Source organism: Novosphingobium sp. Gsoil 351, from assembly GCF_009707465.1.
Taxonomy (GTDB): domain Bacteria; phylum Pseudomonadota; class Alphaproteobacteria; order Sphingomonadales; family Sphingomonadaceae; genus Novosphingobium.
Genome location: NZ_CP046120.1, coordinates 3,498,448 through 3,612,201 on the forward strand (window position 1 = coordinate 3,498,448; position 113,754 = coordinate 3,612,201).

A 113,754-nucleotide genomic window follows, 5' to 3' on the forward strand; every position below is an offset into this window, starting at 1 on the left:
AGCCCCTGGCCGCCGCCGACGCACATCGTCTCCAGGCCATAGCGCCCGCTGCGGCGGTGGAGTTCGCGGGTCAGGTTGGCGAGGATGCGCCCGCCGGTGGCGCCGATCGGATGGCCCAGGCTGATCCCGGAGCCATTGACGTTGAGGATTTCGTGGCGGCTGTCGTCGTTGCTCCAGCCCCAGCCCTTGAGCACCGCCAGCACCTGAGGGGCGAACGCCTCGTTGAGTTCGACCAGGTCGATGTCGTCCCAGCCCAGCCCCGTACGCGCGAACAGGCGTTCGGTGGCGGGGACCGGGCCGATACCCATGCGGCTGGGATCGCAGCCCGCGGCGGCGGAGGCGACGTACCAGGCGTCGGGGGTCAGGCCGAGCTCCTCGAGCTTGTCCTCGGCCACCACCAGGCAGGCGGCGGCGGCGTCGTTCTGCTGGCTGGCGTTGCCTGCAGTGACCACGCCGCCTTCCAGAGGACGCAGCTTGGCGAGCGATTCGGCGGTCGCATCGGCGCGATAGCCTTCGTCGTGGGCGAAGATCACCGGATCGCCCTTCTTCTGCTTGACGCTGACCGGGACCAGTTCGTCGTCGAACAGGTGCTGGTTCCACGCGGCGGCGGCGCGCTGGTGGCTGCGCGCGGCATAGGCGTCGCAGGCCTCGCGGCTGATGCCATAGTCCTTGGCGAGGTTCTCGGCGGTCTCGATCATTCCGCTGATCACCCCGAAGCGCTCGACCGGCTGGCTCATCAGACGGCCGCGGGTGAGGCGGTCGTGCAGGGTGACGTTGCCCGCGCGAACACCGTTGCGCAGGTCGGTGGTGTAATGCTCGACGTTGGACATGCTCTCGCAGCCGCCCGCGACGACCACGTCGGAAGCGCCCGTCTGAACCATCATGGCGGCGTTGATCACCGCCTGCAGGCCCGATCCGCAACGTCGGTCGAGCTGATAGCCCGGCACTTCCAAGGGCAGCCCCGCGGCCAGCCATGACCAGTGGCCGATCGCCGGGGCCTCGGCGTTGCCATAACCCTGCGCGAAAATCACGTCGTCGACCCGCGCCGGATCGATCTGCGTGCGTTCGATCAATGCCTTGAGGACCACCGCACCCAGGTCGCCGGGGGTCATCGACGACAATGCGCCCCCGAACTTGCCCACCGCGGTGCGGATCGGGCTGACGATGGCGGCGCGGCGAAGGCCGTTTTGGCGGGACGTTTCAGGCATCGGTTCGTCTCTCGTATGGGGCGCTTGGACCGGATGTTACACAGTCCTAGGGAAGAAAAATTCCGTGGGTGCGAACGTGGGGCGAGGTGCTGCAAATCGGGGCGGAAAAGGCGGTGTGCATGGGCCAACCATGGCATGAAGCCGACGATGTAGGACAGCCTCGATCGGATCGCTGCCCCCCTCCACGAACGATCGCCGCTTCGAACAACAGGTATTGATCCGTTCTGCCATTCTCCATGCCCCGCTCATCCCGAGCGAAGTCGGGGGGATGAGGGACTCGACACGAGCGAAGGGTGAGTCAGGCTTCATTGGTGGTTGCGACCAGTCCGGTATCGACCAGCCGGGCGATCTCGCTGGCAGAATAGCCAAGCACTTCGCCCAGCACCGCTTCGCTATCCGCCCCGATCTGCGGCGCCGGAGCCGGCGCCAACCGCGCCTCGCCCGCTAGCGTGGCCAATGCGCCGGCAGCCGGATATGCGAAGCCGGAAGGATTATCGGTGCTCATCGCGAACAGCGGATTCTCCGTGACCAGGCGCGGATCGGCAACCGCCTCGACCATCGTCTGATAGCCGCTGTGGACCACTCCGTTGGCATCGAAGGCGGCGGCCAGATCGGCGTGATCGCGCGCCGCGAACGCCGCCTCGATCAGGGCATAGATCGCGTCGCGGTTGCTGAAGCGCACCCCGTCGTCGCCGGCAAAGCTCACCCCGCGCTCTCGCTCGATCGAGGCCAGGCCCTCGGTGATATCGAGCGCGCGGACCAGGCCCTGCCACTGGCGCTCGTTGATCGCGACGATCATGGTGCGCTGGCCGTCGCGGGTGACGAAATCGCGGCCGATCGTGCCGAACACGCCGTTGCCCAGTCGCACCCGGTCCTGCCCGGTGTGCAGCACTTCGGCGATGCGGCCGAGGTTGGCGGCGCTGCCCATCGCGATGTCGGTCAGCGGCAGGCGCACCTCGCCGCCCTGGCCGGTGGCGTCGCGGCGGCGTAGCGCGGCGAGCAGCGCGAACGCGCCATAGGCCCCCGTCAGCAGGTCCCACGCCGGTAAGACGTGGTTGACCGGGCGCTCGTCCTCGAGCGGGCCGGTCAGCGAGGGATAGCCGACCGCGGCGTTGGCGGTGTAGTCGAGCGCGATCGAGCCATCGGGCCAGCCCATCACGCGCACGGTGATCAGCCCAGGACAGTCCGCGGCGAGCGTCTCATGCGAGAGAAAGCCTCCCGCGGGCAGATTGGTTACGAGCACGCCCACCTTGCGGATCAGATCGACCAGCACCGCGCGGCCCGCTTTCGAGGAAAGGTCGAGCGCGACCGACTTCTTCGCGCGATTGAGGTTCTCCCACGCCAGCGAGTGGTTGTCCTCGGTAACCGGCCAGCGGCGGAAATCCTGCCCTCCGCCGATCTGATCGACCTTGATCACCTCGGCGCCCATCTGCGCAAGGTACAGCCCGATCGTCGGCGACGCGACGAAGCTGGAGACCTCGACGACGGTCAGCCCGGAGAGAAGATCGTACATTCAGGCGGCCGCCGCCCATTCGCGCAGCATGTGCTTGGCGATCTGGAGTTGGAGGATCTGGGTAGTGCCTTCGTAGATCCGGTAGATCCGCGCATCGCGGAAGAAGCGTTCGGCGTCGTACTCGGCCAGGTATCCCGCGCCGCCGTAGATCTGCACGACGCGATCGACCACGCGTCCGCACATCTCGCTGGCGAAGACCTTGAAGGCGGCGGCCTTGCGCAGCACGTTCTCGCCCGCGTCGGCACGCGCGGTGACGTCGGCCATCATGCATTCGGCGGCGTAGATTTCGATCTCGCTGTCGGCGAGCATCGCCTGGATCAACTGGAAGTTGGCGATCGGCTCGCCGAACGCCTTGCGCTCGTTGGCATAGCGTAGCGCGGAATCGAGCGCGCGGCGGGCGTATCCCGTCGCCGCCGCGCCGACCGAGATGCGCCCGTTGTCGAGGCTGCGCATGGCGGTGACAAAGCCCTTGCCTTCCTCGTCGCCGAGCAGGGCGTCGGCAGGCAGGCGCACGTCTTCCATCACGATATCGGCGATGTGGCTGCCCGATTGGCCCATCTTCTTGTCAGACTTGCCGGCGGCGATGCCCGGAGTGTCCATCGGCACCAGGAACGCCGAGACGTGGGCGTTCTTGGGCAGCGCTTCCCTACTGGTCCGCGCCATGATGAGCCCCACTTGCGCAAACGGGGCGTTGGTGATGTAGCGCTTGGTGCCGTTCAGAACCCAGCCGTTGCCCGAACGGACCGCGGTGGTCTGCATCGCGGCGGAATCCGATCCCGATCCCGGTTCGGTCAGGCCGAAACACGCGATCTCGCCAGCGGCGAGCCGCGGCAGCCATTCGGCACGCTGCGCGTCGGTCCCGCCGTTCTTGAGCGCCGAGGCGACCATCCCGATGTTGATCGACAGGATCGAGCGGAACGCGGGCGCGGCGTAGCCCAGCGTCTGGATCGTCCGGGCGTATTGCGCGATGTTCATGCCCGATCCGCCGAACTCTTCGGGAATGGTCAGTCCGAACAGCCCCATGTCGCGCATTTCGGCAAGGATTGCCTCGGGCACGCGATCGGTTTCGATAACCTCGCGCTCGGCGGGGACCAGCCGGTCGCGGACATAGCGCTGCAGCTGATCGATGAACTGGTCGAAGATGTCGGCGTCCATTCATTCCTCCGAATGCTCTCTCCCCTTCAGGGGAGAGATACGCAGACTTGCGAGCTGGCTCGCCAGTCGAAGTGGAGAGGGGCGATTTGCGCACATTCCCCTCTCCCAACCCTCTCCCTTGAGGGGGAGGGCTATTGGCTAGATCGGATCGTAGGGGAAGACGTGCGCCGATACCTCGTCGCCGCGGGCCATGTCGGCGCGGAAGGCGGGGATCAGCTCGTCGGCGATGCTCTCTGGGGTCCAACCCTCCGCCTTGGTCATCGAGCGGACCGGGCGCGGCTTGGAGAACAGCACGATCTCGTTCTTGCGTACCGCGAAAATCTGGTTGGTCACGTCCCGCGCCGCGTCGCTGGCGAGATAGACGACCAGCGGCGCGATCTTGTCGGCGCTCATCGTCTTGAGCCGATCGACCCGCGCCTGCGCCTCGGGGGTGTCGGCGGGGATCGAGGCGGTCATCCGGCTCCACGCGAACGGCGCAATGCAGTTGGAGCGGACCCCGGCGCGCGCCATGTCGAGCGCGATCGATTGCGAGAGGCCGACGACGCCCAGCTTGGCCGCGCTGTAGTTGGCCTGGCCGATGTTGCCGATCAGCCCGCTGGTGCTGGTGAAGTGGATGAAGCTGCCCGACTGCTGCTCGCGAAAATAGGGCGTCGCCGCCTTGCTGACGTTGAAGCAGCCGTTGAGGTGGACGTCGATCACCGCCGCCCAGTCCTCGTGGCTCATCTTGTGCCAGATGCCGTCGCGCAGGATCCCGGCGTTGTTGACCACCGCGTCGATCCGCCCGAAGCGCTGGACCGCGTCCTCGACGATGCTGGCCGCGCCCTTTGGATCGGTGACGCTGGCAAGGTTGGCGTGGGCCTTGCCGCCCGCCGCGACGATATCGTCCGCGGTCTGCTGCGCCGGACCGGCATCGCCGCCCTCGCCGCCGCCGCCCACGCCGGGATCGTTGACCACAACCGCGGCGCCGTGCCTGGCCGCGAGCAACGCGATCTCGCGTCCTACCCCGCGCCCGCCGCCGGTTACCGCGACGACTTTGCCTGCGAGCATACCCATCCGCATCCGACTCCCGGTTTAACCGCTCGCTTAAGCCCTTGGCGGAGCCTAGCGGCGAAATCAATCGCGCGCAGCGGCAAGCAGGTTGCGGGGCGAATATCCACTATCAGATTGTCAGGACGGATGGCGCGACGACCGGAAACGCCGATCTCCGGCGGGTTGGGTCACTCGTTCGCTGGTCTATGTGGCGGGGCAGCGCGCGTACTTGAACGGACCCGGCGCGGCGTCCTCGCCGTATTCGCGGCGGATCAGCGTCTTGCCGCCGTCCTGGACGTCGAGCACTTCGTCCCGGCTCCAGGTCATGCCTTCGCCCGAAAACGTGAACGCAGCGCGCAGACGAGTGTCCGAGCGCTCGGCGATGTTGGCGAGCGCGCCGCGCGATTCGTAGAACTTGAGCGTCGTGGCGTCGATCGTCAGCAGGCCCTTGGCGTCGCCCTTGGTCGAGGTGCAATCGGCGGGAACGAGACCCCAGCGGCCCTGCGCGGCGGCGGGAATCGTGGCATCGGCGACGGTGGATTCCTCCGGTGATGGCGCGGCGGTGGCGGTAGGCTCCGCGATGACCGGTGACCCCGCGGTCTCAGCCGGTGCCGCCTCGCTCGCGTCCGGCTCGGGCGCAGGTGCGGGTTGCGAGCAGGCGCTAAGCGCCAGCAGCGTGACGGACGACAGCAGGAGTAGGGTTCGGGTCAAGGCAGGTCTCGCTAGGAAAGTGTCGCGGGGAACCGCTACAACGCCCGGACCGCCCGACCCGATCCCGAAAATCAGGCGACTTTGGCCATGATCCCGCCGAACAGCTCCTCGTCGCTGGGCAGCGTCTTGGGAATGGCGAGCGGCTTGGAGACCCAGGTCTCGTTGATCAGGTCGCGCCAGGTGATGTTGTTGTTGGTGCCGTTGCCACCCCAACTGCCACAGCCGAGCGAGAAGGTCTGGCGCATTCCGTTCCACAGGTTGCCGCTGTTCGAGGCCGACTGCGGCTGGTTGACCATGACCCGGCTGGTCCGGGTGGCGTTGGCCAGCTTCATGATGTTGGCGTCGCTGGTCGAATAGATGCCGCAGCTATGCCCCTGGCCCTGGTAGGCCTGGATGGTGTTGGTCAGTTCGATCGCGTGGTCGAGATCGCGGGCATGGTACAGCGCCATCGTCACGGTCATCTTCTCGCCCGAAAACGGATGCTCGGGACCGGCGCCGGTCTCGGGAACGATGAAGAACTGGGTGCCTTCGGGGATCGTGAACCCGGCGTAGTCGGCGATGAACTGCGGGGTCTGCGCGACGACCTTGGCGTTGATGTGCCCATCGACCCAGATCGCCTTTTCCAGCTTCGCCTTCTGGATGTCGTCGAGCACCAGCCCGCCCTTGGCCTTGAGCCTGGCGAGCATCGGTTCGTAGATCGCATCGACCAGGATCACCGCGTTGTCGCTACTGCACGAGGCAGCGAGGTCGAGCGTTTTCGACATACGGATCTTTTCGGCCGCATCGTCGAGGTCGGCGGTCTCGTCGACGGTGATCACCGCGTTGCCGACACCCACGCCCAGCGCCGGGGTGCCGCTCGAATAGGCGGCATCGACCATCGCCGCGCCGCCGGTGGCGAGCACGCGATCGCACTGGCGCATCAGCTCGTTGGTCTTCTCGACCGAGGGCGTGTCGATCGACAGCACCAGATCGGCGGGCGCGCCCATCTTGACGATCGCCTCGCGCATCAGGTCGCAGATCAGCTTGTTGGTCAGCTTGGCGCGCGGGTGTGGGGCGACGATGATCGAGTTGCGGCCCTTGACCGCCGAGATCGCCTTGATCACCGGGGTCGCCTCGGGATTGGTCGAGGGCGAAAGCGCGCCGATCACGCCGACCGGCTTGGCGATCTTGACGATGTTGCGGACGGGGTCTTCCTCGATGATCCCGACCGACTTGTCGTCGATGATGTCGAACAGCGTGGCGCGGGTTTTCCGAAAGATCTTGAGGTACTTGCCGTCGTAGTTGCCAAGCTGGGTCTCGTCGACCGTGTGCTGGGCGATCATCTCGGCGGTGCCGGGCTTGCACACCGACCACACCATCGCGCGGATCAGGTCATCGACCTGCTCCTGGGTGTAATCCGAAATCTGCTCCTGCGCGGCGCGGCTGCGGGCGACGAGCGCGGCGATCTCGATGGCTTCGGGCGAACGGTCGAGCTTGTAGGCGGTGGCCACGGCGACATACTCCTGCAACGATCTGGATGCGTGAGCGCCGGATTTGGGGAGGTTTCTCCCGACTGCAACGCGCACGGCTGACGCCATCGCCTTGTCACAGGCGGGCGTCCCGATCAACCTTCCGGCGGCCGGGACGCCCCTGCGAATTTTGTTAGATACGCTCGATGATGATCGCGGGAGCCATGCCGCCCGCCGCGCACATCGTGATCAGGCCATAGCGTCCGCCGGTGCGCTCGAGCTCGTCGAGCGCGGTGCCGATCAGGATCGATCCGGTCGCCCCGATCGGATGGCCCAGCGCCATCGCCCCGCCGTTGGGGTTCACTTTCGAGCGATCGAGATCGAGGTCGCGGATGAACTTTTCGGCGACCACCGCGAAGGCCTCGTTGATCTCCCACACGTCGATGTCGTCCTTGCTCAGGCCGGCCTTGGCCAGCACCTTCTTGGCCGCGGGGACGGGGGCGTTGAGCATCAGCGTGGGGTCGTCGCCCTGGTTGGCATAGGCGACCACGCGGGCGCGGGGCTTGAGGCCGTGCTTGTCCGCATAATCCTTAGAGGTGATCAGGATCGCCGCTGCGCCATCGACCACGCCTGAACTGTTGCCGGCATGATGGAAGTGCTGGATCTCCAGATCGGGATAGCGGCGGTTGATCTGCTTGCGGAAGGTCGTCCCGCCGATATCGAAATCGGCGACGCCAGCGAAACTGGGCTTCAGCGCGGCGAGACCTTCGGCGGTGGTCTCGGGGCGCGGGAATTCCTCGCGGTCGAGTGCTATGGTGCCGTCGGGGTTCTTCACCGGCACCACCGACTTGGCGAACCGGCCTTCCTTGATCGCCACGTCGGCGCGCTGTTGGCTGACCAGCGCCAGGTCGTCGAGCGCCTTGCGGTCGATCCCTTCCATCGTTGCGATGGCGTCACCGCAAACGCCCTGGTGGCTCTGCGGGTGGAGTTCGTCGAGCGCCTCGTGGCCCGAACCCATCAGGCGCGGCGGCAGCCCGGCATTGGCCTGCTCTGCGGCATAGGCCGAAGTATAGCTCATCATCTCGGTGCCGCCGGCGATCACGCAGTCTTCCATGCCCGACATCACCGTCGCCGCGGCGAGGTTCACCGAGGTTATTCCGCCGCCGCAGAATCGGTCGAGTGTAGTGCCGCTCGCGGAGATGTCATAGCCTGCCGACAGAGCCGCCATCCGGCCAAGGTCGCCGCCCTGCTTGCCGTTCTGCGAGCTGGTCGACCAGATAATGTCGTCGACGGTCTTGGTGTCGAGATGGTTGCGCTCCTTGATCGCGCTCAGCACGGTCGCGGCGAGGTGCTGCGGATGCAGATGGCTGAGCGCGCCCTTGCCGGGCTTGCCCACCCCGCGCGGGGTGCGGACGGCGTCGATGATATAGGCTTCGGGCATTGGGGGTCTCCTCAGGCGGGAATCATGTTGAACGGCACGCCCTTGTCCGGGCGGTGATCTTGCGGAAGACCGAGGATCTTCTCGGCGATGGTGTTGAGCAGCACTTCGTCGGATCCGCCCGCAATCCGGCCCGTGGGGGCGTTGAGCCAGCTGGTCGACCAGTCCTCCTTGACGAAGGCGTGCGGATCGAACGCCAGGCCGGTGGTGCCCTGAAGGTCTATCGCGAGCTCGGACAGCTTTTGCCGGCTGCGCACGGCGACGAGCTTCTGCAAGCTGCCTTCCGGCCCCGGCTGCATGCCCGCCTCCATCATCTTCATCGCCCGCGAGGTGATCGCCTCGAGCCCGCTGCGCATCGCATAGTTGCGCGCGATCGCGGAGCGGATCCGGCCGTCTTCCAGCGCCGGCTTCTCGTTGATCTCGACCTCGCGCGCCAGGTCGATGAACAAGTCTAGGTGCGGGCCGAACCCAGCGCTGTCAGTCGCAATGTAGCGCTCGATCATCAGCGTGTGCAGAGCCACCCCGAACCCGCCCCCGACCGGACCCATCCGCTGCTCGTCGGTCATCTTGACGTCGTCGAAGAACACCTCGTTGACGTGGCTGTCGCCGCCCGCGAGCTTGATCGGGCGGACCTCGACGCCAGGCGCCTTCATGTCGACCCAGAAGTAGGTCAGCCCCTTGTGCTTGGCCACGGTGGGATCGTTGCGCGCGACAATCACGCCATAATCGCAATATTGCGCCCAACTGGTCCAGACCTTCTGGCCGTTGAGCTTCCAACCGTTCCCGTCCTGCTCCGCCTTCGTCCGCAGCGCCGCAAGGTCCGATCCGCCCGAGGGCTCGGAGAACAGTTGGCACCAGATCTCCCTCGCCGCGCAGCGCCCTGGTCACGCGCTGCTTCACCCATTCTTGGTCCTGCCCGTAGTGGATCAGGATCGGCACGGGCATGCCCAAAGAGATGCCGAAATAGGCGACGGGGAAGCCGTATGCCATTTCCTCGGCGTCGAACGCCACCTTGTGCAGGTTGCTCAGCCCCTGGCCCCCAACCTCGGGCGACCAGTTTATGCCGGCGAAGCCTGCGTCATGGCGTGCCGCCATGTAGCGGCGGCCCAAAGCGAGATCGTCCTCGACCGATAGCCCGCGGCGAGCTTCCTTGCCGAATGTCGCGGCCTGGTCGGCGAGCCAGGCGCGGGCGCGAGTGCGGAATTCGTCGAGGTCGCTCATGCAGCCACTCCGCTCAGTTGTTCGGCCAGCAGGTCTTCCCAGAACAACATGTTGCCCTGCTCGATCGCCAGGCTGCGGGCGCGGCGCATGTGGAGGTGGAGGCCGGTCTCCCAGGTTACCCCGATCCCTCCGTGGATCTGGATGCAATCGCGCGCCGCGGTGTCGTAAGCCTCGGTAGCCGAGAGTCGCGCTGCCGCAGCGGCCTTGAGGAAATCGGCCTCTCCCTCGCGGCTGGCGGCGTGGATGCAGTTGGCGCGGGCGATTTCGACCAGGCCGTACATCTCGGCGACGCGGTGCTTGATCGACTGGAAGGCCCCGATCGGTTGTCCGAACGCCTTGCGGGTGAGCGCATAGTCGCGCGCGATGGTCAGCAGCGCCGCTGCCCCGCCGACCTGTTCGTGTGCGGTCACCACCGCCATCCGGGCGAGCACCTCGCGAGCGAGAGCGCCGGCTCTTGCTCCCTTCACGATTACCTGCCCCGGCGTCGCCGCGAAGGTCAGGTCGGCATAGCCGCGGCTATTGTCGAAGCCGTCGATGATCTGCCGGGAGACATCGGCCAAGTCGCACAGGACCAGCGCCGGCTCGCCCTCGGCGAGCGCCCAGACCACCGCGATCCGGGCATGTGCGGCACCGGCCACGCCGGGCTTTTCGCCGGCCAGCCCGTTCGCGGTCAGCCGCGTCACCGGGCGCGCGGGCAAGGGGGCCTGACCTTCGGCGAAAGCCACTGCCGCGATCACCTCTCCGCTCGCCAGCTGGGGCAGCCATTCGGCCTTGAGCGCGGCGTTGTCGCCGGCCAGCAATGCGCAGGCGGCGCCGTCGTTGGCGGTCAGGAACGGAGCGCCCGCGATCGACCCGCCGATCGCCTGGGCGACGATCCCCAGTTCGATCAGCGAAAGCCCCAACCCGCCGAAGTCCTCTGGAATGGCCAGCCCGGTCCAGCCCTGCTCGATCGCGGTGCGCCAGAAGCCTTCGTCGTACGCACCGGTCTGCTCGATCAGCGCCAGCGACCGAGCCTTGTCGCTGCGCGCCTCGATTACCCGCCGCGATTCGGTGGCGATGGCTTCCTGGCCTTCATCGTAGAGGATCGACATCGCGGGCTTTCGTGAGCGGGGAGGGTACCCGGCCCCTTATTTAATCGCCCGATTAAAAGTCAAGCAAAGCCTTGGCGGTCCAGTCCTTGAGGGGTACGGGACCACCGCGTTCGTCAGCAAGTTCGACGGCAGCGCGATCGCGCGATCTTTGCGCCCTCGACATGTGTCGCAATCGACGCGATGTTCTTGTAAGCCGGTGACAATAAAGCGCCGACAAGCGACGTAGGCGCCGCCGAGGCGGGAACGCGCGCTGCGGTATTAGAGGAACATACGAGTGATATCGCATTCCGAAGTGGAAGTGCCGCGCGGGCGGCTGGCCGAATGGCTGGCCGCGCCGCTGCGCAGGAACCGCGCGATCTACATCAAGGTCGCGATCGCGGCGGTGATGATCAATTTCTTCGCGCTCGTCACTGCGCTGTTCACGATGACGGTTTACGACCGGGTGGTCCCCAACAACGCCACCGAATCGCTGATCGGCCTGACCATCGGCCTGATCGCGGTGATGATCTTCGATTTCATCTTGAAAGCCCTGCGCGCCTACTTCGTCGACGTGGCGGGGGCGCGGATCGATCGTGACATCGGCAAGTCGATCTTCCAGCAGATCCTCGGCATGCGGCTTGATCTGGGCCGTAGCTCGACCGGCGGGCTGGCGGGGCTGGTCCGCGAGATCGAGACGCTGCGCGACTTCTTTGCCTCGGCCACGTTGACCGCGCTGGTCGACGTGCCGTTCATCCTGATCACCCTGGCGGTCATCGCACTGATCGGCGGTAGCGTGGTGTGGATACCGATGCTGATGATCCCGGTGGTGGTGCTGACCGCGCTCGCCACCAACCCGCTGATGAAACGGCTTTCGGCACAGACCTTGGGCGAGGCACTGGGCAAGCAAGCGGTGCTGGTCGAGACAATCGGCAGCCTCGAGACGGTCAAGTCGGCCAACGCCGGCGACCTGCTGAGCGGGCGCTGGGACAGTGCGGTGACCGCGCACGCCGGGGCTTCGCTGCGCCAGCGGCTGGTCTCTACCGTGTCGATCAACATCGCGGGCAGCGCCCAGATGCTTGCCTACACCGGCGTGGTGGTGTTCGGTGTGTTCGCGATCGCCGAGCGGAATCTGACGATGGGCGGGCTGATCGCCTGCTCGATCCTAGCGGGCCGCGCGGTCGCCCCGCTGGGCACGATCGCCCAGCTGCTGACCCGGATCAACGCCGCGCGCACCGCCTATGCGCAGATCGACCGGATGATGCAGCAACCGCCCGAAGGCCCGGCCGGCGCCGGGCTGACGCTGCACAACCTGGAAGGCGGGATCGAATTTCGCGACGTCGACTTCCGCTACCCAGGCGCTCCCGAACTGGCGCTGACCGGGGTCAACCTGACCATCGCGCCGGGCGAGCACATCGCCCTGATCGGCCCGATCGGGTCGGGCAAGTCGACCCTCGCGCGGCTGCTGATCGGACTCTATCCGCCCACGAGCGGGCTGGTGCTGATCGACGGCACCGACTTGCGCCAGCTCGCTCCCAAGGCTCTGCGCGCGAAAGTCGGCGCGCTGTTCCAGGATAACGTGCTGCTGACCGGCACGATCCGCGAGAACATCATGCTCGGCCGCGACGATTTCGACGACGACGAGATGTTGCGCGCGGCCAAGACCAGCCTCGCCCACGAATTCGTCAGCCGCATGCCCAACGGCTACGACGTCAGGCTCGCCGATCGGGGCGAAGGGCTGTCGGGCGGGCAGAAGCAGTCGATCGCAATGGCCCGCGCGCTGGTCGGCAAACCGCCGGTGATCGTGCTCGACGAGCCGACCTCGTCGGTCGATACTGATACCGAATTGCGGCTGATGGCCAACCTGCGGGCGGAATTCGAGGGGCGCACGTTGATCCTGATCACGCATCGCCCGTCGTTGCTTGCGCTGGTCGATCGGGTGGTGGTGATGGCGCAAGGGAGGATCGCGATGGACGGCACCACCGAATCGATCAATCGCCAGGTCACCGCGAAAGCCGCCAGATCCTCCGTGCGCTCCGGCACCGGCCTGGTGACCTCCAAAGTGGCCGCGAGGTAAGTCATGTCGCAACTGATGCGCTTCATCCGAGGCGAGGACGACGACCTCGACGAGCAGGAACTGTCCGCCAAGAAATCGGCCAACTTGCTGCTGTGGCTGATCCTGGCGTTCTTCGTCGTGTTCATCGCCTGGGCCGCACTCACCCAGCTCGACCGGACCGTGCGCGGGGTCGGGCGGGTCGTGCCCAGCTCCAAGCTGCAGGTGGTCTCAAACCTCGAAGGCGGGGTGGTCGAACAGATCCTAGTCAAGCCGGGACAGACCGTGCGCAAGGGAGATATCCTGGTGCGGCTCTCGCCGATGCTCACCGGCGCGGCCTTGGGCAGCTCGTCGGCGGAAGTCGATGCGCTCCAGGCCAAGATCGCGCGGTTGAACGCCGAGGTGCGCGGGGTGACGCCTAGCTACGGCGCGGGGGCGGCCGATCAGGTCGCGGTCGAACGCTCGCTCCACTCGGCGCGTTCGGCAGAGCTTCAGGGTATCCTGGCGGCGGGAGCGGCGCGGGCCGCCCAGGCCGAGCGCCAGGTGGCCGAGGCGCAGTCGCTGCTTGAATCGCGCCGCTCGAGCCTATCCGCCGCGGACCGCGAGCTGGCGATGATCCGGCCGATGGCGGACAAGCTGATCATCTCCAAGGTCGATCTGATCAAGGCCGAAAACGCCGCCACGGTGGCGCGCAACGAAGTTGACGCGGCCAACGCGGCGCTGGCGCGCGCCCGGTCGGCGATTGCCGAGGCGCGCGCGCAGACCGCGCAGCAGCGCAGCGACTGGATGAGCCGCGCCGGAATGGAGCTGAGCCAGGCGCAGGGCGAGCTGGTGACCAAGCAGCAGCAGCTTCCCGCGCTCAGCGACCGGGTCGATCGGACCACGATCCGCGCGCCGATGTCGGGCAAGGTCAACCGCGTGCTGGTCACCACCGTGGGGGGCTCCGTCGGCCCCGGAACGCCGATCGCCGAGATCGTGCCGAGCGAGCAAACGCTCTACGTTGAGGCGCTGATCCGCCCCTCGGACATCGCCAATGTCCGTCTGGGCCAGCGCGCGCGGGTGGAGGTCACCGCCTACAACTCGGCAATCTTCGGCATGCTCGACGGCACCGTCACCGCGATCTCCCCCGACGCCACGCTCAACGAAAAGTCGGGCGAGAGCTTCTATACGGTCGAAGTCCAGACCGCGAGCACGCTCAGGGACCAAGATGGCAGAAGCCTGCCGATCGGCCCCGGCATGGTCGCCAACGTCAGCCTACTGGGCGAAAAGCGCTCGATCCTAAACTACCTGTTCACCCCGATCACGCGGCTGGGGGAGACCGCGTTTCGGGAATAGGTGGAGGCGATTGGGGTCGGCGGCTCGGACGTTCGCCTTTGGCTAGGCAATCTCGCCGAGTGTCGGATCGAACAGCGCCAAGGCATTGCTGCCGACCCGCTACATTCGCGCAGTCTTTCCCCACGCTGCTTTGGGGCAAAAACAAGCCAATACCTGTGGATCGCGCGCGTACTGCACCAACAAAACGCAGCGACTCGGAGGATTTTAGGCCGCCCGACGGATCTCCAGTTCCATCCGGTCCCAAATCTCGACCAGCGCGGCGGTCAAATCGCGCATCATCGATTCGGTGTGTGCCGGCCCCGGAGTAAAGCGCAATCTCTCTGTCCCGCGTGGCACTGTCGGGTAGTTGATCGGCTGGACGTAAACACCGTACTCGGCGAGCAGGATGTCGCTGATTTTCTTGGCGCGCACGGGATCGCCGACCATCAGCGGAACGATGTGGGTGGTGCTGGGCATCACCGGAAGCCCGGCCTCGGCGAACTGGGCCTTGAGGAACGCGGCGGCGGCCTGTTGGCCGTCGCGCTCGGCGCTCGAGGCTTTGAGATGGCGCACCGCGGCGAGGACGCCGGCAGCGAGCACCGGGCTCAACGAGGTTGTGAAGATGAAGCCAGGGGCATAGCTGCGGATGCAGTCGACGATCTTGGCATCGGCGGCGATATAACCGCCCATCACCCCGAACGCCTTGCCCAGCGTGCCTTCGATGATCGTGATCCGCCTGGCGGCGTCGTCGCGCTCCGAAATCCCGCCGCCGCGCGCGCCGTACATACCCACGGCGTGGACCTCGTCGATGTAGGTCAGCGCGTTGTACTTGTCGGCGAGGTCGCAGATCGCGTGGATCGGGGCGACGTCGCCATCCATCGAATAGACGCTTTCGAACGCAATCAGCCGTGGCAGCGCGGGATCGGTCTCCGCCAGCAGTTCCTCGAGGTGGGCGAGGTCGTTGTGGCGCCACACCTTCTTTTCGCATCCCGAATTGCGGATACCCGCGATCATGCTGGCGTGGTTGAGTTCGTCGGAGAAGATCACGCAACCGGGCAGGAGTTTGCCCAGCGTGGACAGCGTGGCATCGTTGGAAACGTAGCCGCTGGTGAACAGCAGCGCGCGTTCCTTGCCGTGGAGATCGGCAAGCTCTTCCTCGAGCTGGATGTGGTAATGCGTGTTTCCGCCGATGTTGCGGGTGCCGCCCGATCCGGCGCCGACGTCGTGCAGCGCCTCTTCCATCGCCGCCACGACCTTGGGGTGCTGGCCCATCGCCAGGTAATCGTTGCTGCACCACACGGTGATCGGCTTGGGCCCGTTGTGCCCGGCGAAGCAGCGCGCGTTGGGGAAGGCGCCCTTGTTGCGCAGGATGTCGATGAAGACGCGGTAGCGCCCCTCGTCGTGCAGGCGCTCGATCGCCTGGTCGAAAACCTGATCGTAATTCAAGGCGTGGCTCCCGTGGCCGTCTTTCCCCCGATCGTTGCCGGGCTCATGGCCCGGGGCGCCCGTCGATCGGTGCGGCCTTTTAGCGAGACGTCGGACGCTTGGCCAGTCAGACTTTGGGGCGATGGGCGTGCCCCGGGGAAGGCGAAAGTCAGGCGGTTGCGCTGGGCGTCCCGGATCAGCGTCGCCCATTCGTGCCCTGGAATGATCGTCATGTCAGGGGCGGCGCGATGCAGGCCGCGAATCGCTTTCAGCCAGCCGAACACGGCCGCGCGGTCCTCGTGCACGATGAGGTCGCCGATCAGCCGCGAGCGCGCGCGCAGTTGCTCCCAGCTTCGCGCCATCGTCGCGGTATCTCCGGCAAACAGAACCTCGCGGCCGTCGACCAGGCGAGTGTAGACCATCTGCGATCCGGGGGTGTGCCCGGGGGTCCGGATGAGAACGACCCCGGGGGCGATCGCGGTCATTTCCTTGTAGCGCAAGGGACGGATCGCTGCCGCGGCGCCCTTCGGCCAAGGCAGCAGCCTGGCCACGGGACCAGTGGGCATCTGTTCGGGGGTGATCAGCGCGCGCGGCAGGACTTCGGCCCAGTCGCGCAGGCGCAGCAGGCCGCCTTCATGATCGACATGCTCATGGGTGAAGACGATGACGCGGGCCCGCCGCATCGCCGCATCGACCCGTGCCTGGTTGGCCGGCGCGTAGCCCTCCACCCCCATCTTTGCGGCATCCTGCGGCCCGAACCCGCTATCGACCACGACATCGCCCCACGGTCCCGAGATCAGGCCGGCCTGGATCGACACCAGGTCGCGCTCGAGCCCGCCGCCAGCGACGAACAGCGCCGCCGGCACCCGCCTCTGCCCGACCTGCTCGAGCGCGACCCGGTCGGGACGGGGGCCGGGGATCGCGCTCGCCAACCGCCGCAGATCGGCGATGCGGATCGTCGGGCCCGGGTCGCTCCCGGGGCGGTTGTCGATCAGGAGCCAGTAGTAAGTCGCGCCGAGCAGCGCGACGAGTCCCACCAACAGGCGATAGCCCCGCCTCACAGCGTCGCGCTCCGCATCAGCCGGCGCGCGGTGAGGGCCGGGCCGAGCGTGGCGATCTCGCTGCCATCGCGGGTGAACAGCGCGAAGTCCTCGTGGCCGCGGGCGAAGGCTTGGCCCTGGGTGAGGAAGACGATCCGCCGGGCGATGCCGTCGGCCCCGTCGACGAAGCGCACGCCGGGGCCGAACGCCGCGATTAGTTCGGGCAGGAGCAGCGGAAAGTGGGTGCAAGCCAGGACGACGGTATCGATCTGCGCGCCGCCAGGCTGGTTGCGCAGCCCTTGGGCGGCGCGGGCGAACACCGCCGGATCGACCGCCTCGCCGCGCAGCCGCGCCTCGGCCGCCGCGACGAGTTCGGGTGCGGCATGGCGCAGCAGCGCTTTGCCGTGCGCGAACTCCGCTTCGAGCCGGTCGACGTAGCCCTGGCGGATCGTCGCCTCGGTGCCGAGCAGCCCGATCACTCCCGTCCGGGTCAGCGCCGCGGCGGGCTTGATCGCGGGAACGGTGCCGACGATCGGCACCTCGAGCACCTCGCGGACCATCCCCAGCGCGATCGTGCTGGCGGTGTTGCAGGCGATGCACACCAGGCGCGGGCGAAAACGCTCGGTCATCCGACCGAGCAAGCCGGCGACACGCGCCGCGATCTGTGCCTCGGTCTTGGTGCCATAGGGCAGTCCGGCGTTGTCCGCGGCGTAGATCACCGGCGCATCGGGCAGCAGCGCGCGCATGGCGTCGAGCACGGTGAGGCCGCCGACGCCCGAATCGAATATCAGGATCGGCGCTTCGGGATTGATTGCAGCGGTCAAGACCTACCCCCGTTTGTCCTGGGCTTGTCGGGCCGAACGCGACCGCAGGTCAACCACCGCGCTGCTTGTTCCGCATCGGAGCTAAAAGGAAACACGGCCCTTCGACAAGCTCGGGACGAATGGTTAGGGGTAGGGGATGGATTTGCTAGCCGTTATCGCCATCGCTTATCTGCTTGGCTCGATCCCGTTCGGACTGCTGCTGACCCGGCTGGGCGGGACCCAGGATCTGCGCACCGTCGGCTCGGGCAACATCGGCGCGACCAACGTGCTGCGCACCGGGCGCAAAGGCCTGGCGGTGGCGACGCTGGTTCTCGATCTGCTCAAGGGCGCGGCCGCGGTGGTGATCGCCTGGCGCCTGTTTCCGCCCGGAGCGCCATGGGCCGCGCTCGCCGCCGTGGTCGGCCACTGTTTTCCGGTCTGGCTCGGCTTTCGTGGCGGCAAGGGCGTGGCGACGCTCGCGGGCGTATGTCTTGCGCTCGCCTGGCCGATCTGGCTGGCCTACGCGGTCGTCTGGTTCGGGGTCTTCGGGCTTAGCAGGATTTCCTCGCTCGCTGGCATGTCCGCCGCGCTCGCCGCGCCGATCGCGGCGGCGGTGCTCGGTCATGGCGAATTCGTACCCGCGCTGGCGCTCGTCGCCGCGCTGATCCTGTGGCTTCACCGCGGCAACATCGCGCGGCTGCGCGCGGGGACCGAGGCGAAAGTGGGCGAGCATGGCTGAAGCGGCGACGCTGGGGCAGGACGAAGCGTTTGCCCGCATCCGCCTGCTCCGCTCGCCCAACATCGGCCCGGTCAGCTATCGCCAGTTGCTCCGCCGCTTCGGCGACGCGGAGCGGGCGCTTGCGGCCGTGCCCGACCTCGCCTCACGCGGCGGCGCGCCCTATCGGCCGGCAGCGGAAGCCCGGATCGAGGCCGAGGTGAAGGCAGTGCGCGGCGCTGGCGCGCGCTATCTGTTCCACGATTCGGGCGAGTATCCCACCCTCCTGGGCGAACTCGACAGCGCCCCGCCGGGGCTGATCGTGCGCGGCGACGGGGCGATTGCACGGCGGCCTTGCGCTGCCATCGTCGGCGCGCGCAAGGCGGTCAAGCTGGCGCGCGATTTCGCGACGGCGCTGTCCGAGGCGGGGTTCGCGGTCGTCTCCGGACTCGCGCGGGGGATCGATGGCGCGGCGCATCGCGGGGCGTTGAACGGGGCAGGCCGAACCATCGGCGTGATCGCCAGCGGGATCGACATCGCCTACCCGCCAGAACATGCCGACCTGCAGGAACAGGTCGCCAGGCAGGGCCTGTTGATCGCCGAGCAACCGCCCGGCACCGAACCGCTCGCGCGCCACTTTCCTTCGCGCAATCGGATCATTGCCGGACTCGCCGCGGGGACCGTGGTGGTCGAGGCCGCGCCACGCTCGGGCTCGCTGATCACCGCGCGGCTGGCGGGCGAGGCCGGGCGCGAGGTCATGGCCATTCCCGGCTCACCGCTGGAGCCGCGCAGCCAAGGCTGCAACCAGCTGATCCGCGACGGCGCGGTGCTGGTCCAGTCGGCCGATGACGTCATAGAACTGATCGAAGGGTTTGCCGGCACCCCCGCTCGACCTTTCGCGACAATGCCGCGGACTATGGCGTGCTTGACGCTACCGACGGGACGCTTGGCGACACTTCGGCCGATATCGACGGTCTGCTGACCCGCGCCCCGGTCGCGGTGGACGAAATCATCTGCCAAAGCGGCGAAGTCCCGGCGGCGGTCCACCTCGCGCTGCTCGAACTCGAACTGGCCGGACGGCTGGTGCGCCACACGGGCGCGCGGGTCAGCCTGGCGGCGTAGATGGCTGGCGCGGGGTTCGCACGCCGAGTCTATCGCGGGGCCGCGATCTATGGCGCAATCGTCCTTACGCCCCTCTACCTGATCCCCCCGCCCGCGGGCGCGCGGGTCGAGATCAATCTTGGTTTCCTGGGCCTTGCGCTGGTGTTCCAGGGCGTGTTCTGGATCATCGGCGGCGACCCGCTCCGCTATCGGGCGCTGATGCCGCTGGCGATCTTGGAAAAGCTGGTGTTCGCGATTCCCGCGCTTACGCTGTTCGCGTTGGGGCGTCTCGAAGGGGTGGTGGCGGGGTTCGCCGCGATCGACGTGCTGCTGGCGGCGCTGTTCGCGGTCGCCTGGCGCAAGTTGCCCGCGGCCTAGTCGTCAAGCCGCCGCAGCCGCTTCGCCATCTCTTCCCACAGCGCTGGACTCGACGCGCCGATCAATCCCGACCGGGCGTGGTCGTCCACACGATAGGCGCTGCCGTCGGGCCGCGCCGCCTTGCCCCCGGCCTCGTTGACGAACAGCACCCCGGCGGCATGGTCCCACGGCAACGTCCGCTCGAATATCGCCACGTCGTTCTGCGCCAGCACCAGCCGCGGGTACTGCTCGGCAGCGCAGCGCGGAATATCGACCAGGGTATAGTGCGGGGCGATCTCGCGCTGGACCGCGCCGCGGCGTTCGGGGCTCATGTAGACCAGCGAATTGGCCGCGACCGGCGGGGTTGCGCCGGTAGTGCGCGCGGCCACGCGTTCGCCATCGACGAATGCGCCACCCCTGCGCGTTGCATGACAGAAGCGACCGCTCAGGCAATCGTAGAGCCACCCCGCGATGGTTTCACCGCTCTCGGTTAGCGCGATCAGGATGCCGAACGGCGGCTTGCCTTCGGCGAAGTTGTTGGTCCCGTCGAGCGGGTCGACAATCCAGCACAAGGCGTCGCCCAGCCGCGCGAAAACCCCAGGATCGGCGTGCGCCGCCTCCTCTCCGACGATCGCGGCTTCGGGCAGAAGCCGGGCGAGACCCTCGCCCAGGATCGCCTCGGCCTCGCCATCGGCGATGGTGACCAAATCGGTCAGCTCGCCCTTGCCGGACTTCGTCACGATCTCGTGCGCGGCGAGCGTGCGATAGCGCGGCAGGATCGCGCGCTCGGTCGCCTCGCGCATCACGGCGTGAACGGCTCCCGTCAGGGCAGGGCTCAACTCCGATAGTCCGCGTTGATCGAGATGTAGCCGTGAGTGAGGTCGCAGGTCCACACCGTGGAGCGGCCTTCGCCGAGGCCGAGATCGACTTCGATCGTGATCTCCGAGCCCGCGAGATGCGCGGCGACCGGCGCCTCGTCATAGTCGGCCAGCGGCTGGCCGTCGCGCGCGGCCCATACGCCGCCGAAGCCGATCGACAACCTGTCGCGGTCGGCGGGCTCGCCGGCTTTGCCCACCGCCATCACCACCCGGCCCCAGTTAGCGTCGCCCCCCGCGATGGCGGTCTTGACCAATGGCGAGTTGGCGATGGCGAGGCCGACGCGGCGGGCGCTGTCGTCGCTTGTCGCCCCGCTCACCGCGATCGCGATGAACTTGCGCGCGCCTTCGCCGTCGCGGACCACGAGGTGGGCGAGCTGGCGGCAAACATCGTGCAGGGCGGCGGCGAAGGCGTCGGCACCGGGGCTGTCGAACGAAACGAGCGGCGCGTTGCTAGCCTGGCCGGTCGCAAAGGCGAGCACGGTGTCGCTGGTCGAGGTGTCGCTATCGACCGTGATGCAGTTGAAAGTGTCGCGGTTGGCGGCGGACAACAGTTCCTGGAGGAAAGCTGGCGCGACCGCCGCGTCGGTGAAGATATAGCCGAGCATCGTCGCCATGTCGGGCGCGATCATGCCGCTGCCCTTGACGATCGCCGAGAGATGGACGGTCGCGTCCCCGATCGCCGCGCTGGCGGTCGCGCCCTTGGGAAAGGTGTCGGTGGTGCCGATGGTCCGCGCGGCATCCTCCCAGGTGCATTGCGGGGTCGCGAGATCGAGCGCCTTCGCAACCCCTGCTCGCGCCTTTTCCTTCGGCAGCGGCACTCCGATCACCCCAGTGGACGAGACGAAAACCTCGCTCGGGGCACAACCGAGGTGCGTGGCGACCTGCGCCATGATCGCCTCTACCGCTTCGCGTCCGCGATAGCCGGTGAAGGCGTTGGCGTTCCCAGCATTGACGACCAGTGCCCGCGCCGCGCCCGCCTTGACCTGTTCGCGTCCCAGTTCCACCTCGCTCGAACAACAGACGTTCCGGGTGAACACCCCCGCGACCGCGGTGCCTGGGCACAGTTCGATGTAGGTGAGGTCGCAGCGGCCCCAGTCCTTGTACCCGGCGCGCGCCACGCGTGGCGTCACTCCCGTGATTTTGGGCATCGCCGGGAAGGGCTGGGCGAGGGGGGAAACTGCGTCGGACATGGCCGCGGCGCATAGGGCTCCGCCGTCCGGGCTTCAACCACAAGGCGCGCAAAACTCCCGCGCGGCCGAATTCGAGCTTGATGATGATGCCCGGGCGCGAAAGTGACGGCAGATCATGCGATTGACCATGGACGGTTGAGGGCCGAGCGCCTATCTTCAGCGCCGTGGACCGAACCGTGCGCCTTATCCTGACGATGCTCGCACTCCTCGCGGGCTTTGGCGCGGCGCCCGTCCAGGCCCGGATCGCCGCGCCCGACACCGCCGGGGTCGAGCGGGTAGAGGGTGCAAGCGGTATCGCCGCTGTGGCCTATGCCGCCGCCGAAGTGCGGGCGCGCACCGGAACCGAACGGTCGGACCGCGCACCGCCGAAACCAAAGCCGCCGGTCACCACGATCGTCCTGATCCCTTCGATCCAGTTCGGCGACCGCGCGCGCGAATAGCGCGGCGCGTCCATTACCATCGTCGTTGCGACCCGCCGCCGGCCACCTGCCGGCGCACCTTCGCATTCTTCCCAGACACAATCAGAAAGTCCGCCCATGCTCGGCGCCCTCGCCAAATCGCTCTTCGGCTCGTCCAACGACCGCTACGTCAAGTCACTGGACAAGCTGGTCCGCCAGATCGCCGCCTACGAACCCGCGCTCGAAGCCTTTTCCGAAGAGGAACTGCGCGGTCAGACCGCAAAGTTCCGTGAACAACTGGCCGCCGGAACGAAGCTCGACGACATCCTGCCCGAAGCCTTCGCAACCGTCCGCGAAGCGTCGCGGCGTGTGCTGGGAATGCGGCACTTCGATGTCCAGATGATCGGCGGGATCGTGCTCCATCGCGGTGAGATCGCCGAGATGCGCACGGGCGAGGGCAAGACCCTGGTCGCGACGCTGGCGGTCTACCTCAACGCGCTGGAAGGCAAGGGCGTCCACGTCGTCACCGTCAACGATTACCTCGCCCGCCGCGACGCCGGCTGGATGGGGCAAATCTACACCTATCTCGGCCTGACTGTGGGCGTGATCGTGCCCAATCTCAACGAAGAAGAGCGCCGCGCCGCCTACGATGCGGACATCACTTATGCGACAAACAACGAGCTCGGCTTCGATTACCTGCGTGACAATATGAAACACGAGCGGAGCCAGATGGTCCACCGGCCGTTCAACTACGCGATCGTTGACGAAGTCGATTCGATCCCTGATCGACGAGGCGCGCACCCCGTTGATCATCAGCGGCCCGACCGACGACAAGAGCGACCTCTATCTTCAGGTCGATGCGGTGGTGAAGCGCCTGCCCAAGGAGCTCTACGAGGCCGACGAGAAGACCAAGAACATCAGCCTGACCGAAGACGGAGTCGAGTGGGCCGAACGCCAGCTCGAAGAAGCCGGGCTGCTAGAAGGCAGCAACCTCTACGACGTCGAGAACACCCAGGTGGTCCATCACCTCGATCAGAGCTTGCGCGCCAACGTAATGTTCAAGCGCGACATCGACTATATCGTCAAGGACGAGAAGATCGTCATCATCGACGAGTTCACCGGGCGGATGATGGACGGGCGGCGCTGGTCGAACGGACTGCACCAGGCGGTCGAGGCCAAGGAGGGCGTCAAGATCGAGCCTGAGAACCAGACGATGGCCTCGATCACTTTCCAGAACTACTTCCGGATGTACCCCAAGCTTTCGGGCATGACCGGCACCGCCGCGACCGAAGCGGCCGAATTCTTCGATATCTACAAGATGAACGTCGTCACGATCCCGACCAACGTGCCCATCCGCCGGGTCGACGAGGAGGACGAGTTCTACAAGAACACGCAGGACAAGTTCCAGGCGATCGCCAAGGCCATTGCGGAAAAGAACGCGATCGGCCAGCCGGTGCTGGTCGGCACGGTCTCGATCGAGAAGTCCGAATTGCTCAGCGAATTCCTCACCGCCGAGGGGGTCAAGCACAGCGTCCTTAACGCCCGCTTCCACGAGATGGAGGCGCGGATCGTCGCGCAGGCCGGACGGCTGGGAGCGGTCACCATCGCCACCAATATGGCCGGACGCGGGACCGACATCCAGCTTGGCGGCAACTTTGAATTCAGGCTCGAGGACGAGCTCGGCGAGATGCCGGAGGGTCCCGAGCGCGAGGCAGCGGTCGAGCGGCTGCGCGAGGAGATCGCGCTCGAAAAGGCGCAGGTGCTCGAAGCCGGGGGTCTGTTCGTGCTGGGGACCGAACGCCACGAATCGCGCCGGATCGACAACCAGTTGCGCGGTCGCTCAGGGCGTCAGGGCGACCCCGGCCTATCGCGGTTCTATCTGTGCCTGGAGGACGACCTGCTGCGCATCTTCGGGCCGGACACGCTGTTCGCCAAGATGATGAACTCCAACCTCGCCGATGGCGAGGCGATCGGCTCGCGCTGGCTGTCGAAGGCGATCGAGACCGCGCAGAAGAAGGTCGAGGCGCGCAACTACGACGTGCGCAAGCAGGTCGTCGAATACGACGACGTGATGAACGATCAGCGCAAGGTGATCTACGAGCAGCGCGCCGACATCATGGACGCCGACGCGGTCGACGACGTCGTTCTCGACATGCGCCAGGACACGGTCAACGCACTGGTGGGCGAGGCCTGCCCGCCCGGGTCGTATCCCGAGCAATGGGATATCGAGGGCCTCAAGGCGCGCGTCGCTGACGTCGTGGGTTTGGACCTTCCGCTCGAGCAGTGGATGGAGGAGGACGGGCTCGAGCCGCAGATCATCGACGAACGGATCGCCAGGGCGGCCGACGCCAAGATGGCGGCAAAGATCGCGGAGCTCGACGAACGGTCGTGGAAGAACCTGGAAAAGGCGATCCTGCTCGAACGGCTGGATCACCACTGGAAGGAGCATCTCGCGACGCTCGACGCGCTGCGCCAAGTGGTGTTCCTGCGCGCCTATGCGCAAAAGCAACCGATCAGCGAATACAAGCAGGAAGCGTTCGGGTTGTTCGAAAAGATGCTCGAGGCGATTCGCGAGGACGTGACCCGCATTCTCACCACCAGCGAGTTTCGCCTGGCCCGGCCGGAAGACTTCGAGCTTCCCGAACTGCCGGATTTCCTAACCGGGCACATCGATCCGTTCACCGGCGAGGACGATTCGCGCGTGCCGCAGGTTCCGGGCGCCGCGGCGATGCTGGGGGCGCTCGCTGGGGGTTCGGCGAGCACCGCCGAGGTGGGCGACGATCCTTACGCGGACAGCGGAATAAGCCGGAATGCACCGTGCCCATGCGGCTCGGGGCAGAAGTACAAGCATTGCCACGGCGCGCTCGCCTGATCGTGCCCGACCCCGCCGTTTCGTGAGGCACAGCGGCTAATCGGCGACGGAAAGGCACTTTTTTGAGACCGCACTGTCATTTGAAGGCTTGAACAGCCGCCCAAGGTTCGCCTAGACCCTGACGAAACGGGGTCGCATCGCTGGATATTACCGAGGGTCCGGCCAAAAGGTCCGGGCGATCGGGAAACGAGGGGGCGATGCAGGGTCATATCGATTCGTCGAATGCTGTGAGCGTGCTGCTGCGCACGCTACGCAAGCTTCCGCGGGGCACGGCGATGGCGATCGCCGGGTGTCTGGGCATGGCGCTGTGCGCGCTCGCCGCCGCGTTCCTGATCGCGCCCAGTCCCTTGAACGCCGAGCAGGGATCGGGCGGCGACGTGCGCCGCACCCACATGGGCGTCGCCAGCTGCGCCGGATCGACCTGCCACGGCCGCTCGATCGGCGACGGCACTCCGGTCAGCCAGAACGAGATCCTGCGCTGGCAGGAGGAATCCTCACCCTCCGGCGCACACAGCCGGGCCTATCGGGTGATCCGCGAAGCCCGCGGCCAGGCGATCATCCGCCGCATGGGTCTCAGCGAAGAGGGCGTGCGCACCGAATGCCTCGGCTGCCACAGCGCGCCCGCGGCCAAGCGCATCAACGAAGGCGTCGATTGCGAAACCTGCCACGGCGCCGCCGGGGGTGGATTTCGACCCACTACACCGTCGGCGCGAGCCATGCGCGCAACGTCAGCCAGGGCATGACCGACCTGACCAATCCCAAGGCGCGCGCCGGCGTGTGCCTCGACTGCCACCTGTCGGGCGACGGCCAGGGCCAGTTCGTCAAGCACTCGATCATGGCCGCGGGCCACCCGCGGGTGTCGTTCGAGATGGATCTGTTCTCGACACTCCAGCAGCACTGGACCGAGGACGCCGACTATGCCCAGCGCAAGGGCAAGACCAACGCGATGCGCAACTGGGCGGTCGGCCAGGCCGAGGCGGTCAAGCGCAGCCTGACGTTGTTCAGCCAGCCGGGCCTGGCGATGGAAGGGGTGTTTCCCGAGTTTTACTTCTACGACTGCCATAGCTGTCACCGCCGAATCTACGACAACTCGGACGGGGCGATCACCGCGCAGGCCAATCCCGGCCGGCCGATCCAGGCCGGGATGCCGCCCTACAACGACGAGAACATGATCATGCTGCTCGCCGCGGCGCGGGTCGCGGCGCCCGATCTGGCGGGCCAGTTCGATGCGCGGAGCAAGGCGTTCCACGCCGCGATGGGCCAGGGCCGGAGCCAGGCGGTGCAGACCGCAGGGGCGCTGCGTCAGACCGCCGATGCGCTGTCCGACCGGTTTGCCGGAACCTCGTTCAGCCGTGAACAAACGTTTGCGGTGATGAACACCATCGCCAGCGATGCCATCGCCGCGCGCTTCACCGATTACGAAGGCGCCGTGCAGTCGGTGATGGCGATCGACACGCTGCTCAACGGCTTGGTCAATCAGGGCGCAGTTTCGGAAGGCGCGGCGAAGGGCCTGCGCAGCCGGATCAACCAGGCCTATGCCGCGGTGCGCGAGCCCAACGGGTTCCAGCCGGCGGCTTTCCGCCGCGCATTGGGGGGCGCCGTCGCCAGTATCCGGAGCCTTCGCTGAGATGAATTTCAGGGCCGCGTTTTCCAATACGACCGCGGTGGCAGCCGCGCTTTCGCTCGTCCTGGCGGGCTGTGGCGGCGGGGGAGGCAGTGGCAACGGCGTTGGCGGCCCGGCCCCATCGCCGACCCCGACCTCGACGACTCCGTCGCGGCTGTTCAGCGATCCAGCCCCGGAATCGCTGAGCGTGGCGGACGTCCAGAAGGTAATCGCCCAGGCGGTGGGCGAGGCGCAGGCGCGCAACCTCCCGTCGGTGATCGCGGTGGTCGACCGGGTCGGCAACGTCCTCGGCGTGTTCCGGATGAACGGCGCGCGCGCGACGACCAAGACCAGCCAGTTCATCTCGTTCAATAGCACGATCAACAATCCGCCGGTCGAAGCCCAGGGCCTCGACGTGCCCGCGACCGCGGCGGCGATCGCCAAGGCGGTGACCGGCGCGTACCTGTCGAGCGGTGGCAATGCGTTCTCGACTCGCACCGCCAGCCAGATCGTCCAGCAGCACTTCCCGCCCGCGCCGACCACGCCCGGGCTGGAGTCCGGACCATTGTTCGGGGTCCAGTTCAGTTCGCTGCCGTGTTCGGATTTCAACACCCGCTTCAACAGCGCGGGCGGGGCGGCGGCGCTGGTCGGGCCCAAGCGCACCCCACTGGGCCTTGCCGCCGATGCGGGCGGGTTTCCGCTGTACAAAAACGGAGTGATCGTCGGCGGGATCGGCGTGGTCGGCGACGGCGACTACGGCTTCGATCCAACGATCCTCGACACCGACACCGATGCCGAGGAATTCATCGCACTGGCGGGCATCCAGGGCTTCGCCCCCGCCGACCTGATCCTGGCGGACAAGATCAGCGTCGACGGCACCCTGCTGCGCTTTTCGGACGCGCGGATCGGCGGCCTGGCCACGCTTCAGACCAACTTCGCCGCGGTCAACGGCACCGCGGGCGCGCTGGTTCCGGTTACCGGGTACAACGCGGGTGCGATCGTCGCCGGGTCGGTCTATGGCACCGAGGCGTCGGGCGTGCGCCAGTCGACGGCAGCCGAATACACCAACCGCGACATCTACGTGTTCACCGATGGCGCCGGCGCCAACCGCTATCCGCCTCGCGCCGCGACCGACGCGGCGACCGTCGCCACTACCCCGCTCAGCGCGGCGGACGTCCGCGCAGTGCTCGAAGAAGCGTTCAACGTGATGGCGCGCGGCCGTGCGCAGATCCGCCAGCCGCTCGACAGCCGTATCCAGGTCAACATCAGCGTCGTCGACACCAACGGCGCGATCCTGGGCATGATCCGCTCGCCCGACGCGCCGATCTTCGGCGCCGACGTCTCGCTGCAAAAGGCCCGAACGGTCAATTTCTTCTCCAGCAAGTTCGCGGCGAGCGATCTGACCGCCGCGGGGCTGGGCAGCTTCGTCACCCGCGTGCGCACGTTCCTGGGCGACGCGACTGCGCTGACCGGAGCCATCGCCTTCTCCGACCGCGCCGAAGGGCTGCTCGAACGCCCGTACTACCCCGACGGCCAGGTCGGCACCCCGCCGGGGCCGCTCGCGCAGCCGATCGAGGATTTCAATCCATTTGCCACGGGTCTCCAGACCCAGCTCATCGCCGGAAACCTGTTGCAGCACGCGGGTTTCATTCTTGGCGCCAATGCAGATACCCCGGTTGGCTGCACCGCTGCCCCGGCAACGGCCGGATCGCCCAACCGGCTCGCCAACGGCATCCAGATCTTTCCCGGCGCATCGCCGCTCTACCGCAACGGCGTGCTCGTAGGCGGGGTCGGCATTTCGGGTGACGGCATCGATCAGGACGACATGATCAGCTTCCTGGGCGGGGCCAACAACGGCGGCGCGCGCGCGGGCAACGGGCTTGGCAACGCGCCGAAGAACATTCGCGCCGACACCGTGATTCCGCCGGGCACCAACACGCGGCTGCGCTACGTCAACTGCCCGTTCGCGCCGTTCCTCGACACCACCCAGCAAAACGTCTGCGAGGGCCTATGATCGACACGGTCGCCTCGATCCTCGCGCCGCTGCTCGGCCTGGCCGGCAGCACGGGAGCCGACGCGGCCGTTTCGCTGCCGGTCGTCCCGCCGTCGGCGGGCAATCCGGCCGTGGCGACGGGCACCGGGCTGCTCGCCCCGACCGTGCTGCCCTCGATCCAGTTCGCCGCCGCCCCGCCCATCGTGGCCGATCCGGTCGTAGCCGAAACGGTCGCGGCGAAACCGGCCGCGGAACCCGTCCTCGCGTTTCCCAGCGCGGCGGAACGGGCCAAGGCGCGCCAGCCGCGCCAGTTGGCCTTCGATTTCGCGGCAGGCGAGGATGACAGGGCAGCCGCTGCTCTCGCACCCGTCATGATCACCGCGCAGGCCCAGGAAGCGGGCGCGCAGCCGATGGCCGAGCCCACACCGGCGGCGACCACCGCCGCCGCGCCGATGAATACCCGCGCGGAGGCCGAGGCCGCGCCGCCGATCACGCCCGAAAACGCGCTACTCGAAGGCCGCCGCCGTCCCGGGTTCCAGAAGGACCTGCCCGAGCGGATCGAGCAGATGAACACCGGCGCCGTCCGCCCGCCGCCGCCCGAGGCGTTCTACGGCAAAGAAGGCGAGGTCTATCCCGACGGGATCGAGCGCACCGAGATGAATGTGGCGGTGCCCGATCGCTGGCGGATCACCTCGTCGCTGTGCCCCAGCGGCGGTGACCGGTCGATCTACACGCTCTATCCCAACCTCAGGGCCGTTTGCCACTCGACGCTGGATCCGTTCCACCACAACGTCCTCAAGGGCGACAAGCCGATCCCGGCCAAGGACAAGCCCGGCTTCCTCAAGGGCAACGACTGGTTCTTCATCGTCAACGCGATCTCGGACACCATCGTCGAGCCGCGCAGCTTCCCCATCCCGGTCGGCAACCAGACCACCGACCGGCCCGGTTCGGACGACACGTTCGGCAATCCGCATTCGCTGGTCCTGGCGCAGACCTTCATCACCGGGGTCTCGCTGCTCAAGGGGCAGACCGTGTTCAAGCCGCCGATCGTCGAATATCGGCTGACGCTGGCGACGCAGGTCAACTACGTCAATGTGCCCGAACGGCGCGTGCTCAACGTCAAGCCGTCGAAGAACAGCGACCGCCTCGACCACTTCGTCGGGGTGCAGGAAGCCTTCATCGACTACCATCTGGGCAAATACGACAATTCGCGTTTCGATTTCTTCAGCTTGCGTGTGGGCATCCAGCCGTTCCAGCAGGATTTCCGCGGCTTTCTGTTCCAGGACGAGAACCTCGGCATCCGCCTGTTCGGCAACCGCGACAACAACCGCCTGCAGTTCAACCTCGCCGCGATCCGGCGGCTGGAGAAAGACACCAACTCGGGGCTGAACTCGGTGGTCCAGACCCCGCGCCATGACTACATTTTCCTCGCCAACATGTTCCGCCAGGATTTCCCGGTCGTCGGCCTGACCAGCCAGGTCTCGGTCACCTACAACATGAACCGCGAGAAGAACCACGTCGAGATCGACGACAACGGTTTCCCGACGCGCCCGGCGCTGCTCGGCAACTTGCGCGGGCGCAATTACGACGTGGTCTATGTCGGGTATGCCACCGACGGCCACATCGGCCGGATCAACCTGACCAGCCAGCTCTATGGCGCGTTCGGCGAGGACCGGAACAACTTCTTCAATTCGGAGAAGGCCAAGATTCAGGCCTTCCTCGCCGCCGCCGAGGCCAGCTACGACTACGATTTCCTGCGCTTCCGCGTCTCCGGGCTCTATGCCAGCGGCGACAGCAAGCCGTACGACAACAAGGAAACCGGCTTCGACGCGATCAACGAGAACCCGATCTTCGCGGGTGCCGACACCAGCTACTGGATCCGCCAGACGATCCCGTTCGCAGGGGGCGGACGCGCGATCGGGCTCAACGGGCGCAATGGACTGCTGCCATCGCTGCGCAGTTCCAAGGAACAGGGCCAGTCGAACTTCAACAATCCCGGATTCATCCTGGCCGGGGTCGGCGCGGATGCCGATCTGACCCCCACCTTTCGCCTTTCGGGCAACGTCAACCACCTGTCGTTCGCCAATACCGCCACGTTGCAAGCGCTGCGGGTCGAGGGATCGATCCCCAAGTCGATCGGCTGGGATCTTTCTGCGGCGGCGATCTGGCGGCCGCTGGCTTCGCAGAACGTCGTCCTGCGTCTGTCGGGCGCGGTCCTGCAGCCGAGCAAGGGCTTCAAGGACCTGTTCGCCAAGCAGGGCAAGGAAGGGAAATTCTATTCCGTGCTCGGCAACTTCATCGTGGCCTTCTGAACAATGACCGCAACGCTCCTTTCCCCCGTCGTTTCACGCCGCAACCGGCCCTTGCTATGGCTGGCGCTGCTGCTGGCGGCGCTGACCGTGCTCGTGCCGGCGGCGCTTCGCGCGTCGGAACTGGAGAAGGCGCAGGACATCAAATACACCCGCGCGCCCAGCGCTCCGCGCGGCCAGCCGGGCGAGACCGCCGAGGCGCAGTGGGCCTATGTCGACGCCAAGAACAACGGTTGCGTTAGCTGCCACACCGCCTCCGACCACAAGACCATGCACGCCAGCCCGGCGGTGGTGCTCGCCTGCACCGATTGCCACGGCGGCAACGAGAAGATCGTCGCGGACCGCAACTGGGCCAAGAACAGCCTCGATTACCAGGGCGCACTGCGCGAAGCGCACGTCCTGCCGAAATATCCGGTCGCCTGGGAATGGCCAAAGTCCGCCAATCCCAAGCGCAGCTACGCGCTGATCTCGCGCGAGGCGCCCGAGTTCATCCGTTTCGTCAACCCGTCGGACTACCGGGTCGCGCGCGAGGCGTGCGGGGCGTGCCACATGGAAATCATCGAGGCGTCGGAACGCTCGATCATGACCACCGGCGCGATGCTGTGGGGCGGGGCCGCGTACAACAACGGCATCGTGCCGTTCAAGAACTACATCTTCGGCGAAAGCTACAACCGCGCGGGCGAACCGGCGGTGCTCAAGTCGCCCTCGAGCAGGTTGGGCGAGGACGGCAAGCCGATGTTCGGCACCGTCACCGACGCCGAGAAGGCGCGCGGCGCGCTGCCGATCCTCTATCCGCTGCCGACGTGGAACACCGTGCCGCCGGGCGACATCTTCCGTGTGTTCGAGGACGGTGGCCGCACGATCAACCCGCAGTTTCCGGAAATCGGCCTGCCCAACATCGGCGGGATCATTCAAAAGCTCGAGGAACCGGGCCGGCCCGATCTCAAGCAGTCGAACCGCGGCCCGTCGACCGGGCTGCGCGTCGCGATCCCGATCCTCAACGTCCACAAGACCCGGCTCAACGACCCGTTCCTCTGGCAAATGGGGACCAACGATCAACCAGGCGATTACCGAACCTCCGGCTGCGCCAGCTGCCACGTCATCTACGCCAACGATCGCGAGCCGCGCCATTCGCTGAACTACGGCAAGTGCGGGCGCGACGGGCAGACGGTGACGGTCGATCCGACCATCAATTCGCTGCGCGAAGGCGGCCACCGCTCGGGCGGCTACGGCACTTATGTGGCGGGCGAGGAAGAGCACCACGCTTTGCTTCCCGGAACAGTCCTTACCGGCAAGAAGCACGGAGAGGGCGGCGAGGGAGAGCATCACGACGGTCGATATCTGGGCGGAGACGCCAGCGATCCGGTTAATTCGGTCACGATGGACGCCGATTGTCGCAAGGCCATCGCGTCGGCCAACCAGCTCGAGGTGTTCGCCTCTGCTGAAGGTGCCGCGCCACACGGGACGATGGCTGGCCATGAGATGAGCGCCAGCGAGGCGCACGCTACTGCCGGTCTCGACGAGCACGGCAAGCCAGCGGCCGACGTCGGAAACGAGGGCGACTCCCACGATGGTCCGATCACGATGCAGGAGCGTGAGCGCGGCCATCCCCTGGTCCACGGCTTCACCCGCGCGATCCCCACCGCGCAATGCATGAACTGCCACATGCATCAGCCCAATATCTTCCTGAATACGTACCTGGGTTACATCATGTGGGATTACGAATCCGACGCGCCGCTGATGTGGGCTGGGCCGGAGAACCGCACTCCCAAGCCGCCGGGCATGTCTGACGAAGACTACACCCGCGTGTTCAAGAAGCAGTTCTACCCGACCGCGTCACAGGCGCGCGAGGCGCTCGACCGCAATCCCGAGGCGGCCAGCACCCACGGGCTGTGGCGCGACGTGGAATTCCTGCGCAACGTCTATGATCTCAACGCCTCGGCCACCGCCACGCAGTGGGCCGACTACCACGGCCACGGCTGGAACTTCCGCGCGATCCTCAAGCGCGACCGCCGCGGCAACCTGCTCGATGCCGAGGGCGATATGGCGACCTACGGCACCGACACCGCGCACATCGTCGATCCTGCCGATCCCGAGAAGTTCCGTAAGGCAGGCGAGGGCAAGTTCGTGGATGCCGGACCCAATCCGGGCAAGTCGGTCCACATGATGGACATCCATGCCCAGCTCGGAATGCAGTGCGCCGATTGCCACTTTGCGCAAGACAGCCACGGCAACGGGTTGATCTACACCGAAGTCGCCAATGCGATCGAGATCGGCTGCAAGGACTGTCACGGCACGCCCGATGCCTACCCGACGCTGATGACCAGCAACCTCGCGGCGCCGCCCGAGGGGCACAACCTCGCGCTTATCCGCAACATGGATGGCCAGCGCCGGTTCGAGTGGTTCCGCGAACCCAAGACCGGGCGCCGCGTGCTCGTCCAGCGCTCGATCATCGATCCCGACAAGTCGTGGCGGGTCAGCCTGGTCAAGGACTCGGTCGATGCCCGGTACCAGGGCATGACCGACGACCTCGGCAAGCCGATCTTCAATCCCAAGGCGGCGCGCGCGAAACTGATGGCCAAGTCGGCCAGCGAGGATGGCGTTTACAAGTTCGGCACCGCGATTCCGAAGAGCGAGCGTGCCCACCCCGACGACGACATGGCCTGCTTTACGTGCCACTTGGCGTGGACCACGAGCTGCGCGGGCTGCCACCTGCCGATCGAGGCCAACTGGAAGTCGGCGGTCCACAAGTACGAGGAAGATTACACCCGCAACTACGCGAGCTATAACCCGCAGGTCGCGCGCGACGACATGTTCCAGCTCGGCAAGCACATGACGACCAAGGTTTCGGGTTCCGACCCGGCCAAGTCGATTATCGCGCCGATCCGATCCACCTCCGCGCTGATCCTCAGCTCGACCAACATCAACCGCGAGCGGATCTACGTCCAGCAACCGCCGATCTCGGCGATCGGCTATTCCTCGCAGGCGTTCGCCCCGCACTTCCCGCACACCGTCCGGCTCAACGAGACCAAGCAGTGCACCGACTGCCATCTCTCGCAGAACGACGACAACAACGCGATCATGTCGCAACTGCTGCTGCTCGGCACCAACTACGTGAACTTCGTCGGCATGAACGCGATGGTCGGCCTGCAGGGCGGGTTCGAGGCGGTGCGCGTGACCGAATGGGACGAACCGCAGGCGGTGATCGGCAGCTATCTGCACCGTTACGCCTATCCCGACTTCTACAAACTGCACGTCGAGAAGAACAACCGCGAACTCAAGAACTGGACCCGCGGCAAGATCGTCGATGGCAAGCTATCGGGCGAGAGCACCGGGCGCGAGGCGTTCTTCAACACAGTCGAAGGCACGGGCGATGCAGTCCGCTGCCTGCAGATGCGCGGCGAATACATGTTCGTTGCCGAGGGCACTGGGGGCTTCCGCGCCTACGACATCGCCAGCGTCGGCAATAAAGGCTTCTCCGAGAAGATCGTGAAGGCTCCGTTCTCGTCGCTGGGCCACGACACTCACGTCAAGACCACCAACGCCACCTGCATGGCGCTGCCGACCAACCAGGCGATCGCGCCGACGCGCAACACACCAGAGCTGCGCGCGGCCAACCAGGAGCAGCCCTTCAGCCCGATCTACAGCTATGCGTTTGTCACCGACGCCAGCGAAGGCCTTATCGCGGTCAACGTCGATACGCTGGCCGACGGCGAGTTCCGCAATAACTTCTTCCGCCGCGCGCTCACCTTTAATCCGGACGGGGTGCTCAACGGGGCGCGCCACATCACCCTGGCGGGCGACTACGCCTACATCACCACGCCGACCGCGCTGGTCACCGTCCACCTGACCAAGCCGTGGTCGCCGCAGGCGCCGTGCGAGGTCAGCGAGAAGGCCGGCGGGGAGACTTGTCTCGATCCGCAGGTGACCTCGGTCGTGCCGCTCAACGACGGCCGCGCCAGCGCAATCCAGTTCCGCTATCTGTGGGTGACCACCGCAAACGGTCTCGAGCTGTTCGACGTCACCGAACTGGCCCAGCCGCGCGCAATCCCGCAAGCAACGGTGCCGCTGGCCGATGCCCGCAAGGTCTATGTCGCGCGCACGTACGCCTATGTCGCAGCCAAGGCGGAAGGGTTGGTGATCGTCGATGTCACCGCGCCCGAGCGGCCAGCAATCTACATGAAATACACCGCCGACGGGCAGCTTAACGACGCGGAAGACGTGATCGTCGGCTCGACCAACGCCAGCCCGTTCGCCTACGTCGCCGACGGTCGCAACGGCCTCAAGGTGATCCAGCTCGCCAGCTTCGAGAACCAGCCCAACCTCTATGGCTTCGCGCCGGAACCCCATCCCGAGCTGATCTCTTGGGCGCGCACACCCAGCCCGGCGCTGGCGATGTCCAAGGGTCTCGATCGCGACCGCGGTGTCGATGAGACCGGTGGGCAAATGGCGGTGTTCGGCCGTCTCGGCTCACGCCCGTTCAACCGGCCCGAGATGGAGACGCTGTTCCTGAACAGCCGCCGCGCGACCTACAAGGTCAGCAACGCGATCGATATGAGCTTGTGGGTCGGGCCAAAGGCTCCGCCGCTCCTGGCGAAATCCGCCGGAAAACCAGGGGCGGATCGCGCACGTTCGATGAAGTAGGCGCGCGGGTGCCACCGACCCTGTTCGATCACGTCCAGCTCGCGATGCCGGCCGGCGGCGAGCACGCTGCGCGCGGTTTCTACTGCGATTTGCTGGGAATGATCGAGGAGCCCAAGCCAGCGGAACTGGCTGCGCGAGGCGGTTGCTGGTTCCGCAGCGACGGAGTGCGGCTCCACCTGGGGGTGGACGCAGACTTTCGCCCCGCGAAGAAGGCACATCCGGCGTTGCGGGTGTCCGAGTTCGGAGCGCTGGTCGCCGGGTTGCGGCAGGCGGGCTGCACGGTCCGTGAGGACGGACCTTTCGAAGGATCGGCTCGCATCTATGTCGACGATCCGTTCGGCAACCGGATCGAATTGATCGCAGAGGAAGTACCGTAAAACGGCACTCCCATCTTCCGATCATACCTCAGGTTAAGAGCCAATCGCACTCTCGCGCCGCCGCCCAGCTCAATCCTCGTCCAGCATCAACACTTCGCAATCGATCTCCATGTTCGGCTCCGGCAGCAGGACATGGCGCACCGCAACAATCGTGGCGTCGGCGATCAGCCGACCGGGAATGGCGAACTCATGCTCGGGCAATGCGGCGATCAGGCGCTCGCCTGCCGCGACCGCATCACCTCCCGCAAAGCGCAAGGTCAGGGCATGGCGGCTTCCGGCGAAGGTGATGCTCGCCCACCGCCGCTCTTCATGGCGCAGGACAATTCCAGACCCGTCGCCAAGATCGTGCAGCGCGGCGAGGAGGCGGTTTGCCGGCGTGCGGCGCGAAAGGCGGGTCGGCGGTTGATCAGCTCGCACGGTGCGCATCTCCAAAAGTGTTCATGAAATGTTCCACGCGTATTCTCAGCCCTTTGCGCGGCTCGCGACCATTGCGCAGGTCGAACACCAGTCGTGGATCGGACGCGGCGAGACGCCCGAAGGTGGTCGGGGCAAGGCCCGATCGGCGCAGGAATCGCTCGATGTCGCGGATCAGCATCAGACCTCAATCTCCCTACTTTGGCGCGATGCCGATCCAACCAGCGAATCGGAATAATCCTAAATTCATCTGCAAAATCCTACTTGTCTAGGAAAAATCCTTCGCGTAAGAGAATTTTCATGCCCGCAGCCGATGCCCGCGTCCGCCTGATGGAGCTGGTCGATGCCCAGGGCGTCAGCCTGTCCGGATTGTCCGCGCTGCTGGGTCGCAATCCCAGCTATCTCCAGCAGTTCGTCCGCAAGGGCAGCCCGCGCAAACTGGAAGAAGGCGACCGGCGCACGCTGGCGCGGTTCTTCGGTGTCGATGAGTCCGAATTGGGCGGCGCGGGAGAGGGCGGGGTAATCGCACCTTACATCGGCCAGCGTCGACTCCGATCCGAATGGGCCGACGTCCCCCGTCTCCCGCTGGGCGCCTCGGCGGGACCAGGGGCGCTGGCCGAGAGCGAGGCACCGGTAGGGCAACTGCGCTTCTCCGCTCGCTGGCTAAAGGCCCACGGGCTCGACGCGGCCATGCTCAGCGCGATCGAGGTCGAGGGCGATTCGATGGAGCCGACGCTGCGCGATGGCGACGAAATCCTGGTCGACCGCACCCCGCGCCCGTTGCGCGCCGGAATCTACGTGCTGCGGCTCGACGATGTGTTGCTGGTCAAGCGCGTCGACCGCGCGGGCGACGCCTTGCGCCTGATCAGCGACAACCGAGCTTATCCCGAGATCGAGCGCGCGGCGGGCGAAGTCGAGATTCTCGGCCGCGTGGTGTGGAAGGGCGGGCGGCTCTAAATTGCGAGCTCTACGAGGCGGGCGTGGTGCGGTGCGACAGCGACTGGCGTTGCAAATCTCTCGGCGAGCCGCCACATCCGCCCCATGTCCGATACCGCAAAACCTCCACTCCAGGCCGCGATCGTCCCGGTCACCGCGTTCCAGCAGAACTGCTCGCTGATCTGGTGCACCAAGACGATGCGCGGCGCGTTCGTCGATCCCGGCGGCGACCTGCCGCGGCTCAGACAAGCGCTGGAAAAGACCGGAGTGACGCTGGAGAAGATCCTCGTCACCCACGGCCACATGGACCACTGCGGGCAAGCCGGCGTGCTGGCAAAGGAAATGGGCGTACCGATCGAAGGCCCGCACGAGGCCGACCGCTTCTGGATCGCCGGGCTCGCCGAGGCCGGCGCGCGCTATGGTATGGAGGGCGAGGTGTTCGAGCCCGACCGCTGGCTGGTCGACGGTGACACCGTTACCGTGGGCGAAGTGACGCTCAACGTCATCCATTGCCCGGGCCACACCCCTGGCCACGTCGTGTTCCACTCGCCCGAATGCCATTTCGCGATCGTTGGCGACGTGCTGTTCCAGGGTTCGATCGGGCGGACCGACTTTCCCCAGGGCAACCACCAGGACCTCATCGATTCGATCACCAAGAAGCTGTGGCCGCTGGGCAACGACGTGACCTTCGTGCCAGGCCATGGCCCGACGAGCACGTTCGGTATGGAGCGGAAGACCAATGCCTATGTCAGCGATTATGCGTTGGCGTGACGGCAGTTGATTGGGTGGTTAGACCCGCCCCCGTCACCCCTGCGATCTCCGGCATCGCGACCACTTGAACTTGTAACCGATCCGCCACCAAACCGGCATCGCCCTGTCACATCGCCCGCATAGCGCGACCCCGACACTAGCTTTGGGGACATGCCATGACCGATTCGCTGACGATCTGCGGCTACGACGACGGGGACATCGACACCAACCGCTCGGACAGCCCCACGCTCGAGTGCATCGTCTCCGAGCGCTATTCGCGCCGTCAAACGCTGGTCGGCAGCGTGTCCGCCGCGGTTTCCGCAAGCATGCTGGCCGCTTGTGGAGGCGATGGCAGCGTGGGATCGGGTCCGCCGGTCACAGTCACTCCGGGCAGCAGCATTGCCACCAGCTCTGGCCGACTGGTGATGCTCAGCGCCACGGTCGATTCTGATGGCCAGTACCTCGGTCAAATGGGTACAGTTGTCGGGTCCGACCGTTGCCCTCGCGACCGACTCGATGGCCCAGACGAGCTTTGTCGCGCCCAGCGTGACCGCGGCGACCGACCTGACCTTCCAGCTCAACGCCACCACCGCCGGCGGGCGTGTCGCCAGCGCGATCACCGCTGTGCGGGTCAATCCGGCGACGCTGGGCTTCTCCGCGGTGGCCAAGAGCCTGGCCGACGTGGTCACCGTCCCGGCTGGATACCAGGTAACCGTGCTCTACCGCCTCGGCGATCCGATCAGCGCCGCCGCGGCGGCCTATGGCAACGCCGGCAGCGATACCGATTTCGCCAACCGCGCGGGCGATCACCACGACGGGATGTACTTTTTCGGACTATCGAGCGGTGGCACGCCCGATGCCAGCGCCAACGAACGCGGCCTACTTGCGCTCAACCACGAGAACATCACCCAGGCCTACCTCCATCCATCGGGTCCGACGAGCAGCGGCGGCGTGCGGCCCTACGCCGAGGTGATCAAGGAGATCGAGGCGCACGGCGTCAGCGTGATCGAGGTCGCGCGCGATGGCATGGGAGCGTGGGCCTACCGCCCCGGATCGAGCTTCAATAGGCGGATCACCCCGCTCACCCCGATTCAGATCGCCGGTCCGGCGCGCGGTGCGGCGACGCTCAAGACCGCGTTCTCGCCCGACGCGACGATGGGGCGCGGGACGATCAACAACTGCGCCAACGGCTACACCCCGTGGGGGACGTACATGACCTGCGAGGAGAACTGGGTCGGCTATTTCCGTCGCGACGCCTCGGATCTCGCCGCGCGCGTGACGCTTTTGCCCAAGCAGCAGGTTTCGCTCGCGCGCTATGGCCGCGGCGCGGCGGCGGCGGGCAATTACGGCTGGACCACCGCCGTGCCGCCGGTAGCGGGCGACACCGGCATCGCCAAATTCAGCATCACGCTCGACCCGGCCAAGCCGGCCGACGGCGCCGGCGATTTCCGCAACGAGATCTTCCAGTACGGCTGGGTGGTGGAAATCGATCCCTACGATCCCGCCTCGGTTCCGCGCAAGCGCACCGCGCTGGGCCGAATGAACCACGAAGGCGCCTGGCCCGGGCGCTTCGTGGCCGGGACCAAGCCTGCCTGGTACATGGGCGACGATGCCCAGAACGAGTATCTCTACAAGTTCGTCTCGGCCAACGCCTGGTCGAGCGGCGATGCCGGTGCGAGCAATCGCCTGGCCACCGGCGACAAATATCTCGATGCCGGCACGCTCTACGTCGCCAAGTTCAACGCCGACGGCAGCGGGCAATGGCTCGCGCTCACTTTCGGCACGGGTCCTCTGACCAGCGCCAACGCCGCCTATTCGTTCGCCGACCAGGCCGACGTCCTGATCAACGCCCGCCTGGCCGGCGACGCGCTCGGCGCGACACGGATGGACCGGCCCGAATGGACCGCGGTCAACCCCGCCACCGGCGAGATCTATCTGACGTTGACCAACAACTCGTCGCGCACCGTCGCCGGGACCGACGCCGCCAATCCGCGTGCCTATACCGACCCCAAGACCACCGGCGGCGCGACCAACGGCAACGCCAACGGCCATATCATCCGCCTGCGCGAGACTGGCGACACCACCGAGGCGACGGGTTTCACCTGGGACATCTACGCCTTCGGCGCGGGCCGCGATCTCGACGCGACCAACATCAACCTGTCCGGCCTCGACGACAGCAACGATTTCTCCTCGCCCGACGGGCTGTGGTTCCGCGCGGCCGCAGAATGCGAGCGGGTTGGTCAAGCCACTACTGTGGATCGAGACCGACGACGGCGCCTACACGGACGTAACCAACTGCATGTTGCTGTGCGGCCAGCCAGGAACGGTCGGCGACGGCGGAACGCGGACGCTCACCAATACCATCGGCAGCACCAGCGGAAACCAGACCACCCGCATCGGCGCGGCCCCGGGCGGCAACTTGCGCCGATTCCTGGTCGGCCCGAAGGAATGCGAGATTACCGGGCTCGACAGCACCCTCGACGGCCGCGCGCTGTTCGTCAACATCCAGCACCCGGGCGAGAACGGCGCGGCCAGCTCGCCGACCAGCAATTGGCCGCAGAGCCAGACGGGCCCAGCATCGGGCCGCCCGCGCTCAGCCACGATCGTGATCACGCGGACCGACGGCGGCGTGATCGGGCTTTAGCGGGCGAATGGGCGGCTAGATCGTCCCCGCCACCACCAGAACGGCCACCACCGCCAGCCCCAACAGGGTCAGCATCGTGATCAGCGTGCCGATCATCCGGCCCTGGCCGAACGCTGCGCCGTCCATGCCGATGCCGTGGGCGACGCGCCCCAGCGCATATACCGCGCCCACGGCCTTCAGCCACATCCCGCCACGCCCGGCGATCTCGATCGCGGCGATCAGGACCAGCACTAGGGGGTGTTCTCGGCGAAGTTCAATTGCGCGCGCATCCGCCGGGCGAGCAAATCGTTGCCGCCGTCGCCGATGCTGATCTTCTGCGTCGTGCGGACCCGGCCGATGCGCATGCTCAGCCAAATGTTGACGAGCGCGAGGCTGGCGGCGGCGGATAGCGTGGCAGGCAGCAATATTGGCATGTGAATGATCCCCCTCTTGTCTCCCCCCTTAACCGTTCGTCCTGAGCTTGTCGAAAGGCTAACTCGGTGCTTCCCACCATGGGGAGTGGCAGCCCACTTGGACTGACTATGGTGGCTGCGGCTAGCCAGGGCGTTGCGTTGCGCCGCGAACCCCCTCCGTTACGCCTGGAGCGCCCCACCTTTCCGTGCCGGGGAGGAACAGAGTTCGCCCTACCTTGCAACGTGCCCAAAAATCCGTATAGGCGCGCCTTCGCCCGCGTGGGCCGACTCCATCGCCGCCGCTCGTCCGCAGCGTCCTTCGCCCGAAGGTCCGCGGACTTGTGCAGCATCGGGGAACCGCCTATCGCGCCAGTGTAACAATCGCTCAGACCGCACAGAACAGGTTCCGCAATGGCCGTCCCCAAAAGAAAAACCTCGCCCTCACGCCGGGGCATGCGCCGCAGCCACGATGCGCTGACGGTCGCCGCGTTCCACGAATGCAGCAACTGCGGCGAGCTCAAGCGGCCGCACAACCTGTGCAACGCCTGCGGGCACTACAACGGCCGCGAAATCGTCGCCGTCGGGCTCTGAGCCCGACCCTAATCAGGACTAACCGCGCATGAGCCTGCCCCGGATCGCCGTAGATGCGATGGGCGGGGATGAAGGCGTGCGCACGATGGTGGAAGGCGCTGCGCTCGCCCGCCGCCGTCACGACAAGTTCAAGTTCCTGCTGGTCGGCGACGAGCCCGCGATCAAGGCCGCACTCGAGAATCACCCCAACCTGCGCGGCGCATCGGAAATCCTCCACGCGCCCGACGTGGTCGCGGGCGACGAGATGCCGACCAAGGCGCTGCGCCGGGCCAAGACCACCTCGATGGGCATCGCGATCGACGCGGTGAAGCGCGGCGATGCGGGGGCGGCGGTCTCGGCCGGCAACACCGGCGCGCTGATGGCAATGAGCAAGCTGGCGCTGCGCACGCTACCCGGGATCGATCGCCCCGCGCTGGCCGGGCTGATGCCGACGCTGGGCGAGGCCGACGTGGTCATGCTCGATCTGGGCGCCAACACCGATTGCGATACCCGCAACCTGGTCCAGTTCGCGATCATGGGCGCGGCCTATTCCCGGATTGTCACCGGGCTGGAAAGCCCCCGCGTCCGCCTGCTCAACATCGGCAGCGAAGACATGAAGGGTACCGGTACGCTGCGTGATGCGGCAACCGAGCTAAAGGCCGCGGCAGGCGCATTGGCGTTGAGCTTCGACGGGTTCATTGAGGCGGACAAGATCAATCGCGGCGAAGTCGACGTGGTGGTAACCGATGGGTTCTCGGGCAATATCGCGCTCAAAGCGATCGAGGGGGCGGCGCGGTTCGTCACCGATCTGCTGCGCAACGCGTTCTCCAGCTCGATCCGCTCTAAGGTCGGCTTCCTGATCTCGCGGCCGGCGACCGAGCTGCTGCGCCACCATCTCGATCCCAACAACCACAACGGCGCGGTGTTCCTGGGCCTCAACGGCGTGGTGGTGAAGAGCCACGGCAGCGCCACCGCGGCGGGCGTGGCCAACGCCGTCGCGGTCGCGGCGCGGTTGCTCGAGGAGAACCTGACCGACCGCATCCACGCCGACTTGTCGCGGGTGGGGGCGGAGACGATCAGGAGTTCCGGGCGCAAGTCCGGCCAGTCGCCCGCCGCCGCTCCCACGGACGCAGCCGCATGACCATCCGTTCGGTGATCAAGGGCTCAGGCTCGGCGCTACCCAAGCGCGCGGTCGCCAACGCCGAGATGGCGCAGATGGTCGACACAACCGACGAATGGATCGTCGAGCGCACCGGCATCCGCAACCGTCACATCGCGGGCGAGGGCGAGACCACCGCAACGCTGGCGATCGAGGCATCGCGCAAGGCGCTGGAAGCCGCCGGGATCGATGGCGCGGATGTCGGCCTGATCGTGCTCGCCACGGCCACGCCCGACCAGACCTTTCCCGCCACCGCCACCCAGGTCCAGCACGCCTTGGGCTGCAACGGCGGGATTGCGTTCGATGTCGCGGCGGTCTGCTCGGGGTTTCTTTACGCGCTGAGCGTGGCCGACAGCATGCTCAAGACCGGCATGGCCAAGACCGCGCTGGTGATCGGCGCGGAGACCTTCAGCCGCATTCTCGACTGGGAGGACCGTACCACCTGCGTCCTGTTCGGCGACGGCGCGGGCGCGGTCGTGCTCCAGGCGCAGGATGTGGACGAAAGCGATCCCAACGCGCCGGGGATCATCGCCACGCGGCTCCATGCCGACGGCAAGCACAACGAATTGCTCTACGTCGATGGCGGCCCCTCGACCACCGGCACGGTCGGCAAGCTGCGGATGCGTGGCAAGGAAGTGTTCCGCCACGCGGTGACCAACCTCTCCGACGTACTGCGCGAGGTATTGGCCGATACCGGGATCCAAGCCGCCGACATCGATTGGGTGGTGCCCCACCAGGCCAACGCCCGCATCCTCGACGCCACCGCACGCAAGCTCGGATTGCCCGAGGAAAAGGTCATCGTCACGGTCGATCGCCACGCCAACACCTCGGCCGCCTCGGTCCCGCTGGCCTACGACACCGCGGTTCGCGACGGGCGGATCAAGCCCGGCGACCTCGTGATGTTCGAGGCGATGGGCGGTGGATTCACCTGGGGCGCTAGCCTGGCGCGGGTGTGAGTCTTTTCCACTGAGGCGGGTACCGCGCCCGCCTCAGGCGACCTAACTCTCCGCAATCCGTCCCGTAAAGGGACTAACCCGTCGCCTTCCGGCGAATAACCCTGCTCCGCCAAGGCGTTGGATTGCCATCGTTGCAGATTCGGTTATGCTCCGACTCGGGCTAACGGGGTCGCTGTTAACCAGGGGGAGGTAGCAAGGATGCGGTCCGTCGGAACATTGACTCGCGCCGATCTGGCGGAGGCGCTCAACCGCCGTGTTGGCCTGTCCCGCGCCGACGCGCTCGACATGGTCGAGGCGATCCTGCGCCACATGTGCGAGGCGCTCTCGAATGGCGAGAACGTCAAGATCTCGGGCTTCGGCACCTTCATCCTGCGCGACAAGGCGCAGCGCGTCGGGCGCAATCCCAAGACCGGGGTCGAAGTCCCGATCACCCCGCGCCGCGTGCTCACCTTCCGCGCCAGCCAGATGCTCAAGGACCGCATCTGCGCCTCTGGATGAGCGAGCAGACGCCTTTTCCCTTCGCCGACGGCAAGGACCCCGAAGCCTTCCGCACGATCGGCGAGGTTGCGCAAGTCCTCGGCGTAAAGCAGCATGTGCTGCGCTATTGGGAAGAACAGTTTCCGATGCTCAAGCCGCTCACCCGCGCGGGCGGGCGGCGGTACTATCGTCCCAGCGACGTCGCCCTGATCGCGGAGATCGACCGGCTGCTGCACCACGAAGGGTTCACCATCCGCGGCGCGCGGCAGGCGCTCAGCGGGAAGGGGGCGAAGGTCGCTCCGGCATCAGTGGCTCAGGGTTCAGGCGAGGAGCCGGCGCAGTCAGGCGGCGGGCCGCTGGCGGTCGACACGGCTGCGCGGTTGCGGTCGGTCCGCGACGAACTATCGCGCGCACTGCAAAACGGCTGACGCTGAGGCTGGTCTGCGACGGCAGCTTACGACCCCGAACCAGACTCTCAAACTCACGGCTTCATCAGTCCGTTCGCATAGCGGCAGAAAGCCTGCCCTCTCAAATCCACCCTCGCTCACGAAGGCGGCTAGCAGCCGACCCGCTCACCCAAATCTTGGTTCTTCAGATTGGTGGGATAAACGGCGGAAATTCAAGGCTTCTCGGCTGCCTCCCGCGCCAGCCATTCCTCCAGCCACTTGATCGAATAGTCGCCGTTGAGGATGTCCGGCTCGTTCAGCAGGCGCCGGTGGAGCGGGATCGAGGTCTTGACGCCTTCCACCACCATCTCCTCCAGCGCGCGCCGCAGCCGCATGATGCAGCCTTCGCGCGTCCGGCCATAGACGATCAGTTTGGCGATCATCGAATCGTAGTACGGCGGGATGCGGTAGCCGGCGTAGAGTCCGCTATCGACGCGAACGTGCATGCCGCCGGCGGCGTGGTAGCTCGTCACGAGCCCGGGCGAGGGGGCGAAGGTGAACGGGTCTTCGGCGTTGATCCGGCACTCGATCGCGTGTCCGTGGAACTCGATGTCTTCCTGGCGCACCGACAGCGGTTTGCCCTCGGCGATGCGGATCTGTTCGCGGACGAGATCGACCCCGGTGATCGCCTCGGTCACCGGGTGCTCGACCTGGAGCCGGGTGTTCATCTCGATGAAGTAGAATTCGCCCCCTTCCCAAAGGAATTCGACCGTCCCCGCGCCGCGATAAGCCATGTCGGCCATCGCTTTCGCCACGATTCCCCCCATCCGCTCGCGCTCGGCGGCGCCGATCACCGGAGAGGGGGCTTCCTCGAGCACTTTCTGGTGGCGCCGCTGGAGCGAGCAGTCGCGCTCGCCCAGGTGGATCGCGTTGCCGTTGCCGTCGCCGAATACCTGGAATTCGATGTGGCGCGGATTGCCGAGGTATTTCTCGAGATAGACGGTGTCGTCGCCGAACGCGGCCTTGGCCTCGTTGCCGGCCTGCTTGATCAGGGTTTCGAGCTGGTCGGGGCCTTCGCAGACCTTCATCCCCCGGCCACCGCCGCCCGACGCGGCCTTGATGATCACCGGATAGCCGATTTCGCTCGCGATGTTCGCGGCTTCGGTGATGTCCGAGACCGCCCCGTCGGAACCCGGCACCAGCGGCAGGCCCAATTTGCCCGCGGTGCGCTTGGCCTCGACCTTGTCGCCCATCGTGCGGATATGCTCGGGTTTCGGGCCGATCCAGGTGATGTTGTGCGCTTCGACGATCTCGGCGAACTGGGCATTCTCGCTGAGGAAGCCGTAGCCCGGATGGATCGCGTCGGCATGGCTGATTTCCGCCGCCGAGATGATCGCGGCGACGTTGAGATAGCTGTCCTTTGCCGCGGGCGGGCCGATGCAGACCGCGTGATCGGCGAGGCGGACGTGCATCGCGTCGGCATCGGCGGTCGAATGCACCGCGACCGTCTCGATCCCCATCTCGTGCGCGGCACGGTGGATGCGCAGCGCGATTTCGCCGCGGTTGGCGATGAGCAGGCGCTTGATCGGCATTTTTCAGGCGTCCGTGCGGCTAGGCGATCACGACCAGCGGCTGGTCGTATTCCACCGGCTGGGCGTTCTCGACCAGGATCGCCTTGACCGTCCCCGAGGCGGGCGCGATGATCGGGTTCATCACCTTCATCGCCTCGACGATGACCAGCGTATCGCCCTCCTTGATCGTCTGTCCGACGCTAACGAACGGATCGCTGCCCGGTTCGGCGGAGAGATAGACCGTCCCCACCATCGGCGATTTGACCGCGTTGGTGTGATCGGGCGCGGCGGGCGCAGCGGGTGCCTGGGCCGGCGCGGCAGGTGCCGCCGCCGGTGCAGGAGCCGGAGCCGCGTAATGCGTTTGCGCGGCAGCGACGGGCGCGGCCCGCGAGACCTTGATCTTGCGGTCGCCGTCCTCGACCTCGATCTCGGTCAGGCCGGTTTCGGCCAGCAATTCGGCCAATTCGCGCACCAGCGCGGTATCGATCGCCATCGCCGCGTCGCGGCTGTGCTTGTCGTCGCCCATTGGTCCTCGTGGGTTCGAATGAAGCCGCCGCTATGCGCGGGGGCGGGCGGACTGGCAAGGTCTTGCGGGTCAAATCGCGACTTACTCCTCCTCTCCCCTCGCGGGAGAGGATACGGAGCCTCGCGAGTTTGCTTGCTAGGCGAAGTTGGTGAGGGGTGGGCACAGCGCCAAGGCTCGCCCCCTCACCGAGCTGTGCCGGTTCCTGGCGGAACAAGCTGCACTATCCTCTCCCGCGGGGGAGAGGTGGGGTGAGTTACAACCCCGCTGCCGCTTCCAGCGCAAGCAGATAGCTCTCGGCACCGAAACCGGCGATCGTGCCCCTGGCGGCCATCCCGACGTAGCTCTTGTGGCGGAAGGCCTCGCGCGCGTGAGGGTTCGAGAGATGGACTTCGATCACCGGCGTCCGGATCGCCTTGATCGCGTCGTGGAGCGCGACGCTGGTGTGAGTGAACGCCCCGGCGTTGAGCAGCACCGCCTTGGCCCCGCTCGCCTGCGCCTCGTGCAGCCAGTCGACCAGATGGCCTTCGTGGTTCGACTGGCGCATGTCGATCGCCAGATCGAGTTCGCGGGCGCGATCCTCGAGCCGACCGGCGATATCGTCGAGCGTATCGCTGCCGTAGATGTCCGGCTCGCGGGTGCCGAGCAAGTTGAGGTTGGGGCCGTTGAGGACGAAGACGGCGGGAAGGTCAGGGGCGGGCATCGTCGATCGGCCTTGCTGCTGGTACGGCGCGGGAGATAGCGGATGATGCGGCGAATGTCGAAACGCCTGTCAACCGCCGCCCCAAGCACAGTGCGTCCGGAACTTGCCCTTCCTACCCGTCGAGCGGGACCGGCTCCTCGCCCTTGCCATAGTTCGGATCGACATCGGAGCCGTCCTCGACCACGGTTGCGGTGGGGGCAGGGCTTGGAGTCTCGTCGCTGTTGCTCCGGCCTGCGCCGATACTGGCCGCGGCGGCTTCGGCGCGCTTGGCTGAGGCTTCGGCCTTGTTGGCGGCTTCCTCGGCCTGCGCGACGCGGCGCATCAGCTCGCCTTCGCCTCCGCTGGATCCGCATCCGGGGAGAGTCGCCGCGATCAGCGCGAGTAGGGCGAGGGAGGCAAGGCGCTTCATGATTGCGGGTCCGACTGCGACTCTGGAGCCGCCCCTCTAGCACCCAAAAATTTACCGATTGCTAAGCACGCCGCGGGCCCATCAGGCCTCAGTCACCGATCGGTGCCCTGCGCCTTGCCCCATTGCCGGGCGACGGTGTAAACCGACGTATCCGGTGCCGAACAGCGCGTAGTGCGGCTCGGGCAAGCCGCCCAAATAGGCGGTGATCCCGCCGCCGATGTCGCGCGCGGCCTGCGGGCTGAAGCAGGCGACCAGCCCCATCGGCAGCGAGAACAGGATCATCGCATACATCACGTAGAGGAAGCTCGGTCGCGCCCGGCTGGTCCACGGATCGGTCGATTGCGCCTCGGCGACGATCGCGGCGAGCCGGGCGGAGACGAGCTCCATCTCCTGCGAGCCCTCCAGCCGGACAAGTTCGAGCTTGGCCTTCTCGCGCGCCTCCTTGTCGGGAATGACTTTGTCGATGATCGAGGCGAGCGGGCCGATCAGGGCTTCGAACATGGGGATGGTGAGCCTACTTGGCGAATCATGGAGCACGAATTGAACCATATCGGTTGCATGTAGGACAGTGAAATCGCCTCCGTCCTCGCTTGCGGCTGAAACGCGCGCGTTGTCAGTGCAGACATGCCTGTGGTAGGTGATGGCGGGGAGCATCGGACAGGCGTTTGGGGGCGCTCGTGCGGTTTTGGCATATTGCGGCGCTCGCCGTCGCCCTGTCATCGTCGATCGCCCGCGCCGAACCGCGAGTCGCGCTGGTGATCGGCAATTCGCAATACGACGATCGCCTCGGCGCGCTGGCCAATCCGGCGCGCGACGCCGACCTGATCGCGGCCTCGCTCAAGAAGTCCGGGTTCGAGGTCGAACGGGTGACCGACGCCGATCGCCGAACGATGTTCCGGGCGATGGCCCGGCTCGGCCAGCGCGCACGCGCGGCCGGATCGAACGCCACCGCGCTGTTCTATTACGCGGGCCACGGGCTGCAATCGAAGACGGTGAACTATCTCGTCCCGGTCGGCGCGCAGATCGAGAGCGAAGCCGATATCCAGATCGAATCGATCCCGGCCGACAGCGTGCTCGACTATATGGAAGAGGGAGGCGCGGCGAACAGCATCGTTATCCTCGATTCGTGCCGCAACACGCCGGTGGTCCGCCGGGTGCGGTCGGTGCGTGCGGGCTTCGCGCCGATCGAGAAGCGCGGCTCGGCGCTGATCGCGGTGTCCACCAGCCAGGGCGAATACGCGCTCGACGGCGATGGCGAGAACAGCCCTTACGCGACAGCACTCGCGCGCGAGATGGTGGTGCCGGGCGAGGGTATCCTCGACATGTTCCTCAACGTGCGCAAGGCCGTGCTCGCCGAAACGCGGGGTGCGCAGGAACCCACCGAGTTGTCCAACTCGCTGCGCGAGAACTTTCCCTTCACGGTCAAGGTCGAGGTGACGGTCACCGCACAGCAGCCCACGATCGCGGCACCGGCGCTGGCACCGGGCACCCTGGCGCGCGACTTTTCGACCGTGCCGACCGGAACCTCGAGCGACGGCACGGTGATGGCCGGACCGTATCTGCGCGATGGCCCCGTCCTCATGCAGTTGCGCGACGTTTCGCCTTCGGGTTCGGAGGTGGTCTTCATCAACAATCGCGCGTTGTATGAGGGAAAAGCGGTGGCGCCGACTATCAGCCAGAACATGCTGACGATGCGCAGCACCGGCAACGTCGCGGCCTCGTTCACGCTGACGCTGGCGGTTCCCGCCGAAAAGGTCAGCTTCATGATCCCGCGGATGTTTCCCGAAACCCCCAGCGGAATAACCTTCCCGGCGTGGAAGGCCACCGCGCTGTCGGCTGGCGGGAGCGAGCTCGACACCCGCAGCCGCGCGCTTGGGCGGCGCTTCGGCACCGACATCGAACGCGAGGTGGTGACGCTTCGCGCCCCGGCCTTCGAAGGGATTTCGGCCATCCGTTTCGAGTCCGACCCGCGCCTTGGAACCACGCCCTTTGCCGCGTTCAGCGCCATCTTGATCGAGGGGGTTTGGGTGGAGCCGATGAACGGCAAGCCGGGGGGCTGACCGGGCCGCTTGCACAACCCCGCCGATCCACCCATACCCCGTCGCACCTGGGGTCGCGCCGTGGGTGCCGAGGGGGCTGGCGATGCGCGAAACCACATCCGAAGCCGGGCGATCGGCGATGCGCAAGGCGCTGTGGCGGATCGTCCCGCTGATCGCGCTGGCTTATCTCTGCGCTTACACCGACCGGGTCAATGTCGGCTTCGCCGCCGCGCAGATGAACGCCGATCTGGGTTTCAGCGCGACCGTATATGGCCTGGGCGGTGGGCTGTTCTTCCTCGGCTATGCGCTGTTCGAAGTGCCGAGCAACCTGATGGCGGTGCGCTATGGCTCGCGCGCCTGGCTGGCACGGATCATGATCACCTGGGGGCTGCTCTCGGCGGCGATGATGTTCGTTGCCACTCCGTGGCAGTTCTACACCGTGCGCTTCCTGCTCGGGGTGGCCGAGGCCGGGTTTTATCCGGGGGTGATCTTCTATTTCTCGCACTGGTTTCCCGCCTGCCACCGCGGGCGAGCGGTGAGCCGGTTCTACGTCGCCAGCCCGCTGTCGTCGGTGCTGCTGGGCGGCGTCTCGGGATGGCTGCTCGCGCTCGACGGAAGATCTGGACTCGAAGGCTGGCAGTGGCTGTTCCTGGTCCAGGGGCTGCCATCGGTCTTCGTCGGGTTGCTGGTGTGGCGCTATCTGCCCGAACGCCCGGCCGAGGTCGCGTGGCTCTCCGATGCCGAGAAATCCTGGATAGATGGCGAACTGGCGCGCGAGCAGGCGCGGATCGGTGATCCCCGGCATCATGGCGTGCTCGCCGCGATGCGCAATCCGCGCGTGCTCCAGCTTGGCGGACTGGGACTGCTGCTGATCGGTTCCATCACCACGCTTGTGCTCAACGCCCCGCTGGTGCTGACCGCGGCAACGGGCTGGTCGACCGGTGAGGCGGGCTGGATCGTCAGTCTTGGCGGGTTGCTCGGAGCAGCGACGATCATTTGGGCGGGCAATTCCGCGGATCGCCGCAATTCCCGGTTTCCCGATGCGTTGGTCTATAGCGCGCTGCTGACCCTGGCCCTGCTGGTCCTGGCGTTTTCGCCGAGCCCGGCCGTCACCATCGCCGCCTACATGCTGTTCGCGGTCGCCTGTTTCACCATTCCCATGCTGACCTCCTCGGGCTGGGCGGAGCTGCTGTCGGCGCGCGAGCTGGCGGTAGGCGCGGCGGCGATCAACACGCTGTCGCAGATCGGCGCGTTCGTCACTCCGTTCGCCTGGGGCGTGCTCAAGGACGCCAGCGGCGATTTCCGCGCCGGGCTGCTGCTGCTGACGGGGCTGGCGCTGGGACTTACGCTGATGCTGTGGCAGCTCTGCCGCCAATTGCGCCGGGGTCTGGCGACGGCGTTGCCCGCGTAGGAAAAATTGGTCGGGACGAGAGGATTCGAACCTCCGACCCCCACACCCCCAGTGTGATGCGCTACCAGGCTGCGCTACGTCCCGACCGGCCGGGTACGCCTGAGGCGGCCCGGGGAGGCGCGCTATAGGCCCGGGGCTGCGGGTTGGCAAGGCAGCGCAAAAGGCGTTCGATTGCCTTGCCCCGGCATTGCTGCTAGGCGCGCACCCGCTGCGACCGGACGACCCGGCCCCGCGCAATTCCGGGCTTCGGCCCGCCGTTTTCAAGCCATTCGAAAGCACCGATGTCCACCTCCTCGCTCCTTCCCATGTTGTCCAGCGCCGCCGCCGCGGGGTCGCGCCGGCCCCTCCCGCCTGGCTCCAGTTCCTGCCGCTGGTGGCGATGGGGCTGATCTTCTGGCTCTTGATCATCCGCCCGCAGATGCGCCGTCAAAAGGAGCATCAGGCCAAGGTCGCGGGGCTGCAGAAGGGCGACCAGGTGGTCACCGCGGGCGGGCTGATCGCCAAGGTCCTGCGGGTCGACGAGCACTACGTCGATCTCGAGCTGGCGCCGGGCGTCAAGGTCAAGGCGGTCAAGTCGACGATCGGCGACATCGTGCCCCCCGGCGGCGCGCAGCCCGCCAACGACTGACGTTCCCAGCCGCGGCCTTCTCCGCCGCGTGAATCCCGTTTCGAAAGTTTCCGCATGCTCGATTTTCCCCGCTGGAAGGTCATCTGGCTTTGGGCCCTGGCGCTCGTCTGCGCTGCCGCCGCGCTGCCCTCGCTGGCCAGCGTCGCCGGCATTCCGTGGCCCGCCGCGCTGCCGAATCCCAAGGTCAACCTCGGCCTCGACCTCGCGGGCGGGAGCCACATCCTGCTTGAGGCCGACGCAAGCCAGGTCGCTCGCCAGCGGCTCGAATCGATGGAGGAAAACGTCCGTCAGAAGTTCCGCACGGCGCAACCGCGGATCCAGGTGGGCGAGATTTCCAATCGCGGCGGCGCGCTGTCGTTCGTCGTCCCCGATCCCAGCCAGGTCGACGCCGCGCGCGAACAGGTGCTGCCGCTGACCAGCGGCGCGGGGCTGACCGGGCAGCGCGACTGGGATATCCAGGTGATCGACGGCAACCGCTTCGTCCTGACCCCGACCCAGGCCGGGATCGATCTGGCGGTCACCCAGGCGATGGACACCGCCACCGAAGTGGTGCGCAAGCGGATCGACGCGCTGGGCACGCGCGAGCCGACGATCATCCGCCAGGGCGCGCAGCGGATCGTGGTCCAGGTGCCCGGGCTGAAGGACCCCTCGGCGCTCAAGGCGCTGCTCGGGCAGACCGCCAAGCTGGAATTCAAGCTGGTCGACACCACCGCGATCCCCAGCGACGTGGCCCAGGGCATCGCCCCGCCGGGCAGCCAGATCGTGCCGTTCGCCGATGCCAAGGCGGGGCAGGGCCAGACCGCGATCGCGGTCAAGCGGCTCGGCGGGATCAAGGGCGATTCGCTGACCAACGCCCAGCAGAGCTTCGAGCCGCAGACCAACGCGCCGGTCGTCAGCATCACCTTCGATTCCGAAGGCGGGGCCAAGTTCGCGCGGCTGACCACCGAAAACGTCAACCGCCCGTTCGCGATCATACTCGACGGCAAGGCGATCTCGGCCCCCAACATCAACGAGCCGATCCTGGGCGGCAGCGCGCAGATTTCGGGCAACTTCACCGTGGAGACCGCCAACCAACTGGCCATCGCGCTGCGTTCCGGCGCGCTGCCGGTCGATCTCAAGGTGGTCGAGGAGCGGACGGTCGGGCCCGATCTCGGCGCCGATTCGATCCGCAAGGGCCTGATCGCATTCGGCATCGGCATGGCCGCGCTGATGGCGTTCATGCTCGTCACCTACGGCCGGTTCGGGGTCTACACCTGCGTCGCGCTGATCCTCAACACCTTGATGATCCTGGGGATCATGGCGGTGGTCAACACCACCCTGACGCTGCCGGGCATCGCCGGTTTCGTGCTCACGATCGGCGCCGCGGTCGACGCCAACGTGCTGATCAACGAGCGCATCCGCGAGGAGCGCAAGCGCGGGCGCAAGGTCGTCCAGGCGGTCGAGTTCGGCTACAAGGAAGCGCGCAGCGCGATCTTCGACGGCAACATCACCAACATCATCGCCGCGGTGCTGATGTTCCTGTTCGGCTCGGGGCCGGTGAAGGGGTTCGCCGTCGTGCTGATCATCGGCATCGCCACATCGGTGTTCACCGCGGTCACGCTGACCCGGATGTGGGTCGCCCACTGGCTGCGCCGCGCGCGGCCGAACGACCTGGTTTTGTGAGACTCGTCCGATGAAACTGCTCAAGCTCGTCCCCGACGACACCAACATCCGGTTCCTGCGCTGGCGGATCCCGTTCTACACGATCAGCCTGCTGCTGATGGCCGCCAGCCTGACGCTGGTGTTCACCAAGGGCCTCAACCTGGGGGTGGATTTCGTCGGCGGGCAGATGATCCGCACGACCTTTACCCAAAGCGCGGTCGCGCCGGTCGCCGAGCTGCGCGAGCAGGTGGGTGCGCTCGGCTATGGCGAGCCGATCATCCAGCAGTTCGGCAAGCCCAACGAAATCTCGATCCGGATGCGGCTGCCCGAAGGCGCCACCTCCGATCCCGGTCTGTCCGATGCCATGGCGCGCAAGATCACCGCGACGCTGAAGGCCGCGCATCCCGACGTGCGGATCGATGGGGTCGACAGCGTATCGGGCAAAGTATCGGGCGAATTGTTCCGCACGGGCATGACCGCGCTGATCGCGGCGATGATCGCCATTTCCATCTACATCTGGATTCGCTTCGAGTGGCAGTTCGGCATCGGCGCGCTGTTTTCGCTGGCGCACGACGTGACGCTGACCCTTGGGCTGTTCGCGCTCACCCAGATGGAATTCGACCTCAACATCGTGGCCGCATTGCTCACGCTGATCGGGTATTCGCTCAACGACACCATCGTGGTCTACGACCGCATCCGCGAAAGCCTGAAGAAGTACCGCCGGATGCCGCTGCCCGAACTGCTCGATCTTTCGGTCAACGAAACGCTCAGCCGGACGGTGATGACCTCGCTGTCGGTGCTGGTCACGTTGCTGGCGCTGCTGCTGTTCGGGCCGAACGTGATCTTCGGTTTCACCGCCGCGATCACTTTCGGCATCTTCGTCGGCACCTACAGCTCGATCTATATGGCGGCGCCGATCCTGATCTGGCTCAAGGTCACTTCGCGCAGCTTCGTCCCCGGCGAGAGCGCGGTGGACAAGCAGGAAGCCGCGGCGCGCGCGCAGGGCTAGCCGCTGGCGATCAGCCGATCGTAGTAGGCGCTGAGCGCAGCGGCGTTCTCGTCCCAACTGAAGTTTTCGACCGTCGCGGCGACGGCTTCGCGAGGCGGTGGGCCGGCGAGCACGTCGGCCACCCCTGCTGCGATTGCCGCAGGGTCTCGCGCTACGATGCGTCCCGCGACAGGCGAGGTCAGCAGTTCTCGCGCGCCCCCGGCGTCGGCGATCACGATCGGGGTGCCGCAGGCCAGCGCCTCGACCCACGCGTTGGCGAGCCCTTCGCTGGCCGCTGGAAGAACCATCGCGTCGGCGGCGGTGAGCAGGTGCGGCAGCAGGTCGTGCTGTACTGAACCGAGCAGGTGAACCCGCTCGCCCACCCCGAGCGCGCCGGCCAGCTTGCGCAGCGCTGCTTCGTCCGCGCCGGTGCCGGCAAGCGCGAGCCGCACATCGGCGGGGAGCGCGGCCAGCGCGCGGATCGCGAGCGCCTGACCCTTGCGCGCGATGAGCGCGCCGACCGACACCAGCAGCCGGCCGTCACCGGGCACGCCGAGCGCGGCGATCTCGGCGCGCGAGCGATCCCGGTCGCGGACCCGGAACTGCGCACGGTCCAGCCCGGTATAGTGCACCGCGATTGTGTCTTCGGGCATGTCCAACGCGACCATGTCGGCCTTGAGCGCCTGCGAAACCGCCAGCAGGCCCGCCGCCTGGCGCGCGGCGTCTAGCATCCGCCGCCGGGCGAAGCCTTGCGCGCCCCAATAATGGATGTCCGCGCCGCGCGCCTTGATCGACAGCGGCAATCCCAGCGCGCGCGCGATTTTCGCCGCGGCCGGCCCGTCGGGGTAGAAGAACTGCGCGTCGACCAGCGCGAACGGGTGTTCGCCATGGAGCCGCCGCGCGATCGGCAGCACGCGGCGCGCAATCAGCGAGGGGTTCCACCGCGCGCTCAGCGCCGGCACCAGCGCAAAGCGCGGGCGCAGCACCGTGACACCGCTTTCGACCGCGTCGCTCGCCGCCCGGGCCAGCGCGGCATAACGCCCGGCGGCGACTGGCGGCAGCCCGATCGGGTTGATCACCGTCACGTCCCAGTCGCCGCGCGCCGCCAACGCCTCGAACTGACGCGCGACGAATGTGCCGAATGTCGGCCGTTCCGCGTTGGGATAGAGCGTCGCGATGCAGAGGGCGCGGGGCACGGCTCAGCCCTTCAAAATCCGCTCATCCCGAGCGAATTCGAGGGATCGCGCGCAAGGCCCAACCGTTGTGCAAGATGTCTCGACTTCGCTCGACATGAGCAGGGGTGCTTTCAGCAGCCTGGCGGTCGAAGCCCTCACAACTTCCTGACGAGCATTTCCGCGACCCCCAGCCATGCCGGGCCGTCGATCACCATCTGGCGTTGGCCGGGGCCGGGCGGGAGCAGGGCGATGCGATTGCCTTGACGGTCGATCATCCGCCCGAAGGCGAAGCGCCCTGCGGAGCGCGGGGCGAGCACGTCGCGGTTGAGCGCCTTGGCGAAATCGCCGGGTTCGCACTTGCGCAACCAGACCTGATCCCCGCTGCGATATTCGCCAGCGCCGGCATCGACCGCCATCGCCAGCAGCGCGCCGTCGCCACCCAAGGCGCTGGGGAGCAGCGCCTCAATCGGCTTGCTCAGCGGCTCGGGCCCATTCTCGCCCAAGCGCGCGATGAGCTGAATGCCCTCGTGGCGGTCGCGCCGTACCAGCAATTCGGGTTCGACCGCCAGGGCGGCGGCGATCTTGTTCATCCAATCGAGCGACAGGTTGCGCATGCCCGTCTCGAGCCGCCCGATCGTCTGCGCGGTGGTCGGCGGCGAACAGCGCGCGGCGACATCGGCCAAGGTCATGCGCTTCTGCTTGCGGACGTCGCGGATGCGATTGATCATGGGGACAGCCTTTAACCGGATCGGTTTTTAACTTTCCTACATGTTGGTTGCTTTGGCAAGCGGGTTGGACCCTTAACCAACCGCGGAGTTGCCCGATGCCGCAGACCCTTGCCGAGCGCGAACTCACTTCCGAAGGCCCCCGCCGCGGGGCTGGAGTCGCCAAAGGCCGGCGCAGCGTGACGGTCAATCTCGGCGAATCGCCGCTGACCTGGTTGCACGCGCGCGGGCATCTCAGCGACCGCCAATTCGCCGCCGGAGAGCGCTTGCGGGCCGACTGGGAGCGGGCGCAGCTGGCGCCTTGCGTCACGATGAAGTGGCACCCGGTGCGAGGCGGGGGCGGCGGCCTGTCACCCGCAGAGCGGCAGATCGCCGCCAAGGCCCGGTTCGACGGCGCGGTGGCGATGGCTGGGCCGGGACTGGCCGATATCCTGTGGCGCGTCGTCTGCGCGGGCGAGAGCCTGCCGGTCGCCGAGAAGGGGCTGGCCTGGCCGGTGCGCAGCGGCAAGCTGGTGTTGCGCCTGGCGCTCGACCGGGTGGCTGATTTTTATTGCCTAGGATAGTGGTCCAAGTGGTCCACGATCCTTGCACCCATCTGCCGCTCCTGCCAAACCGGTCGCAATAGAAACGAAAATTCGGGACGCGATCATGGATAGACGGACTTTCATCGCCTCCGCCGGCGCGGCTGCAACGCTTGGCCACGGCGATATAGTGCTGGCGGCGCCCGCCGCGCGGGGCGACGCCGCGTTGTCGGCCACGCTCGATGCCGAATTCAACGACGATATCGTCAACAACCCCGAGGATGCGACCGGGCTGGGCCTGGACAGGGGCAAGCTCGCCGCACTCAAATCAAGGCTCCAGCCGCGCACGAAGGCCTGGCGCGACCGTGAACTGGCGCGCAATCAGCGTTGGCTCAAGCGGGTGCGCGCTTTCGATCCCGCCAGCTTGTCCGGAGCGGCACGACTCTGGCGCGAGCAGACGATCTACGATCTCGAGCAGAAGACCGTCGCGCCGGCAAGGTTCGGGATAAACTCGGTGCAGCGGCCCTACCGGATATTCCAGCAGGGCGGATCGTACTTCTCGATCCCCGACTTCCTCAATTCTCAGCACACGATCGAGAGCGCGGCGGACGCAGGGGCCTATCTTGCCCGGCTCGATGCGTTCGCCACGGCGCTCGATCAGGATACCGCCGAACAGAAAGCGCAATCGCGGCGCGGGTTCACGGCCCCGGGATGGTCGATCGACCTGACGCTGGGGCAGATGAACAAGTTGCGCGGCCAGCAGGCCGAGGGCAGCGCGCTGGTCCAGTCGCTGGTCCGGCGTGCGGCGGCGAAGGGCATCGCGGGCGACTGGCAAGCCCGCGCGGCGAGCATCGTCAACCGGCGGATCTATCCGGCGCTTGATCGCCAGATCGCCCTCATGGAAACGCTGCGCAAATCGACCGCGGCCGGCGATGGAGCCTGGCGTCTGCCACGTGGCGACGAGATTTACGCCGCCGCGCTGGCCCAGGCGACCACCACGACGCTCTCGCCGGACGAGGTCCACCAGATCGGGCTCGATCAGGTGGCCGATATTTCCGCGCAGCTCGATGGCATCCTGCGCACCGCGGGTCTGACGAAGGGCGGGGTCGGCGAGCGCCTCGCCGCGCTCAACGTGCGGCCCGATCAGCTCTATCCCGACAGCGATGCCGGGCGGAAGGCGCTGATCGCCGATCTCAATGCCGGGGTGAAGGACATGTATGCCCGGCTGCCGCAGGCGTTCTCGACCGTGCCGCAACAGCCGCTGGAGATCCGCGCCGTGCCGGTGGACATCCAGGACGGCGCCTCGAACGGATACTACAACCGCGCCTCGCTCGACGGCAAGCGGCCGGCGATCTACTGGATCAACCTCAAGAGCGTGGGCGACTGGCCCAAGTATTCGCTGCCCTCGCTGACCTATCACGAGGGCGTCCCCGGCCATCACCTGCAGGGCAGCATCGCCCAGCTATCGGGCGCGGTGCCGATGATCATCCGCAACAACTTCATCTCCGCCTATGGCGAGGGCTGGGCGCTGTATGCCGAGCAACTGGCCGACGAACTGGGCGCCTATTCGGGAATCGAGCGGGCGGGTTACCTGCAATCGTTCCTGTTCCGCGCCAGCCGCCTGGTGATCGACACCGGTCTCCACCACAAGCGCTGGACCCGCAAGCAGGCGACCGATTACATGGTCACGACCACCGGCTTCGCCCGTCCCCGCAGCCAGCGCGAGGTCGAGCGCTACTGCACCCAGCCGGGGCAGGCCTGCAGCTACAAGATCGGCCACACCGCCTGGGTCAAGAACCGCCAGAAGGCGCAGGCCGCGCTGGGGCCGCGGTTCGACCTCAAGTGGTTTCACGATGTGCTGAACGACGGGGTGATGCCGCTATCGATGCTGGACGCGCGGGTCGATCAGCGGATCGCCGAGCGGTTGAAGACGATGCGGTGAGGGCTGCTCTCTCCCCTTCAGGGGAGAGATGCGAAGGCTTGCCGACTGGTCGGCTAGCCGAAGTTGAGAGGGGCATGTCCGATGCTTTTCGCACATCCCCCTCTTCAGCCCTCGACCAGCTCCGCCAGTTCGAGCCAGCGTTCCTCCGCCGCGTCCTTCTCCGCCCGCGCGGTTTCGACCGCTCTGGTCAGCGCGGCGAACCTGGCCGGGTCGGCGGCGTAAAGCGCGGGATCGTGCAGGGCTTCCTCGTCGCGCAGGATCGCCGCTTCGAGTTCCTCGATCCGGGTCGGCAAAAGCTCGTAGTCGCGCTGGTCTTTGTAGGTCAACTTGCCCTTGCGCGCCGGAGGCGGCGGCGCGGGCGCATCGCGACTTCGCTCGACGCGGGCGGTGGTGGTGGGGCGTTCCTCGGCTTTGCGCCGCGCCTCCCAATCGGCATAGCCCCCCGCGACGATGTCCACCTTGCCGCTGCCGTCGAGCCCCAGCGTCACCGTTACCGTGCGATCGAGGAAGTCGCGGTCGTGGCTGACGATCAGGACGGTGCCGTCGTAGTCGGCGATGACCTCCTGGAGCAGGTCGAGCGTTTCCAGATCGAGGTCGTTTGTCGGCTCGTCGAGCACCAGCAGGTTGGATTTGCGAGCGAATTCACGGGCCAGCAACAGCCGCGACTGCTCCCCGCCCGAAAGCGTGCCGACCTTGGCGTCGATCAGCCCGGGCTCGAACAGGAAATCCTTGAGGTAGCCCTGGACATGCTTGCGCACCCCGCGCACGTCGAGCCAGTCGCCGCCCTCGGCCAGCACGTCGCGCAGGGTCTTTTCGGGGCTGAGCACGCTGCGCTGCTGGTCGATCAACACCCCGGCCAGTGTTTTGGCCAGCGTCACCGTTCCCGTGTCGGGCTCCAGCGCGCCCGTCAGCAGTCTCAGCAGGGTCGTCTTTCCCGAACCGTTCGCGCCGACCACGCCGATGCGGTCGCCGCGCTGGATGCGGAGCGAGAAGTCCTTGATGATCGCCCGCTCGCCAAATCGCTTGGTGACCTTCTCCGCGACGATCACCGACTTGGTCCGCACCTCGTCGCTGCTCAACTTGAGCTTGGCCGCACCCTGGGGCGCCAGCATCGCCGCTCTCTGCGCGCGCATTTCCCACAGCTTCTCGAGTCGCCCCTGGTTGCGCTTGCGCCGCGCCGTTACCCCGCGCTCGAGCCAGTGCGCCTCGAGCTTGAGCCTGGCGTCGAGCCGGTCGGCGTTGCGCGCTTCCTCGGCATAGACCTGATCCTCCCAAGCTTCGTATCCGCCGAAGCCGATGTCCCTGCGGCGCAGCGCGGTGCGGTCGAGCCAGATCGTCGAGCGGGTCAGCCGGGTGAGGAAGGTGCGGTCGTGGCTGATCGTCACGAACGCGCCGGTATAGCGTTGCAGCCAGCTTTCGAGCCAGTCGATCGCCGCGAGATCGAGGTGGTTGGTCGGCTCGTCGAGCAGCAGCACGTCGGGGTCCATCGCCAGCGCGCGGGCCAGCGCGGCGCGGCGCCGTTCGCCCCCGCTGGCGGTAGCGGCGGCGCGGTCCATCGCGATGCCGAGCTGGCCGGCGATGGCCTCGATCTGGTGGCGCTCGGGCGCGTCCGCCCCTGCCAGCGCGAAGTCCATCAGCGTGGCGAACCCGGTGAAATCCGGGTCCTGTTCGAGCAGGACCACCTTCGTTCCCGGCTGGATCGAGCGCTTGCCCTTGTCCGGCTCGATCTGGCTGGCGATCAGCCGCAGCAGCGTGGTCTTGCCCGCGCCGTTGCGCCCGATCAGCGCCAACCGGTCGCGCGGGCCGATGTGCAGGTCGAGGTCACGGAACAGCCAGCGCCCGCCCTGCTGGAGCGAAAGTCCTTCCCAAGAGAGTACGGGTGCGGCGGCCATAGGGTTGGGGCGGTTAGCGGGACGGGGCGGGAACGTCCAGCGGGGTGGCCTGTTCAGGCAGCGAACAGGTATTTCGCGCCATTCGATCCCGCGAACCCATCAACCCCGTCCGCTCATCCCGAGCGAAGTCGAGGGATGTGGCACGAGGCTTCAGCCTGGCGCGGGATGTCTCGACTTCGCTCGATATGAGCGCGAAAAGGAACTCTGCATGAAATCCGTACTGCTCGCCGCCTCCGCCCTGATCGCCACTCCCGCGCTGGCCGCCAACGTCGATATCGCGGTGCAAGGCCCGGTGGTCGAGATCACCGCCAGTGAGACCGTGCAGTCTGAACCCGACCGGGCGACCGTCGGCGCGGGCGTCACCACCCGCGCGCGCACTGCGGTGCAGGCGATGCGCGACAACGCGAACAAAATGGATGCAGTAATAGGGCAACTGAGGGGATTGGGGATCGCGCGCGAGGACATCCAGACCTCGGGCGTCAACCTCAACGCGGCGTTCCAATACAACAACAATAACACCCCACCGGTCTTTCAGGGCTACGACGTGACCAATCAGGTCAGCGTCACGCTGAAGGACATCGCCAAGATCGGCGCGACGCTCGACGCGCTGGTCGCGGCGGGGGCCAACAACATCAACGGCCCGTACTTCAGCCGCGATGACGACAAGGCGCAACGCGGGATCGCCCGCGAAACCGCCTTCAAGTCCGCCGAAGAGCAGGCCCGCGACTATGCCCGGATGGCGGGCTACACCAACCTGCGGCTGCTGAGCGTGGAAGAGACCCTGCAACGAGGCGTGCCGATCCCCTTCGACGTCGCCAACCAGGCCGCGATCCGGGTAACCGCCGCGAAGGTCACGCCGATCGAACCGGGCCGCGTGGGCACGAGCGTTCAGCTCACCGCCAAATACGAGATGACGCGCTAGCCTGAACGGCGGGGACCGCGGGCATTCACGGGTTGTTCAATGCGCCAAGTCTAGGCACAGCCGCACAATGACCCGGGTCGCCCGCCTCCTCCTCGCCGCACTCGCCGTGGCCACGCCGTTAACGGCGCAGGCCGCCCCGCGGCGCGACGCGCAGGGCGAGGTGCGCAAGGACATGCGCGAGGGCAAGGTCAGCAGCCTGCGCGACATCGAGCGCCGCGTGCTGCCCGCGATGTCGGGGATGCAGTACCTCGGCCCCGAATACGATCCCACGGCGATGGCCTACCGGCTCAAGTTCATCCGCGACGGGCGGGTCGTGTTCGTCGATGTCGATGCGCGCAGCGGCCAGGTTCTGAACCAGCGTTGACGGCGGGTTTCTTGCCCGCGCGCTTGACCGGATTGGCTCCAAACCCCATTTGCCGCGTTATATTGAGTGCCGGGAACATGCCGGTCGCCACAGGGGACCCTGGATGCGCATCCTGATCGTCGAAGATGAGCCAACGCTCGGCAAGCAGCTCAAGTCCACGCTCGAACAGAACGGCTATGCCGTCGATCTCTCGGTCGATGGCGAGGACGGCCACTACATGGGCTCGAGCGAGGATTACGACGCGGTGATCCTCGATCTCGGCCTGCCCGAGATCGACGGGCTGACCGTGCTCGGCATGTGGCGCAAGGAAGGCCGGCGCTTTCCCGTGCTGGTGCTGACCGCACGCGATTCCTGGTCCGACAAGGTCGCCGGGCTCGACGCCGGGGCCGACGACTATCTCGCCAAGCCGTTCCAGACCGAGGAGCTGATCGCCCGCCTGCGCGCGCTGATCCGCCGCGCCTCGGGCAATTCGTCGTCCGAACTGACCGCGGGCGATGTCCGGCTGGATACGCGCTCGGGCCGGGTCACGCTCGATGGCGAGCCGGTCAAGCTGACCGCGCAGGAATACAAGCTGCTGTCCTACCTGCTCCATCACAAGGGCAAGGTGGTCAGCCGCACCGAGCTGATCGAGCATATCTACGATCAGGATTTCGACCGCGATTCCAACACCATCGAGGTGTTCGTCACCCGCATCCGCAAGAAGCTGGGGGCCGACGTGATCACCACTATCCGCGGCCTTGGCTACAGCCTCGACGATCCCGCCGGCCCCGGCAGGGGGTGAGGGAGCTGACCGATTAATATCCCCGTTCGTCCTGAGCTTGTCGAAGGACTGCCTTTCTCTTCGGTCTCGGCGCAAGCAACCGAGGAAATGAGCGGTGCTTCGATAAGCTCAGCGCGAGCCGATGTGGAAAAGCCTGGCGCTTCCACCCCCCCAACACCGGTTCGCTCCAGAAGCGGATGATCCTGATCGCGGCGGCGTGGATCAGCGTACTGCTGCTCGGCGGCGGCCTGCTGCTCGACCGCACCCTGACCGGCCTTGTCACCCGCAACTTCGACGAGCAGCTCGGCTACATGCTCACCGCGATGGTCGCTTCGGCCGAAATCGGCCCCGATGGCGAGGTGTTCTTCAATCGCCCGCTGGGCGACCAGCGCTTCCTCGAGCCCAACAGCGGGCTCTATTGGCAGATCAGCGGCCGGGGCCACGACGATTTCCCTTCGCGTTCGCTGTGGGACCGCAGCCTGGCGGTGCGGCTCGACCATTTCGACAGCCAGCCGCACGTCTACGATTCGGATCAGTTCAAGGGTGAGAAACTCCGGGTGATGGAGCGCTCGATCATCCTGCCCGGCAGCGACACCAAGTGGTGGTTCACAGTCGCGGCGGCGCGCGAAGAAATGGATTCCCAGATTCGCCGGATCCGCTCGATCGTCATCTGGAGCTTCGTCGTCCTCGGACTGGGATTGATGGGCATGGCGACCTTGCAGACCTGGTACGGACTCGGCCCGCTGCGCCGGGTGCGCCGCGCGATCGCGAACATGCGTAGCGGCGGGGCAAACCGGGTGACCGAGCCGCTGCCACTCGAGGTCCAGCCGATGGTCGAGGAACTGAACGGCCTGCTCGCGCACGTCGAGCGTCAGGCCGAGGAAGCGCGGACGCACGCGGGAAACCTCGCCCACGCGCTCAAAACCCCGCTCACGGTGGTGATGAATGCGGCGACCGCCAAGGCTCCCGATCTTGCCGACACCACGATCCGCGAAGCCGCGGTGATGCGCCGCCAGGTCGATCACCACCTCGCTCGCGCTCGGGCGGTCGGCCGGCGCGCGGTCGGCCACAGCCGCGCGGTGGTTTGGGAAAGCGCCGAAGCCGTCGTCCGCTCGGTCGCCCGACTCTATCAAGAGGTCCGCCTCGATCTCGACGGAGACCGTCATGCGGCGGTCAGCATCGAACGCCAGGACCTCGACGAAATCCTCGGCAACCTGATCGAGAACGCCGCCAAGTATGGCGGCGGCAGCGTGTTCGTCACTGTCTGCGCGGCGGGCGCCGACCCGCGCTTCTGCGAAATCTGGGTCGAGGACGACGGTCTCGGCATACCCGAAGAAGAACGCATCCGCATCTTCGACCGCGGCGCCCGGCTCGACACCGGCAAGCCGGGTACCGGTCTTGGCCTCGCGATCGTGCGCGACGTGGCGGAAATCTATGGCGGCTCGGTAGAGCTCGACGAGAGCGAGGATCTGGGCGGGCTGCTGGTGAAGCTGCGGCTGCCGCGGGCGGGCTAAGGCTCAGCCAGACGCTGCATTCCGGTGATGTCGGATCACCTCGTCGATGATGAAGCGGAGGAATTTCTCGGTAAATTCCGGATCGAGATCAGCTTCCTCGGCCAATTTGCGCAAGCGCGCGATTTGGCGCTCCTCGCGCCCGGGGTCTGACGGTGGCAGGGCATTCTCGGCCTTGTAGCGGCCAACCGCCTGGGTGGTGCGGAAGCGTTCGGCCAGGATATGGACCAGCGCGGCGTCGAAGTTGTCGATGCTGCGGCGAAAGCCGGCAAGCACCGGATCGGGCGAGGACATATCGTCGGCCATTGCACCGCGCTAGCATGAGGATTGCTGAACCGCCAAGGCCAGCTTTGCACTTGCCTTGAGCGGGGGCCGGGGCCAAACGCGGCCCGATGAGCGCGACGATCCTGCCTTTCGCCCCTGCGCGCGATCCGTCGCTCGATCCGCTGATAGGTTTGGTCGCCACCGGGATGAACAGCGTCAACGCGGTGATCCTCGACCGGATGCAGAGCCGCATCCCGTTGATTCCCGCGCTCGCCGGGCACCTGATCGCGGGCGGGGGCAAACGGCTGCGGCCGATGCTGACGCTCGCCAGCGCGGCGCTGCTCGATTACGCGGGTGCGCGGCACTACAAGCTCGCCGCCACGGTCGAATTCATCCACACCGCCACGCTGCTTCACGACGACGTCGTCGATGGCTCCGAGCTGCGCCGGGGCAAGGCCGCGGCCAACATCATCTTCGGCAATCCCGCGACGGTGCTTGTGGGCGACTTCCTGTTCAGCCGCGCGTTCGAGCTGATGGTCGAGGACGGCAGCCTCAAGGTGCTGAAGATACTCAGCCACGCCAGCGCGGTGATTGCCGAGGGTGAAGTCGATCAGCTCACCGCGCAGCGCCAGATCGCGACCAGCGAGGAGCGCTATCTCGACATCATCGGCGCCAAGACCGCCGCGCTATTCGCCGCCGCCTGCCGGATCGCCGCTGTGGTCGCCGAGCGCCCCGAGGCGGACGAGACCGCGCTCGACGACTATGGGCGCAACCTGGGCATCGCGTTCCAGCTGGTCGACGACGCGATCGACTACGATTCGGATGCCGACACGATGGGCAAGGGCCGCGGCGATGACTTCCGCGAAGGCAAGATGACTTTGCCGGTAATCCTCGCCCACGCCCGGGGCGACGAGGAGGAGCGCAAGTTCTGGCGCGCCGCGATCGGAGGGCACCGCACCTCGGACGACGACCTCGCTCACGCCATTGCGCTGATCAATCGCCACGACGCGGTCGGGGCCACCCGCGACCGCGCTCGCCATTTCGCCCAGCGCGCAATCGACGCGATCGCGGGCTTCCCAGCAAGCGCGGCGCGCGCGGCGATGATCGAGGCGGCGGAATTCGCGGTGGCGCGGCGGTATTGATACTGGTGTTGCGCGCGATGTCTCGACTTCGCTCGACGTGAGCGGGGTTTGGGTTGAAGACTGAAGCATCAAACAAGAGCCGCTCGTGTCGAGCGAAGTCGAGACACGCCGCGCCATGAGCGACCTTCCGATCCAAGCGGCCCTGCCCAAACTTCTCGCGGCCTTGCGCGACCAATCCTGCGCGGTCCTCATCGCCCCGCCAGGCGCGGGCAAGACAACCGCCGTGGCCCCCGCTCTGCTCGACGAGCCGTGGTGCACCGGCACGATAATCCTGCTGAGCCCGCGCCGCGTGGCCGCCCGCGCCGCCGCCGAACGCATGGCGGAACTTGCGGGCGAGCAGGCGGGCGAGACGGTCGGCTATCTGACCCGGCTCGACAGCAAGCGTTCGGCCCGCACCCGGATTGTGGTGATGACCGAGGCGATCTTCGTTTCGACCATACTCGCGGATCCCGACCTTGCCGGAGTCTCCTCGGTACTGTTCGACGAGGCGCACGAACGTCATCTCGACAGCGATCTCGGGCTGGCGCTGGCGATCGAGAGCCAGGCGGTGTTGCGCCCCGATCTGCGGCTGCTGGTGATGTCGGCAACGATCGACGGTGCGCGGTTTACCGAGCTGCTGGGCCACGCGCCGCTGATCGAAAGCGAAGGCCGGGCGCACCCGCTGGCGATCCGTTGGCTCGGCGCGCGGCCCGAGCAGCGCGTCGACGAGGCGATGGCGGGTGCGCTAGCGCTGGCGTGGCGCGAGGAGGGAGGTGACATCTTAGCGTTCCTGCCCGGCGTGCGGGAGATCGAGCGCACCGCCGAGCGGCTGGGCGAACGTCTACCCGAGGCGCTGGTGCTGCCGCTCCACGGCCAGGTCGATTCGGCGGGTCAGCGGGCTGCGATCCGTCGTCACGATCGCCGCCGGATCGTACTTGCCACGAACATCGCCGAAACCAGCCTGACCCTCGATGGCGTGAGTGTGGCGGTCGATTCCGGTCTGACCCGGCGCGCCGAATTCGACGTCGCCGCCGGTCACACTAGGCTGGCGACGCGCCCGGCGAGCCGCGCCTCGGCCGACCAACGTGCAGGTCGCGCGGCACGGCAGGGGCCGGGGAAAGCGTATCGTTTGTGGACCGAGGCCGCGCACCCCGGTCGCGCGGCGTTCGATCCGCCTGAGATCGCACTCGCCGACCTGGCGCCGTTGGCGCTGGCGTTGGCACAGTGGGGGACGCACGATCCCTCAGCTCTGGCGTGGCTCGATCAGCCCCCCGCCACCGCTTTCGCCGCGGCGCAGAACCGGCTCCGCGAACTCGCTGCGCTCGACGGGGAAGGGCGGATCACCGCGCACGGGCGTCTGCTTTCGAGACTTCCGCTGGACCCGCCGCTCGCGCACATGTTGTTATGGGCGGCGGAGCGAGGGGCCGAGGGCGAGGCCGCCGAACTGGCCCTGCTGCTACAGGAGCGCGGGCTGGGCGGTCGGGGGAAGATCTCGAGGCGCGGCTCGCGCGTTGGCGGGGGGATCGGTCGCCGCGAGCCAAGGCCTCGCGCGATCTCGCCGCGCGGTGGGCCAGTTCGGCGAGGGGTTTGTTGCACGCGGGCGCACGCAGCCAGCTCCCTACCGGCATCCTCCTCGCTGCCGCCTATCCTAGCAACCTCGCCCGCCGCCGTTCGCCATCGGGCGAGGATTGGCTGTCCGCCTCGGGCCGCGGGTTTCGCCTCGATCCTGCTTCGCCACTCGCTCGCGCCGAGTGGCTGGCGATCGGCGATGCCCAAGGCGAGGCCAAAGGTGCGCGGATCATGGCGGCGGCGGCGCTCGATCCCGCGGAAGTCGAGGCCTTGCTGGGCGACCGTATCGAGCGACGCGCGACGCTCCGCTGGAATGCCGACGAGGGCCGGGTCGAGGCGCGGCTAGAGCGGCGGATCGGGACGATCGTGCTGGGCAGCGCACCCGACCCCGCGCCCGACGCGGCGGCGGTCCTCGCGCTGCTCCGCGAACGGGCCGATCCTGCGATCTTGCTGCCCCCCGGCTTGGCGGCGCGCTTGCGCCATGCCGGCCTCGATGCGGGAAGCGAGTGGCTCGACGCTCTGCTCGAAAGTCGCCGAGATCTCGCGATCGAACCAGCAGCGGTTGCGCGCGCGGTCCTCGACCGTCTCTCGTGGGACGAGCGCCAGCTGCTCGACCGGCTGGCCCCGCGCGAATACCTCTCACCCGCAGGGACGACGCACGCCATCGACTACGGCGCGCCTGCCGGCCCGACGGTCGAGCTGCGCGTCCAGGCGCTGTTCGGGCTCGATGCGCATCCCGCGATCGGCGAGGGCACGCCGCTGCTGCTCAGCCTGACGTCGCCCGCGGGCCGTCCGATCCAGGCCACCGCCGATCTGCCAGGCTTCTGGCGCGGGACCTGGCGCGACGTGGTCAAGGAGATGAAGGGTCGCTATCCGCGCCACCGCTGGCCCGAGGAGCCATGGGCGGAAAAGCCCAGCCTCAAGACCAGGAACGCCTTCCAGCGCGGACAAACTTGAATTAGGGGGGCGCCATGCCCGCACGCATCTACCAGCCGCCCAAGAACGCCATGCAGTCCGGTCGCGCCCGCAGCGATGGCTGGGTGCTCGAGTTCGTCCCCGCCGAGGCGAAAAAGCCCGATCCGCTGATGGGCTGGGCAGGCAGCGGTGACGTGAACCAGCAGGTTGCGCTCAGCTTCGTCAACGCGGCGGAGGCCCAGGCTTATGCGGCCAAGCACGGGATCGAGGCGAGAGTCATTCCGACCCCGCCCCGCAAGCTCAAGATACAAGCCTACGCCGACAACTTCCGATGAATTTCCTCCCCCCAGGGCGAGAGGATAGCGCAGCTTGGCGGCGCATCCGCATAGCAAAGCTTGGAGGGGGTCTGCATGACCGACACCCTTCCAACCGCGACCAGCGAGCAAGCTAGCAAGTCTTCGTGTTCCCTCCCCCGGAGGGAGAAGACAAGGTTGAACTTTGCCTCCGGCCCCGCCATATGCCGCGCCGGGAGTCGGGCGGACGCTTGCGGCCGCCAACCTGGTCAGGTCCGGAAGGAAGCAGCCACAACGGTTTGCGGCGGGTCGCCCGGCTCCTTTTATTCCTGACATTCGCCCGGCGAGTGCCTACCCTTAGACCCATGGGTGATTCCCCCGACATCTTCGGCAATGAACCGGCGGACGAGGCAGAAATGCCCGGCCTTGGCCTCGACCAGCCGGCTCAGCCGCAACCGGCCCAGCCCTATCGCGTCCTCGCTCGCAAGTACCGTCCGCAGACCTTTTCCGAGCTGATCGGCCAGGAACCGATGGTCCGCACGCTGGGCAACGCGATCCGGCGCGAACGGCTGGCGCATGCGTTCTTGATGACCGGGGTGCGCGGCGTGGGCAAGACCAGCACCGCGCGGCTGATCGCCAAGGCACTGAACTGCATCGGGCCCGACGGGCAGGGCGGACCCACGATCGATCCCTGCGGAACTTGCGAGCCGTGCCGCGCGATTGCGGAAGGGCGCCACATCGACGTGATCGAGATGGATGCCGCCTCGCATAACGGGATCGACGACGTTCGCGCGATGACCGACGCGGTGCGCTATGCGGCAGTCACCGCGCGGTACAAGATCTATATCATCGACGAAGTCCACATGATGTCGAAGCCAGCCTTCAACGCGCTTCTGAAGACGCTCGAGGAGCCGCCCGCGCACGTCAAGTTCCTGTTCGCGACGACCGAGGTCGATAAACTGCCGATCACCGTGCTCAGCCGCTGCCAGCGGTTCGATCTGCGCCGGATCACCACACCCATGCTGACCGAACACTTCGCGCGGATATGCGCTGCGGAGAAGGTCGAGGCCGATGACGAGGCGCTGGCGCTGATCGCGGCGGCCGCCGAAGGCTCGGTGCGTGATGGTTTGTCGATCCTCGATCAGGCGATCGCCCATGCAGACCTGGAAGGCGAGGCCGTGGTCACCGCCGCCAAGGTCCGTGAGATGCTCGGGCTTGCCGACAAGACTGTCCAGCGGCGCCTGTTCGCGACAATCCTTAGGGGCGAGGGCAAGGCGCTGCTCGATCTGGTCGCCGAGCAATATGCGCTGGGCATCGAGCCGTTGGCGCTGATCCGCGCGCAGATGGATCTCGTCCACCGGATCACCGTCGCCCAGCTTGGCGAGAGCGGCGCGCAGGGCGCGACCGCGGAAGAGCGTGCAGCGCTCGAAGGCTGGGCCGGGCAATTGTCCGCCGGGCAACTTCATCGTCTTTGGCAACTGCTGCTCAAGGGCCACGGCGAAATCGTCAGCGCGCCCGATCCACTTGCGGCTGCCCAGATGGCGCTGCTGCGCGTGCTCCATGCCGCAGATCTTCCCGATCCCGGACAATTGGCGAAAAAGCTTGAGGAGATGGCGGCGCGCAGTCCCGTCCCGGCACCCGCCGCCGGTCGTACCGCGTCCGCCGAACCGGTTGCCGCGCTTGACTGGACCGCGTTGGTCGAGCGGATAGAAACCGCAAGGCCGCTGGTTGGTGGCGTAATGCGCAACTGGATTCGCCCGGTGGACGTCTCGCATGGCGTCCTGCGATTCCAGATCGACGCCGACTACCGGGCCGAGGACCCCGCCGCCGACATTCGCAAGGCGCTGGAGGAGGTCACCCGCGAGCGCTGGCAGGTCGAACGCGGGGTCGGCGACGCGCAGCCCAGCTTGCGCGAGCGGGCTGAGGCCGAGGCCACCGCGGCGCAGGCCGCGCTGCTCGCCGATCCGCTGGTCAAGGCCGCCTTCGCCGCCTTTCCCGATGCCCAATTGGTCGACGACGAGCGCGCCTCGCCCGGCCGCACCCCATGGAGTCGCAGCGCATGAAATCGATGGAAGAAATGATCCAGGCCGCCCAAGCCGCCGCCGAGACCATCCAGAAGCAAATGGGCGAGGCGCAGGCGACGCTCGATTCGATCCAGGTGGAGGGCAAGTCCGGCGGCGGGCTGGTGAGCATCCGCTGCACCGCCAAAGGCCGCATCCTGGGTGTGTCGATCGATGACAGCCTTATGAAGCTCGAGGAAAAGGGCATCCTCGAAGACCTGATCGCCGCAGCCTTCAACGATGCCCGGGCCAAGGCCGACGAGCGCTCCAATGCCGAAATGCAGAAAATCCAGTCGGGGATCGGACTGCCCGCGGGGTTCAAGCTGCCGGGCATGTGACGTTCCCCTCTCTCCCCCGGGCGGGAGAGGATCATGCGACCATTGCGCCCCAAACACCTTGCCCCCATATCCACAGCCAACTGACCGCCCCCTTGCGGCCCCGCGCCTCGCGCGCGCTATGAATGGACGGATATGACTGCCACCACCCTCGTTCCCATGCTCCCCTTGCGCGACATCGTCGTGTTTCCCGGAATGGTCGTCCCGCTGTTCGTCGGGCGCGAAAAGTCGGTCGCCGCGCTCGAGGCGGCGATGGCGGCGGACAAGGACATCTTTCTGCTCGCCCAACTCGATCCTGGCTGCGACGATCCCGATCGCGACGATCTCTATGACGTCGGGGTGATCGCCAGCGTCCTGCAACTGCTGAAGCTGCCCGATGGCACCGTGCGGGTGCTGGTCGAGGGCAAGCAACGCGGTTCGCTGGCGGACTTGCGCGAGGAATCCGGCAGCGCGGGCGAGATGTTGGTCGCGCACGTCCAACTGCACGACCCGGTGACCGTCTCGGGCACTGAGGTCTCGGCGATGATGCGCACCGTGGTCGAGCAGTTTGGCGAGTATGCCAAGCTCAACAAGAAACTGTCCGACGACGCCGGAGCCAACTTCGCCGAGATCGTCGATGCCGCTTTGCTGGCCGACGGCGTCGCCGCGCAGATTGCCGCCAAGGTCGCCGACAAGCAGGCGCTGCTAACCGAGGCCGATCCGCTCAAGCGGCTCGAAATGGTGCTCGCGTTCATGGAAGGCGAACTCGGCGTGCTTCAGGTCGAGCGTAAGATCCGCGGGCGGGTCAAGCGCCAGATGGAGAAGACCCAGCGCGAGTATTACCTCAACGAGCAGATGAAGGCGATCCAGTCCGAATTGGGCGGCGAGGGCGAAGAAGCCAACGAGATCGCCGAATTGCAGGCCAAGATCGACAAGCTCAAGCTCTCCAAGGAAGCGCGGACCAAGGCCACCGCAGAACTTAAGAAGCTCAAGGGCATGCAGCCGATGAGCGCCGAAGCGACGGTTGTCCGCAACTATCTCGACGTGCTGCTCGGGTTGCCGTGGGGCAAGAAGAGCAAGATCAAGAAGGACATCGTTGGCGCACAGGCGGTTCTCGACGCCGATCACTATGCGCTGGAGAAGGTCAAGGACCGCATCGTCGAATACCTTGCGGTGCAGGCCCGGACCAACAAGCTCAAGGGCCCGATCCTGTGTCTGGTCGGCCCCCCGGGTGTCGGCAAGACCTCGCTCGGCAAGTCGATCGCCAAGGCCACAGGCCGCGAGTTCGTCCGCCAGTCGCTGGGCGGCGTGCGCGACGAGGCCGAAATCCGCGGCCACCGCCGCACCTACATCGGCTCGCTGCCGGGCAAGATCATCACTAACTTGCGCAAGGCCGGGACCAGCAACCCACTGTTCCTGCTCGACGAAATCGACAAACTCGGCCAGGACTTCCGTGGCGATCCGGCCTCGGCGCTGCTCGAGGTGCTCGATCCAGAGCAGAACGCCAAGTTCCAGGACCACTACCTCGAGCTCGACTACGACCTTAGCGACGTGATGTTCGTGACCACCGCGAACAGCCTCAATCTGCCGCAGGCGCTGCTCGATCGGATGGAGATCATTCGCCTCGAAGGTTATACCGAGGATGAGAAGGTCGAGATCGCGACGCGCCACCTGGTGGCCAAGCAGATCGAGGCGCACGGACTCAAGGACGGCGAGTTCGTCCTGACCCCCGAGGGTCTGCGCGACCTGATCCGCTATTATACCCGCGAGGCCGGGGTCCGCACCCTGGAGCGCGAGATCGCGCGGCTGATGCGCAAGAGCCTGCGCAAGATTCTCGAAGGCAAGGAGACCGGGGTCACCATCACCCCCGAAAACCTCGGCGACTATGCCGGGGTGCGCAAGTACCGCCACGGGATGTCCGACGACGAACCCGAGGTGGGCGCGGTGACCGGGCTCGCATGGACCGAGGTCGGCGGTGAATTGCTGCAGATCGAGGCGGTGATGGTTCCCGGCAAGGGGCAAGCGCGGACCACCGGCAAGCTCGGCGAGGTGATGAACGAGAGCATCCAGGCCGCCTTCAGCTTCGTCAAGGCGCGGGCGCCGGCCTATGGCATCAAGCCCTCGCTGATCGGACGCAAGGACATCCACATCCACTTGCCCGAGGGTGCGGTGCCCAAGGACGGACCGAGCGCCGGGATCGGAATGGTTACTTCGATCGTCTCGACCCTCACCGGGATCGCCGTTCGCCCCGACGTGGCGATGACCGGTGAGGTCACGCTGCGCGGTCGCGTGTTGCCGATCGGGGGTCTGAAGGAAAAACTGCTCGCGGCTTTGCGCGGGGGTGTGAAGACGGTGCTGATCCCCGAGGAGAACCGCAAGGACCTGGTGGAAATCCCGGCGAACATCACCGGCGGGTTGGAGATCGTACCGGTGAGCCATGTCGACGAGGTGCTGGCGCGCGCGCTGACGGCGCCGTTGGTGGCGATCGACTGGACCGAGCAGGACGACATCGCCAGCCAGCCGGCCCCGTCCCAGTCGTCTCCCTCGCTTACCGCACATTGATGCTGCAACGCAGCGAATCGTTGGAGCCGGTGCTGCGCCAATGCCGCGCAGCACCGCGCTCCCGCGATTAAACGTCGATTCGTCGCAATTGGCGCGAAATCGGGGATAATCCGCCGGTTTCACCCGTGTTAGGCTTTGACAGTCGGCGCGGCATCGGCTCAATTCCGCGCCATCCTGCCCCGGCGATTCCGCCGAAATTTTCTCAACCAGCCTCCAGGGGGTTTCGAATGAACAAGAACGATCTGATCAGTGCGGTCGCCGACTCGAGCGGACTGACCAAGGGTGACGCGATGAAGGCGGTTGAATCCGTGTTCGAGGCGATCTCGGGCGCGCTCAAGAGCGGCGACGAAGTGCGCCTGGTGGGCTTCGGTACGTTCTCGGTAGCCAAGCGCAAGGCCTCGACCGGTCGCAACCCGCGCACCGGCGAGCCGATGACGATCAAGGCTTCGACCCAGCCCAAGTTCAAGGCCGGCAAGGGTCTGAAGGACGCGGTCAACTAAGACCGATCGGGTTTGGCGGTCCTCGGACTGCCGACGCATATAGCGCCGCGCTCGCCCAATGGCCGAGCGCGGCGTTTGCTTTTGCAGGGTCTTGAGAGGCCTACTTACCCAGTTTGATCAGCGCAGTCGGCGCTGCCGCAGTGCGCGGATTCACTTTCCAAGCAAGCCGCCGCATGCCCGCAACGCCGGTCTGCGGCCCGTCGTCGGTATTGTTGGCGAGGATCTCACCATCGGTCGCTACTGCGAACGCGCCGTCGAGTTCTGGCATGCCTTGCGGCCCGGTCTTGTCACCCGTCATGCCTTGCATCATTGCCCCCATCGGCCCGCCGTTGGCGCCTGCGGAAAACGCCGGGGCATCGATCCGTACGGTACCGTCGGTGCGGCGATAGATCGCGACGAACGGCGTGATCAGCGGCACCCGCTCGAGCGAAGGAAAGCTGAAATCGTGATCGAGCCGGCCCGCGATGGCGAAATCGACCACGTATTTGCCGTCGCCCACGTACTGCACCGAGCGCCACCCAGCCTGCTTGCGCATCCGTTCGGCCAGTTCCTCGGCGGCTCGGGGATCGGCCGGGTCGATCCCACCGAGCATCTGGCGCGCCATCTCCGCGTCCTGTCTTTTCTTGTCCTTCGCGGCCTGCTGCGACGACTCCCAGTTCTGGCGCTGGACGTCCTCGGTGTCGTAGCTGCAATTGTCGACGGGTTCGCCGTCGTCCTTGCACTGCGGCTGCGGCTTGAATGTGGCCTTGTCGTCCAATTCGTCCTGCGCCAACTTGCTCAACGCGAGGACATGGATGTCGCCCTTGTAGGAAAACGCGAATGTGCCGTCGCGTTTGACCGTCAGTTCGGAGGCGAACTTACCCGGAAGCAGGAAGCATCCCGTGGCGAGCAGGCAGAGCACTGCGGCGAAGACGACCTTGCCTCGAAACGTTTGCGGCACCATCGACAGACCCCCATTCGCAAGTCGCACACTCAGCGCACCGCCACAGCATAGAGCGCGACGGCCGCCGCATTCGAGACATTCAGGCTTTCCATCGCGGCGGCAATGGGCAATCGCGCGAGCACGTCGCAGTGCCCCGCCACGTTGTGGCGCAGGCCTTCGCCCTCGGCTCCGAGGACAAGCGCGATCGGACCCGGCTGGAGTACCGATCCAAACAGCGCGGGCGCCGCTCCATCCAGCCCGATCCGCCAGTATCCAGCGTCGGCCAAGTCTTCCAGCGCGCGTGACAGATTGACCACCCGGACCCACGGCACGATCTCCAGCGCGCCCGATGCGGTCTTGGCGACGGTGCCCGATTCGGGCGGTGCGTGGCGATCCTGAGTTACGATCGCCGCCGCGTCGAACGCCGCCGCCGAGCGCAGGATCGCGCCGAGGTTGTGCGGATCGGTGACCTGGTCGAGCACAACGATCGGCCGCGCCGGATCCGCCTCCGGCAGATCGTCGAGCGCCAGGTCTTCCAACGGCGCGCAATCGAGCACCAGCCCCTGGTGCGGCGCATCGCGCGCGACCAGCCGCGCCAAATCGGCGGGGGAGGCGTACTCGACCGTAAAATCGGCGGGCAACTCGCCGTCGAGCGAGGCGACACCCTCGCGCGTGGCCCATAGTTTGCGATGGACCCGATCGGGGTTGAGCAGCGCGGCTTCCACCGCGTGGCGTCCCCACAAGCGGACCTGGCCCGCCCCGGTGCGGCCGCTGCCGCGCCCGCCGCGCATCCGTCCGGCGCGCCCCCCGCAAGTTTCTGGCCGGCTTCCTGTCGTCGCGTTCGCTCATCGACCGGCCTGTGCCAGCCGGGTCTCGCCCGCGCAAGCTGCGGGCTTGCTTGACAGCGCGCAGCCGCTTCGCCATGGACGCGGCCTCTCGGCTGGGAGGCCCGTTTCGGGCCTGCAAACGCATCAAGCAGCACCCGGCAGACCGGTGTGGACAGGTGGCCGAGTGGTTAATGGCAGCAGACTGTAAATCTGCCCGCGAGAGCGTACGCTGGTTCGAATCCAGCCCTGTCCACCACCCGCGCGTTCCTGGCGAGCTACGCAGGAAACGCCGCTCCTGCCGAGGCGCGTATCGTCGATCCCAGCCGCCAGCGATCCCAGGCCACGAAGATCACGCCGCTCAACTTCCAGATCGCAACCGTTGCCAGCACCGCGACCACACCGTCTAGCGCATAGTGGTAGGCGAGATGGACCGACCCGATCCAGATTGCCACGAGGAAGGCGAAGAACCAGCGCCCGGCGCGGGGCGACACCTGTCGCACGGTCAGCCAAAACAGGCAGGCGAAGGCGATGTGCATGGATGGCATCGCGGTGATCCCGCTACCTAGGTTGTGCGAGGCGTGGCGGAAACGCTCGAGCAGCATTTCCTGGACCGTCAGGGTCATCACCGGCAGGTCTCGATCGGCCGCGTGCAAGTACGCCATTTGCGCGTCGAAGTGGTGGTTTCCCAGGATCGGGCCAACGAAACAAGGACCTACCGACGCCATCCCTGCGGCCAGCGCGAACCCGATGACCGTCCAGATCAGCACGAAGGCCAGGATGTAACGGCGCCGGACGCCACGCGCCGCCCGGGCGAACACGAGCCACAGTGTCCCGCCATAAAGGACCAACGCCCATCCATGGTAAAGCGCGGCGAGGCTTGCGGTGACCACGGGATAGCCGAGCACCGGCTGGATCACGCGCCAGGGATCGTGCCCGAAAAACAGAGCGCGATCGGCGGCGATCAGGGTGGCGTCCCAGGTATAGGGGTGAAACACCGGAACCATCGCCTTGAGCGCGGAGAAGAACGGCATCAGCAGGACGAGGATCGCGCATGTCGGTAACGTCGCGACGACCGCAGATGTCGATACAACCGATGCAACGTGCTGCGCGAGGAACGCGGCAGGATGACGCGGGCGATGGGCGCGGAGTAGCGTGATCGCCCGCGGGAGGACCATGAAAAGGCCGCAACACAGGTAAACCATCAGGTTTCCGGTCACGTCGGCGAGGGTGATTGCAACGTCATGCGCCGCCAGCACCGCGGCGCTGGCGACGACGAGCGCCAGCGTGATCAGGTGCATAGGCAGTTCGTCGAGCAAAATGGCGCGCGCGGTAGGCGGCGTCGGGTCGTGGCGATCGGGAAAATCAGCGTCGGACACCTCCCCCTATTCGCGGGACAAGGTTAAAATTCCGGCAAGTTGCAACACCTGGTCCAGCGTTTAGCTTGCCGCTGCCTGCCGCCAACCCTAGATGGGGTCGATGCCCGGAGAACTCGTCGACAACAAAGGCAAAGGCCAGGCCGGCTGGTCATGGCCCGCGATCCACCCCGAAGGCCGCAAGTTCGCGCTGATCGCCGCGGTCGGCAGCGGACTGACCGCTTTTCTGGCGTGGGAGACCATCGCCTGGCCGCTGGCCTTCCTGACCCTGGGCGTGCTCGCGTTCTTTCGCGATCCGCAGCGTGCGGTGCCGCAAAGCTCGAACCTGATCGTCGCGCCAGCAGACGGGCTGATCACGCTCATCCAGAAAGTCCCGCCGCCGCCCGAATTGCGCATCGCGGATGGCACCGGGGCGGGCTTGGGCGACGGCGTGCTGACCCGCATTTCCATTTTCATGAGCGTGTTCGATGTCCACATCAACCGCGCGCCGGTGGCGGGGACTATCCGCCGTGTTGTGTACATTCCCGGCAAGTTTCTGAACGCCGACCTCGACAAGGCGAGCGAGGACAACGAGCGCCAGCATTTCTTGATCGAGCGCAGCGACCGCGTGCTCGTCGGCTTCACTCAGATCGCCGGACTTGTGGCGCGCCGGATCGTGCCGTTCGTAAAGCCGGGCGATATCGTCGCGGCGGGGCAGCGCGTGGGCCTGATCCGCTTCGGCAGCCGGGTCGATGTCTATCTGCCCGAAGGCACCGAACCGCGCGTGCTGCTCGGCCAGAAGTGCGTTGCGGGCGAGACCGTGCTCGCCGAGATCGGCCAAGCGCCGGTGCTTGAAGGGGTGATCCAGTGATCCTGGGACCGGACGGCCACCCCATCGCAGACAATACCGACGATGAGAGCGAGTTGGAGGATGCCGAGGCCTCGCGATCCTATCGCCGCCTTCCCGGCGGGCTCACACTGCGTGCGCTGGCGCCCAATGCGATCACCTCGGCAGCGCTGTGCTCGGGGCTTACGGGTATCCGCTTCGCTACCGACGGGCAGTGGGAAAAGGCGGTGCTGGCGGTGATTCTGGCGGGGATGCTCGACGGGATCGACGGCCGGGTGGCGCGGCTGATGAAGGCGCAGTCGCGTTTCGGGGCGGAGCTCGATAGCCTGGCGGACAACGTCTCGTTCGGAGTGGCCCCGGCGCTGATCCTTTTCATGTGGTCGTTGACCGACGTGCCCCGGCTGGGTTGGCTGGCGGCGCTGGCGCTGGCGGTATGTTGCGCGCTCCGGCTAGCCCGGTTCAACGCGCGAATCGATCTGCAGGACCAACCGCACAAGTCGGCTGGATTCCTGACCGGCGTGCCCGCTCCCGTTGGCGCCGGCCTTGCTTTCCTGCCCCTGTACCTGTGGATCGCGAGCGGTGAGGCGGTGTTCCGCAATCCGCTGTTGGTCGGGCTGTGGATCGCACTGATCGCGTTCCTGATGATCTCCAACATTGCGACGCCCAGCTGGGGATCAGCGCGACCGAGGCGCAACATTCGTCTCGAGGTCATTGCGCTGACGGGACTAGTTATAGCGGCGCTTCTGACCGAACCATGGTGGACTCTGGTCGGGCTGTGCGCGGCCTATATGGCTGTACTGCCCCTCGCGGTGTTTCGCTACGCCAAGGTCAAGCGGCAGCGCGCAGCCCACGCGACTGCCTGATCCGGCGCGGCTGGATCGTCCGCGCCGCGACCCGCCGGATATCCGCGCCGATGGCGTTGCGGGCAACCACGCACACCGCCTGAACCCGGAACTCACGCGCATCGCTGCAATCGCGCAGCGCGGCGACATTCGCCAGCGCCGCGTCGCGGTATTGCAGAACGGTCGCGCGCGCCGCTGTGATCACGCAAAACGCGGCGAGCGCGAAAACGACGGAGGCGAGAAGGCTCATCGACATGCATCCTTGTCCGTTCGGTCCCTACCCGCAGGCCCCCTGTTTACAGGTGTGTGGATAACTGGGGCGTTAACGTGTTGGTAACCGATTTTGTTCCCGCGTGATTCGCGGAATAGAGCCGTTGTTCTTGATATGTTCCGAATGGTCAAGCGAAATTGAGTCGAAACGTGTCACCGCCACGATGAAAACGGGGTGGCAATGTTGCGTCTCCGCGGCTAAGGGCGCGCATCGTCGGCGTGGAAATCCCTCTGCGCCTGGCGAAATCCACATGGGAAACGCCCATACCGGTGCCGCAGAGGGGTTTCCTCACGGTTCCAGTTTCCCAGAGGCAGCCCGCGGCTCTGCGGGCGTAACCGGAAAGGAAATATCTATGGCGGCTCCCGTCGTCACCATGCAGCAATTGATCGAGGCCGGCGCGCACTTCGGCCACCAGACCCACCGCTGGAACCCGCGGATGAAGCCGTACATCTTTGGCGCGCGCAACGGCATCCACATCCTCGACCTGTCGCAGACCGTCCCACTGATGGCGCGCGCGCTCGAGTTTGTCTCGGCCACCGTCCAAGCGGGCGGCAAGGTCCTGTTCGTCGGTACCAAGCGCCAGGCGCAGGAGCCGATCGCCCAGGCCGCGCGCCAGTGCGGCCAGCACTTCGTCAACCACCGCTGGCTGGGCGGGATGCTCACCAACTGGAAGACCATTTCCAACTCGATCAAGCGCCTCAAGACGCTCGACGAGCAGCTTTCGGGCGACATCGTGGGGCTGACCAAGAAGGAGGTGCTCCAGCTTACCCGCGAGCGTGACAAGCTCGAGCTGTCGCTTGGCGGCATCCGCGACATGGGCGGCATCCCGGATGTGATGTTCGTGATCGACGCCAACAAGGAAGAGCTGGCGATCAAGGAAGCCAACGTCCTGGGCATCCCGGTCGTCGCGATTCTCGATTCGAACGTCTCGCCCGACGGCATTGCCTTCCCGGTTCCGGCCAACGACGACGCCAGCCGCGCGGTGCGCCTGTACTGCGATGCGATCGCCACCGCCGCGACCAGGGGCGGTCGCGAGGCCGTGGTCGCTTCGGGTGCGGACATCGGCGCGATGGACGTGCCGCTGGCGGAGCCAGCCATCGAGGCGCCTGAAGCCGCGGTCGAAGCGTCCGAAACGGCCGTTGAAGCTGCTCCGGAGGCTGACGCCGAGGCTCCGGCCGAGGCCTGATCCAATTCAGGCGGCGGGGCTTGATCTCGCTGCCCACCCTTTAAAATCAAGAGGATAGACGCAATGGCTTATACCGCCACTGACGTGAAGACGCTGCGCGAGCGCACCGGCGCCGGGATGATGGACTGCAAGAAGGCGCTCGACGAGACGGGCGGCGACATGGAAGCTGCGGTCGATGCGCTGCGCGCCAAGGGCTTGGCGGCCGTCGCCAAGAAGTCCAGCCGCACCGCGGCCGAGGGCCCTCGTCGGCGTGGCCGTCAACGGCACCCGCGGCGTGGCGGTCGAGGTAAACTCGGAAACCGATTTCGTCGCCAAGAACGAGCAGTTCCAGGATTTCGTCCGCAAGACCACCGAAGTCGCGCTGGGCGCGGCCACCGACGATGTCGAGGCGCTCAAGGCCGCGGCCTATCCGGGTGGCGGCACGGTCGCCGACACGCTGACCAACAATGTGGCGACGATCGGCGAGAACCAGCAGGTACGCCGAATGAAGTCGGTCTCGGTCGCCAACGGCCTGGTCGTGCCCTACATGCACAACGCCGCCGCGCCGATGCTCGGCAAGATCGGTGTGCTCGTCGCGCTCGAGAGCGAGGCGGGTGCCGATGTACTCGAGCCGCTCGGCAAGCAGATCGCGATGCACATCGCCGCGGCGTTCCCGCTGGCGCTCAACGCCGATGATCTCGACCCCGATACTTTGGCTCGTGAGCGCAAGATCGCCGCAGAGAAGGCGGCCGAGAGCGGCAAGCCCGCCGAAGTGCAGGCCAAGATGGTCGATGGTGCCGTGTCCAAATACGCCAAGGACAATGCGCTGCTCAGCCAGGTCTTCGTGATGGACAACAAGACGCCGGTTGCGCAGGTCGTCGAGGCGGCGGGCAAGGCCGCCGGCGCCAAGATCGTGCTCAAGGACTATGTCCGCTTCCAGCTGGGCGAGGGCATCGAAAAAGCCACGAGCGACTTCGCCGCCGAGGTTGCGGCGGCGGCTGGGCTGCAGGCGGTTACCTGATTGTCATCGTGCGAGTCCCGGCGGCCAGCCGGGACTCGCTTGTTGACGCGGCTGGTGCGGCTATAAGGCGCCCCGATCCCTTCTCGCGAGCACGCCCGTCCGATGACCCCGCCGCACTTCAAGCGCATCCTGCTCAAGCTGTCGGGCGAAGTCCTGATGGGTGGCCAGCAGTACGGCATCGACCCCGATTTCGTCGCCGAGCTGGCGCGCGAAGTGAAGGCGGCCAAAGACACCGGGCTTGAGATCTGCCTGGTGATCGGCGGGGGCAACATCTTCCGCGGAATGGCCGGGGCGGCCAAGGGCATGGACCGCGCCCAGGCCGATTACATGGGCATGCTCGCCACGGTGATGAACGCGCTGGCGATGCAGAACGCGCTGGAACAGTGCGGGGTGCCGACCCGGGTCCAGTCGGCGATCGAGATGGACAAGGTGTGCGAGCCGGTGATCCGCCGTCGCGCCGAACGCCACCTGGAAAAGGGCCGGGTGGTGATCTTCGCGGCGGGCGTGGGCGCGCCCTATTTCACCACCGACAGCGGCGCGGCCCTGCGCGCGGCGGAAATGAAATGCGACGCGCTGCTCAAAGGCACCAGCGTCGATGGCGTCTATGACAGCGACCCGAAAACCAATCCCGCCGCCAAGCGTTACGACAGCGTGGATTACGACACGGTTCTGGCGCAAAATCTCAAGGTGATGGACGCGAGCGCGGTGGCGTTGTGCCGCGACAACAAGATACCGATCGTCGTGTTCTCGATCCGCGAGAAGGGCAATCTCGCGCGGGTGCTCAAGGGCGAGGGCGTGCAGACGATCGTCAGGGGAGAAAGCTGATGGCCAAGTACGGAGTCTCGTCATGAAGTACGACCGGGCCGATCTCGAACGCCGGATGAAGGGCGCGGTCGAGGCGCTGCGTCATGATCTGGCCGGGCTGCGCACGGGCCGCGCCAACGTCGGGCTGCTCGATCCGATCATGGTGACGGTCTATGGCTCGTCGATGCCGCTCAACCAGGTCGCGACCGTCTCCGCGCCCGAACCGCGGATGCTGTCGGTGCAGGTGTGGGACAAGTCGAACGTGGGCCCGGTGGAAAAGGCGATCCGCTCGGCAGGGCTGGGGCTGAACCCGATCAACGATGGCCAGATGCTGCGTCTGCCGATCCCCGACCTGACCGAGGAGCGTCGCAAGGAACTTGCGAAGTTGGCGCATCAATACGCTGAAAAAGCTCGGATCGCGATCCGAAACGTCCGCCGCGACGGGATGGACAATCTCAAGACCGACGAGAAGAAGCACGAGATTTCGGAAGACGAGCGCAAGCGCGCGGAAACCGAAGTCCAGAAACTGACCGACGAGCAGATCAAGGCCGCCGACGACGTCGCCGCGCACAAGGAAAAGGAAATTCTCGGGCAGTGATCCTGCGGGCACCCAAACGCCCGCTCATGTCGAGCGAAGTCGAGACACATGCTCTGGCCGGGCGCGTCTCGCCTTCCCACGACACCAGCGGGCCGGGGTCAGGCAAGGGGGCTCAAGCCCGGCACGTCGCGATCATCATGGACGGCAACGGGCGCTGGGCGAAGAAGCGCCACCTGCCGCGCGCGGTGGGCCACAAGCGCGGGGTCGACGCGGTGCGCGAGGTCGCCCGCGCGGCGCGCACGATGGGGCTCGAGGCGCTGACCCTCTACGCCTTCAGCACCGAGAACTGGCGGCGTCCGGAAGACGAGATCGGCGCGCTGATGGGGCTGCTCAAGAGCTTCATCGTCAGCGATCTCGACGAGTTCGCCGCGAACAACGTCCGGCTCAAGATTATCGGCGATTACAAGGCGTTCGCCCCCGATATTGTCGCGATGGTCGAGAATGCGCTGGCGCGCACCGCGGGCAACGACGGCACCACCCTGGTGGTCGCACTCAACTATGGCTCGCAGGCCGAGATCGCCAACGCCGCGGCGCGCGCGGCGGCCAAGGGCGCAATCACGCCGGAGAGCATCGAAGCCGAGCTCGACACCGCCGACCTGCCCCCGCTCGACCTGCTGATCCGCACTTCGGGCGAGGTCCGGCTGTCGAACTTCCTGCTGTGGCAGGCCGCCTACGCCGAGATGTGGTTCACCGAGGTGCTCTGGCCCGATTTCAAGCCCGCGCATCTGCAGGAGGCGCTCGACGCCTTTGCCCGGCGGGAGCGGCGCTATGGCGGGCGGTGAGGCAATGTCCCTCGTTCCGGTTCCCCGTCATGCTGAACTTGTTTCAGCATCCATCATGCCGCGCGCCGGGCCTCTGAGAGCCGAAGCCGCCAGCGCGGTTTGCTCATCAAACGCTTCGGCGCAAACCAAGGGATGGACCCTGAAGCAAGTTCAGGGTGACGGTGAATTGAGGGTTGTCGGATGACCGAACCCGCCCCTCGCAAATCCGACCTCGGCGTTCGCGTGGTCTCGGCGGTGGTGATGGTCGCCGTGGCGGGTACGGCGCTGTGGCTGGGAGGGTGGTTTTGGGGTGCGTTCGTCGCTCTCGTAACGCTGGGCGTCGGCTGGGAGTGGCGAGGGCTCACGAAGGGCTTTCGCCATCCAGCGCTGTGGATGATTCTTGGCATCCTCTACATCTTCGGTGCCGCCGCCACGCTGTGGGACTTGCGGTTGAGCCAGGGTTTGGCCGTGGCCCTGCAAGTCCTGTTGATGGTCGTCGGCGTGGACATCGGGGCCTACTTCGCGGGCCGAGCCATAGGCGGACCGAAGATCGCACCCAAAATCAGCCCGTCGAAAACGTGGGCCGGGCTTGGCGGCGGGGTTTTGGGCGCTGCCTTGGCGCATGCCGCGATCATGCCGTGGACATATCGTGACTATGATCCCAGCGATGTCGCAACGATCATCGCCTTCTCGTTGCTGGGCGGTGCGATGGTCGCGGTCATCGCCCAAGGCGGGGACTTCTTCGAAAGCTGGATGAAGCGCCGCGCCGGAGTGAAGGATTCGGGCAATCTCATTCCGGGCCACGGCGGCTTGTTCGATCGCACCGACGGATTGATTGCGGTGCTGTTTGTCGCGGGCGTGATTGGCATGGGCGCTTCGCTGCTCCCCACGCAGCCAGCGCACACACAAGCCGGGCATCTCGCCGGATGACCCGCACCCTCTCCATCCTCGGCGCGACCGGCTCGATCGGCGCCTCCACGCTCGACCTGATCCGGCGCGAACGCGACAATTGGCGCGTCGTCGCGCTCACCGCCAACTGCCAGGCGCGCGAGCTGGCGGCTTTGGCGCGCGAGTTTTCCGCCGAGGTCGCGGTCGTCGCCGACGAATCCTGCCTCGCCGAACTGCGCGAAGCCCTGTCCGGTACCGGCATCGCCACCGCCGCCGGACTCGCCGCGCTGATCGAGGCCGCCGCGCGGCCCGCCGACATCGTTCTCGCCGCGATCGTCGGCACCGCGGGCCTCGCGCCGACGATGGCCGCGATCGAGCAGGGGCGGATCGTCGCGCTGGCCAACAAGGAAGCGCTGGTCTCGGCGGGTGACGTCATGACGGCGGCGGTGGCGCGGTGCGGCACGACGCTGCTGCCCGTGGACTCCGAGCACAACGCGATCTTCCAGTGCCTCGCGGGCAACGATGTGGCGCACGTCCGCTCGATCACGCTCACCGCCAGCGGAGGGCCGTTCCGCGACTGGAGCCACGCGCAGCTCGCCGCCGCCACCCCGGCGCAGGCGGTGCGTCATCCCAACTGGGACATGGGCGCCAAGATCAGCGTGGACAGCGCCACGATGTTCAACAAGGGGCTCGAGCTGATCGAGGCGCACCACCTGTTCCCGGTCGGCCACGAACGCCTGCGGATCGTGGTCCACCCGCAGTCGGTGGTGCATTCGATGGTCGAATACCGCGACGGCTCGACGCTGGCGCAGCTCGGCCCTTCGGACATGCGCGTGCCGATCGCCAACGTCCTCGCCTGGCCGGCGCGGATGGACACCCCGTGCGCCCCGCTCGATCTGGCCGCGCTGGGCGAACTTACCTTCCGCGCGCCCGACGAGGAGCGCTTTCCCGCGACCGCACTGGCGCGCGCGGCGGTGCAGGCGGGCGGCGCGGCCCCCGCCGTCCTCAACGCCGCCAACGAGATCGCGGTCGCGGCGTTTCTGGCTGGACACATTCCGTTCACCCGGATCGCCGCATATGTGGCACAAGTGCTGGCGCAAACCGCGCTGCCCGCCCCGGCGACGCTTGCCGAGGTGATCGCGGTCGATGCCGAAGCCCGGTCGCGGGCGCGCGCCCTGATGGAGTTCGCCTGAGTTGGATCAGATCGTTCACCCCGTTTTCGCGATGTACGTGCTCGGCTTCTTCCTGCTGCTCGGGCCGCTGGTCACGATCCATGAGCTCGGCCACTACCTGGTCGGGCGTTGGTGCGGAGTGCGGGCGGACGTGTTCTCGATCGGCTTCGGCAGGGAGCTGACCGGGTGGACCGACAAGCGCGGCACGCGGTGGAAACTGTCGGCGCTGCCGCTGGGCGGCTACGTCCAGTTCGCGGGCGACATGAACCCGGCGAGCCAGCCCGACGCCGAATGGCTCAAGCTGCCCGCCGCAGAACGCAACGTCTGCTTCCAGGCCCAGCCGCTGTGGCAGCGCGCACTGATCGTGCTGGCGGGACCGGCGGCCAACTTCATCGCGGCGATCGCGATCCTCGCCGCGTTCCTGATGGCCTATGGCCAGATCGTCGCCGCGCCGACCATCGGCAAGGTCGAGGCCGGATCGGTCGCCGCCGCGGCGGGCTTGCGAACGGGCGACCGGATCGTCTCGATCGGCGGGTCCGAGGTCGGCGAATTCGGCGACATCAGCCGGCTGGTCGCACCCCACCCGCGCGAAACCATGGCGGTTCGCCTGGTCCGCGACGGCGCGCCGCTTAACCTGTCGCTGGTCACCGCGGGCAAGACCGAGCGCGACGAGTTCGGCAACACCTTCGTGCGCGGCTATCTAGGCATCGGGCCTGCCGCGGTCGAGGCGCGGCCGGTCAATCCGGTCCAGGCGGTTGGCCTGGCGATCGGTCAGACCCGCGACATGGTCGCCCTGATGGTCACCGGAATCGGCCAGATCGTCACCGGCAAGCGCAGCGTCGACGAGCTGGGCGGGCCGCTCAAGATCGCCAAGTTTTCGGGCGAGCAGTTGAGCCTGGGCTGGCGGGCTTTCGTCGCCTTCGCGGCGTTCATCTCAATTAACTTGGGGTTCATCAACCTGCTGCCAATTCCGGTCCTCGACGGAGGGCATCTGGCTTTCTACGCGGCCGAGGCGATCCGGCGCAAACCGGCCAGTGCGAAAAGCCAGGAATGGGCGTTTCGCACCGGGGTCGCGTTCGTGGTGGCGCTGATGCTGTTCGTGACCTTCAACGACATCGCGTCGCTCAAGGTGTTCGGCGGCTGACCACACGTTCTGGGTGTGGGCCGGATGGTTTGGGCTTGCGAAACGAGGCTGTTTTCCACTGTTTGCGGGGGCAATGACTGCTTGATCGGCCCTTGATCGACTGGGGGCTATCGGGCAGAGGGCGGCGACTGTTGGCCGGTGGCCGGGTAGCCCCGCGCCGCTCACTCGAGTGACGGAAAGATATCACGCAATGACGGGACGCACTTCGGCACAGGTTCGCATGGCTCGCCAGTCATGCCGCCCGCTGCCCCGCCTTGGCGCTGCGCTGCTGGCCGGAACGATCCTCACGGGAATGCCGCTGGCGGCGTTCGCCCAGGCGGCGGGACCGGCGGCGACCACAACCGCAAGCGCGCCCGCGCCCGCGCCTGCCGAGGCGGCGCCCGTCGTCGCGGCCCCGGTGACGATCTCGTCGGTCACCGTCAGCGGCGCACAGCGGCTCGAGCCCGATACGATCCGCTCGTACGTTCAGTTGCGGCCCGGCCAGGTCTATTCGCAGGCGTTGGCCGACCAGGCGCTCAAGGATCTCTACGCGACCGAGCTGTTCAGCGAAGTCCAGATCCGCAACGACAACGGCGTCGTGGTGATCGAGGTCAAGGAGAACCCGGTGATCAACCGCGTGATCCTGGAAGGCAACAAGCGCCTCAAGGACGAGAAGATCAATCCCGAGATCAAGCTCGCGCCGCGGCAGATCTTCACCCGGTCCAAGGTCCGCGCCGACGTTTCCCGGATCATCGAGCTGTACAAGCGCCAGGGCCGGTTCGCGGCCACGGTCGAGCCCAAGATGGTCCAGCTCGACCAGAACCGCGTCGACGTGGTGTTCGAGATCAGCGAAGGGCCCAAGTCCAAGGTCCGCCAGATCAACATCATCGGCAACGAGAAGTTCGGCGACGGCGACCTCAAGGGCCAGATGGTCACCAAGGAAGCGCGCTTCACCCGCCTGCTTTCGGGCGGCACCAGCTACGATCCCGATCGCCTGGCGTTCGACCAGCAGAAGCTGCGCCAGTACTACCTGACCCAGGGCTATGCCGACTTCCGCGTGGTTTCCGCGGTGGCCGAGCTGACCCCGGACAAGAAGGACTTCATCATCACCTACGTCGTCGAGGAAGGCGAACGCTACAAGTTCGGCGACGTGAAGGTGGAAAGCCAGTTGCGCGAGTTCGACGGCGACAAGGTCGCGGCGCGGCTGCGGATGAAGAAGGGCGACTGGTACAACGCCAAGCTGGTCGAGGACACGGTCGAGCAGCTTCAGGAATCGGTCGGCACCTTCGGCTATGCCTTCGCCGACGTCCGCCCCGAATTCCAGCGCAACAAGGCCGATCTCACGATGGGGATCACCTATGTCCTCAACGAGGCGCCGCGGGTCTACATCGAGAAGGTCGAGGTCAACGGCAACACGCTGACCCAGGACAAGGTCATCCGCCGCGAGTTCCGCCTGGCCGAGGGCGACGCGTTCAACACCTTCCAGGTCAAGCGCTCGACCAACCGGATCAAGTCGCTCGGCTATTTCCAGGAAAAGTTCGAAGTCGAGCAGAAGCCCGGCAGCGCGCCCGACCGGATCATCCTCGAGGCCAACGTCGAGGAAAAGCCGACCGGGCAGCTCCAGCTTTCGGCCGGATTCTCGAGCCTCGAAAGCTTCATCCTCCAGGCTTCGATCCAGCAGAACAACTTCCGCGGGCGCGGCCAGACGGTCGGCGCCAGCGCGAACTATTCGCGCTATTCCAAGAGCGCCGAGATCAGCTTCACCGAGCCGTACCTGTTCGACAAGAACGTCTCGGCCGGCGCGGACATCTATCGCCGCGACTACAACAGCTTCAACTTCGTCAACAGCAACCGCAACACGCTGTACAAGCAGACCACCACCGGCTTCCAGGGCCGGGTCGGCGTGCCGCTGACCGAATTCGTCACCGCGGTCGCCCGCTACACGCTCAACTACGACGACGTGACGCTCGACCGGAACCAGTTCTTCACCCCGGACACCAGCGGCAACCTGAGCTGCAACCCGCTGCTCGCGGGCCGCTATCTGTGCGATGCGCTGGGGCAGCGGACGAGCTCGATCGTCGGCCTCTCGCTGATCTACGACACGCTCGACAACCGCGCGCGCCCGACCCGTGGGCAGACCGCGGTCCTGAGCGGCGATTTTGCCGGCTTGGGCGGTTCGGTCAAATACGCCCGCGCGCGGTTCAACGCGGCCAAGTACTGGCCGGTGCACGGCAACTTCATCTTCTCGATCTCGGGCGAGGCGGGCGCGATCAAGTCGCTTCAGAACCGTGCTGGGGCGGGGGTCGACGACATTCGCCTGACCGACCGCTTCTATCTGGGCGAGCCGCAGCTGCGCGGCTTCGACATCCGCGGGGTCGGCCCGCGGGTGCTGCGCATCCCCTATATCGACGACGACAACAATCCCGCGACGCCGTCGGTTCTGTCGAAGGATCGCAAGCAGTTCACCGACGACGCGCTGGGCGGCAAGTTCTATTACCTGGCCCACGCCGAACTGGAGATTCCGCTCGGTTCCGGCGCCAAGGAGCTGGGGCTGCGGCCTTCGATCTTCGCCGACATCGGCTCGCTGTTCGGGATCAAGAACCCGATCGTGCTCGATCGTCCCAATGGCGATTTCATCGCCCAGCGCGATGCCAACGGCAATCCGTTGTTCACCCAGGTCGACATGGCGAGCCTGGTCGGCGGGGTCTGCACGGCGTCGGCCACCTCGACCACGACGAACATGACCAACCCCAATCCGCCATCGTGCCTGACCAGCGCCGCCAACACGCCCCAGGGCACGCAAATCCCCCCGTTCAAGGAAGTGTTCTTCGGCGACAGCCCGCGGCCGCGCGTCTCGGTCGGCATCGGGGTGAACTGGAACTCGCCGTTCGGTCCGTTCCGCATCGATTTCGCCAAAGTGCTGATGAAGCAGAAGGGCGACGACACCAAAGCCTTCACATTCAACGTAGGAACCCAATTCTGATGAAGATCATGTCCAAGTCGCTTGTGGCCGCCAGCCTGTTGCTGGCCGGCTCGCAGTTCGCGTTCGTCGTCCCCGCCGCCGCGCAGGCGGTCAAGGGTATCGCGGTCGCCAATCCCACCGCGATCGTCGCGCTGTCCAACGCGTTCAAGGTCGCCGAAACCCAGCGTCCGGTCACCTACAAGGCGCAGATCGACCAGGCCAACGCACGCAAGGCCCAGATCGAGGCGCAGCTGCGCCCGATGGCGGCCAAGCTGCAGACCGACGCGCAGGCGCCGAATGCCGCCAGCAACCAGGCCGCGCTGCAGCAGCAGTATGCGCAGATCCAGCAGATCGAACAGTCCGGCCAGAACGAGATCAACCAGATCCTCCAGCCGGTCGCGCTGAGCCGCGCCTATGTGATCGAGCAGATCGGCGACAAGCTGGAGCAGGCGACCAAGCAGGCGATGGCCAAGCAGAAGATCGAAATCCTGCTGGATTCGCAGTCGGTGATCAACGCCGGCGAGACCTACAACCTCAACCAGGCGATCCTTAACGAGGTGAACGCGATCCTGCCCAGCGCGCAGCTCGTGCCCCCCGCCGGCTGGCTCCCGCGCCAGCAGCGCGAGGCGCAGGCGCAGCAGCAGGGCGCCGCGCCCGCTCCGGCCGCCGCTGCTCCGGCCACGCCGAGCACGAAGCCCAAAGGCCGCTGATCGAGCGACCCGGGGGCAGGGGATGAGCGAGGACACTCCGAACACGGGCGCGGCGGCTTCCAGCGATGGGGGCGCCGCGCCGGTTTCGTTCGACATCCAGCGCGTGCTCCACACGCTCCCGCACCGCTATCCGCTGCTGCTGGTCGATCGCGTCGCGGCGCTGACGATCGGCGAGACGATCCACGCGGTGAAGGCGGTGACCTTCAATGAGCAGTTCTTCCAGGGCCACTTCCCCGGCCGCCCGATCATGCCCGGCGTGCTCCAGATCGAGGCGCTGGCGCAAGCCGCCGCGATCCTCGCGATCGAGACGCTGGAACTCAGCGGAAGCGGCAAGCTCGTCTATTTCATGGCGATCGAGGAAGCCAAGTTCCGCGCGCCGGTGGAGCCGGGCTGCCTGCTCGATCTCCACGTCGGCTTCGTCCAGAAGCGCGCGCGGGTGTGCAAGTTCTGGGGCCGGGCGGAAGTGAACGGCAAAGTCACCTGCGACGTCAAGTTCACCGCGATGGTGGCCGATCCGCCGAGCGTTTGACAACCCGGCCTTCGCCGGGGCGACGGGCAGGATTTGAGCGGTTGCAAATTCCCCCACCCCTCGCTATGCGCGCCGCTCTTTCAGACCGGTCGGAACCGGTCGCCTCACGAAAGCCCAGACCCATGAAGCCCGAAGGCCACCCCGATTACCACACCATCAAGGTCCAGATGACCGATGGCACCACGTTCGAGACCCGCTCCACCTGGGGCAAGGAAGGCGACACGCTGGTCCTCGAAATCGACCCGACCAGCCACCCGGCGTGGACTGGCGACAACAAGCGCCTGGTCAACGAAGGCGGCCGCGTCGCCCAGTTCAACAAGCGCTTCGGCGGGCTGAGCCTGAAGAAGTAAGGCTTCGCGCAACACGCAAACGGAAAGGGCGGCCCGCGAGCCGCCCTTTTTCGTTTCGGGCTCCTGATCCTCCCCTGCAAGGGGAGGTGCCCCGAAGGGGCGGAGGGGTGTCCACGCCAGCATCGACACCCCTCCGTCAGCCCAAGAGGGCTGCCACCTCCCCTTCCAGAGGAGGATTGCGTTCAGGCCGCCAGCTTCAACGCCGCCTCGGTCGCGCCCGCCAGCGCCTGCTCGCGCTGCTCGGCGCCCAGGGCGATCCCTTCCGCCAGCACGAATTCGGGCACGATCCCGATGAAGCCGAACGCCGCGCGCAGATAGCTTTCGACGTGCTCCAGGCCCGCCGCCGGGCTGCCCGCGCCGTACAGCCCGCCGCGCGAGAGGGCGACGATCACCCGGCGCCCGCCCGCCAGGCCCTCGGGGCCGGTCGCGGTGTAGCGAAAGGTCACGCCCGCCAGCAGGATGCGGTCGATCCACGCCTTGAGCTGGGTCGGCACCGTAAAGTTGTACATCGGCGCGCCGATTACGATCGTGTCGGCGGCCAGGAACTCGTCGACCGCCTCGCGCTCGGCCAGCGCGGGCAAGGTGAGGTGCGGCAGCGGGTCTGCGGCGAGGTCGCGGTGGATCACCACCCCGCCGCTCACCGCCGCGACCGAATCGACGATCGCCTTCGAAACCTGGCGGCTGACGCTGGAGTCGCCGGTGATGCTGCTGTCGATGTGGAGTATGGTCATCATTGTATCCTTGGTATTGATTTGTTACTGACGCACTCCACATAACCACCAGCCGCCGAGTCGCAAGACGGCACTTTTTCGTTACTCAGGCACAATTTTGTTACCGCCTCGGAGAACTCAGATGGACCACAATCCCGAAAGCCCGGCCTGCAAGGGCATCAACGAGGTGCTGTCGCGGATCGGCGACAAGTGGAGCATGCTGATCGTCGCCAACCTGTCCGAAGGCGCGCGCCGCTTCAGCGAACTGCGCCGCGCGATTCCCACGATCTCGCAGCGGATGCTGACGCTGACGCTGCGCGGGCTGGAACGCGACGGGCTGGTGACGCGCACCGTCACCCCCAGCATCCCCCCGCGGGTCGACTACGAACTCACCCCGCTCGGCCACTCGCTGCGCGGCCCGGTTTGCACGCTGTCGCAATGGGCGATCGACAACATCGACGCGATCCACGGCGCGCAAGATGCGTTCGACGAGGCGGGGGAGGTTGAGCGGGCGGCTTGAGCGATGTCTGGATTCGGGTGGTAAGCGGTCGACCGGCTTTCGGGAGAACACTTGATAATAGCGGCCCTCAACCGGGCGACCTCAAGATGGGGAGCCCAAGAAAATCGTAGCGGATTGAGGCACGAAAGCCTGCTTCTACTTTTGTTGCGCGACGTGCGTTAGGAGGGTCTAGCCAAGGCAATCCTGTTGCGACCTTCGCTCTTAGCGCGATACAAAGCTTCGTCGACGGTTCGGAAGACCCCGTTGGCGTCGCGCCCGCCCACGAAGGAGGCGATTCCGAGCGAGGCCGTAACCTGGTCATAGGGCGGATTGCCGGAATGCGGCTGCTGCAAGTCCGTGATGCTCGTGCGCACGGCGTCAAATAGGCTATGCGCGTCGACGTCGCGATCGGTGCGGACCGCCATGACGAACTCCTCGCCTCCAATACGAAATAGCAAGTCATCCGCGCGGTGCAGATGGGATCGTAGTATCGTACCGATCTGCCGCAGGACCTCGTCCCCGGCGGCATGACCATAAAGATCATTGTATTTCTTGAAGTTATCGACATCCATTATTGCCACCGACCGGATGTACTCGCCTCCGGTGTCTTCGACGAAGGGACGAAACTCGCGCGAGAACGCCAATCGGTTGCGCAGGCCTGTCAGGTGATCGAGCGTTGCGCTTCTCGCCTCAGTGACGTCGCTGAAGATCCAAATACGTGCATGCGTGTTGTCGAGTTCGCAGAACGGAACACTTCTCCTGGAGAATACCCGACCGTCCTTGAAACGTAACTCGTCCTCCGAAGGCTCCAAGCTTTCGTGCAGCCGCTCCACTTCCGCCACGAAGCCAGCGGGATCGACGAGCTGATCCGTCACCATCGCCAGAGTCTTGCGATCATCGCGCGATCCGCAAGGAATACCCGGAATGTTCCAATAGCGTGCGAAAGCGCTGTTAGAATAGATAATCTTCCGACGCGCGTCCACCAAAAGCACGCCGTCCGGGAGGGCGTCAAGAGCACGCTCGAAGATCGAGCACTCCGCTTCCCCTGAGGACATCAAGGGACTGGAAGATAGAGCTTGTGCCACGGCAGTTCCCAACCAAAACCCAGCTTTGAGCGACGAGTTTGAAGATTGAGTTATTGAAGCTGCGGGGGCATCTCGTAGTCGCCGTAAGCAGCCAAAGGCGGTAGCGCCTTTTCGACTCTGCTCGGCTCGTGCATACAAGCGTAGGAGACGTGCGTCCCGCTGTTCACGGGTCAGCAACCATTCCACCGTTCGCGAATGGACGGCAGCTTACGGGAACGCCGAAGACGCGGCTGAGCGGCGACAATAGGGTCGTAACCAGCCGGTCCGAAATCGAATTTTCCTACACGCCGTGAATTTGCCATGACCCGCTCATGGCCCGGAGAATCGTCCCGAGGGCTGCGCGCAACTGAAAGTCACACCAACTCGCGCCAGTCCGCCGAATTCTGGTTATGATCCAGGTTCTTGCGGAGAAATTCGGATTTTTTTGGAAAGGCGTTTCGCGGTCCATCGACCGCCGAAAACTAGCCCCACACCCGTTCGCGATACCACTTCGTGATCACGTACTTCACCCCCTTGCGCACCTTCATCCCGTGATGGAGCGTCGCCGGGTTCAGCGAGCCGTCGGCGCGGCGGTTGTTCCACGCCAGCAGCTTTCCGGTTTCGGGCTGGACGGTCTTGTCGATCACCTTGAACCGCGTCGCGCCGCCGGCTTCGGGCTGGTTGAGATAGAGCATCACCGTCCAGGTGCGGTTGCCCGCGACCGAGCAGAACTTGGTGAAGTCGGCGCCGTTGGGCTCGAAATAGTCGGTGTGGCCTTTGAACTCCTGCCCCACCGCATAGCGCTGGCCCTGCAGCGGCTCGCCATAGGCGGGATCGATGCCGCTCCACGCGCTGAGCAAGGCATCGAGCCCGGCGATCTCGGGCATCGAGGCATCGAGGTCGCACGTCTCGCTGGTGCGGAAATAGTGGTCGCCGTTGGGGTCGGCGATGGTCGAGGGGCGGCGGTTGGCGTCGATCAGCCCGCACAGCCGCGTGCAGAACGCAGGGTCGAGGAATTGCTTGACGATATACAGTTCGAGCCTGGGATTGGGCACGCGCTGGACGCCCGGATTGCTCAGTATGCGCTGCGCGGTGGTATCGGGCGAAAGGGTGGCGTAAGCGCTGGCCATGGCGCGGATGCTATCGTGATGGAGCGGCTTTTGTCACCACCCTCCGCGCGTTCCAAGCCACGACCACCTCCCTCCGCTCGTCCCGAGCGAAGTCGAGGGACCAGCTCAAAATCCCTCGACTTCGCTCGGGATGAGCGGAACAGGAGGGCAAGTCAGGCGGGTTTCAGCCTGGTCGAGATGATGGTCGTGCTGTTCGTCTTGGGGCTGCTGGCGGCGGTGGTGGTGCTGTCGCTGCCCGGCGATGCGCGGGTGCTGCGCGACGAGGCCGAACGGTTCGCCGCGCGCACCGTGGCGGCGCGCGACGAGGCGATTTCGGGGGCGCGGCCGGTGGCGGTGGTGGTCGGGACGGCCGGGTACTACTTCGAACAGCGCCGCGACGGCGGCTGGCAGCCGCTCGATCCCGGGCGCTTCGGGCTGGTCGCGTGGAAGGACGGCACCGCGGCTAGCGTTTCCGGAGCCTCATCCGAACCAGGAGGGGGCGAGGGCGGGCAGCCCGGCGCCGCGCCCGAGCGCCAGCGGCTGGTGTTCGATCCTGTCGGGCTGGCGGGCAGCGAGGCGCGGGTCCGGCTGGCACGCGGCAAGGACGCGCTGGCCGTGAGCGTGGCGCGCGATGGCACGGTCAAGCTCGATGCGGGGTGATCGCGCCAAATCACAACCCCGCTCATGTCGAGCGAAGTCGAGACATCCCGCGCCGCGCGAGCGTGTCTCGACTTCGCTCGACACGAGCGGACGTGGGTGCAAGGCCAAGCGAAACGGCTTCACCCTGATCGAGCTGATGGTCGCGCTGGCGGTCTTCGCCATCGCCGCGTTGACCCTGCTGCGAATGGAAGGCGCGAGCATCGGCCGCACCGCCGATCTCGACCAGCGGCTGCTGCGCGAGGTAGTCGCGCAAAACCTCGCCGCCGAATGGCTGACCGATCCCACGCCGCCGGCGCTGGGCGACACCACCGGCCAGACCGCCAACCTGGGGCGCCAGTTCGCCTACACCCGCCATGTCGAGACGATGTCCGACGCCGGGGTGATCCGCGTGGTCGTCGCGGTGCGTGAAGTGACCCCCGGCGCGCCGAGCCAGGCGTTCACGCTGGAATTCATGCGTCAGGGTGGGGCGTGATGGGGCGGGTGCGCTTCAGGGTCCTCCCCTGCAAGGGGAGGTCGCAGCCCTCTTGGGCTGACGGAGGGGTGACGACGCTGGCGGAGACACCCCTCCCTCAGCGCATTCGCGCTGCCACCTCCCCCGCGGGGGGAGGATCGACGACAGTAAACGGCTTCACCCTGGTCGAAATGCTCATCGCGCTGGCGATCTTCGCGGTGATCGCGGGCGGCGCGCTGATGCTGCTGCAGTTCAGCGTCGAGGCCGAGGCGGCGAGCCGGACCAAGACCCAGCAGATCGCCGCGATGCGCCGCTTTCTCAGCGTGTGGAACGCCGATCTCGCCCAGGCGGTGCCGCGCCCGTCGCGCGATGCGGGCGGCGCTGCCGGGGCCGCGATCGAGGCCCCGACCGGCGCGCCCGACGGGGTGATCCTGCGCCTCACCCGCGGCGGGTGGAGCAATTACGACGGCGCGGCGCGGCCCAGCCTCCAGCGCGTCGAATACCGCTGGCAGGGCGGGAAGATCGCGCGCGCGGGCTATCCGTTCCTCGACGGCGCGCGCGCCGATGCCGCGGCGCCGCTCGCCGATTCCGCCGGCCCGCCGCGGCTGCGCTTCCGCACCAGCGACGGCAACTGGCGCGACCGCTGGGAACCCCAGCGCAGCGGCGAGCTGCCGGTGGCGATCGAGCTCAACCTGCCCCAGGCGGGCGGGCAGGCGCTACGCGTGGTGGCGCTGGTCGGGGCGAACTACCAGTGAGGCGCTTTCCCGACCGCGAACGCGGGGCCGCGCTCCTCTCGGTCCTGCTCCTCGTCGCGGTGATGGCGGTGATCGCCGCGATCATGCTCGAGCGGCTCAACCTCGCCACGCGGCTGGCCGCGAACAGCCAGGCAATGACCCAGGCGCGGTTCTATGCGTTGTCGGCCGAGAGCATCGCCACCGCGCGGATCAAGGCGCTGGTGACGGCCAGCCCCGATCGCACCGCCGATCCGCAGGGCCTGCTGGGCCGCGATTTCAACATGCCGCTGGCCGCCGGGCTGGTGGTCGCGCGAGTCGACGATGCCGGCAACTGCTTCAACCTCAACTCGCTGGTCGAAGGGCAAGATGGCAGCTTCAGCTTGCGCCCCACCGGCCTCGCCCAGCTTCGCGCGCTGATGGAGGGACTGGCGATCCCCGCGGGCGAGGCGATCCCCCTGTCCGATGGGATGGCCGACTGGATCGACAGCGACGACATCCCCGCGCCCAACGGCAGCGAAGACGCCTATTACCAGGCGCTGCCGGTGCCCTATCGCACCGCCGGGCGGCTGATCGTCGATCCCGGCGAGATGCGCGCGGTCAAGGGCATGACGCCCGCCTACTACGCCCGCCTGCGGCCGTGGCTCTGCGCGCTGCCGGGCAACGAACTGTCGCCGATCAACGTCAACACGATCCGTCCCGATCAGGCCAGGCTGATCGCCATGCTCAGCCCGGCGACGATTCCGATCCAGCGCGCCCAGTCGATCATCGCCCAGCGTCCGCCGGGCGGGGTCGCCGCCGCCGCCGATTTCCTCCGCCCGTTCGCCGCGGGCGGGCACACGCTGGGGCCCGAACCGATGGGCCAGCTCAAGGTCACCAGCCGGTGGTTCCTGATCGACCTGCAGGTGGCGGTCGATTCGATCCGGCTCGACGAGCAGGCGCTGGTCGATGTCGGGGTCGATCCGCCGCGGGTGGTCGGCCGCAGCTGGGGCGACCGGGAAAGCCGGTGATTTTCCGGGCGCGTAATATTGTTGCGCGCGGGCGCGGGCGCCGCAACTTTCGCTTTGCTTCGGACGCACCTTGTGCAATGGCGCGGCCCCGTTCCAATCGCTGCTTGACGGCGGGGAACGCGCCCGCAAAAGCGCCCGCTTCTGGCGGGTGTGCCGGGATATGGCGATCATAGCTCAGTTGGTTAGAGCGCCGGCTTGTGGTGCCGGAGGTCACGGGTTCGAGACCCGTTGGTCGCCCCAGTCCTGCCATCGCGCCGGTCGCCTTGACCAAGGAACCGCGCGTGCCTGCATTCTGGACCGACCCCGACTTCGACGATCACGAGAGCGTGACGGTTGTGCGCGATCGCGCGTCCAACCTGACCGCGATCATTGCGATCCATTCGACCCATCTCGGCCCCGCCGCGGGCGGCACCCGGTTCTGGCATTATCCCGACCCCGCGCTGGCGATGCGCGACGCGCTGCGGCTGTCGCGCGGGATGAGCTACAAGAACGCGATGGCCGAGTTGCCGATGGGTGGCGGCAAGGCAGTGATCCTGGCCGACAAGAAGGGCCACAAGTCCCCCGAGATGCTCGCCGCGTTCGGCGACGCGGTCGAGGCGCTGGGCGGACGCTACGTCACCGCCGAGGATGTGGGGATCAGCCTGGCGGACATGGTCGCGGTCTCCGAACGCACCCGCCACGTCTCGGGCCTGCCCGCCGAAGGCAGCGCGGCGGGAGGCGACCCGGGGCCGTTCACCGCGATGGGCATCTACCACGGGATCAAGGCGGCGGTCGCGCACAAGCTGGGCAAGGACAGCGTCAAGGGCGTTCACGTCGCGGTCCAGGGCACCGGCAGCGTCGGCGGCGGGGTGGCGCGGCTGCTCCATCGCGACGGCGCGCGGCTGACGCTTGCGGATGTGAACGACGATCGCGCCAAGACCCTGTCCAAGGAACTCGATGCCGCGCTGGTTGCGCCCGACGCGATCATGAGCGTGGCTTGCGACGTGTTCAGCCCCAACGCGCTCGGCGCGATCCTCGACGACGCGGGCATCGCCCGGCTCGATTGCGCGATCGTCGCGGGCGGCGCGAACAACCAGCTCGCCCGGCCCGAACACGGCGCGGCGCTGGCGGCGCGCGGCATCCTCTATGCGCCCGACTACGTGATCAACGCCGGCGGGATCATTTCGGTCAGCCTGGAACACCTTGCCCGCCAAAGCGGATCGCACTGCGACATCAACGAAGTGCGCAAGCGGCTGGCGCAGATTCCCGATCGCCTGCTCGCGATCTGGCGCGAAAGTGAGGCCACCACGGTCTCGGCGGATGTGGTGGCTGATCGCATGGCGCAGAAGCTCATCGGCCGCTGAGGGTTTGATCTTCCCCATGCAAGGCACGGGGAGGAAAGCCAATCCCGTCTCAACCCGCTTGCCGCGCTCGCCGGGGCGTGGCAGAGCAGCGCCGAGCCGGTGACGGGGGTCGCCGGAGTGTTGCGAAAGTCCGCTTCCCGCGCCTCATGCACGGTTTTGCCAATCCCGCCCGGTTCCTGCGCATCGCGCGCTGGCTCACGCCGCTGCTGCTCGGTCTCGGGCTGGCGCTGGCGGGCGGGGCGCTGGCGTGGGGGGCGACGCAAGTTCCGCCGGACCGGCTGATGGGCGAGACCGTCCGAATCCTGTTCATCCACGTTCCCTCGGCCTGGCTGGGCATGGCCGGGTGGAGTACCATCGCCATCGCCAGCCTGGTCGAACTCGTCTGGCGTCACCCGCTCGCCGGGATCGCAGCGCGTGCCGCGGCGGTTCCGGGCTGCGCGTTCACCGCAATCTGCCTCGCCACCGGATCGATCTGGGCGCGCCCGACCTGGGGAACCTGGTGGGTGTGGGACGGGCGGCTGACCAGCTTCCTCATCCTGCTGTTCCTCTATTTCGGCTACATCGCCCTGGCCGGGGCGGCGCAGAAGGACGCGGCCGGCGGATCGGGTGGGGGCAGCCGGATCACCGCGATCTTCGGCCTGGTCGGCGCGATCAACATCCCGATCATCAACCGTTCGGTGGTGTGGTGGAACAGCCTGCACCAGCCGCCCTCGATCACCGCGGGCAAGTCGGCGATCGACGCGACGTTCCTGGTGCCGCTGCTGATCGCCGCGCTGGGGTTCAGCTTCCTGTTCGGCGGGGTGATCCTGGCGCGGATGCGCACGCTGCTCGCCGAAATCCAGACCGAGGCGCGGCTGCGCCGCAAGGCGTTTGCCTGAACCCGATGGCCGAGGGTCTCAACCAGTGGCACTTCGTGATCGCAGCCTATGCGGTCGGCGTGCTGGGCACGCTCACGCTGGTCGGCTGGGTGTGGAGCGCGATGCGCCGCGCCGAAAAGCGCCGCGACGATTCGAGAGGGCGCTAATCCGATGGCCACGTCCGCAATCAAGCCCAAGCACCAGCGGCTCGTGCTGCTGACCATCGCGCTGGTCGCGCTGATTGGCGCTGGCTTGCTGGCGGCATGGGCGCTGAAGAACCAGGCGGCCTATTTCTATGTCCCCGCTGATATCGTCGCCAACCCGCCCGAGGCCGGGCGCGCGGTGCGGCTGGGCGGGATGGTCGAAAAAGGGTCGATCAAGACCGCACCCGATGGCTTGACGATCGATTTCATCGTCGAGGACGGCAAGGCCAAGGTGCCGGTGCGGTTTCGCGGGATCACCCCCGACCTGTTCGTCGAAGGATCGGGCGTCGTCGCTGAAGGACGGATGGAGGCGGGCGGAAAGTTCGTCGCCGACAACCTGCTGGCCAAGCACGACGAGAACTACGTCCCGCGCGAGATGGCGAACATGAGCAAGGCCCGCGCTGCGGTGGCGGAGACGAAATGAGCAGCCTCCGCGACTTCGCGCCGGCCGTTCTTTCCCTCTCCCGCCCGCGGGAGGGGGAGACTCACGTGATCGCCGAACTCGGTCTTGCGATGTTGTGGCTGGCGGCCGCCCTGGCGTTGCTCCAGTTGGCGGCGGGTGCGGGCGCGCTGACCGCCAGGGGCGGCGAACTGGCCGGGATAGTCCGGCCCGTCGCGGTGGTGCAGGGTGTGCTCTGCGCGGGCGCGTTCCTGTCGCTGATCACGCTGTTCCTGCGCACCGATTTGTCGGTCAAGCTCGTCGCGACCAACAGCCATTCGCTCAAGCCGGTGATCTTCAAGCTGGCCGGAACCTGGGGCAACCACGAAGGCTCGATGCTGCTGTGGGTTACGGTCATGGCGCTTTGCGGCGGGTTCATCGCGTTGTTCGAGAAGCGCCTGCGCCAGGACACGATGCTGGCGACGCTGGCCGGGCAGGCGTTCGTCAGCCTGGGCTTTTACGCCTTCATGCTGCTGTCCTCGAACCCGTTCGAGCGGCTGGCCGAGCCGCCGCCCGAGGGCAACGGGCTCAACCCGCTGCTCCAGGACATCGGCCTCGCGTTCCATCCGCCGACGCTGTACCTCGGCTACGTCGGGCTCTCGATCGCGTTCAGCTTCGCGATCGGCGCGCTGGTCACCCGCGACGTCGGCCCGGCGTTCGCCCGCGCAATGCGGCCGTGGGTGCTGGGGGCGTGGATATTCCTCAGCCTGGGCATCACCGCGGGGTCGTACTGGGCCTATTACGAACTCGGCTGGGGCGGCTGGTGGTTCTGGGATCCGGTCGAGAACGCCAGCTTGATGCCGTGGCTGGCGGCGACTGCGCTGCTTCATTCCTCGACCGTGCTCGCCGCGCGCAACGCCTTGCGGGCTTGGACCGTGATGCTCGGCGTGGTGGCGTTCTCGATGTCGATGATCGGGACCTTCCTGGTCCGCTCGGGCATCCTCACCAGCGTGCATGCGTTCGCGGTCGATCCCGAGCGCGGCAGCTTCATCCTGGCGCTGCTGACGATCTATATCGGCGGCGCGCTGGCGCTGTTCGCCTTGCGCGCCAGCACCATCAGCGAGGGCACGCGGTTCGCCGCGGTCAGCCGCGAATCGGCTCTGGTGTTCAACAATGTGATGCTCAGCGCGATCCTCGGCATCGTCCTGATCGGCACGCTCTATCCGCTGCTGACCGAGGCGTTCGGCGAAAAGGTCTCGGTGGGTCCGCCCTATTTCAACCCGATGGCGGCGATCTTCTTCGTGCCTATGCTGCTGGTGATGACGGTCGGTCCGCTGCTGCGCTGGCGCGACGACCGCGCCGGGCGGACCACGGGCAGGCTGGCGCTGCCCGCGCTGGCCGCGGCGATTGTTGCGCTGGGGCTGGTCGCCTTCGCACCGGTGATCAAGCCGCTTCCATTCCTCGGCATGGCGCTAGCGGTGGGCCTGGCGGTGGCGAGCGTGTTGCCGTTGATCGGCCGCGACCTGCGGCGCACGCCGTTGCCGACTTATGGCATGGTCGTTTCGCACCTTGGCATCGCGGTCGCGCTGTTCGGGGTCGGCAGCGACAGCGCGTTCTCGATCGAGAAGCTGGTCGCTTCGCGTGTCGGCGAAACCCATTCCGTGGGTCCGTGGAAGGTCACCCTGCGCGACATCGAGCCGGTGGCCGGACCCAACTGGACCGCGCTCGAGGCCGCGCTCGCCGCCAGCTACGACGGCGGCAGCCCCAGCATTCTGCGCACCCAGTCGCGCAACTTCACCTCGCCGCCGCAGCAGACCAACGAAAGCGCGCTGCACACCCGCTGGAACGGCCAGCTCTACGCGGTGCTGGGCGAAGAGGCCGATGATGGCCGCTGGCAGTTGCGGTTGTGGTGGAAGCCGTTCGTGCCGATGATCTGGTACGGCGGGATCCTGGTCGGCCTGGGCGGGCTGCTTGCGCTGATCGGGCGGTTATCGCGCGACATTAAGCGGACCCGGGCCGAAGCCAAGATCGCCTATCGCCGCGAAAGGCAGGGGCGATGAGCGACCCGGCCACCGCCGCGCCCGAAACGAACCGCCCCGGCTGGGTGCTGTGGCTCCCGCTGGCGCTGTTCGTCGGCTTCTTCGTGCTGGTCATGGTCGGGCTGTTTCGCCCCGCCGACCGTGAGGTGGCGAGCGCGTTCATCGGCAAGCCGCTGCCCGCGTTTGATTTGCGCCCCGCGGTGCCCGAACGGCCCGGGCTGAAGACGGCGGAGATGGCCACGGGCAAGCCCAAGTTGCTCAACGTCTTCGCCAGTTGGTGTATCCCCTGCGCCGCCGAAGCGCCGCAACTCGCCGCCCTGGCGCAGCAGGGGGTGGAGATCGACGGGGTCGCGATCCGCGACCGCCAGGAGGACGTCCAACGCTTCCTCGGCCAATACGGCAACCCCTTCGCCCGGATCGGCGCCGACGACCTCAGCGCGGTGCAGCTCGCGATCGGCAGTTCGGGGGTGCCCGAAACTTTCGTGATCGACGGCAAAGGCGTGATCCGCCACCAGCACATCGGCGACATTCGGGCGGAGGACATCCCGACGATCCTGGCCAAGCTGCAGGAGGCGGGGGGATGATCAGACTTCTCGCTCTACTGCTGCTGGTCTTCTCGCTTCCCGCCACGGCCCAGGACCTCCTTCCCCCTGCGCCGTATGCTTACAAGCAGCTCGACGACCCCGCGCAGGAGGCCAAGGCGCAGGCGCTGATGGAGACGTTGCGCTGCCTCAAGTGCCAGTCGCAATCGATTGCGGATTCGGACGCGCCGATGGCCGGAGACATGCGCAACCAGGTCCGTGAGCGGATTGCAAAGGGCGAAGAGCCCGAGGCCATCCGCCAGTGGCTGATCGAGCGCTATGGCGACTACGTCACCTACACCCCGCAAGTCCGCCCGCTGACCGCGCCGTTGTTCGCCGCGCCGGTGGTGTTCCTCCTCGTCGCCGGGCTGCTTTTGCGGCGGCGCTTTCGCAAGACCAAGGCGGTCAAGCCATGACCTGGGTGTTGATCGTGCTGTTGGCGATCGGAGTGTTCGCCGCGTTGGTGTGGCTGCTCAAGCTGCCGCGCACGGGATGGGAATGGGCCGGCGCGGCCTTGCTGCTCGGGCTGGCGGGTTATGCGCTGCAAGGCTCGCCGGGCCAGCCGGGCGCGCCCAAGCCGCCGGTCGAGACCCCCGGCACCGCCGACGCCGCGCTGATCGCGCAGCGCCAGGCGATGGGCAGCGCGTTCGGGTCGGGGCAGAGCTGGCTGGTCGTCGCCGACGGACTCAGTCGCCAAGGCCAGTACGGCGCCGCCGCGCAAGTGCTGCGCACCGCGGTCCACCAGAATCCGAAGGATGCGGACTTGTGGGTCGCGTTGGGCAACGCGCTGGTCGGGCACGGCGATGGCTTCATCAGTCCCGCCGCGCAATTCGCGTTCCAGCGTGCTGCGACGATCTCGCCGACACACCCCGGGCCGCCGTTCTTCATGGGGTTGGCGCTGGCGCAATCGGGGCGCCTAGCCGAAGCGCGGGTGATCTGGGCGCGTCTGCTCGAACAGGCTCCCAAGGAAGCCGGCTACCGCGCCGATCTTGAATCGCGGCTGGCCCGGCTCGACGCGATGATCGGCGAGCAGGGGGCGGCGACTCCGAATACTCCGGCCCCGTCAGCCGCAGCAAGTGGCGCGCCGCCGCAACCCTGATGGACGTTGGCGGAACCGTGTGTTTGCCGTCTCGTTTCATCGAGGCGCGGTGGATCATGGCGTTGTTGCGGCCCCATCGGGCTGCTGCTAAGCGCCGCCGTCCGTTGGGCGACACTCGGGTCGCGTTGGGGTCCATGACGCAATGAGCGACGCCGACACCGCCACGGAAATCACCGAACCGCCGTCGGCGACGGATCACGCCCACGGCCATGGTCATCAGCATGGGGGTCCGCTGCTCAAGATGGCGGTGGGCGCGATCGGCGTGGTCTTCGGCGACATCGGCACCAGCCCGCTCTACGCGCTGCGCGATACCTTCGCCGGGCACCACGCGCTGCCGCTCGACCAGCTTCACGTGTTCGGGATCATCAGCCTGATGTTCTGGTCCATGATGATCATCGTGACACTGAAGTACGTCACCGTGATCATGCGCGCCGACAACAAGGGCGAGGGCGGCAGCCTGGCGCTCCTGGCGCTGATCAACAAGAACGTCGGCGGCAAGAAGTGGACCGCCGGAATTATCCTGCTCGGGGTGTTCGCGACCGCGCTGTTCTATGGCGACAGCATGATCACCCCGGCTGTCTCGGTCCTCGGCGCGATCGAGGGCATGGCGGTCTACGAGCCGGGGCTCAACGCCTTGGTGGTGCCGATGGTCGTCGGAATTCTGGTCTTTCTGTTCTTCATCCAGAGCCGGGGAACGGCCAAGGTCGCGACCTTCTTCGGCCCGATCATGCTCCTCTATTTCGGGATCATCTCGGTCCTTGGGGGGCTGTCGATCCTCGAGATGCCGTCGGTGATCGGCGCGCTAAATCCATGGCACGCGGTCGAAATGTTCATCGCCGACCCGTTCCGCGGGTTCCTGGCGATGGGGTCGGCAGTGCTGGCGGTGACCGGGGCGGAGGCGCTCTATGCCGATATGGGTCATTTCGGCCGCGCCCCGATCCGGGTCTCTTGGCTGTGGTTCGTGCTCCCCGGGCTTACCCTCAACTACCTCGGCCAGGCCTCGCTGCTGATCCGCGATCCGTCGAGCCTGGAGAGTCCCTTCTATTTCCTGGCGCCCGACTGGTTCCAGTATCCGCTGCTGATCGTCGCCAGCCTGGCCGCGGTGATCGCCAGCCAGGCTGTGATCTCGGGCGCGTTTTCTGTCACCCAGCAGGCGATCCAGCTCGGCTTCATTCCCCGCATGACGATCAAACACACCAGCGAGACCGCCGCCGGACAGATCTACATTCCGGTGATCAACTGGGCGCTGATGATCGCGGTGATCCTGCTGGTGCTGGTGTTCCAGCGCTCCTCCAACCTGACCGCGGCCTATGGCATCGCCGTGACCGGGGCGATGATGATCGACAACTTCCTGCTGGCGGTGGTGCTGTGGCAGATGTGGAAGTGGAAGCCGATCCTGGCGGTGCCGCTGCTGGTCTTGTTCTTCGTGATCGATCTTGGCTACCTCTCGGCCAATCTCACCAAGATCCCCGATGGCGGCTGGGTGCCCCTGCTGATGGGAATGGCGATCTTCACCCTGCTGACGACCTGGGCGCGCGGCCGGACGCTGATGCGGCAGAACATGGCCGAGGGTGCGATTCCCTTCGAGGTGTTCACCAAAAGCGCGCACAACAGCGCCGCGCGGGTGCCCGGTACCGCGATCTTCATGGCTTCGACCTCGTCGGGGGTGCCTTCCGCACTGCTTCACAACATCAAGCACAACAAGGTGCTCCACGAACGCGTGGTGGTGTTGACGGTGGCGATCCAGGACGTGCCCTATGTCGACGATGCCGAGCGGTTCGCGATCAAGGACCTGGGCCAGGGCTTCTATCGCATCACCCTGCGCTTCGGCTTTCTCGAGGAGACCGACGTACCGTTCGCACTGAGCAAGGTGTCGATGTGCGGCGCCCCGTTCGAGATGATGAAGACCAGCTTCTTCCTCAGCCGCCAGACGCTGATCGCCTCGGCCAAGCCGGGGATGGCGATCTGGCGCGAGAAGCTGTTCTCGTGGATGCTGCGCAATGCCGCCAGCGCGATGGAGTTCTTCCGCCTGCCCACCAACCGCGTGGTCGAACTCGGCAGCCAGATCGAAATCTGATCCCTTTCAAGCAAGTCACGGAGCAAGCATGTCCAAGACGATTTCCCTCAAGCTGACCGAGGAAGAGGTCGAGATGCTGATCGACGCGCTCGAGGTCGACCAGGAAGGCTATGTCGAAGCCGCCAAGGAAGCCCGCGGCAACAACAACCGCGAGGACGTGGCGACGTTCACCGAGGCGGGCGAACGGATCGCCGCGCTAATGGCCAAGCTGCGGCCGCTGGTGGAGTAGTTCCAGCAGGTTGGATAGCGCCCAATCCTTGCTTGTACCGAGCTTGTCGAAGCACCGTCCTTCCCATTGCGCACCAGGCGCTGACGCCTGAAGAAAAGCGGTCCTTCGACTGGTTCCAGGACGAAGCTGATTTTGGACGAATGTGGCGTACAAAAAAGGGCGCGGGGCCGAAGCCGCCGCGCCCTTTTTGGTTCGAGTGGTCCTGCCCTCAGACGTAGAGGTTTGCGCTGACCATGCAGTAGAGCATCGGCAGCGACAGCAGCAGATTGGTGCGGCTGGCGGCAAGCGCGCGCGGCGCGAGCTTTGCCTTTTCCTCGGCGGTCGCTTCCGCGATGCCCAAGATCTTCTTCTGCGCGGGCCAGATGATGAACCACACGTTGAACGCCATAATCAGGCCAAGCCACATGCCGAGGCCGATCATGTTGACCTTGTCCGCGCCAGCCCCCTGGAAGGTCAACGCTTGGGCACCGTAGCCATGGTGGAAAGCCATCGCGAGACCGATCAGAACGGTGATCGCGGCGGACCAGCGGAAGAAAAAGAACACCCGGGGTGCGATGTGCCCGGTGACGCCAGCCTTCAGCTCGGCGGGAATCTGGGGCATGGTCGGTACTTGCACGAAGTTGAGATAATAGAGCAAGCCGATCCACAGCACTCCGAAAAAGGTATGGAGCCAGTGCATCGTGTAGCCGGCGATCGCCCCGGCGTCGGGTCCGGTCGCATTCGCGAACGCCATGATTACCACGATCGCCAGGACCAGCCCGGTGACCAGAACCAGATGCAGATTGCCGAAAAACTTGGCCATTGGAATTCCCCCTTGCTAACCCTTTGGATCGCCTAATGTCACAGGTTGCGCGAGGTCTTCAACCCTGCGGCGGCGTTGTTTCCACTTCGACGGCGTCATCTGCGCCCAGTCCGTGGCGCATAAGCATTGGAATCTGGGCGAAGGTGAACAGGAACGACGCGACGCTCACCCCCCACAACTTGGCCTGGAGCCAGCCGTCGAAGCTCAATGTCCGGCGCAACACCTCGTTGGCGATGGCCAGGACGACGAACCACACCGCCCAGTTGCGCGACAGTTTGCGCCAGCCGAGATCGGTCAGCCCCTCGAACGCCGACTGGAGCAGGTACTTGAGCATCGCCTTGCCGCGCAGCAACCCTCCGAACAGCGCGGCGGCGAAGGCGAGGTAGATGATCGTCGGCTTGACCTGAATCCAGAACGGATCGTTGAGCCATACGGTCAGCGATCCGAAACCGATGATCAGCACCGACGACAGCCACAGCATCGGCGAGACCTTGCCCAACCGCAGCTTCGACACGACGAGCGCAATGATAGTCGCGACCATGAACGCGACGGTGCTTTTGGTCACCGCGATCACTTCGCCTACTCCGGATGAGTCGTCGACCGGCTTGAAATGGCGATAGGCGAGGAAGAACACGAGCAACGGACCGTAATCGACCACCAGGTTGAGCCACGACGATTTGCGCGGCGGCTTTGGCACCGGCGGTGGTCCTTCGATCCGCTCCAAGGCCAGCCGCACGGTGCGCTGCTCGACGGTCTCCACGGGCCGGCCGTCCGTCATCGACCGACCCCGGCGATGACTTTCGCCAGCAGATCGGGATCGAATGGGCGCAAGTCGTCGATCCGCTCGCCAACTCCGATCGCGTGGATCGGCAGCCCGTATTGCTCGGCCGCGGCGACGAGGACGCCGCCCCGCGCGGTGCCGTCAAGCTTGGTCATGATCAGTCCGGTCACCCCGGCGACCTCCTTGAAGATTTCGATCTGTTGCAAGGCGTTCTGGCCGTTGGTGGCATCGAGCACCAGCACGACGTCGTGCGGCGCTTCCGGGTTCAGCCTCCCCAGAACGCGGCGGATCTTGGCCAGTTCCTCCATCAGTTCGCGCTTGTTCTGAAGGCGCCCAGCAGTGTCGACGACCAGCGCGTCGATCCCGGTGGCGGTCGCCTCGCGCAACGCGTCGAACACGATGCTCGCGGGATCCCCGCCCTCGGCGCCCGCAATGATGGGCACTTCCAGCCGCTCTGCCCAGACCCGCAACTGGCCGATCGCGGCGGCGCGGAAGGTGTCGCCGGCCGCCAGCATCACCCCGTAGTCCTGCTCCTGGAACAAGTGCGCGAGCTTGGCGATGGTCGTGGTTTTGCCGCTGCCGTTGACCCCGATCACCAGGATCACCTGCGGGCGGGGGAAGGCAACGATTTCTAGCGGCTTGGCCACTGGGCGCAGGATCGCGGCGATCTCGTCGGCGACGGCCTGCTTGATCGCCTCGTCGGTCAGCCCGCGATCAAAGCGCTCGTTCGCCAGCTTGTCGCGGATGCGTGCCGCGGCGCGCGGGCCCAGATCGGAAAGGATCAGTGCATCCTCAATCGCGTCGAGCTGGGCGTCGTCCAGCCTGGCCTTGGTGACGATGCCCGAAAGGTTCTCGGTCAGCCGCTCGGATGTCTTGCGAAAGCCGCCGAAAAGGCGGTCGGTCCAGCTCTCGCCGCTCATGCTGCTTCACCCAGCAGCAGACCATCGCCGACCGATGTGGCCCTCAGCATGGCAACGGTTCCAGGAGGAATAGCCTCGGGCAGCCGGTAACGGGCAAAATCGGGGGCGTGGCCAGTGCCGTCCTGCTCGGCAAGCACCGCCTCGACGGTGCCGACCTTGCCGGCCAGCCAGCGCTCGCGCCGCGTCGCCACCGCGGCGCGCAGTCCGGCCGCGCGCTCGCGCACCACGACCGGATCGACTTGCGGCATCCGCGCCGCCGGGGTCCCGGGGCGGGGTGAATAAGGGAAGACATGGCCATGGACGATGGCGCATTGTTCGATCAGTGAAAGATTGCTGGCGTGCGCCGTAGCGCTCTCGGTCGGGAACCCGGCGATGATGTCGGCACCGATTGCGATCTCGGGGCGGGCCGTCTTGAGCCGCTCGACGAGTCGAACCGCGTCGCTACGTGCGTGGCGGCGCTTCATCCGCTTGAGGATCAGGTCGTCGCCCGATTGCAGCGAGAGGTGGACGTGCGGCATGACCCGCGGCTCGCCCACGATGAGCTCGAACAGCAGCGGATCGATCTCCACCCCGTCGAGCGAGGACAGCCGCAGGCGGGGCAGGGCCGGCACCCTGGCAAGGATCTTGGCGACGAGCGTGCCGAGGTTGGGGGCGGCGTAGCTGGTCAAATCCACCCCGGTGAGTACGACTTCGCCGACGCCGGTTTCAGCCAGCACCGCGATCTCATCCACCACCGCAGCGATCGGTCGCGAGCGGCTGGGGCCGCGGCCCTGGGGGATTATGCAGAATGTGCAGGCGTGGTCGCACCCGTTCTGGACCGGCACGAACGCGCGCGTGTGCACCCGGTCGGCGCTAGCAGGAAGCGCGCTCTCCGGCTTGGCGGAATTGGGCAGCACTTCGTCCGCCAGCGCTGCAAATCCTTTGGGATCGATCGTTGCCGCGCAGCCGGTAGCGATCACGCGCAGCCCCTGTCCTCGCGCGTGCCGCACCGCGCGGCGGCTCTGACGCACGGCTTGCGCGGTGACGGCGCAGGTATTGACCACGACCGTGCCACGCCGTTCACGCAACGCGACGGCCAGTCGTGCGCTTTCGGCGTGGTTGAGGCGGCAGCCTAGCGTGACCACCTGCACCGAGCTCGCCTGGTCGGCCATCAGGTATAGTCCGCCAGATCGAAACTCCCCCGGAAACTCTCGCTCGCCGCCCCGCTCATCCGCACCGCCCCGGCCATCGGCCAGGCGATATGCAGCGTGCCTCCGGGAAGCGTGACCGCTACGTCGCGCGAGGTCAGCCCGCGGCGGATCGCGGCGACGGCGCTGGCGCATGCGCCGGTGCCACAGGCGCGGGTCAACCCGACACCACGCTCCCACACCCGCAGCCTCAGTCCGCCGTCGTGAACGGTGGCGACGTTGACGTTGATCCGCTCTGGAAACAGCGGATCGTGTTCGATTTGCGGGCCGAGCCGCTCGAGATCGACTGCGTCGCAATCGGGTACGAAGAACACCACATGCGGGTTGCCGACGTTGACCGCGACCGGGCTTTCCAGGTCTTCCCAACCCACCGGAAGGGCCAGAGTATCCATCGCGTAGGCCAGCGGGATGTCTTGCCATTCGAAGCGCGGCTTGCCCATGTCGACCGCCGCGCCGCCAGGCTCGGGCTCGCCAGTGATGACCCCGCCCAAGGTTTCGATCCGCGCTGCATGGCCCAGCAGCATCGTCACCGCGCGGCTGGCGTTGCCGCAACTTTCCACCTCGCCGCCATCGGCGTTGAAGATCCGCATGCCGAGGTCGGCAGCGGTCGAAGGGACGAGAACGATGAGCTGGTCGCAGCCGATCCCGGTTTTGCGATCGGCGAGCGCGTGGGCCAGGCCGTTGGTCATCGCCAGCGGGGTCGTGCGCGCATCGAGCACGACGAAATCGTTGCCAAGGCCATGCATCTTGGTGAATTCGACGCGCATCGCGCGCCAGTTAGGCGCTGGCTGGGCTTACGTCCAGCCGAGCGGCTGCAGGATCAGCCGTGCGTTCCCGACCACGCGGGCGCATCGATCGGTCCGTCGGGCTTCAAATCGAGCTGAGTAGTGCGCTCGGTGACCAGCAGACCCTTTTCGGCGAGCATTTGCGCCACGGTCGTCGCGTCGACCGGGCGGCCATAGAGATAGCCCTGGCCCTTGTATTTGCCCATCGTGCGCAGTTCGGCGAGTACCTCGGGGCTTTCGATTCCCTCGGCGGTGATCGGCAGGTTCATCCCTTCGCCCAGCGAGGTAATCGACTTGACGATGGTCGAAGCGTCCTTGCTCGCGTTGATCGACGAGACGAAGCTACGATCGATCTTGATCCGGTCGAACGGCAGCGAGCGGAGTTGGGCAAGGCTCGAATAGCCGGTCCCGAAATCGTCGAGGCTGATCGCCACGCCCTGGTTCTTGAGGCTCGTGACGAGCGAGCGGACCACGCCGACGTTCTCGTGAAGGCAGCTCTCGGTGATCTCGATCTCGAGGCGGCTGGCGGGGAAATTGGCCTCCACCAGCAGCTTGAGGATGCGCTGAGCGAACCATGGATCGCGCAACTGGATGGCCGAGATATTGACCGAGATCGTCAGCGAGGGATCCCAAGTGGAGGCATCGCGCAGGGCCTGGGCGATGAGTTGTTCGGACATCTCGGCGATGGCGCCGATTTCCTCGGCGATCGGGATGAAGATCTCGGGGCTGACCAGCCCCAGTGCGGGCGAGCGCCACCGTGCCAGCATCTCGAAGCCGACCAGTTCGCCGGTCTCGAGGTCGATCTGCTGTTCGTAATACGGCACGAATTCGCCGCGGGTCAGGCCGCGGCGGATGCCGGTTTCCAGCTCGCTGCGAAAGCGCAGCTCGTTGGCCATCTCGGGTTCGAACCAGTAATGACAGTTCCGGCCCTGCTTCTTTGCGTGGTACATCGCGATGTCGGCGTTGTGCAGCAGCGCCTGTGCATCGATCCGTCCATCGCCCGACCGAGTCTTGTCGCTGCTCGCGATGCCGATCGAGATCGTCGTTTCGAGCGACAGCCCCTCGTGCTGAAAGGGCATGGCGACGGTTTCGAGGAGGCGGTCGGCGAGGCGGTCGATAGTTGCCGGGTTCGCCGGGTCGAAAGTGATCACCGCCGCGAATTCGTCCCCGCCAAGTCGCGCCAGTACGTTTTCGGGCGGTAGCAGCCGGCTGACCCGCAGCGCCGCGGCATTGAGCAGCGCGTCGCCGGCGACATGACCGTTGAGATCGTTGATCGCCTTGAAGTTGTCGAGATCGAACAGCAGGAACGCTACCGCCTGACCGCGGGATTTGGCCACCGCGAGCAATTCGTCGGTCTTGGGTCCGATGCTGCGCCGGTTGAAGCAGCCGGTCAGCGGGTCGGTCAGGGCGAGCAGACACGCGCGCTTCTCGGCCTCGCGGCGTTCGTCGACCTCGCGTGTCAGATCGTTGTACCGCCGCCAGCCGAAGATGATCAGCGCGATGTTCAGGAGCAACGCATTGACCAGCATCCCGTCGGGGCCCTGGCCGCCTTGGGTCCAAGCCCGGACGACCTGCGGCAGGACGCTCCCGCCCGTGCCCACGAACATGATGATCGCCGCGGCGGCAAGGCCCAGCGCGACGACATCGCGCTGGGCCTTGCCGACGCGCGTTTGAGCGACGTCCGCCACGTGGGCAGGGTCGGTCGCGGGCGACGGATGCGACAACTCGATTTCCCCCTGGTCCATCATCCTCGCCTAGCCCAAACGGGGCTAACAACCGGTTAAGTGATGTGCCCGAGCCGTGACGGCGCTTGCCAGCAACGTGCGTGATGGCTAAGGGCACCCGCAACATCGGCTTTCCGCAAGGGGCCGGATCACCACGACGCCGACGAAATGCGGCGCGCCGGTCGGCGAGGTTTCGCCCACCGGCGTTTTTTGCGTTTCGCTAGAACGAACGGAAGAGCCAGTGTTCGACAGCCTGTCCGATCGCCTCAGCACCGTCTTCGACAAGCTGCGTGGCCGCGGCGCGCTCAGCGAGGACGACGTCCGCGCCGCAATGCGCGAAGTGCGGATCGCGCTGCTCGAGGCTGACGTCGCGCTGCCGGTGGTGCGGCGGTTCGTCGACCGGGTGACCGAGGCGGCGATCGGCCAGCAAGTGCTGCGCTCGGTGACGCCGGGTCAGCAGGTCGTCAAAATCGTCAACGACGAGCTGATCGCGACGCTGGGCGGCGACGACGGCAAGTCATCAGAGCTCGACCTCAACGCCGCCCCGCCGGTGGTGATCCTGATGGCCGGGCTTCAGGGATCGGGCAAGACCACCAGCACCGCCAAGATCGCCAAGGTGCTGAAGGAGCGACACGGCAAGAAGGTGCTGATGGCGTCGCTCGACGTCTATCGCCCCGCCGCACAGGAACAGCTCCGCGTGCTCGGCGAGCAAATCGACGTCGCCACGCTGCCGATCGTCGATGGCCAGATGCCGGTGGCGATTGCCTCCCGTGCGTTGCAGTCGGCCAAGCTCCAGGCGGTCGATGTTCTGCTGCTCGATACCGCCGGGCGGCTCCACGTCGATCCCGCGCTGATGGACGAGCTGAAAGCGGTCGAGGCCGCCACCCGGCCGCGCGAGACGCTGCTGGTGGTCGATGCACTGACCGGGCAGGACGCCGTCAACGTCGCGCAGAGCTTTGCCGGACAGGTCGAGCTGACCGGCGTCGTGCTCACCCGGATGGACGGCGACGCGCGCGGCGGTGCGGCGCTTTCGATGCGCGCGGTCACTGGTAAGCCGATCAAGTTTGCCGGCACGGGCGAAAAACTCGACGGCATCGAGAGCTTCGATCCTGCGCGCGTAGCGGGTCGCATTCTCGGGATGGGCGACATCGTCTCGATCGTCGAGAAGGCGGCGGCGACGATCCAGCAGGACGAGGCGGAGAAGCTCGCGGGGCGGTTGGCCAAGGGCCAGTTCGATCTCGAAGACTTGCGTACCCAGCTGCGCCAGATGACCAAGATGGGCGGCTTGGGCATGCTCGCTGGTCTGATGCCGGGGATGAAGCAGGCAAAGCAAGCCTTGGCGCAAAGCGGCGACGACAAGGTGCTCCAGCGGATGGAGGCGATCATCGGTTCGATGACCCCCAAGGAACGCAGCCGTCCCGAACTGCTCAACGCCAGGCGCAAGATTCGCGTCGCCAAGGGGGCGGGTGTGCAGGTGCAGGACGTCAACCGGGTGCTCAAG

At 66.6% G+C, this 113,754-nt stretch carries 103 protein-coding genes, 3 tRNA genes, 1 other RNA gene and 8 pseudogenes (2 of these 115 cut by a window edge); 73 read left to right on the forward strand and 42 right to left on the reverse strand.

From position 1 onward, the window contains the following. The 10 genes and pseudogenes from GKE62_RS16820 to GKE62_RS16860 form a co-directional block, all read right to left on the reverse strand. A protein-coding gene (locus GKE62_RS16820; protein WP_154693239.1) for an acetyl-CoA C-acetyltransferase crosses the window boundary here: on the reverse strand, window positions 1–1,208 show its 5' portion. 28 nt of this gene lie to the left of the window's left edge; only the first 1,208 of its 1,236 coding nucleotides appear in the window; its start codon is at window positions 1,206–1,208; its stop codon lies off the left edge, out of view. A 298-nt stretch (window positions 1,209–1,506) separates the two neighbouring features. Beyond that, the gene (locus tag GKE62_RS16825) at window positions 1,507–2,721 is read right to left on the reverse strand and encodes a CoA transferase (RefSeq protein WP_154693240.1); all 1,215 of its coding nucleotides are present in this window, start codon (window positions 2,719–2,721) and stop codon (window positions 1,507–1,509) included. Continuing rightward, window positions 2,722–3,876 carry an acyl-CoA dehydrogenase family protein gene (locus GKE62_RS16830; protein ID WP_154693241.1) on the reverse strand — a complete coding sequence of 385 codons (1,155 nt, stop codon included), beginning with the start codon at window positions 3,874–3,876 and terminating at the stop codon, window positions 2,722–2,724. A 138-nt stretch (window positions 3,877–4,014) separates the two neighbouring features. Beyond that, window positions 4,015–4,923 carry an SDR family NAD(P)-dependent oxidoreductase gene (locus tag GKE62_RS16835; protein ID WP_154693786.1) on the reverse strand — a complete coding sequence of 303 codons (909 nt, stop codon included), beginning with the start codon at window positions 4,921–4,923 and terminating at the stop codon, window positions 4,015–4,017. A 186-nt stretch (window positions 4,924–5,109) separates the two neighbouring features. Further along, window positions 5,110–5,616, reverse strand: coding sequence for a hypothetical protein (locus tag GKE62_RS16840; RefSeq protein WP_154693242.1), 507 nt, complete (start codon window positions 5,614–5,616; stop codon window positions 5,110–5,112). Window positions 5,617–5,687: 71 nt separating this feature from the next. Beyond that, complete coding sequence (locus GKE62_RS16845) at window positions 5,688–7,106, reverse strand: aldehyde dehydrogenase family protein (RefSeq protein ID WP_230206780.1); 1,419 nt, start codon at window positions 7,104–7,106, stop codon at window positions 5,688–5,690. A gap of 151 nt (window positions 7,107–7,257) precedes the next feature. Then, window positions 7,258–8,505: an acetyl-CoA C-acetyltransferase gene (locus GKE62_RS16850; protein ID WP_154693244.1), complete on the reverse strand. Its 1,248-nt coding sequence runs from the start codon at window positions 8,503–8,505 to the stop codon at window positions 7,258–7,260. A gap of 11 nt (window positions 8,506–8,516) precedes the next feature. Continuing rightward, window positions 8,517–9,362, reverse strand: a complete 846-nt coding sequence (locus tag GKE62_RS16855) for an acyl-CoA dehydrogenase family protein (protein ID WP_370516112.1) — start codon at window positions 9,360–9,362, stop codon at window positions 8,517–8,519. Between the two features lie 106 nt (window positions 9,363–9,468). Then, window positions 9,469–9,723, reverse strand: a pseudogene (locus GKE62_RS19240) (acyl-CoA dehydrogenase family protein); the annotation flags it as partial. Beyond that, window positions 9,720–10,814 (reverse strand): acyl-CoA dehydrogenase family protein, encoded by a 1,095-nt coding sequence (locus GKE62_RS16860; protein WP_154693245.1) that lies wholly within the window; start codon window positions 10,812–10,814, stop codon window positions 9,720–9,722. The gene GKE62_RS16860 and the pseudogene GKE62_RS19240, both read right to left, overlap by 4 nt. A 274-nt stretch (window positions 10,815–11,088) precedes the next feature. Between GKE62_RS16860 and GKE62_RS16865 the strand changes: the two genes are divergently transcribed. Then, window positions 11,089–12,867, forward strand: coding sequence for a type I secretion system permease/ATPase (locus GKE62_RS16865; RefSeq protein ID WP_230206781.1), 1,779 nt, complete (start codon window positions 11,089–11,091; stop codon window positions 12,865–12,867). 3 nt (window positions 12,868–12,870) lie between these two features. Then, entirely contained in the window at window positions 12,871–14,178 is a 1,308-nt protein-coding gene (locus GKE62_RS16870; protein ID WP_230206782.1) for an HlyD family type I secretion periplasmic adaptor subunit, read from the forward strand. Between the two features lie 204 nt (window positions 14,179–14,382). Here the strand turns inward: GKE62_RS16870 and hemA are convergent, their stop codons facing one another. The 3 genes from hemA to murI are packed head-to-tail and all read right to left on the reverse strand — an operon-like array spanning window position 14,383 to window position 17,446. Further along, complete coding sequence (gene hemA / locus GKE62_RS16875; RefSeq protein WP_154693246.1) at window positions 14,383–15,603, reverse strand: 5-aminolevulinate synthase; 1,221 nt, start codon at window positions 15,601–15,603, stop codon at window positions 14,383–14,385. After that, window positions 15,600–16,643, reverse strand: coding sequence for an MBL fold metallo-hydrolase (locus tag GKE62_RS16880; protein ID WP_154693247.1), 1,044 nt, complete (start codon window positions 16,641–16,643; stop codon window positions 15,600–15,602). Before GKE62_RS16880 ends, hemA begins: the two co-directional genes overlap by 4 nt. Next, window positions 16,640–17,446, reverse strand: a complete 807-nt coding sequence (gene murI, locus GKE62_RS16885; protein WP_230206783.1) for a glutamate racemase — start codon at window positions 17,444–17,446, stop codon at window positions 16,640–16,642. The genes GKE62_RS16880 and murI overlap by 4 nt, the downstream gene beginning before the upstream one ends. A 136-nt stretch (window positions 17,447–17,582) precedes the next feature. Here murI and plsY point away from each other — a divergent pair, with 136 nt between their 5' ends. From plsY to GKE62_RS16900, 3 genes and pseudogenes are all read left to right on the forward strand, one after another. Beyond that, window positions 17,583–18,164, forward strand: coding sequence for a glycerol-3-phosphate 1-O-acyltransferase PlsY (gene plsY / locus GKE62_RS16890; RefSeq protein ID WP_154693248.1), 582 nt, complete (start codon window positions 17,583–17,585; stop codon window positions 18,162–18,164). After that, window positions 18,157–19,262: pseudogene (gene dprA, locus GKE62_RS16895) on the forward strand (DNA-processing protein DprA). Before plsY ends, dprA begins: the two are co-directional and overlap by 8 nt. Further along, window positions 19,263–19,619: a hypothetical protein gene (locus tag GKE62_RS16900; protein ID WP_154693249.1), complete on the forward strand. Its 357-nt coding sequence runs from the start codon at window positions 19,263–19,265 to the stop codon at window positions 19,617–19,619. Here GKE62_RS16900 and GKE62_RS16905 read toward each other — a convergent pair. After that, on the reverse strand, window positions 19,616–20,437 hold the full coding sequence (locus GKE62_RS16905; RefSeq protein WP_370516016.1) for an inositol monophosphatase: 822 nt from the start codon (window positions 20,435–20,437) through the stop codon (window positions 19,616–19,618). The genes GKE62_RS16900 and GKE62_RS16905 overlap by 4 nt on opposite strands. Continuing rightward, the gene (gene argJ / locus GKE62_RS16910) at window positions 20,434–21,666 is read right to left on the reverse strand and encodes a bifunctional glutamate N-acetyltransferase/amino-acid acetyltransferase ArgJ (protein WP_154693250.1); all 1,233 of its coding nucleotides are present in this window, start codon (window positions 21,664–21,666) and stop codon (window positions 20,434–20,436) included. Before argJ ends, GKE62_RS16905 begins: the two co-directional genes overlap by 4 nt. A gap of 194 nt (window positions 21,667–21,860) precedes the next feature. Between argJ and GKE62_RS16915 the strand changes: the two genes are divergently transcribed. From GKE62_RS16915 to GKE62_RS16945, 8 genes and pseudogenes are all read left to right on the forward strand, one after another. After that, window positions 21,861–22,106: a hypothetical protein gene (locus GKE62_RS16915; RefSeq protein ID WP_195908494.1), complete on the forward strand. Its 246-nt coding sequence runs from the start codon at window positions 21,861–21,863 to the stop codon at window positions 22,104–22,106. 96 nt (window positions 22,107–22,202) lie between these two features. Then, window positions 22,203–24,936: pseudogene (gene secA / locus GKE62_RS16920) on the forward strand (preprotein translocase subunit SecA). Window positions 24,937–25,133: 197 nt separating this feature from the next. After that, a complete protein-coding gene (locus GKE62_RS19885; RefSeq protein WP_370516017.1) occupies window positions 25,134–25,679 on the forward strand; it encodes a hypothetical protein in 546 nt (181 codons plus the stop codon). Further along, window positions 25,676–26,563 carry a hypothetical protein gene (locus GKE62_RS16925; protein ID WP_370516018.1) on the forward strand — a complete coding sequence of 296 codons (888 nt, stop codon included), beginning with the start codon at window positions 25,676–25,678 and terminating at the stop codon, window positions 26,561–26,563. Before GKE62_RS19885 ends, GKE62_RS16925 begins: the two co-directional genes overlap by 4 nt. 1 nt (window position 26,564) lies before the next feature. Then, window positions 26,565–28,553 (forward strand): heme-binding protein, encoded by a 1,989-nt coding sequence (locus GKE62_RS16930; RefSeq protein WP_154693252.1) that lies wholly within the window; start codon window positions 26,565–26,567, stop codon window positions 28,551–28,553. Window positions 28,554–28,942: 389 nt separating this feature from the next. After that, window positions 28,943–30,844, forward strand: a complete 1,902-nt coding sequence (locus GKE62_RS16935; RefSeq protein WP_370516113.1) for a hypothetical protein — start codon at window positions 28,943–28,945, stop codon at window positions 30,842–30,844. Between the two features lie 3 nt (window positions 30,845–30,847). Next, complete coding sequence (locus GKE62_RS16940) at window positions 30,848–35,485, forward strand: LVIVD repeat-containing protein (RefSeq protein WP_154693253.1); 4,638 nt, start codon at window positions 30,848–30,850, stop codon at window positions 35,483–35,485. 8 nt (window positions 35,486–35,493) lie between these two features. After that, window positions 35,494–35,862: a VOC family protein gene (locus tag GKE62_RS16945; protein ID WP_230206784.1), complete on the forward strand. Its 369-nt coding sequence runs from the start codon at window positions 35,494–35,496 to the stop codon at window positions 35,860–35,862. A 69-nt stretch (window positions 35,863–35,931) separates the two neighbouring features. Here the strand turns inward: GKE62_RS16945 and GKE62_RS16950 are convergent, their stop codons facing one another. Both GKE62_RS16950 and GKE62_RS16955 read right to left on the reverse strand, forming a co-directional pair. Next, complete coding sequence (locus GKE62_RS16950; protein WP_230206785.1) at window positions 35,932–36,279, reverse strand: hypothetical protein; 348 nt, start codon at window positions 36,277–36,279, stop codon at window positions 35,932–35,934. Further along, entirely contained in the window at window positions 36,269–36,457 is a 189-nt protein-coding gene (locus tag GKE62_RS16955; RefSeq protein ID WP_154693255.1) for a hypothetical protein, read from the reverse strand. Before GKE62_RS16955 ends, GKE62_RS16950 begins: the two co-directional genes overlap by 11 nt. Before the next feature lie 119 nt (window positions 36,458–36,576). Here GKE62_RS16955 and GKE62_RS16960 point away from each other — a divergent pair, with 119 nt between their 5' ends. Together GKE62_RS16960 and GKE62_RS16965 are read left to right on the forward strand one after the other, a co-directional pair. After that, window positions 36,577–37,233: a S24 family peptidase gene (locus GKE62_RS16960; RefSeq protein ID WP_154693256.1), complete on the forward strand. Its 657-nt coding sequence runs from the start codon at window positions 36,577–36,579 to the stop codon at window positions 37,231–37,233. Between the two features lie 84 nt (window positions 37,234–37,317). Beyond that, on the forward strand, window positions 37,318–37,983 hold the full coding sequence (locus GKE62_RS16965) for an MBL fold metallo-hydrolase (protein ID WP_154693257.1): 666 nt from the start codon (window positions 37,318–37,320) through the stop codon (window positions 37,981–37,983). A 262-nt stretch (window positions 37,984–38,245) separates the two neighbouring features. Here the strand turns inward: GKE62_RS16965 and GKE62_RS19890 are convergent, their stop codons facing one another. Beyond that, window positions 38,246–38,401, reverse strand: coding sequence for a hypothetical protein (locus GKE62_RS19890; protein ID WP_370516019.1), 156 nt, complete (start codon window positions 38,399–38,401; stop codon window positions 38,246–38,248). A gap of 77 nt (window positions 38,402–38,478) precedes the next feature. Here GKE62_RS19890 and GKE62_RS16970 point away from each other — a divergent pair. Both GKE62_RS16970 and GKE62_RS19895 read left to right on the forward strand, forming a co-directional pair. Next, window positions 38,479–40,119, forward strand: a pseudogene (locus GKE62_RS16970) (PhoX family phosphatase); the annotation flags it as partial. Between the two features lie 142 nt (window positions 40,120–40,261). Continuing rightward, window positions 40,262–40,606 (forward strand): alkaline phosphatase PhoX, encoded by a 345-nt coding sequence (locus tag GKE62_RS19895; protein ID WP_370516114.1) that lies wholly within the window; start codon window positions 40,262–40,264, stop codon window positions 40,604–40,606. A 15-nt stretch (window positions 40,607–40,621) separates the two neighbouring features. Here GKE62_RS19895 and GKE62_RS16975 read toward each other — a convergent pair. Continuing rightward, window positions 40,622–41,019 (reverse strand): annotated as a pseudogene (locus tag GKE62_RS16975) (MAPEG family protein). A 390-nt stretch (window positions 41,020–41,409) separates the two neighbouring features. Here GKE62_RS16975 and rpmF point away from each other — a divergent pair. The 5 genes from rpmF (at window position 41,410) to GKE62_RS17000 (ending at window position 44,588) form a co-directional block, all read left to right on the forward strand. Beyond that, complete coding sequence (rpmF, locus tag GKE62_RS16980) at window positions 41,410–41,589, forward strand: 50S ribosomal protein L32 (protein ID WP_154693258.1); 180 nt, start codon at window positions 41,410–41,412, stop codon at window positions 41,587–41,589. A gap of 28 nt (window positions 41,590–41,617) precedes the next feature. Next, window positions 41,618–42,709: a phosphate acyltransferase PlsX gene (plsX, locus tag GKE62_RS16985; RefSeq protein ID WP_154693259.1), complete on the forward strand. Its 1,092-nt coding sequence runs from the start codon at window positions 41,618–41,620 to the stop codon at window positions 42,707–42,709. Next, window positions 42,706–43,683 carry a beta-ketoacyl-ACP synthase III gene (locus tag GKE62_RS16990; protein WP_154693260.1) on the forward strand — a complete coding sequence of 326 codons (978 nt, stop codon included), beginning with the start codon at window positions 42,706–42,708 and terminating at the stop codon, window positions 43,681–43,683. The genes plsX and GKE62_RS16990 overlap by 4 nt, the downstream gene beginning before the upstream one ends. Window positions 43,684–43,800: 117 nt before the next feature. Continuing rightward, the gene (locus tag GKE62_RS16995) at window positions 43,801–44,181 is read left to right on the forward strand and encodes an integration host factor subunit alpha (RefSeq protein ID WP_370516020.1); all 381 of its coding nucleotides are present in this window, start codon (window positions 43,801–43,803) and stop codon (window positions 44,179–44,181) included. Next, window positions 44,178–44,588: a MerR family transcriptional regulator gene (locus tag GKE62_RS17000; protein ID WP_154693261.1), complete on the forward strand. Its 411-nt coding sequence runs from the start codon at window positions 44,178–44,180 to the stop codon at window positions 44,586–44,588. Before GKE62_RS16995 ends, GKE62_RS17000 begins: the two co-directional genes overlap by 4 nt. Before the next feature lie 191 nt (window positions 44,589–44,779). Here GKE62_RS17000 and accC read toward each other — a convergent pair whose 3' ends face one another. The 5 genes and pseudogenes from accC to GKE62_RS17025 form a co-directional block, all read right to left on the reverse strand. After that, window positions 44,780–46,138, reverse strand: a complete 1,359-nt coding sequence (gene accC, locus GKE62_RS17005; protein WP_154693262.1) for an acetyl-CoA carboxylase biotin carboxylase subunit — start codon at window positions 46,136–46,138, stop codon at window positions 44,780–44,782. A 19-nt stretch (window positions 46,139–46,157) separates the two neighbouring features. Then, on the reverse strand, window positions 46,158–46,643 hold the full coding sequence (gene accB, locus GKE62_RS17010; protein WP_230206786.1) for an acetyl-CoA carboxylase biotin carboxyl carrier protein: 486 nt from the start codon (window positions 46,641–46,643) through the stop codon (window positions 46,158–46,160). Between the two features lie 253 nt (window positions 46,644–46,896). After that, window positions 46,897–47,343, reverse strand: a complete 447-nt coding sequence (aroQ, locus tag GKE62_RS17015) for a type II 3-dehydroquinate dehydratase (protein ID WP_154693263.1) — start codon at window positions 47,341–47,343, stop codon at window positions 46,897–46,899. Window positions 47,344–47,455: 112 nt separating this feature from the next. Continuing rightward, window positions 47,456–47,752: a hypothetical protein gene (locus tag GKE62_RS17020; RefSeq protein WP_154693264.1), complete on the reverse strand. Its 297-nt coding sequence runs from the start codon at window positions 47,750–47,752 to the stop codon at window positions 47,456–47,458. Window positions 47,753–47,844: 92 nt separating this feature from the next. After that, window positions 47,845–48,253, reverse strand: a pseudogene (locus tag GKE62_RS17025) (holin family protein). 176 nt (window positions 48,254–48,429) lie between these two features. Between GKE62_RS17025 and GKE62_RS17030 the strand changes: the two are divergent. Both GKE62_RS17030 and GKE62_RS17035 read left to right on the forward strand, forming a co-directional pair. Continuing rightward, window positions 48,430–49,812: a caspase family protein gene (locus GKE62_RS17030; RefSeq protein WP_195908496.1), complete on the forward strand. Its 1,383-nt coding sequence runs from the start codon at window positions 48,430–48,432 to the stop codon at window positions 49,810–49,812. 82 nt (window positions 49,813–49,894) lie between these two features. Beyond that, window positions 49,895–51,202 carry an MFS transporter gene (locus GKE62_RS17035; protein WP_154693266.1) on the forward strand — a complete coding sequence of 436 codons (1,308 nt, stop codon included), beginning with the start codon at window positions 49,895–49,897 and terminating at the stop codon, window positions 51,200–51,202. A gap of 7 nt (window positions 51,203–51,209) precedes the next feature. On the opposite strand, the gene GKE62_RS17040 is transcribed toward GKE62_RS17035, so the two are convergent. Then, window positions 51,210–51,286: transfer RNA gene (locus GKE62_RS17040), tRNA-Pro, on the reverse strand. Window positions 51,287–51,566: 280 nt separating this feature from the next. On the opposite strand from GKE62_RS17040, the gene yajC reads away from it, so the two are divergent. From yajC to secF, 3 genes are read left to right on the forward strand one after another with little or no spacing between them, the layout of a single operon-like run. Beyond that, a complete protein-coding gene (yajC, locus tag GKE62_RS19900) occupies window positions 51,567–51,830 on the forward strand; it encodes a preprotein translocase subunit YajC (protein ID WP_370516115.1) in 264 nt (87 codons plus the stop codon). Window positions 51,831–51,884: 54 nt separating this feature from the next. Then, the gene (gene secD / locus GKE62_RS17050) at window positions 51,885–53,492 is read left to right on the forward strand and encodes a protein translocase subunit SecD (RefSeq protein ID WP_154693267.1); all 1,608 of its coding nucleotides are present in this window, start codon (window positions 51,885–51,887) and stop codon (window positions 53,490–53,492) included. A gap of 10 nt (window positions 53,493–53,502) precedes the next feature. Beyond that, window positions 53,503–54,480, forward strand: coding sequence for a protein translocase subunit SecF (secF, locus tag GKE62_RS17055; protein WP_154693268.1), 978 nt, complete (start codon window positions 53,503–53,505; stop codon window positions 54,478–54,480). Here the strand turns inward: secF and GKE62_RS17060 are convergent. Next, entirely contained in the window at window positions 54,477–55,655 is a 1,179-nt protein-coding gene (locus GKE62_RS17060) for a glycosyltransferase (protein WP_154693269.1), read from the reverse strand. The two genes, secF and GKE62_RS17060, sit on opposite strands and share 4 nt — an antisense overlap. A gap of 134 nt (window positions 55,656–55,789) precedes the next feature. Beyond that, window positions 55,790–56,362 (reverse strand): helix-turn-helix domain-containing protein, encoded by a 573-nt coding sequence (locus GKE62_RS17065; protein ID WP_154693270.1) that lies wholly within the window; start codon window positions 56,360–56,362, stop codon window positions 55,790–55,792. Between the two features lie 95 nt (window positions 56,363–56,457). Between GKE62_RS17065 and GKE62_RS17070 the strand changes: the two genes are divergently transcribed. Further along, window positions 56,458–56,922, forward strand: coding sequence for a DUF6456 domain-containing protein (locus GKE62_RS17070; RefSeq protein ID WP_154693271.1), 465 nt, complete (start codon window positions 56,458–56,460; stop codon window positions 56,920–56,922). An 85-nt stretch (window positions 56,923–57,007) separates the two neighbouring features. Next, window positions 57,008–58,822: a DUF885 family protein gene (locus GKE62_RS17075; protein WP_154693272.1), complete on the forward strand. Its 1,815-nt coding sequence runs from the start codon at window positions 57,008–57,010 to the stop codon at window positions 58,820–58,822. Between the two features lie 104 nt (window positions 58,823–58,926). On the opposite strand, the gene GKE62_RS17080 is transcribed toward GKE62_RS17075, so the two are convergent. Then, complete coding sequence (locus GKE62_RS17080; RefSeq protein WP_154693273.1) at window positions 58,927–60,714, reverse strand: ABC-F family ATP-binding cassette domain-containing protein; 1,788 nt, start codon at window positions 60,712–60,714, stop codon at window positions 58,927–58,929. A gap of 208 nt (window positions 60,715–60,922) precedes the next feature. Between GKE62_RS17080 and GKE62_RS17085 the strand changes: the two genes are divergently transcribed. The 4 genes from GKE62_RS17085 to GKE62_RS17100 all read left to right on the forward strand — a co-directional run bounded on the left by GKE62_RS17085 (window position 60,923) and on the right by GKE62_RS17100 (window position 64,274). Continuing rightward, the gene (locus tag GKE62_RS17085; RefSeq protein WP_195908497.1) at window positions 60,923–61,636 is read left to right on the forward strand and encodes an SIMPL domain-containing protein; all 714 of its coding nucleotides are present in this window, start codon (window positions 60,923–60,925) and stop codon (window positions 61,634–61,636) included. A 67-nt stretch (window positions 61,637–61,703) separates the two neighbouring features. Next, window positions 61,704–62,000 carry a PepSY domain-containing protein gene (locus GKE62_RS17090; RefSeq protein WP_154693275.1) on the forward strand — a complete coding sequence of 99 codons (297 nt, stop codon included), beginning with the start codon at window positions 61,704–61,706 and terminating at the stop codon, window positions 61,998–62,000. A 103-nt stretch (window positions 62,001–62,103) separates the two neighbouring features. After that, window positions 62,104–62,781, forward strand: coding sequence for a response regulator transcription factor (locus GKE62_RS17095; protein WP_154693276.1), 678 nt, complete (start codon window positions 62,104–62,106; stop codon window positions 62,779–62,781). Between the two features lie 176 nt (window positions 62,782–62,957). After that, window positions 62,958–64,274 carry a HAMP domain-containing sensor histidine kinase gene (locus GKE62_RS17100; protein ID WP_154693277.1) on the forward strand — a complete coding sequence of 439 codons (1,317 nt, stop codon included), beginning with the start codon at window positions 62,958–62,960 and terminating at the stop codon, window positions 64,272–64,274. Between the two features lie 3 nt (window positions 64,275–64,277). On the opposite strand, the gene GKE62_RS17105 is transcribed toward GKE62_RS17100, so the two are convergent. Further along, window positions 64,278–64,577 (reverse strand): chorismate mutase, encoded by a 300-nt coding sequence (locus GKE62_RS17105; RefSeq protein WP_154693278.1) that lies wholly within the window; start codon window positions 64,575–64,577, stop codon window positions 64,278–64,280. 86 nt (window positions 64,578–64,663) lie between these two features. Here GKE62_RS17105 and GKE62_RS17110 point away from each other — a divergent pair, with 86 nt between their 5' ends. The 8 genes and pseudogenes from GKE62_RS17110 (at window position 64,664) to GKE62_RS17145 (ending at window position 73,869) form a co-directional block, all read left to right on the forward strand. Beyond that, window positions 64,664–65,677 (forward strand): polyprenyl synthetase family protein, encoded by a 1,014-nt coding sequence (locus GKE62_RS17110; RefSeq protein WP_154693279.1) that lies wholly within the window; start codon window positions 64,664–64,666, stop codon window positions 65,675–65,677. Between the two features lie 115 nt (window positions 65,678–65,792). Continuing rightward, window positions 65,793–68,182, forward strand: a pseudogene (hrpB, locus tag GKE62_RS17115) (ATP-dependent helicase HrpB). 14 nt (window positions 68,183–68,196) lie between these two features. Next, entirely contained in the window at window positions 68,197–68,475 is a 279-nt protein-coding gene (locus tag GKE62_RS17120; RefSeq protein WP_154693280.1) for an NADH dehydrogenase ubiquinone Fe-S protein 4, read from the forward strand. A 190-nt stretch (window positions 68,476–68,665) separates the two neighbouring features. After that, window positions 68,666–68,760: signal recognition particle sRNA small type (ffs, locus tag GKE62_RS17125), an RNA gene on the forward strand. A 38-nt stretch (window positions 68,761–68,798) separates the two neighbouring features. Next, window positions 68,799–70,496: a DNA polymerase III subunit gamma/tau gene (locus tag GKE62_RS17130; RefSeq protein ID WP_154693281.1), complete on the forward strand. Its 1,698-nt coding sequence runs from the start codon at window positions 68,799–68,801 to the stop codon at window positions 70,494–70,496. After that, window positions 70,493–70,831, forward strand: a complete 339-nt coding sequence (locus tag GKE62_RS17135) for a YbaB/EbfC family nucleoid-associated protein (protein WP_154693282.1) — start codon at window positions 70,493–70,495, stop codon at window positions 70,829–70,831. The genes GKE62_RS17130 and GKE62_RS17135 overlap by 4 nt, the downstream gene beginning before the upstream one ends. A gap of 132 nt (window positions 70,832–70,963) precedes the next feature. Beyond that, window positions 70,964–73,369 (forward strand): endopeptidase La, encoded by a 2,406-nt coding sequence (lon, locus tag GKE62_RS17140; RefSeq protein WP_154693283.1) that lies wholly within the window; start codon window positions 70,964–70,966, stop codon window positions 73,367–73,369. Between the two features lie 227 nt (window positions 73,370–73,596). Continuing rightward, a complete protein-coding gene (locus tag GKE62_RS17145) occupies window positions 73,597–73,869 on the forward strand; it encodes an HU family DNA-binding protein (RefSeq protein WP_154693284.1) in 273 nt (90 codons plus the stop codon). Window positions 73,870–73,969: 100 nt separating this feature from the next. Here GKE62_RS17145 and GKE62_RS17150 read toward each other — a convergent pair whose 3' ends face one another. Continuing rightward, a complete protein-coding gene (locus GKE62_RS17150; protein ID WP_195908498.1) occupies window positions 73,970–74,809 on the reverse strand; it encodes a hypothetical protein in 840 nt (279 codons plus the stop codon). Window positions 74,810–74,841: 32 nt separating this feature from the next. Continuing rightward, entirely contained in the window at window positions 74,842–75,582 is a 741-nt protein-coding gene (gene rlmB / locus GKE62_RS17155) for a 23S rRNA (guanosine(2251)-2'-O)-methyltransferase RlmB (protein ID WP_154693286.1), read from the reverse strand. Between the two features lie 206 nt (window positions 75,583–75,788). On the opposite strand from rlmB, the gene GKE62_RS17160 reads away from it, so the two are divergent. Further along, a tRNA-Tyr gene (locus GKE62_RS17160) sits at window positions 75,789–75,874 on the forward strand. 19 nt (window positions 75,875–75,893) lie between these two features. Here GKE62_RS17160 and GKE62_RS17165 read toward each other — a convergent pair. Then, window positions 75,894–76,994, reverse strand: coding sequence for a phosphatase PAP2 family protein (locus GKE62_RS17165; RefSeq protein ID WP_154693287.1), 1,101 nt, complete (start codon window positions 76,992–76,994; stop codon window positions 75,894–75,896). 100 nt (window positions 76,995–77,094) lie between these two features. Between GKE62_RS17165 and GKE62_RS17170 the strand changes: the two genes are divergently transcribed. Next, window positions 77,095–77,841 carry a phosphatidylserine decarboxylase gene (locus GKE62_RS17170; RefSeq protein ID WP_154693288.1) on the forward strand — a complete coding sequence of 249 codons (747 nt, stop codon included), beginning with the start codon at window positions 77,095–77,097 and terminating at the stop codon, window positions 77,839–77,841. A gap of 53 nt (window positions 77,842–77,894) precedes the next feature. Further along, window positions 77,895–78,680: a CDP-diacylglycerol--serine O-phosphatidyltransferase gene (gene pssA / locus GKE62_RS17175; protein ID WP_195908719.1), complete on the forward strand. Its 786-nt coding sequence runs from the start codon at window positions 77,895–77,897 to the stop codon at window positions 78,678–78,680. On the opposite strand, the gene GKE62_RS17180 is transcribed toward pssA, so the two are convergent. Next, the gene (locus GKE62_RS17180; RefSeq protein ID WP_154693290.1) at window positions 78,646–78,909 is read right to left on the reverse strand and encodes a hypothetical protein; all 264 of its coding nucleotides are present in this window, start codon (window positions 78,907–78,909) and stop codon (window positions 78,646–78,648) included. The genes pssA and GKE62_RS17180 overlap by 35 nt on opposite strands. Before the next feature lie 373 nt (window positions 78,910–79,282). Here GKE62_RS17180 and rpsB point away from each other — a divergent pair, with 373 nt between their 5' ends. The 12 genes and pseudogenes from rpsB to rpmE all read left to right on the forward strand — a co-directional run bounded on the left by rpsB (window position 79,283) and on the right by rpmE (window position 91,013). After that, window positions 79,283–80,116 carry a 30S ribosomal protein S2 gene (rpsB, locus tag GKE62_RS17185; protein WP_154693291.1) on the forward strand — a complete coding sequence of 278 codons (834 nt, stop codon included), beginning with the start codon at window positions 79,283–79,285 and terminating at the stop codon, window positions 80,114–80,116. A gap of 63 nt (window positions 80,117–80,179) precedes the next feature. Beyond that, a pseudogene (tsf, locus tag GKE62_RS17190) lies at window positions 80,180–81,116 on the forward strand (translation elongation factor Ts). A 102-nt stretch (window positions 81,117–81,218) separates the two neighbouring features. Then, window positions 81,219–81,941 (forward strand): UMP kinase, encoded by a 723-nt coding sequence (pyrH, locus tag GKE62_RS17195; RefSeq protein WP_154693292.1) that lies wholly within the window; start codon window positions 81,219–81,221, stop codon window positions 81,939–81,941. 22 nt (window positions 81,942–81,963) lie between these two features. Further along, window positions 81,964–82,518, forward strand: a complete 555-nt coding sequence (gene frr, locus GKE62_RS17200; protein WP_154693293.1) for a ribosome recycling factor — start codon at window positions 81,964–81,966, stop codon at window positions 82,516–82,518. Between the two features lie 53 nt (window positions 82,519–82,571). Further along, entirely contained in the window at window positions 82,572–83,300 is a 729-nt protein-coding gene (gene uppS / locus GKE62_RS17205; RefSeq protein ID WP_370516116.1) for a polyprenyl diphosphate synthase, read from the forward strand. A gap of 180 nt (window positions 83,301–83,480) precedes the next feature. Continuing rightward, on the forward strand, window positions 83,481–84,209 hold the full coding sequence (locus GKE62_RS17210; protein WP_154693294.1) for a phosphatidate cytidylyltransferase: 729 nt from the start codon (window positions 83,481–83,483) through the stop codon (window positions 84,207–84,209). Then, window positions 84,206–85,360: a 1-deoxy-D-xylulose-5-phosphate reductoisomerase gene (dxr, locus tag GKE62_RS17215; RefSeq protein WP_154693295.1), complete on the forward strand. Its 1,155-nt coding sequence runs from the start codon at window positions 84,206–84,208 to the stop codon at window positions 85,358–85,360. Before GKE62_RS17210 ends, dxr begins: the two co-directional genes overlap by 4 nt. 31 nt (window positions 85,361–85,391) lie before the next feature. Then, window positions 85,392–86,483: an RIP metalloprotease RseP gene (rseP, locus tag GKE62_RS17220; RefSeq protein ID WP_154693797.1), complete on the forward strand. Its 1,092-nt coding sequence runs from the start codon at window positions 85,392–85,394 to the stop codon at window positions 86,481–86,483. A 220-nt stretch (window positions 86,484–86,703) separates the two neighbouring features. Next, a complete protein-coding gene (gene bamA, locus GKE62_RS17225; RefSeq protein WP_195908499.1) occupies window positions 86,704–89,445 on the forward strand; it encodes an outer membrane protein assembly factor BamA in 2,742 nt (913 codons plus the stop codon). Continuing rightward, the gene (locus GKE62_RS17230; RefSeq protein ID WP_154693296.1) at window positions 89,445–90,134 is read left to right on the forward strand and encodes an OmpH family outer membrane protein; all 690 of its coding nucleotides are present in this window, start codon (window positions 89,445–89,447) and stop codon (window positions 90,132–90,134) included. The genes bamA and GKE62_RS17230 overlap by 1 nt, the downstream gene beginning before the upstream one ends. A gap of 22 nt (window positions 90,135–90,156) precedes the next feature. Continuing rightward, window positions 90,157–90,663 carry a 3-hydroxyacyl-ACP dehydratase FabZ gene (gene fabZ, locus GKE62_RS17235; RefSeq protein ID WP_154693297.1) on the forward strand — a complete coding sequence of 169 codons (507 nt, stop codon included), beginning with the start codon at window positions 90,157–90,159 and terminating at the stop codon, window positions 90,661–90,663. A gap of 122 nt (window positions 90,664–90,785) precedes the next feature. Further along, window positions 90,786–91,013, forward strand: a complete 228-nt coding sequence (rpmE, locus tag GKE62_RS17240; RefSeq protein ID WP_154693298.1) for a 50S ribosomal protein L31 — start codon at window positions 90,786–90,788, stop codon at window positions 91,011–91,013. 182 nt (window positions 91,014–91,195) lie between these two features. On the opposite strand, the gene GKE62_RS17245 is transcribed toward rpmE, so the two are convergent. Then, on the reverse strand, window positions 91,196–91,744 hold the full coding sequence (locus tag GKE62_RS17245; RefSeq protein WP_154693299.1) for an FMN-dependent NADH-azoreductase: 549 nt from the start codon (window positions 91,742–91,744) through the stop codon (window positions 91,196–91,198). A gap of 121 nt (window positions 91,745–91,865) precedes the next feature. Here GKE62_RS17245 and GKE62_RS17250 point away from each other — a divergent pair, with 121 nt between their 5' ends. After that, complete coding sequence (locus GKE62_RS17250) at window positions 91,866–92,243, forward strand: helix-turn-helix domain-containing protein (protein WP_154693300.1); 378 nt, start codon at window positions 91,866–91,868, stop codon at window positions 92,241–92,243. A gap of 158 nt (window positions 92,244–92,401) precedes the next feature. Here GKE62_RS17250 and GKE62_RS17255 read toward each other — a convergent pair whose 3' ends face one another. Together GKE62_RS17255 and GKE62_RS17260 are read right to left on the reverse strand one after the other, a co-directional pair. Further along, window positions 92,402–93,307: a sensor domain-containing diguanylate cyclase gene (locus GKE62_RS17255; RefSeq protein ID WP_154693301.1), complete on the reverse strand. Its 906-nt coding sequence runs from the start codon at window positions 93,305–93,307 to the stop codon at window positions 92,402–92,404. 461 nt (window positions 93,308–93,768) lie between these two features. Continuing rightward, a complete protein-coding gene (locus tag GKE62_RS17260; protein ID WP_154693302.1) occupies window positions 93,769–94,416 on the reverse strand; it encodes a 2OG-Fe(II) oxygenase in 648 nt (215 codons plus the stop codon). Between the two features lie 18 nt (window positions 94,417–94,434). On the opposite strand from GKE62_RS17260, the gene GKE62_RS17265 reads away from it, so the two are divergent. From GKE62_RS17265 to GKE62_RS17330, 15 genes are all read left to right on the forward strand, one after another. Continuing rightward, on the forward strand, window positions 94,435–95,055 hold the full coding sequence (locus GKE62_RS17265; protein WP_154693303.1) for a GspH/FimT family pseudopilin: 621 nt from the start codon (window positions 94,435–94,437) through the stop codon (window positions 95,053–95,055). Continuing rightward, complete coding sequence (gspI, locus tag GKE62_RS17270; protein ID WP_154693304.1) at window positions 95,045–95,527, forward strand: type II secretion system minor pseudopilin GspI; 483 nt, start codon at window positions 95,045–95,047, stop codon at window positions 95,525–95,527. Before GKE62_RS17265 ends, gspI begins: the two co-directional genes overlap by 11 nt. A gap of 68 nt (window positions 95,528–95,595) precedes the next feature. After that, window positions 95,596–96,261, forward strand: a complete 666-nt coding sequence (gene gspJ / locus GKE62_RS17275; RefSeq protein ID WP_195908502.1) for a type II secretion system minor pseudopilin GspJ — start codon at window positions 95,596–95,598, stop codon at window positions 96,259–96,261. Then, window positions 96,258–97,247 (forward strand): type II secretion system minor pseudopilin GspK, encoded by a 990-nt coding sequence (gene gspK, locus GKE62_RS17280; RefSeq protein WP_154693306.1) that lies wholly within the window; start codon window positions 96,258–96,260, stop codon window positions 97,245–97,247. The genes gspJ and gspK overlap by 4 nt, the downstream gene beginning before the upstream one ends. 163 nt (window positions 97,248–97,410) lie before the next feature. Then, a tRNA-His gene (locus GKE62_RS17285) sits at window positions 97,411–97,487 on the forward strand. Window positions 97,488–97,528: 41 nt separating this feature from the next. After that, window positions 97,529–98,590 carry a Glu/Leu/Phe/Val dehydrogenase gene (locus tag GKE62_RS17290; protein ID WP_154693307.1) on the forward strand — a complete coding sequence of 354 codons (1,062 nt, stop codon included), beginning with the start codon at window positions 97,529–97,531 and terminating at the stop codon, window positions 98,588–98,590. A gap of 146 nt (window positions 98,591–98,736) precedes the next feature. Next, window positions 98,737–99,468, forward strand: a complete 732-nt coding sequence (gene ccmC / locus GKE62_RS17295) for a heme ABC transporter permease CcmC (protein WP_154693308.1) — start codon at window positions 98,737–98,739, stop codon at window positions 99,466–99,468. 5 nt (window positions 99,469–99,473) lie between these two features. After that, window positions 99,474–99,614, forward strand: a complete 141-nt coding sequence (locus GKE62_RS18610; protein ID WP_195908503.1) for a hypothetical protein — start codon at window positions 99,474–99,476, stop codon at window positions 99,612–99,614. Between the two features lie 4 nt (window positions 99,615–99,618). After that, window positions 99,619–100,074, forward strand: coding sequence for a cytochrome c maturation protein CcmE (gene ccmE / locus GKE62_RS17300; RefSeq protein ID WP_154693309.1), 456 nt, complete (start codon window positions 99,619–99,621; stop codon window positions 100,072–100,074). Between the two features lie 65 nt (window positions 100,075–100,139). Beyond that, window positions 100,140–102,089: a heme lyase CcmF/NrfE family subunit gene (locus GKE62_RS17305; RefSeq protein ID WP_154693310.1), complete on the forward strand. Its 1,950-nt coding sequence runs from the start codon at window positions 100,140–100,142 to the stop codon at window positions 102,087–102,089. Beyond that, window positions 102,086–102,652 (forward strand): DsbE family thiol:disulfide interchange protein, encoded by a 567-nt coding sequence (locus GKE62_RS17310; protein ID WP_154693311.1) that lies wholly within the window; start codon window positions 102,086–102,088, stop codon window positions 102,650–102,652. The genes GKE62_RS17305 and GKE62_RS17310 overlap by 4 nt, the downstream gene beginning before the upstream one ends. Beyond that, window positions 102,649–103,065, forward strand: a complete 417-nt coding sequence (locus tag GKE62_RS17315; protein ID WP_154693312.1) for a cytochrome c-type biogenesis protein — start codon at window positions 102,649–102,651, stop codon at window positions 103,063–103,065. The genes GKE62_RS17310 and GKE62_RS17315 overlap by 4 nt, the downstream gene beginning before the upstream one ends. Beyond that, a complete protein-coding gene (locus tag GKE62_RS17320; RefSeq protein WP_154693313.1) occupies window positions 103,062–103,748 on the forward strand; it encodes a tetratricopeptide repeat protein in 687 nt (228 codons plus the stop codon). Before GKE62_RS17315 ends, GKE62_RS17320 begins: the two co-directional genes overlap by 4 nt. Window positions 103,749–103,890: 142 nt before the next feature. Beyond that, a complete protein-coding gene (locus GKE62_RS17325) occupies window positions 103,891–105,825 on the forward strand; it encodes a potassium transporter Kup (RefSeq protein WP_154693314.1) in 1,935 nt (644 codons plus the stop codon). Between the two features lie 28 nt (window positions 105,826–105,853). Continuing rightward, a complete protein-coding gene (locus tag GKE62_RS17330; protein ID WP_154693315.1) occupies window positions 105,854–106,054 on the forward strand; it encodes a hypothetical protein in 201 nt (66 codons plus the stop codon). Between the two features lie 208 nt (window positions 106,055–106,262). Here the strand turns inward: GKE62_RS17330 and GKE62_RS17335 are convergent, their stop codons facing one another. From GKE62_RS17335 to GKE62_RS17360, 6 genes are read right to left on the reverse strand one after another with little or no spacing between them, the layout of a single operon-like run. Then, the gene (locus GKE62_RS17335) at window positions 106,263–106,856 is read right to left on the reverse strand and encodes a urate hydroxylase PuuD (RefSeq protein WP_154693316.1); all 594 of its coding nucleotides are present in this window, start codon (window positions 106,854–106,856) and stop codon (window positions 106,263–106,265) included. 58 nt (window positions 106,857–106,914) lie between these two features. Then, the gene (locus tag GKE62_RS17340) at window positions 106,915–107,634 is read right to left on the reverse strand and encodes an inner membrane-spanning protein YciB (protein WP_154693317.1); all 720 of its coding nucleotides are present in this window, start codon (window positions 107,632–107,634) and stop codon (window positions 106,915–106,917) included. Next, the gene (gene ftsY, locus GKE62_RS17345) at window positions 107,631–108,557 is read right to left on the reverse strand and encodes a signal recognition particle-docking protein FtsY (protein ID WP_154693318.1); all 927 of its coding nucleotides are present in this window, start codon (window positions 108,555–108,557) and stop codon (window positions 107,631–107,633) included. Before ftsY ends, GKE62_RS17340 begins: the two co-directional genes overlap by 4 nt. After that, window positions 108,554–109,708, reverse strand: a complete 1,155-nt coding sequence (locus GKE62_RS17350; protein ID WP_154693319.1) for a MiaB/RimO family radical SAM methylthiotransferase — start codon at window positions 109,706–109,708, stop codon at window positions 108,554–108,556. Before GKE62_RS17350 ends, ftsY begins: the two co-directional genes overlap by 4 nt. Then, window positions 109,708–110,511 carry a diaminopimelate epimerase gene (gene dapF / locus GKE62_RS17355; RefSeq protein ID WP_154693320.1) on the reverse strand — a complete coding sequence of 268 codons (804 nt, stop codon included), beginning with the start codon at window positions 110,509–110,511 and terminating at the stop codon, window positions 109,708–109,710. The genes GKE62_RS17350 and dapF overlap by 1 nt, the downstream gene beginning before the upstream one ends. Window positions 110,512–110,564: 53 nt before the next feature. Then, on the reverse strand, window positions 110,565–112,274 hold the full coding sequence (locus GKE62_RS17360; RefSeq protein WP_154693321.1) for a bifunctional diguanylate cyclase/phosphodiesterase: 1,710 nt from the start codon (window positions 112,272–112,274) through the stop codon (window positions 110,565–110,567). A gap of 220 nt (window positions 112,275–112,494) precedes the next feature. Between GKE62_RS17360 and ffh the strand changes: the two genes are divergently transcribed. After that, on the forward strand, window positions 112,495–113,754 hold the 5' portion of the coding sequence (ffh, locus tag GKE62_RS17365) for a signal recognition particle protein (protein WP_154693322.1). Its footprint extends 210 nt past the window's final position; only the first 1,260 of its 1,470 coding nucleotides appear in the window; its start codon is at window positions 112,495–112,497; its stop codon lies beyond the right edge, outside the window.

Bases quoted from the DNA above. Each gene is read 5' to 3' on its own strand.
- GKE62_RS16825 (WP_154693240.1), bottom strand. From the start codon at position 2,721: ATGTACGATCTTCTCTCCGGGCTGACCGTCGTCGAGGTCTCCAGCTTC.
- GKE62_RS16830 (WP_154693241.1), bottom strand. From the start codon at position 3,876: ATGGACGCCGACATCTTCGACCAGTTCATCGATCAGCTGCAGCGCTAT.
- GKE62_RS16835 (WP_154693786.1), bottom strand. From the start codon at position 4,923: ATGCTCGCAGGCAAAGTCGTCGCGGTAACCGGCGGCGGGCGCGGGGTA.
- GKE62_RS16850 (WP_154693244.1), bottom strand. From the start codon at position 8,505: ATGCCCGAAGCCTATATCATCGACGCCGTCCGCACCCCGCGCGGGGTG.
- GKE62_RS16860 (WP_154693245.1), bottom strand. From the start codon at position 10,814: ATGTCGATCCTCTACGATGAAGGCCAGGAAGCCATCGCCACCGAATCG.
- GKE62_RS16870 (WP_230206782.1), top strand. From the start codon at position 12,871: ATGTCGCAACTGATGCGCTTCATCCGAGGCGAGGACGACGACCTCGAC.
- plsY (WP_154693248.1), top strand. From the start codon at position 17,583: ATGGATTTGCTAGCCGTTATCGCCATCGCTTATCTGCTTGGCTCGATC.
- GKE62_RS16900 (WP_154693249.1), top strand. From the start codon at position 19,263: ATGGCTGGCGCGGGGTTCGCACGCCGAGTCTATCGCGGGGCCGCGATC.
- argJ (WP_154693250.1), bottom strand. From the start codon at position 21,666: ATGTCCGACGCAGTTTCCCCCCTCGCCCAGCCCTTCCCGGCGATGCCC.
- GKE62_RS16915 (WP_195908494.1), top strand. From the start codon at position 21,861: ATGCTCGCACTCCTCGCGGGCTTTGGCGCGGCGCCCGTCCAGGCCCGG.
- GKE62_RS19885 (WP_370516017.1), top strand. From the start codon at position 25,134: ATGCAGGGTCATATCGATTCGTCGAATGCTGTGAGCGTGCTGCTGCGC.
- GKE62_RS16925 (WP_370516018.1), top strand. From the start codon at position 25,676: ATGACCGACCTGACCAATCCCAAGGCGCGCGCCGGCGTGTGCCTCGAC.
- GKE62_RS16930 (WP_154693252.1), top strand. From the start codon at position 26,565: ATGAATTTCAGGGCCGCGTTTTCCAATACGACCGCGGTGGCAGCCGCG.
- GKE62_RS16935 (WP_370516113.1), top strand. From the start codon at position 28,943: ATGGCCGAGCCCACACCGGCGGCGACCACCGCCGCCGCGCCGATGAAT.
- GKE62_RS16940 (WP_154693253.1), top strand. From the start codon at position 30,848: ATGACCGCAACGCTCCTTTCCCCCGTCGTTTCACGCCGCAACCGGCCC.
- GKE62_RS16955 (WP_154693255.1), bottom strand. From the start codon at position 36,457: ATGCTGATCCGCGACATCGAGCGATTCCTGCGCCGATCGGGCCTTGCC.
- GKE62_RS16960 (WP_154693256.1), top strand. From the start codon at position 36,577: ATGCCCGCAGCCGATGCCCGCGTCCGCCTGATGGAGCTGGTCGATGCC.
- GKE62_RS16965 (WP_154693257.1), top strand. From the start codon at position 37,318: ATGTCCGATACCGCAAAACCTCCACTCCAGGCCGCGATCGTCCCGGTC.
- GKE62_RS19895 (WP_370516114.1), top strand. From the start codon at position 40,262: ATGTTGCTGTGCGGCCAGCCAGGAACGGTCGGCGACGGCGGAACGCGG.
- rpmF (WP_154693258.1), top strand. From the start codon at position 41,410: ATGGCCGTCCCCAAAAGAAAAACCTCGCCCTCACGCCGGGGCATGCGC.
- plsX (WP_154693259.1), top strand. From the start codon at position 41,618: ATGAGCCTGCCCCGGATCGCCGTAGATGCGATGGGCGGGGATGAAGGC.
- GKE62_RS16990 (WP_154693260.1), top strand. From the start codon at position 42,706: ATGACCATCCGTTCGGTGATCAAGGGCTCAGGCTCGGCGCTACCCAAG.
- GKE62_RS17000 (WP_154693261.1), top strand. From the start codon at position 44,178: ATGAGCGAGCAGACGCCTTTTCCCTTCGCCGACGGCAAGGACCCCGAA.
- accC (WP_154693262.1), bottom strand. From the start codon at position 46,138: ATGCCGATCAAGCGCCTGCTCATCGCCAACCGCGGCGAAATCGCGCTG.
- accB (WP_230206786.1), bottom strand. From the start codon at position 46,643: ATGGGCGACGACAAGCACAGCCGCGACGCGGCGATGGCGATCGATACC.
- aroQ (WP_154693263.1), bottom strand. From the start codon at position 47,343: ATGCCCGCCCCTGACCTTCCCGCCGTCTTCGTCCTCAACGGCCCCAAC.
- GKE62_RS17020 (WP_154693264.1), bottom strand. From the start codon at position 47,752: ATGAAGCGCCTTGCCTCCCTCGCCCTACTCGCGCTGATCGCGGCGACT.
- GKE62_RS17035 (WP_154693266.1), top strand. From the start codon at position 49,895: ATGCGCGAAACCACATCCGAAGCCGGGCGATCGGCGATGCGCAAGGCG.
- secD (WP_154693267.1), top strand. From the start codon at position 51,885: ATGCTCGATTTTCCCCGCTGGAAGGTCATCTGGCTTTGGGCCCTGGCG.
- secF (WP_154693268.1), top strand. From the start codon at position 53,503: ATGAAACTGCTCAAGCTCGTCCCCGACGACACCAACATCCGGTTCCTG.
- GKE62_RS17065 (WP_154693270.1), bottom strand. From the start codon at position 56,362: ATGATCAATCGCATCCGCGACGTCCGCAAGCAGAAGCGCATGACCTTG.
- GKE62_RS17070 (WP_154693271.1), top strand. From the start codon at position 56,458: ATGCCGCAGACCCTTGCCGAGCGCGAACTCACTTCCGAAGGCCCCCGC.
- GKE62_RS17075 (WP_154693272.1), top strand. From the start codon at position 57,008: ATGGATAGACGGACTTTCATCGCCTCCGCCGGCGCGGCTGCAACGCTT.
- GKE62_RS17080 (WP_154693273.1), bottom strand. From the start codon at position 60,714: ATGGCCGCCGCACCCGTACTCTCTTGGGAAGGACTTTCGCTCCAGCAG.
- GKE62_RS17085 (WP_195908497.1), top strand. From the start codon at position 60,923: ATGAAATCCGTACTGCTCGCCGCCTCCGCCCTGATCGCCACTCCCGCG.
- GKE62_RS17090 (WP_154693275.1), top strand. From the start codon at position 61,704: ATGACCCGGGTCGCCCGCCTCCTCCTCGCCGCACTCGCCGTGGCCACG.
- GKE62_RS17095 (WP_154693276.1), top strand. From the start codon at position 62,104: ATGCGCATCCTGATCGTCGAAGATGAGCCAACGCTCGGCAAGCAGCTC.
- GKE62_RS17100 (WP_154693277.1), top strand. From the start codon at position 62,958: ATGATCCTGATCGCGGCGGCGTGGATCAGCGTACTGCTGCTCGGCGGC.
- GKE62_RS17105 (WP_154693278.1), bottom strand. From the start codon at position 64,577: ATGGCCGACGATATGTCCTCGCCCGATCCGGTGCTTGCCGGCTTTCGC.
- GKE62_RS17110 (WP_154693279.1), top strand. From the start codon at position 64,664: ATGAGCGCGACGATCCTGCCTTTCGCCCCTGCGCGCGATCCGTCGCTC.
- GKE62_RS17120 (WP_154693280.1), top strand. From the start codon at position 68,197: ATGCCCGCACGCATCTACCAGCCGCCCAAGAACGCCATGCAGTCCGGT.
- GKE62_RS17130 (WP_154693281.1), top strand. From the start codon at position 68,799: ATGGGTGATTCCCCCGACATCTTCGGCAATGAACCGGCGGACGAGGCA.
- GKE62_RS17135 (WP_154693282.1), top strand. From the start codon at position 70,493: ATGAAATCGATGGAAGAAATGATCCAGGCCGCCCAAGCCGCCGCCGAG.
- lon (WP_154693283.1), top strand. From the start codon at position 70,964: ATGACTGCCACCACCCTCGTTCCCATGCTCCCCTTGCGCGACATCGTC.
- GKE62_RS17145 (WP_154693284.1), top strand. From the start codon at position 73,597: ATGAACAAGAACGATCTGATCAGTGCGGTCGCCGACTCGAGCGGACTG.
- rlmB (WP_154693286.1), bottom strand. From the start codon at position 75,582: ATGCGCGGCGGGCGCGGCAGCGGCCGCACCGGGGCGGGCCAGGTCCGC.
- GKE62_RS17170 (WP_154693288.1), top strand. From the start codon at position 77,095: ATGCCCGGAGAACTCGTCGACAACAAAGGCAAAGGCCAGGCCGGCTGG.
- GKE62_RS17180 (WP_154693290.1), bottom strand. From the start codon at position 78,909: ATGAGCCTTCTCGCCTCCGTCGTTTTCGCGCTCGCCGCGTTTTGCGTG.
- rpsB (WP_154693291.1), top strand. From the start codon at position 79,283: ATGGCGGCTCCCGTCGTCACCATGCAGCAATTGATCGAGGCCGGCGCG.
- pyrH (WP_154693292.1), top strand. From the start codon at position 81,219: ATGACCCCGCCGCACTTCAAGCGCATCCTGCTCAAGCTGTCGGGCGAA.
- frr (WP_154693293.1), top strand. From the start codon at position 81,964: ATGAAGTACGACCGGGCCGATCTCGAACGCCGGATGAAGGGCGCGGTC.
- GKE62_RS17210 (WP_154693294.1), top strand. From the start codon at position 83,481: ATGACCGAACCCGCCCCTCGCAAATCCGACCTCGGCGTTCGCGTGGTC.
- dxr (WP_154693295.1), top strand. From the start codon at position 84,206: ATGACCCGCACCCTCTCCATCCTCGGCGCGACCGGCTCGATCGGCGCC.
- rseP (WP_154693797.1), top strand. From the start codon at position 85,392: ATGTACGTGCTCGGCTTCTTCCTGCTGCTCGGGCCGCTGGTCACGATC.
- bamA (WP_195908499.1), top strand. From the start codon at position 86,704: ATGGCTCGCCAGTCATGCCGCCCGCTGCCCCGCCTTGGCGCTGCGCTG.
- GKE62_RS17230 (WP_154693296.1), top strand. From the start codon at position 89,445: ATGAAGATCATGTCCAAGTCGCTTGTGGCCGCCAGCCTGTTGCTGGCC.
- fabZ (WP_154693297.1), top strand. From the start codon at position 90,157: ATGAGCGAGGACACTCCGAACACGGGCGCGGCGGCTTCCAGCGATGGG.
- rpmE (WP_154693298.1), top strand. From the start codon at position 90,786: ATGAAGCCCGAAGGCCACCCCGATTACCACACCATCAAGGTCCAGATG.
- GKE62_RS17245 (WP_154693299.1), bottom strand. From the start codon at position 91,744: ATGACCATACTCCACATCGACAGCAGCATCACCGGCGACTCCAGCGTC.
- GKE62_RS17250 (WP_154693300.1), top strand. From the start codon at position 91,866: ATGGACCACAATCCCGAAAGCCCGGCCTGCAAGGGCATCAACGAGGTG.
- GKE62_RS17260 (WP_154693302.1), bottom strand. From the start codon at position 94,416: ATGGCCAGCGCTTACGCCACCCTTTCGCCCGATACCACCGCGCAGCGC.
- GKE62_RS17265 (WP_154693303.1), top strand. From the start codon at position 94,435: ATGGAGCGGCTTTTGTCACCACCCTCCGCGCGTTCCAAGCCACGACCA.
- gspI (WP_154693304.1), top strand. From the start codon at position 95,045: ATGCGGGGTGATCGCGCCAAATCACAACCCCGCTCATGTCGAGCGAAG.
- ccmC (WP_154693308.1), top strand. From the start codon at position 98,737: ATGCACGGTTTTGCCAATCCCGCCCGGTTCCTGCGCATCGCGCGCTGG.
- GKE62_RS18610 (WP_195908503.1), top strand. From the start codon at position 99,474: ATGGCCGAGGGTCTCAACCAGTGGCACTTCGTGATCGCAGCCTATGCG.
- ccmE (WP_154693309.1), top strand. From the start codon at position 99,619: ATGGCCACGTCCGCAATCAAGCCCAAGCACCAGCGGCTCGTGCTGCTG.
- GKE62_RS17310 (WP_154693311.1), top strand. From the start codon at position 102,086: ATGAGCGACCCGGCCACCGCCGCGCCCGAAACGAACCGCCCCGGCTGG.
- GKE62_RS17315 (WP_154693312.1), top strand. From the start codon at position 102,649: ATGATCAGACTTCTCGCTCTACTGCTGCTGGTCTTCTCGCTTCCCGCC.
- GKE62_RS17320 (WP_154693313.1), top strand. From the start codon at position 103,062: ATGACCTGGGTGTTGATCGTGCTGTTGGCGATCGGAGTGTTCGCCGCG.
- GKE62_RS17325 (WP_154693314.1), top strand. From the start codon at position 103,891: ATGAGCGACGCCGACACCGCCACGGAAATCACCGAACCGCCGTCGGCG.
- GKE62_RS17330 (WP_154693315.1), top strand. From the start codon at position 105,854: ATGTCCAAGACGATTTCCCTCAAGCTGACCGAGGAAGAGGTCGAGATG.
- GKE62_RS17335 (WP_154693316.1), bottom strand. From the start codon at position 106,856: ATGGCCAAGTTTTTCGGCAATCTGCATCTGGTTCTGGTCACCGGGCTG.
- GKE62_RS17340 (WP_154693317.1), bottom strand. From the start codon at position 107,634: ATGACGGACGGCCGGCCCGTGGAGACCGTCGAGCAGCGCACCGTGCGG.
- ftsY (WP_154693318.1), bottom strand. From the start codon at position 108,557: ATGAGCGGCGAGAGCTGGACCGACCGCCTTTTCGGCGGCTTTCGCAAG.
- GKE62_RS17350 (WP_154693319.1), bottom strand. From the start codon at position 109,708: ATGGCCGACCAGGCGAGCTCGGTGCAGGTGGTCACGCTAGGCTGCCGC.
- dapF (WP_154693320.1), bottom strand. From the start codon at position 110,511: ATGCGCGTCGAATTCACCAAGATGCATGGCCTTGGCAACGATTTCGTC.
- GKE62_RS17360 (WP_154693321.1), bottom strand. From the start codon at position 112,274: ATGGACCAGGGGGAAATCGAGTTGTCGCATCCGTCGCCCGCGACCGAC.